Source organism: Pseudomonas fluorescens Q2-87 (assembly GCF_000281895.1).
GTDB classification, from domain to species: domain Bacteria; phylum Pseudomonadota; class Gammaproteobacteria; order Pseudomonadales; family Pseudomonadaceae; genus Aquipseudomonas; species Aquipseudomonas fluorescens_S.
Genome location: NZ_CM001558.1, coordinates 4398761 through 4514103 on the forward strand (window position 1 = coordinate 4398761; position 115343 = coordinate 4514103).

Sequence of the window (115343 nt, forward strand, 5' to 3'; positions counted from 1 at the left end):
GCTGCACGGGCGACGATACCGTTGGCATCGTCCAGCGCCTGCTGGATCAGCCCTTGCTCCAGGCCTCCCAGGTAATCCTTGAGGTCCAGCCCCTCGGGCGGCAGCAAGGCATTGGTGGTGAAATCCGGCGTGTGGCCGTTGATGGCGACGCGCTCTTCCAAGTCGCTGCGCAGGCTGTCGACCATCTGCTCGTCTTCGTCGTCGACGTAGCGGAATTTCTTCGGCAGCTCGTTCACGCCGATCACCCCGTACGGGTGCATGATCGCCATGCGCTCCACCAGGTTAGCCAACTCGCGGACGTTGCCCGGCCAGCCATGACGGCACAGGGACATAATGGCCGCCGAGTTGAAGCGGATCGAACCGCGCTTTTCATGCTCCATGCGCGAAATCAGCTCGTTCATCAACAACGGGATGTCTTCGACCCGCTCACGCAGCGGCGCCATTTCGATCGGGAATACATTGAGGCGGTAATAGAGATCTTCGCGGAAACTGCCGACCTCGATCATGCTCTCGAGGTTCTTGTGGGTCGCGGCAATGATTCGCACGTCGACGCTCTGGGTCTTGTTGCTGCCCACACGTTCGAAGGTGCGCTCCTGGAGGACCCGCAGCAGCTTGACCTGCATCGGCAGGGGCATGTCGCCGATTTCATCGAGAAACAGCGTGCCGCCGTTGGCCAGTTCGAAACGCCCGGCACGGCTGGTAATCGCGCCGGTAAACGCGCCCTTCTCATGACCGAACAGCTCGCTCTCCAGCAACTCGGCCGGAATCGCGCCACAGTTGACCGGCACGAATGGCGCTTCGCGACGCTTGGAGTGGTAATGCAGGTTGCGCGCAACCACTTCCTTGCCGGTGCCCGACTCGCCAAGGATCAACACGCTGGCGTCGGTGTCGGCGACCTGCTGCATCATCTGGCGCACGTGCTGGATCGCCCGGCTGGTGCCGACGAGGCTGCGGAACAGGTTGGGTTCGCGGTGCCTGCCGCGCTCGCGAGCCTGGTCGTACATCTCGCGATAAACCTGGGCGCGATGCAACGAATCGAGCAGCTTGCTGTAGCTCGGCGGCATTTCAAGCGTCGAAAGAACCCGCCGGCGTTGGTCCTCAGGCAAGTCAAGGGAAGAATTTTCGCCCATTAACAAAACCGGAAGGAACTCATCCCAGGTGGAGAGTGTCTTTAGCAAGCCCAAAAGTGTAGCGGGAGCATTTACGGTCCCGATAAGGACACAAATGACTTCGCGACTGGATGACAAAGAGCCGACAGCCTGCTGCCAATCATGGCTTCCGCAGGGTAAATTTTCTTCGCCAAGAAAATTAAGGATCACCGCCAGGTCGCGGCGGCGGACGCTATCGTCATCGATCAGGAGAATTTTGGTTTCACGCCACATGCAATAGCAACTTCCCTAGTCAACCCAATGCCCGAAATTAGGGGGCAAGCTAGACGCTTGCAGACTTGTCATGCCTGTAGACGCCTTAAATCTGTAAACAGCTACTAGTTAAGTCAAAAAACCGTGCACAGTCAAATTTATGGCGCATCAGGTTCGAATTAACTGAATATTAACCGAACAGATGGTAAACCTTTGCCGCGTTCTGTGCTTGATGGATCTGCGACATCTCGTCGACGATCGCCTGGCGCTCTCCTGTCGCCGCCTCCAACAATTGCCGATACACCATCAACAACTGCTCAAGATTCGTGCGCAATGCCGCCTCGTCCACCTGGGACTCGCTCAGCACGTCTTCCATGCAAGAACGACACGCTAGATCCAACTCACTGATGGCATCCCAGTTACGCTCGGCCAAGGCATCGACCAGGGCATTACGGGTTTGTTCGATTCGCAGCAGTGCTTGGCTCATTACGTCGTCCTCAGGCCCAACGGCCTATTGATTGACTGTCGCGTGATCGGCGATTGCATCCCAACCACTTTTTAGCGTCTCAAGTAAACCCGAGACTTCATCGATGATTGCCACATCGTTATTACGGTTGGCTTCCATCAGGCGCGTCATCATGTAGGCGTACAAGTTGTCGAGCTGCTGGAGGGAGGCCGGATCCTCGGTCTTTTCCGGGTTCAAGCCATCTCGCAGGCCGATGATGATGTCGACGGCCTTACCCAGCATCAACCCCTTGAGTGCAATGTCACCCCGCTCCAAGGCGCCCTTGGCCTGGGCCATGCGATCGAGGCCGCCCTCCATCAGCATTTGCACCAGGCGATGGGGATTGGCTTCAGAGATCTGAGCATGGGAATTGACCTTCTGGTACTGGCGAAGGGCTCTCATGGGGTTCATGTTTCTACCTCGTAACAGATAACAACTGAAAAAGATTGCTCTGGTCTTTATGTCGACTGAGCGACTGATAACTTTAATGCAAACCCAACGCCAATAAAAAACCCAGGGGCCGTCGGAACGGCTTGCCTGGGCTTCAATCTTCAACTGTACGAATCAGTTATCTGACGATGACGCTTTGTTGATGGCGTTGAGTGTGGCCATGACGCTGTCACCCTGTGCTCGCAGCCGGGCAACCAGGGAATCCATCGCTGTATATTTGGCGGAGAGACTCGCTTGCAGGCTGACCATGCGCTCATCAAGGTTATCCTGCTGCTTCTTCAATGCTGTCAGGCTATCGCTGAGGCTTGCCGAGCGCGCGGCAAAAACACCGGTTTTGCTTAAGGCGAAGCTATCTGTGGCGGTCTTCATTCGCGCCAGCAAGCCGTTGTCACCGGAGAAAATGCCATTGATGTCGGCCGCATTGGTCAATGCAGCGGCATCGAACAGCTTGTCATTGATCGACAGCGTGCCGGTTTTCTGGTCAGTCTGGACGCCGAACTGGGAGAGCGCCTTCAGCTGGCCGGTGCCCGCCATTGAGTTCAGCTCGGTACGCACCGCCGACAGCAACGCCCGCAAGGAAGCATCGCCAGTCAGTGCGCCAGATGTCACCTTACCATCGGCCGCAGTCGTGACCTGCGTCTCGGCATTAGCGGCCTTGATCAACGCGTTGTAGCTATCAACGAACCCCTTGACCGACGACTTCAGATTCGCACCGCTGGCCGCCACCGTGATGTTGGTTGGCGTTGCGGTCCCGCTGGCAGGCACCACGGAAGCACCGATCAGCTTGATGGTAACGCCACTGACGGCGTCAGCAATGGTATTGGTCTTGGACTCCATCGACAGCCCATCGAGCGTGTACAGGGCATTCTGTGGCGGAGCCAGCACTGTAACGCCGGTTTCCAGCCCCGAATCTCCCGTCACGGTCAGGTCCGAACCGACCCCGGTGGTCGTCGACGTCAACACCATTCGCGAACCATTGGCATCGGTCACGATGTTGGCGCTCAAGCCTTGGTTGGTGTACTGGGAGTTGATCGAATCGCGGACCTGTTGCAAGGTCGCGCCGGCAGGGACGCTAACGGTGAACGTGTTGGAGCCTTGCTTGATATTCAGCGAGGTCGGCCCAGTACCGGCATTGACCACTGAGGAAGCACCACCCGCAAAGACCTTCGTCGAGATCTTCGATGCCGTCGCCAGTTGGGTGACCGTCAAGGCGAAACTTCCGGCCGCCGCGCCATTACCTGTGGTCACGGTCGCGACTTTTTCGTCGGAGGACGAACCGCTGAGGCCACTGAAGCTCGACGCGGTTTTCATGTTGTCCAACGCGCCACGAAAAGCATCCAGCGCAGCCTGGATTTTGCCGAGCGACGACAGTGAGGTAGTCGCCTTCAACGTCTGGGTGTTGATCTGCGTCTGCTTCGGTGCCCTCTCGGCAGCTACCAGAGACGCCACGATCGCCTGGGTATCGATGTTCGAACCAGGCCCACTTATCGTTGCACCCGCCATCATCTTTCTCCTTATCCAGTGGCTGCCGCTTTTTTGACTGAGGGCGCCCTAAACAGTCGTAACAACAAAATTCATGCCAGTTCAGGCCTTGTCATCAAACAACAAGTGACTGGCGTCCGATAGGCTTTGCGCCAGTTTCAGCGCGGTTTCCGATGGGATCTGGCGAATCACATCGCCGGTTTCGGTGGCGATCACCTTGACCACGACCCGGCCGGAAGAATCATCAATGGAGAAATCCAGCTTGCGCTGGGCAGCCTGGACGAACTCCTGAATATCGGTCACGGCCTTTTCCAGATCCTCGCGCTTGGGCTTGGCATCTGATGGCGCAACGGCCTCAACCTTCGGCTGGTCCGGTTTGCCGACAACAATCGGCGCTGCACTCTGGGGGGCAACGGGCGGATAAGACAGGTTCAACTTTACGCTCATGTCCATGCTAAATCTCCTCATCACGGAAAAGACGAAAGGGCACGTAAACGCGCCCTTCCGTCAGTCACCAAGCGCTGGGATTACTGAAGCAGCTTCAGTACAGCGGATGGCAGCTGGTTAGCCTGAGACAGGATCGCAGTGGAAGCCTGTTGCAGGGTTTGTTGCTTGGTCAGCTGAGCAGTTTCCGACGCGAAGTCGACGTCCTGGACCACACCACGAGCAGCGGTGGAGTTGTCCGAGATGCTGCGCAGGTTAGCTACGGTGCTGTCGAAACGGTTTTGTACAGCACCGAGGTCAGCACGCTGGGAGTCGATGTTGGCAATGGCCTGGGTGATCACATCTACAGCGTTCTGCGCGTTGGCAGCAGTGGTCACGTCGGTGTTGCTGACTACGGTTTTGGTCGAGCTGACGGTAGTACCGGCGGCTACGAACAGACCGGTAGCACCAGCGCCGTTCATCGAGTAGCTGTTGGTGGAGTTCAGGGAAACAGCACCAGTCACTTGCAGAGCACCAGCGGTAGCGGCAACAGCTGCGCCGTAGTTACCAGAGCCGTCTTTGGCAGCAACAGTGATACCAGCAGCGGCACTGAGGTCAGCCGAGTTGAAGGTGATGTTCTCACCGGTGTCGGACTTGATTTCCAGGTTGTTGGTGGTGGCGTTGAAGTTAACGCTGATGCCCAGTTTAGCGGCGTTGGACTTCAGTTGGTCAGCCAGGCCGGCGGTGTCGGTTACGCCGACGAGGTTGACCGCAGTACCCGAACCTACCTGGATGCTGAAGTTTGCAGTGCCTGGAACAGCGCCAGTGATGGCTGCGGTGTTCACGCCGAACTTGACTTCGGTGCTGGCGGTAGCCGCCAGGCCGCCGATAGCGCCGTTCAGTTGCGCAGCGGTAGCCTTGGCCGACTGACCGGCAGCTACGTTGATGTTAGCGGTCTGGCCACCACCAGTGATGGCGATCGCACCAGCGGCAACACCGGTAGCGCTTGGCGCGATGGCAACGCTTTTCAACTGCTGGGAGCCGATGTTGTTGGCCGACACGTCGCCCAGGCTCATGTTGATGGTTTCGTTAGCGTTGGCGCCCACTTGGAAAGCGGTGGTACCGAACGAACCGTCGAGGATCTTGCGACCACCGAAGGTAGTGGTGGTAGCGATACGGCTCAGCTCAGCGGTCAGAGCGGCGTATTCGGAGTTGTTCGACTTACGGTCATCGGCGCTTGGCGAGCCGTTCGCGGAAGCCAGAGCCAGGGTACGCATTTTCTGCAGGATGTTGGTGGATTCTTGCATCGCACCTTCAGCAGTCTGTGCGATGGAGATACCGTCACCGGCGTTCTTGATCGCAGTGCCCAGGCCGTTGATCTGGCTGGTCAGACGGTTGGAGATCTGCAGGCCAGCTGCGTCGTCTTTTGCGCTGTTGATACGCAGACCGGAAGACAGGCGTTGCATCGAAGTTTGCTGAGCGGCGGAAGCCTTGTTCAGGTTGTTCTGAACGGTCAACGATGCAATGTTGGTGTTTACTGTTAAAGCCATGACGAAATCCTCGTTGGATGGATACTGCGGCTTCCGGCCCTGACATCCGTCGGGTGTGGCCTAGAGAACCTACATACTAGTTATCGTCGTGAAGGTGCTTTGCTTGAGGGAATTTTTGGATATTTTTAGTGGCAGCGTGCCAGCCCTTTATTTTCAAGGCTTTAGCGTTATTTATTGGCGCCAGAAAAACGCAAAACGCCCGGAAACTTTCGTTCCCGGGCGTTTTTCATTGCAGCGGAGGAGGTCGGATCAGCCGCGATAGAGAATCGCCGAGCCCCACGACAGCCCTACACCGAAGCCGCTGATGGCCACGCGGGTCCATTTGGAATCGAACATGTGATTCTGCAGCAACAGCGGAATGCTCGATGACACCGTGTTGCCGGTCTCGAGCATGTCCTTGACGAACTGGGCCGAACCACTCTCATCGAAACGACGCGCCACGGCGTCAACGATGGCTGCGCTGCCCTGGTGGATACAGAAGGCATCGATATCGCCGGCCTGCAAGTTGGATTCGTCCAGCAATTCATGCAAATGCGCCGGGACTTTGATCAAGGCGAAGTTGAAAACCTGGCGGCCGTTCATGAAGAACACACCATCGCTGACCTTGAGATGCGGAGCGCCGGAACCATCGGTACCGAACTTCGACTTGCCCAGTTGCCAGACAGCGCTTTCACCCATCCAGGTCGCGGTGGCGGCATCGCCGAACAGCATGGTGGTGTTACGGTCTTCCGGATCGACGATCTTGGAATACGGGTCGGCGGTCACCAGCAGGCCATTCTTCAGCCCTGTCGCCTCCATGAAGCCCTTGAGCGCATAGATGCCATAGACGTACCCGGAACAACCCAGGGAAATGTCAAAGGCGGCGACATGAGTTGGCAGGCCCAGCTTGTCCTGAACGATTGCGGCCGTGTGCGGCAAGCCTTCCTCATCACCGTTTTGGGTGACCACGATCAGGCAATCGATGGACTCACGCTTGAGTTCAGGGCTGGCGGCAAACAGTGCGTTGACTGCTTCGACACACAGATCGGAAGTTTCCTGCTCAGCGCCCTTGCGCGGCAGAAATGCCGAGCCAATCTTGCCAAGGATGAAGGTTTCGTCCTTGTCGAACTTTGCACCTTGGGCGTAGTTATCAACCCCGGCCGCCGGCACGTAACTCGCTATATTTTTTATGCCAATCATTATGGCTTCCCAATAATAAACAGCTGAACACCGCCGCTCGCTGAATCGAGGGCGTCTACAGTCAGGGATTGGCCCCAGAAGAGGCAACGTCGGAGGCTAAAAAGGCCCCACCACCTTCACCGCCCGCAGACAGGATACAGTGAAGATGCGCGTTTTGACTGGCAGGTCACTCCGGGAGCGGGGCTTTATTTGATTTTGTGGCCCGCGCAATGCTCCGCCCGGTCTCATCACACCTCCCAAAACCCATAAAGAAGCCCCTCATTGAGAGGGGCTTCTTGTGCGGTTTTGGCTGCCAAGTGTCACTGACAGCCGCAGTTTAAGTCAGGGTTAAACGGGAATAGTGAATGTATCCCCGTTGGCGGTCTGAAACGACTCAATGGTGTTGGAGCCGGCATACCAGTCGGCCAGAATGACCGCATTGTCCTGATGGCCTGCATTCCATTCCACAGCATTGAAAATGAAAGCGTTGGTGCCATCCGTCTGGACCATCACATCCGCGTAGGACTTGATGTTCAGGAGCTGTATCAAATCACGGCCAGAAGTGCCATCGTCTTTGATCAGCACACTGGAGGATGATTGCACTCGGTAAGTATCACCACCCTCCCCGCCATAGGCTTCACCTGATGCATTCATATTAAAGGTATCGAAACCCGCACCGCCTCGCAGTTGATAGCCATAGCCGTTCCCCGTCAGGGTGTCGCTGCCATCGCCGCCATCGGCAATACCAGAGGTGACTGTCAACGAGTCGTTGCCGGCCTCGCCGTACAGCACACTGCCGGTGTCGTAGTTGCTGCTGCGCATGGTGTCGTTGCCATTGCCACCCAAAAGCGTATCGGCCTCGTTGCCAGAAGGGGGCAACGCAAGGGCGCTGGTATCCGTGACGGTACCGCCATAGATAAAGTCATCGCCATCGCCGCCATAGAGCAAATCGTCACCCGCCCCACCTTCCAGTTTGTTGGCGTTGGCATTGCCTGTCAGGGTGTCGCTGAACTGCGAACCGATCAGATTATCGATATTGGCCAACACGTCGCCTTGCGCATCACCGCCCGACGTGGTTCCTGCCAGCAGGTCGATCTGCACACCAGCGCTGCTGGTCAGGTACCAGGCACCGTCGCCAAGGCCCGAGCCATTAAGCGTGTCAGCCCCCCCGCCACCGATGAAGTTTTCCGCAGCCCCAGCACTTCCAGTGAACGTATCAGCCTGAGCAGTCCCCTGGAAAATCTCGATGGAGGTGTAGCTATCACCCGCCGCGACTCCCGTCAGCAACGGCGCACTCAGATCCAGCGTGATGCCTGAACTCTCGCTAGCAAAACTCAGCATGTCCATGCCGGTGCCGCCATTGAAAACGTTGATGCCTGCATCACCGACAAATACATCACTGAAGTTGGAACCGGTGATGGATTCGATGCTGTCGTAGGTATCGCCTGCCGCGATGCCGGTGTGGATGCCGGTTTGGATATTGATGGTGACACCCGCAGTGCTGTCAGCGTAACTGACGGTATCGGCTCCCTCGCCGCCGAAGAATTTATCCGCACCCGCGCCACCGAACAGAAGATCATTCCCCGCACCGCTGGTGATGATGTTGTCCGAAACGTTGCCGCGCCCGATGAAGTTGCCCGTGCCGGTGAAGGTCAAGCGCTCGACTTCCGTGGCCAGAGTCACGTTGGTCTGGTTGGTACGCACTTCATCGTCACCGCCACCGGCAGATTCCCGAACGAACTGGCTGGCTGTGCCGTTGATGATGTAAAGATCGTTACCGCCACCACCGTAAAATTCGTTCGTACCCAGTGTGGTGCTGAAGACATCGTCATAGTTCGAGCCGGTAATTCTTTCGAAGCTACTGAACGTGTCGCCTTGGGCATCGCCACCCGACCCCATCCCCGCCGTAGCAGAGGTCATGGTGATGCTCACCCCCTGTTCCGACTGCGTGTAAGAGAGCATGTCAGTACCGGAATAACCGTCCAGGGTGTCAGCTGCGGCACTGGCATAAAACGTGTCGTCGATGGTTGAGCCTCGGAACGTTTCGATATCGCTGAAGGTATCGCCCTTTGCAAACCCGGTGTGTACGCCGGTTTTTAGATTCAGCGTTACGCCACCTGAATCTTCGTAACTCGCGATGTCAATACCCGCGCCGCCAATCAATTGATCCGCTCCGTTACCACCAATCAGCAGATCGTTACCCGCACCACCGGTAATGACGTTGTCCGAGGCGTTGCCGCGACCAGTAAAGTTGCTTGCGCCGGTATAGGTGAGACGCTCCACCTCTGTCGCCAGGGCCACGGTGGCATAATTGGTGCGCACCTCATCGTCACCGCCACCGGCCAACTCTCGCACAAGTTGACTGGGAGCATTGATGACATAAACATCGTTACCACCACCGCCATAAAACTCAGTCGTATTAAAAGTGGTGCTGAATACATCGTCATAGTTGGAACCAGTAATCCTCTCAAAGCCATTGAACGTGTCGCCCTGAGCATCGCCCCCCAATCCAACCCCCGCTGTAGCAGAGGTCATGGTGATGTTCACGCCCTGTTCCGACTGCGAATAAGACAGCATGTCTGTACCGGAGTAGCCGTCCAGGTTGTCAGCCGCGGCACTGGCATAAAACGTGTCGTCGATCGTCGAGCCTCGAAACGTCTCGATACCACTGAAGGTGTCGCCTTTCGCAAACCCGGTATGTACGCCGGTTTTCAAGTTCAGGGTCACGCCACCCGAGTCTTCGTAACTGACGATGTCAACGCCGGCACCGCCAATCAGTTGGTCCGCACCGTTACCACCGATCAGAAGGTCGTTGCCCGCGCCACCGGTGATGATGTTGTCCGAGGCATTGCCGCGGCCGGTAAAGTTGCTTGCGCCGGTATAGGTGAGGCGCTCTACCTCTGTAGCCAAGGCCACGGTGGCATAATTGGTGCGCACCTCATCGTCACCGCCACCGGCAAACTCCCGCACGATTTGGCTGGGAGCATTGATGATGTAAACGTCATTACCGCCACCGCCATAAAATTCAGTCGCGTTAAACGTGGTGCTGAATACATCGTCATAGCTGGAGCCGGTAATTTTTTCAAAGCCACTGAACGTATCACCCTGAGCGTCGCCACCCAACCCAGTCCCCGACGTCGCAGAGGTCATGGTGATGCTCACGCCCTGTTCCGACTGCGAATAAGACAGCATGTCAGTACCGGAATAACCGTCCAGGGTGTCAGCCGCGGCACTAGCATAAAACGTGTCGTCGATGGTCGAGCCTCGAAAAGTCTCGATACCACTGAAGGTGTCGCCTTTCGCAAACCCGGTGTGTACGCCGGTTTTCAGATTCAGCGTCACGCCACCCGAGTCTTCGTAACTGACGGTGTCAACGCCAGCACCGCCAATCAGTTGGTCCGCACCGTTACCACCGATCAGGGTATCGTTACCGGTGCCGCCGTTGATGATGTTATCCGAGGCGTTGCCAGTTCCACGAAAATTACCCGTTCCAGTAAAGGTCAAGCGCTCGACTTCCGAGGTCAGGGTCACGTTGGCCTGATTGCTACGTACCTCATCGTCACCGCCACCGGCAAACTCCCGCACAGTGTGGTTAGCAGCGCCATTGAAGATATAAACGTCGTCGCCGCCACCACCATAAAACTCAGTAACGCCAAGCGTGGTACTGAATACATCATCATAGTTCGAACCGGTAATTCTCTCGAAGCCACTGAACGTGTCGCCTTGGGCATCGCCCCCAGACCCGATCCCTGTCGTAGCAGAGGTCAAGGCGATGCTCACGCCCTGTTCCGATTGCGTGTAGGAGAGCATGTCGGTACCCGTATAACCATCCAGGTTGTCAGCAGCGGCGCTGGCGTAAAAAGTATCGTCAGATGTAGAGCCTCTAAACGTTTCAATACCGGTAAACGTATCCCCCTTCGCAAAACCTGTGTGTACGCCGGTTTTCAGGTTTAGGGTCACGCTGCCTGCGTCCTCATAGCTAACGATGTCAGCGCCGGCACCGCCAATCAATTGGTCCGCACCATCACCACCGAACAAAAGATCGTTACCCGCCCCCCCGGTGATGACGTTATCCGAAGCGTTGCCGCGGCCAGTGAAACTGCTCGCGCCGGTATAGGTCATGCGTTCGACCTCCGCCGCCAGTGTCACGTTAGCTTGGTTAGTTCGCACTTCATCGTCACCGCCACCAGCAAACTCCCGCACAAACTGACTAGCAGTGCCGTTGATAATGTATAGGTCATTACCGCCACCGCCCCAGAAATCGGTACTGCCTACTGCGCTATTGAATACATCGTCATAGTTCGAACCGATAATTCTCTCAAAGCTATTGAACGTGTCGCCTTGCGCATCTCCCCCCTGACCGGTCCCCACTGCTGCGGAAGTTATCGTGATATTGATGCCCTGGTCCGACTGCACGTAGGAAAGAATATCGGTCCCCGTATAACCATCCAGGTTGTCGGCAGCAGCACTGGCATAGAACGTGTCGCCAGCGGTCGATCCCCGAAAGGTTTCGACGCCGCTGAATGTATCGCCCGCTGCGAAACCGGTGTGTACGCCGGTTTTCAGGTTCAGGGTCACGCCGGCCGAATCTTCGTAACTGACGATGTCAATCCCAGCGCCGCCATTCAGCTGGTCCGCACCATTGCCACCGATCAGGAGGTCGTTACCCGCACCGCCGCTGATGACGTTGTCCGCAGCGTTGCCCCGACCGATGAAGTTGCCCGTGCCGGTGTAGGTCAGGCGCTCAACGTTGGCCGCCAACGTCAGGTCCCCGAGCGTCGTACGTACTTCATCGTTTCCCCCGCCAGCTATCTCGTAGACAGTCACGCCTATCCCACTGACGAGGTATACGTCGTCACCGCTCCCCCCCTGTAGGGAATGTCCATTGGTCTGGGAGATCAGCGTGTCGTTGAAAGACGAGCCCACCACGACTTCGATGCCGGCCAATGTATCGCCCTGCGCATCCCCATCCAGGCCAACCCCGGTAATCAGGTTTACAGTGACTCCTAGGGCTGAATTCGAATAGGACGCCGTATCGGTGCCGGTTCCGCCATTCAGCACGTCAGCCCCCGCCCCGCCCTCTAGCCAATCGTTGCCGTCTCCACCGCTCAGCGAGTCGTTTCCTTCCAACCCATATAGCTGATCCGCACTCGTAGTACCAACCAGAGTGTCCGTACCCGATGTCCCATTAATCACTGCCATTTTTTCTTCCTTGCCCTGTTGATGATTCGGTTGCGCGCTGCTGATTCAGCAGAGCCTCATCCTTCCCGGAAGGCCCGCTGAGCATGATCGCTGATCGGTTTAAGCAAATAAGACATGACGTTCCTGGAGCCGGTCTGGATCATCGACTCCACGGGCATCCCCGGCACCAGGGCAAGCCCTTGGAGTTTTGCCAACTCACTTTTAGGAATCTTGATGCCCGCCCGGTAAAAGCCAATTCCGGTACGTTCGTCCTGAATCAAGTCCGCTGACAGGCGCACCACGGTGCCGGTCAGTTCCGGCGTGGTGCTGCGGTTGAAGGCGCTCAATCGCAAGATTGCCGACTGCCCGACCGTCAGTTGATCGATGTCCTGGGCGCTGATTTTCGCCTCCACCAGCAATTCATCATCGGCGGGGACGATTTGCATCAACCCTTCGGCAGGGGAAATCACGCCGCCAATGGTGTGCACCGCCAATTGCTGCACGCGGCCGGCAATAGGCGAGATGATGTCGACGCGCTTGAGCTGGTCGCTGGCAGTGATTTCCCGCTCGATCAACTCACCCTGCCGGGCAAGCAGATCACGCAACTCCTGGGACACCTCACTGCGGAAGGTCTGGTCAACCTGAAGGCGTTGCAATTCGGTTTCGGCGATCTTGCCCCGCGCTTCGGCAATGGAGGCCATCAGCTGGCCCCGCTCCCCACGCAGCCGGGCAATCCCCCGGGCCAAGGCATTGACCCGGTCGAGGGTCATCATGCCTTTGTCGAACAGTTTCTTGACGGCCTGGTATTCGCTGTCGATCAGCTCGATTTCTTCTTGCTTGGTTTTCTGCTGGATGTCGTGGCCGGCAATGGTTTCGTTGAGCTGCTGGACACGCTCACGCAGCTGCTTCTTCTGGCCTTCGCGGGAAGCCCGGCGGTCGAGGAACAGTTGCTGCTCGATGGCCATTACAGCCTTGGCCTCATCCACACTCATGCGGGTCAACAACTCTTGGGGTATCGCCACTTCGCTGGCATTGTCCCGCTCGGCCTCCAGGCGAGCCAGACGGGCCCAGGCCTGGTTCAATGATTTACTGACGATGGCCTGGCTGGCAGCGGGCAATGTGGCATCGAGGCGCAACAGCACGTCCCCCGCAGCGACTGCCTGCCCTTCCTTGACCAGGAGTTCGGCGACGACGCCGCCGGTAGGATGCTGGATAGTCTTGACGCTCCCCTCCACAGCCACCACGCCCGTGGCGATCACTGCGCCGGACAGATTGGTGCACACCGCCCAGGTCAACCCTCCACCGAGCAGCACCACCAATGAGATCGCCCCCCAGCGCAGATGACGGGACAAGGAAGCGGTCAGGGTGACTTCTTGATCGGTATGCATCAGTTCGACGCTCCCAGTTCCACCACATTATTGGAAGGCTTGGGAGGCGCTACGGGAGGTCGTTTAAGGACGACATCCCTGGGGCCGTAAGCGACTTGCACGCCGTTTTCGAGGATCAGTACCTGATCGATCACTGCCAGAATATTGGTGCGATGGGCAATCACCACCACGATTGCGCCACGGGCCTTGAGCGCCAGGATGGCCTTGGCCAGCGCCTGTTCGCCTTCGGCATCGAGGTTTGAATTCGGCTCGTCCAAGACCACCAGGAACGGATCACCAAACAATGCCCTGGCCAGGGCCACCCGTTGGCGTTGGCCGGCCGAGAGGTTGACCCCACCCTCGCCCACTTGGGTTTCATAGCCTTGGGGTAACTGCAGGATCAGCTCATGAACCCCGGCCAATTGCGCAGCGCTGACAATCGCGCTGTCCAGTGCCGAAGGATCTAGCCGGGCGATGTTCTGGGCGACGGTTCCAGTGAACAAACCAACGCTCTGCGGCAGATAACCGATCAGCTTGCCGCGAGCCTGCTCGGTCAGCAGGTCCAACGGCGCCCCATCGAGCCGGACATGCCCCCGCGCCGGCGCCCAGGCGTTGACCAGCACGCGCGCCAATGACGACTTGCCCGATGCACTCGGCCCCACCACGCCAACGGCGGTGCCTGCGGCGACCATGAAGTTTATATTCTGCAAGGTCAGGCGCTGCGCGCCGGGCGGCGCAGCAAAAATACTTTCGACCTGCAAACTGCGATGGGCAACGGGCAGCTCGGTCTTGCTCTGGGCATCCGGGAACATGGAAAACACTTCCAGCAACTTCTTCCAAGCAATCTGGGCACCCAACAGGCTGCGCCACGTGGCAATCACCTGCTCCGCCGGCGCCAGGGTCCGCGCCACAATAATCGAGGCTGCGATCATCGTGCCGCCGCTCATGTCCCCCTTGATCACCAGCCACGCCCCCAGCGCCAGGGCGGACGACTGGACGATCTGGCGCAGGGTTTTGGAAATGCCACCGTAAAAACCACCGATGTCGATCGAGCGTCGTTGCAGGGTGATGAAGGTGCTGTGATTCTTCTGCCAGACATTCGACGTGTTAGCCAACATGCCCATGGCCTTGAGGGCCTCGGCGTTCTGGTGGGCTTGCTGGCCCAGATGATTGCGCTTGTTCAGTGCATCAGCCGAAGCCTGCATCAGTTTGCGGGTTTGCCGGTCAGTGGTTACGGTCAGCGCGATGAGGATGACCATCAGGCCGGCGGCCAAAAGACCGAACAGCGGATGAATGTAAAAGCACACCGCGAGGTAAACCGGCATCCAGGGCAAATCGAAAAACGCCACCAGACCCGGACCGCCTATGAAGTTCCGGATCTGGTCCAGTTCCTGGGCCGGTTTCAGGGCATCGCCAGTAATCGGCGTTTTCAGCGACGCACCGGCAATCACCTTGAAGACCTGGGTGGACAGTGCCAGATCCAGCGAAGAAGCGATTCGCACCATGACACGGGAGCGAATGACATCCAGCAACCCCGAAAGCGCATAGACCCCCAACGCCAGCAAACCCAGCGCTATCAATGTCGGCACGCTCTGGCTCGGAATGACCCGGTCATACACTTCCAACATGAACACCGGGCCAATCAGCGCCAGAATATTGATCACACCGGAGAACAGCGCAGCGCCGAGCAGGCCCCGACGCAGTAACGATTTCAATGAAGGCGCGACAATAGGCGCACTGACGGCGTTATGGGGTTTCAACTGGTATCCCTCTCCCTTGGATTTCGTGCCATCCCTGTCGTCAGTCAATACAGGCTTGATGACAGTCGTATGGAAACTTGACGCTCAATGAGCGACTGGAACCGGATTGCAAGTTCCGCACCACGGCCCGACAAATGGTCATATCGTCAAAAAAACTCAAAAAAAAACCAGCCTCCTGTTAGAGAGGCTGGCCGCGAGCGGTCAAGACCGACTCAAAGCTTATTGAACAGGCCCAACTGGGAAATCTTCGAGAAGGCCAATTGCGCCGCTTGAAGCATGGTCTGTTGCAACGTCAGGCGGGTCAGTACTTCCGCAGGATCGGTGTTCTTGATGCCGTTCTGGGTCGAATCGTTGATCAGGCTGGTGCTCTGGTTCTGCTCGCTCTGCATGTCCATCACATTACCCCGGGCACCGATGGCGCCCCGGGCCAGGTCGACCTGATTCTTGGCGCTGCTCAGGTTGGACAGGGCCGAGGCGATAGTGTCTTCCAGGGACCGTTGTGCAGTGGCGTTGCCCTGCGTCGGCGTCTGCAGTGCCTGGCGCAACTGACTGATGGTGTCGAGCACGTTCTGGGTCTGGTGGGTATTGACCGCCACATCAAACTGATCGCCTGCAGCGGGTGCGCCGCCACCGAGAGTAAAGCTGACACCTGCTGCTGTCGCTACACCCGCCGCCACGGCGCCGGAAGAAACCGGCGTGCTGGTGCTGGTTAAAGGCCGGGCGTACAGGTCGAACGTTGTCGGGCTGGTGAATTTGAGAACTGCTCCGCCTTCCGGGAAAAAGCTCTTGTAGTCCGCTGCGTTCGTCACCGAGGCCTGGCTGACCACAGCCGTCGATCCGTTGCCCGGGGCACGGTTGGCGACAAAGCTGTCTGGCTTGGCTGCCAACTGGAAGCTGTGGCCGGCAATCACCGCGTCGGCAGCGGCGGAGTCAGCGGGGTTGTCACCGGGCTGGAAAGTGATGTCCAGCTTGAACAACACACCTCGGAAATTGATGTCGGAACCGCCTTCTTTCTTCGGATCGAACACCCCAGCCTGACTCGCCTCGGCGGTCACGTCATTACCCAAGCCATCGGTAATCACGAACTGCGTACTGCTGGTAAACGACAGCGTGTAGGGTTGGCCGCTGCGGAAGTTCGCATCGAAGCTCGGACCCGACGTGACCAAGCCTTTGGACAGGGCTACGCGACCGTCATCGACCGCCGGCGCGGTCATTGTCGAAGTGCTGCGACTGGCGTTGACTGCCTGTTGGAACACGTCCCAGCCGGTATCGTTGAGCCCCAGCGACATCGAGTCACCGATCTTCAGTTGCAACTGAGTCTGGTCGCCCTGATAGCTGTAGGTGCCATCGCTGTTGCGCACGAAAGGCTCAGTGTTGTTGCTGGCGCCGGAAAAAATGAATTTACCGTTGGCATCCTTGCTGTTCATCAGGCTCAGTAGCTGGTCTTCCGACGCACCGAGTTCGGCGGCAATGGACTTGCGATCGTCATCGTTCAACGAGCCGCCACCGGCACGCACGGTCAACTCACTGACCTTTTGCAGCACATTGTTGATGCTGTCCAGGACGGCTTCTTCCTGGGCTTGGGCGGTGTTCAGCGTACTGATGTTGGTGGTGTACTGGCCGAGCATGGCTTTTTGCTGATCGAGTTGCAGCAGGCGGGCCGCACCGACAGGATCATCGGCTGCCGTTTCCAGCTTTACGCCACTGCTGGCCTGCTCGGCGGTCTTGACCACGTTGTTGAAGTTGCGCTGATAGTTGGCCGCCGTCTGTGCATAGTATTGTGCTGTAGAAATACGCATGTTTACGGCTCCTTATAGGGCGTTGATCAGAGTGCTGAAAGTTTCCTGCGCAGCCTTGATGATCTGCGAAGAAGCCGAGTAATACTGCTGGTACTTGACCAGGTTGCCGGTCTCCTCATCGAGATCGACGCCCGACATCGAGTCACGGGAACTGCGCGCCTGGGTCAGGATGGTGCCGGTAGCCGTGGCATCGAGCTGGCCTTGCTTGGCCTGCGAGCCCACCGACGAAACCAGTCCGCCGTAGGCATCGGAGAAACTCACGCCGGGGCTGGTGGCATTGGCGCCCACCGTGGCCTTGGTTTGCAGACCCAGTAGCCCCTGCGCGTTGCGGTTGTCAGTGCTGCTGGCCGGGGTCAGGGAAATGTTGAAGCTGTCATCCGCCGCAGGGCTGCCGCTGAGGGTCATCGCGACATTGAACGTTTTCGCAGCACCGCCCCCATCGATATAAGGCACTGAAATGTTCAAATCGTTGTTCTGGCCCGGCACGATAGTGCCGGTGCCGATGCTGTTGCCCTTGGCATCGAATGCCTGATAGGCGGTAGCACTGGTCATCAGTACGCGAACCGGCATCGAATTCTTGACGGCCGTTTGTACTTCCAGGCGCTGGACCGGGTCATAGATGTCCAGGACCGTGGACAAGGCCGGCTGGCCAATAGCGCCGGTGCCGTCATTGCCAGACGCTTTGGTAGATGTCAGAGGGGCCGCAGTTGCCAAGGTCTTGGCATCGGTCATGACAACGTTCATGTCCGCAGCGGAACTGCGGGTCGGGGTGATCTTGAAAGTGTCGCCGGCATTCACCGGTCCGGCATTAAGGCTCAGGCTGAAGCCGTCAATCACTGGAGCAGGCGTTGCCCCCAGGGTAAAAGCGCCCATGTTGGTGTTGTCTGACAGGCGAAGTACGCTGTAACCCGTCGCACTGTTGAAGGTGACCTGGTAATCGCTGGCGGCCAGCTTGCTGGTGTCGTTGATGGTCACGTTCAGGTTGCCGGACGCGGGATTGTTGTTGCCATTGGCAATGCTGCGCTGGCTGATGGCCGTGGCACTGTTGATGTCGTTGAACAACGCCGCACCAAAATTACCGTTCTGGTCCAGGCCCTGGCCCAGTTGCCTGTTGACCTGGTCGGTCACCACCATGGCGATGCGACCGAGGCTGTTGACCGCCGAGGTCAATACTTCGTTGCGGTAACGCAGCAGGCCACCAATCTGCCCGCCGCTGGTCACGGAGGTAATGTCGATCGTCGAGCTGCCACGGGTCATGATGATCGAGGAACGGGAAGGATCATTCTTGTCGGCCGCCACCTGCAAAGTATTGACGGTGTTGCCGACGACCAGCGGCTGACCGCTGCCCAGGTAGATGTCCATCCTGCCGTCGGTTTCGGTGACCTGAGTCCCAACCAGCGCGGAAAGTTGGCGAACGGCTTCGTTGCGCTGGTCCAGCAAGTCGTTGGGCATACTGCCCGTCCCCAGGCCCGTAGCGTCGCTGATTTTCTGGTTGTACGCGGCAACCGTGCTCGCCAGCTTGTTGACCTGTTGGGTCATCGAATCCAACTGGTCGTTGATGTAGTTACCCTGCTGGGTCAACTGCTGGGAGATGGCATTGAAGCGACCGCTCAAACCCTGGGCATTGGTCAACAGCGCCTGACGCGCAGCGCTGTCGTTGGAGTTACCCGCCAATGTCTGCAAAGAGGCGAAGAATGACTGCAGTGTCTTGGTTACGCCGGTGCCGCTGTCAGACAGCAATTTGTCCACCTGGGAGGCCTGCCCCAAGTAGATCTGCGCGTCATTGTCCAGCGATGTCGAAGTACGCAGTTGCGCATCGAGGTAGCTGCTGTATACCCGGCGCACGTCTGCCAAGGTCGTACCGGAACCGATGAACACGTTGCCGTACTGATTGGACGCCTTGGTGGTCTGCACGGTCTGCTGACGCGAATAACCGGCGGTATCGACGTTGGCAATGTTATTACCGGTGGTCAGCAACGAGCTGTGGCTTGCAGACAGACCCGACATCCCGATATTGAGCAAACTCATGGTTCAGACCTTATAAAGTCGTGGTGGCGCCTGCAGCGGCGTAGTTTTGGTAACTCGTCATCTGCCGGGCTATATTCGAAATCTTTTTGGCGTAGTTGGGGTCGGTGGCGTAACCGGCCTTCTGCAACTCGCGTACAAACTGTTCCGGTTTATCGGCCGACTTCAGCACATCTTGATAGCGACTGTTGCTTTGCAGCAGATTGACCAAGTCATGGAAGCTGTCGCGATACGAGGCGTAGGAACGGAACTCGGCCGTCTCCTTGACCATCTCGCCGTTGCGGAATTCGCTGGTAATTGCCCGTGCCGAATCGCCCTTCCAACCCTGGCTGGCCTTGATGCCGAAGAGGTTGTGGCTGCTGCTGCCATCGGGTTGGCGCATGACCGATTTACCCCAACCGGTTTCCAGGGCCGCCTGGGCCACCAGGTAACGTGGGTCGACACCGATGCGGTCGGCGGCTTCCTTGGCCATCGGCAGCATGGCATTGACGAATTCGTCGGCATCACGGAAGGCCTTGCGGGCCGGTGCCAGCGGCGGCTGCGCCACGGCGCGTCCATAAACCTGCATATCCCCTTTCGGCTCGGCAGCCTTGAGCGCGGCCAGCCAGTCGCCATTGGCGAGTTCGCCGGTGGCCGGCTTGACAGCGGCGACGGCGCGATCAGGCAGCAGATTTTGCGCAGGTACATCATTGACCGAGGCCGAAGGCACCAGACCAGCCAGCAGGCGATCGGCAAGTTTGGGCGGCAGGGCCAGGCGACGCTGGTTAAGCAGTTCCATGTCGTTGCGGTGAACACCCTCGGCCCCTTGCGGCGCACTCACGGCCCGCGAAGCCCACAGCGGCCGCTGGCCGTTGGTACGCGACAACGGGCCATCGGTAGCCACGGTTCCGGCAGCCACCGGTGTTGGTACGGCCTTGGCGACCTTGTCCAACGCCTCTTGCTGCTTGGCGGCCGACAACGTCGCGGCTTCGCCGGGCGCCAGCGGTTTGTTCTTGGACATCTGGCGCAGCAGCACGTCGGCCAGGCCGATACCACCGCCTTCGCGGGACATGGAAACGGCCAACTGCTGGTCGTACATTTCCTGATACTGCTTGGCTTCTGGCGTATTCATCGGGTTGTCCTTGCCCAGGGCCTCGGTGGCCGAACGCATGGACTTGAGCATTTCGCCGAGGAACAGCGACTCGAATTCCTGCGCCACCTTGCGCAGGTTGCCGTCGCTGTTCTTGTCGCCAACCTTGAGCTGGTTCAAGCGGTTCAGGTCCGAATAGGAACCCGAATCGCCGCTGGTCAAAGCACCCTTGCGCATATCCATGGCCGGGTCCTCAAATCACGATCAGGTCGGCTTGCAACGCGCCGGCCTGCTTCAAGGCTTCGAGAATCGCCATCAGGTCGCCCGGTGCCGCGCCGACCTGGTTCACCGCCCGGACGATCTCATCCAGGGTAGTGCCCGGGCCGAACTTGAACATTGGCTTGGCTTCTTGCTGGGCATTGACCCGCGAACGCGGCACGACTGCGGTCTGGCCGTTGGACAATGGTCCAGGCTGGCTGACGATCGGGTCTTCGGTGATGGTCACCGTCAGGCTGCCGTGGGTCACGGCGGCCGGGGAAACCTTGACGTTCTGGCCGATCACGATGGTGCCGGTACGCGAGTTGATGATGACTTTCGCCACTGCCTGGCCCGGGTCGACCTCGAGATTCTCCAGGATCGACAGATAGTCGACCCGCTGGCTCGGGTCCAAAGGTGCGGTGACGCGGATCGAGCCGCCATCGATGGCCTGGGCCACGCCTGGGCCGAGCATGTCGTTGATCTTGTCGACGATGCGCTTGGCGGTGGTGAAGTCGGAACGGTTGAGGTTCAGGGTCAGGCTGTTGCCCTGGTTGAAACCGCTCGGCACCGCACGCTCCACCGATGCGCCGCCAGGGATGCGACCGGCCGACGGAACGTTGACGGTGATCTTGGAACCATCACGCCCCTCGGCATCGAAACCGCCCACCACCAGGTTGCCCTGGGCAATGGCGTAGACGTTGCCGTCGATCCCCTTGAGCGGCGTCAACAGCAAGGTGCCGCCCCGCAGGCTCTTGGAGTTACCAATGGACGAAACGGTGATATCCACCTGCTGGCCAGGCTTGGCGAACGCCGGCAGATCGGCACTGATCGACACCGCCGCGACGTTCTTCAACTGCACGTTGCCGGAACCCGCCGGCACCTTGATGCCGAACTGCGACAGCATGTTGTTGAAGGTCTGTAGGGTGAACGGGGTCTGGGTGGTCTGGTCGCCGGTGCCATTGAGGCCCACGACCAGGCCGTAGCCGATCAACTGGTTGGAACGCACGCCGGAAATGCTGGCGATGTCCTTCAGGCGCTCGGCTTGAGCGGTAAAGGCCACCGACATCACCAAGGCACCCATCAACAGCTGCTTAAGATTCAACTGGGCCACCTAGAAAGGGAACTTCGGGCTGAGGAAGAAACGGTCGAACCAGCCTGGCTGGCTCGCATCGGCAAACGCACCGGTGCCCGAATAAGTGATGCGCGCATCAGCCACACGGGTCGAGGAAACCGTGTTGTCGGTGGCGATGTCATCGGCGCGAACCATGCCGGCGATGCGCACCAGCTCGTCACCGGTGTTGAGGGTCAGCCACTTCTCGCCGCGCACGACAATGATGCCGTTGGGCAATACATCGGCAACGGTGACGGTGATCGAACCGGTCAAGCTGTTGCTCTGGCCGGACTTGCTGTCGCCCTTGGTGGCGCGGTCGGAGCCGTAGCCTGCGTTGAGACTCAGGTCATTGCCACCGATCGGGTTGTTGGTGGTCAGGCTGGAGCCGAACAACGAGGTCAAGCCAACGCTGGTCTTGCTGGTCTTGTCCAATTGCGAGTTGGCGTTCTTGCTGGCCTGGGTGCGCTCATTCAGGGTGATGGTGATGATGTCACCGACCCGGAAAGCCTTGCGGTCGCTGTACAGGTTCTGTTCGAAACCGGCCTGGTAGATCGAGCCATTGTTCGCAGCGGCCGGCAATGGCGTGCGCGGCAACACCGGAGCGTAATACGGGTCATTGGGCCTGGGTGTCGGCGCGACACAGCCCGCGAGTGCGGTGATCCCACTCAGTGCCAGAACAGATACGAAGCGTTTCATGACCCTACCTCTTGGTGTTGCAGGCGACCTCAGGCCGCCCCATAGACGTGATTACAGATTCTGCGTAACGAACGAGAGCATCTGGTCGGCGGTGGAGATCACCTTGGAGTTCATCTCATAGGCGCGCTGGGTGGTGATCATGTTGACCATCTCCTCAACGGTGCTCACGTTGGACGTTTCCAGGGTGTTCTGCAGCGTGGTGCCGAAACCGTTCAGGCCCGGGGTGCCGATTTGTGGCGCACCGCTGGCGGCGGTTTCCAGGAACAGGTTGTTGCCCACCGCTTGCAGGCCGGCTGGGTTGATGAAGTCGGCGGTCTGCAGGTTGCCGATCACCTGGGCGGCCGGGTTGCCCGCAATGGTGATGGACACGGTGCCGTCACGGCCCACGGTAAAGGTCTGGGCATCGTTCGGGATGATGACCGCAGGTTCCAGGGCGAAACCGCTGGCGTTGACGATCTGGCCGTTGGAGTCGAGGTGGAACGTACCGTCACGGGTGTAGGACGTGGTGCCGTCCGGCTGCAGGATCTGGAAGAAACCGCGACCGTCGATGGCCATGTCCAACGGTTGCTCGGTGGTTTGCAGGCTGCCGGCGTTGAAGTTTTTCTGGGTGCCGACAATGCGCACACCGGTACCCACTTGCAGGCCCGACGGCAATTCGCTGTCCTGGGTCGACTGGGCGCCAGGCTGGCGTTTTACCTGGTACAGCAGGTCCTGGAACTCGGCACGATCACGTTTGAAACCCGTGGTCGACACGTTCGCCAGGTTGTTGGAAATGGTCGTCAGGTTGGTGTCCTGGGCGGACAGACCTGTTTTGGCAACCCATAGAGCCGGAAGCATTCGATTCTCCTCGTACGCCTGTTTTTCGGCGCGACGCTGTAATTAACGATTAGATTTGCAAGACCCGAGCCATGGCCTCATCGCCTTCTTTGGCGGTGTTCATCATCTTGACGTGGAGCTCGAACTGCTTGGCCAGGGCCAGCACCGAAGTCATTTCATCCACGGCGTTGACGTTGCTCGCTTCCTGGAAGCCCGATACCAACTGCACGTTGGCATCGACAGGCGCCGGCTGGCCGTCCTTGGTACGGATCGAGCCATCCAGGCCTTTGTTCATGTTCTTGAGGTCCGGGTTGACCAGCTTGATACGGTCCACTTCAGCCATCACACGCGGGCCTTCGCCCATGGCGCGGATACTGATGGTGCCGTCCTGGCCGATTTCGATTTTCTGCTCCGGCGGCACGGCAATCGGGCCACCGTTGCCCATCACCGGCATGCCGTTGCCGGCCCGCAGCACGCCCAGGGCGTCAACATTGAGGCTGCCGGTGCGCACGTAGCTTTCACCGCCGTCGGGATTCTGCACGGCCATCCAGCCTGGCCCGCTGACCGCCACGTCGAGGTCACGACCGGTTTCCACCAGCGCACCCGGGGTGAAGTCAGTAGCAGGACGCTCGGACAGGGCAAACGCCCGCGCCGGAAAGCTGTCGCCGAACACCGGCATCGACCGTGCCTGCTCCAGGTCTTTGTGAAAACCATTGGTGGAGATGTTCGCCAGGTTGTTGGCATGAGCCCTTTGCGCCAGTGCGTTCTGGCTGGCGCCGGTCATTGCCACATAAAGGTACTTGTCCACTGTCGTTCCTCTGCATGCCGGACGTTTGCCGCCCACTGCTGTATTGCACAGCCTCAAGCAATTTGCAGACCAACTTTTTTCTGGCGCCCCAGGGCCCGGTAAACAAAGGCTTTGGGAGTCTCGAAGGGTTCTGGAGGAATGTATCGAAGACGAAAAACCGGCGGTGTTGTGCCGCTTACGGCAACGCTTGACCTTGGGCAAGGGCCATCACGAGCAAGCTCACTCCCACATGGGCCTCAAGTGTGCAAAATCCCGTGGGAGCGAGATTGCTCGCGATGAGGCCAGCAAAACACAACAGCTGAATAGCTATGACTCCGTTTTACCCACCTCATACTCCCGCAACTTATTGGCAATGGTGGTATGTGAAACCCCCAACCGCTTGCCCAACTGCCGGCTGCTGGGGTGTTCGGAATAAAGACGCTCCAGCACCGCTTTCTCGAAACGCCCGACGATCTCGTCCAGCCCGCCCTCCAGGGAAAAATCGCCAAGGGGCTGGCGCACGCCATAGTCCGGCAGGCGGATATGCTCGGCTTTCACCGTCCCGCCGTCGCACAGGGAAACAGCCTGGAACAGCACGTTTTCCAGCTGCCGCACGTTGCCCGGCCAGTGGTAATGGCTGAGTCGGTCCATCGCCGCCGGTGCGAGTTTTGGCAATGCACAGCCGATTTGGCGACTGGCCTGGTCGAGGAAATGCTCCACCAGTGGCGTCAGACCATCGAGGCATTCGCGCAGGGGCGGAATGTGCAGGGAAAGGACATTCAAGCGGTGGTACAAATCCTGACGGAATTCACCCCGGGCGCAGAGTTCGGACAAATCCACCTGGGTGGCGCAGATCACCCTGACATCCAGATACACCTCTTCGTCGCTGCCGACACGACGGAAGCAACCGTCCTGCAAGAAGCGCAGCAATTTCACTTGCAAGCGCGGGCTCATCTCTCCTACCCCATCGAGAAACAGCGTTCCCCCAGCGGTCAGTTCCAACAGGCCAAGCTTGCCTTCGGCCCGAGCCCCTTCGAAGGCACCGGGACCGTAGCCGAACAACTCGGTTTCGGCCATGGACTCCGGCAGCCCGGCGCAGTTGAGCGCCATCAAGGGCGATTGCCCGCGCGGGCTCGCCAGGTGACAGGCCCGGGCCAGCAGCTCCTTGCCAGTGCCGGTTTCACCCTCTATCAATAGCGGTGCGTCCAGCGGGGCCATGCGCCGGGCCTCGCGGACCACTGCGGCCATGACCTTGGAACTCTGGAAAATACTGTCGAAGCCGCGCAACTCCTGCTTGCGTACGTTATAGATGCGCTCGCCCACACGGTCGGCGCGGTGCAGCGTCAGCACCGCACCGGCCATGGCCTCGCTGTCGTCGTGCTCCGACTGCAGCGGGGCGATGTCAGCCAGGAACACATCGCCCCGGACCTTGACCCGCAGACCGTTGATGCGCGACTGGTTGGCGCGTACCAGTTCCGGCAGGTCGAAATCCTCGGCGTACCGCGACAGGGGGATGCCCGGCACCTCGTCCACCCGCACTCCGAGCAACTGCGCCGCCGCCCGGTTGGCCGCGACGATGGAGCCGCCCATGTCGATGGACAACACCGGGAACTCCAGGGCGCCGAGCAAGGCGTTGAGTTCCATGTGCCGACGCTCGCTGGGCATCAGTCCGACACGCTTGACGCCAAACACCCCGGCGATGCCCTCGAATTTCGGACGCAGAGCCTGGAATTGAATGTTGATCAGGTTGGGACAGTGCAGGTAGATCGCGTTGCCATGCTCACCGCCGACCTCCCCCCGGGCGACGTTGATGCCGTACTCCACCAGCAAATTGAGAATGTCCCGCAGGATGCCGATGCGGTTCTGGCAATGGACTTTGATGCGCATGAAAAAGGCCCGGGTGCAGATGAGATAGAAAGGCGCCATTCAAGCCCAACACACATCCTGTGGCGAGGGAGCTTGCTCCCGCTGGGCTGCGAAGCGGCCCCGTTTTTAGGACTGCTGCGCAGTCCAGCGGGAGCAAGCTCCCTCGCCACGGTGTTTTGTGTCGGATTTTTTGTCTGGGCGCACAAATAGTCGTCAAGATTATGTGACAGTTGTAGGCCATTTCCCACTCGAAAATCCCGCCCCTGCCGACATACGCCTCAAGACGTAACGAAAACTTTACAAAATCATAAGTTCTCGACTTCGCAGGCCCGCGTCCCTCTGCTGCACCAGCGCCTGCTTCGGGTTATCTCTAATGCATCGCTGGACATAACAACAAACACGTCTTCCCCCAGAGGGAAATCAGCAGGAGAGCAGCATGAAGCAGACGCAGTACGTGGCCCGCGAGCCCGATGCGCAAGGTTTTATCCACTACCCCGCCGAAGAACACGCGGTGTGGAACACGCTGATCACCCGCCAGTTGAAAGTCATCGAAGGCCGCGCGTGCCAAGAGTACCTGGACGGCATCGACAAGCTTGGCCTGCCCCACGACCGTATCCCGCAACTGGGCGAGATCAACAAAGTGCTCGGCGAGACCACCGGCTGGCAGGTCGCCCGCGTACCGGCGCTGATCCCTTTCCAGACCTTTTTCGAACTGCTCGCCAACAAGCAGTTTCCAGTGGCGACCTTCATTCGTACCCGTGAAGAACTGGACTACCTGCAAGAGCCGGACATTTTCCACGAGATCTTCGGCCACTGTCCGTTGCTCACCAACCCCTGGTTCGCCGAATTCACCCACACCTACGGCAAACTCGGCCTACAAGCTTCCAAGGAAGAACGCGTCTACCTGGCGCGCCTGTACTGGATGACCATCGAGTTCGGCCTGGTGCAAACACCCCAGGGTCGGCGCATCTACGGAGGCGGCATCCTGTCGTCACCCAAGGAAACCGTGTATTGCCTGTCCGACGAGCCGGAGCATCAAGCGTTCGACCCGCTGGAAGCCATGCGCACGCCGTATCGCATCGACATCCTGCAGCCTGTGTATTTCGTGCTGCCCGAGCTCAAGCGCCTGTTCGATCTGGCCCACGAAGACATCATGGGCATGGTCAAGCGCGGTCGAGAACTGGGCTTGCACACGCCGAAATTTCCACCGAAAGCCGCCTGAACCGCGATTTTTGATCTCAATTGAGTCTGTTGCACAGCGCTGCTTTGCTTTAGCGTGGGTGCATCGACGTTTTTAAATATTCGATCCGGGAACACACCATGAACACTCTGAACCAAGCCCATTGCGAAGCCTGCCGCGCCGACGCCCCGCAAGTCAGCGACGAAGAACTGCCGGTATTGATCAAGCAGATCCCGGACTGGAACATCGAAGTGCGCGACGGCGTGATGCAGTTGGAAAAAGTCTTCCTGTTCAAGAATTTCAAGCACGCCCTGGCATTCACCAACGCCGTCGGCGAGATCTCCGAGGCCGAAGGCCACCACCCTGGCCTGCTCACCGAATGGGGCAAGGTCACCGTGACCTGGTGGAGCCACTCCATCAAGGGTCTGCATCGCAACGATTTCATCATGGCCGCCCGTACCGACGACGTAGCCAAGACCGCCGAGGGCCGCAAGTAATGCATTTCGACGCCATCGGCCGGGTGCCCGGCGATCCGATCCTCGGCCTGATGGAAGCCTACGGGGCGGACAGCAACCCGAGCAAGTTCGACCTGGGCGTGGGCGTCTACAAGGATGCCCAGGGCCTGACGCCGATTCTTGAATCGGTGAAGCGGGCCGAACAGTGGCTGGTGGATCGCCAGACCACCAAGACCTACATCGGCGGTCACGGCGATGCTGCGTTCGGCCAGCTGATCAGTGAGCTGGTGCTGGGCGTCGACTCCGCCTTGATCAAAGAAAAACGTGCCGGCGCTACCCAGACCCCGGGCGGCACCGGCGCCCTGCGCCTGAGCGCCGACTTCATCGCCCAATGCCTGCCGGGCCGTGGCGTCTGGCTGAGCAACCCGACCTGGCCAATTCACGAAACCATCTTCGCCGCCGCAGGCGTCAAGGCCAGCCATTACCCATACGTAGGCGCCGACAATCGTCTGGATTTCGAGGCGATGCTGGCGACATTGAACCAGGTGCCCAAGGGTGATGTGGTGCTGCTGCATGCCTGCTGCCACAACCCCACCGGCTTCGACCTGTCCCATGAACAATGGCGCCAGGTGCTGGATGTGATGCGCAGTCGCGCCCTGCTGCCGCTGATCGACTTCGCCTACCAGGGCTTTGGCGACGGGCTGGAGCAAGACGCGTGGGCGGTTCGGTTGTTTGCCGATGCGCTGCCGGAAGTGCTGATCACCAGTTCCTGCTCGAAAAACTTCGGCCTGTATCGCGACCGCACCGGTGCGCTGATCGTCTGCGCCGGGGATGCCGGGAAACTGCTGGACATCCGCAGCCAACTGGCGAACATCGCCCGTAACCTATGGTCGACGCCGCCGGACCATGGCGCAGCAGTGGTCGCGACGATTCTGGGCAACCCGGAACTGAAAAGTCGCTGGGCCGATGAAGTGGAGGCCATGCGCCTGCGTATCGCCCAATTGCGCAGCGGCCTGCTGGAAGCCCTCGAACCTCATGGCTTGCGAGAACGCTTCGCCCACATCGGCGTGCAACGCGGGATGTTTTCCTACACCGGCCTGACACCGGAACAGGTCAAGCACCTGCGCGAGCGCCACAGCGTGTACATGGTCGGCACGGGCCGGGCAAACGTGGCGGGCATCGATGCCACGCGCCTGGATTTGCTGGCCGAGGCAATTGCGGATGCGTGCAGGTAACATCACCCGTCGCCTGTTGAAGTTGCGTGGCGGGGGAGCTTGCTCCCGCTCGGCTGCGCAGCAGTCGTAATCAGGCCTGGCGCGGTTCCCTGGAAGATCCGATTGCTCCACAGGGGGCGGCTTCGCCGCCCAGCGGGAGCAAGCTCCCTCGCCACAGTGGATCGAACCAGCCCCAAGCCACCCGCCGTTCCTTGGGCGGTTACTGGCCCGTCCACTCCCGAACAAACTGCCCGACATCTTCCTGCGGCGCCGTACGCGCTTCTTTCTGCGGCGTGCCCAGGTAGAGGAAACCGATCACCTCTTCCCCATCCTCAAGACCCAGCCCCCTGGCGACATGCGGTGAATAGGCCAGCTCACCGGTGCGCCACACACCACCGATGCCCTGGGCATAAGCGGCGAGCAAGATACCGTGGGCCGCACAGCCCGCCGCCAGCAACTGCTCGGCTTTCGGGATTTTGAAATGGTCCTGCAAACGCGCGATCACGACCACCACCAGCGGTGCGCGCAGCGGGCCGTTGAGGGCTTTTTCCACAACGGCTTCGGACACCAGCGGGTCATTGAATCGCGCCGCTTCGGCCAGCAGTTCGCCCATGCGATGACGAGCCTGTCCTTCGACGGTCAGAAAGCGCCACGGCCGCAATTGGCCATGATCCGGCGCCCGCATGGCGGCGGCGAACATGACTTCGCGCTGTTCGGGCGTAGGTGCCGGGTCCACAAGGCGCGGGACGGAAACACGGTTGAGCAAAGCGTCGAGAGCCTGCATCGGCCACCTCCAGAAAAAATGTCCGACTATTCTAGTGGCTGTACGGCTCATTGGTTAGTTCAAATTCCGCAACCAGGATTCCATGCCACGCCAGCGCCACCGGGTGTCGGTTTACATGAGCCTTGCCGCAGGTAGAATGGCGCCCTTCCCCTCAGCCCGAGCAGATTTCATGGCGTTGCCGACCCTGCGGATCATTGGTTTCATCATCGGCATCTTCCTGATCACCCTGGCGATCTTCATGGTCGTACCGATGGCCACCCTGGTGATTTTCGAACGCACCCGCGATCTGCCATCGTTCCTCTGGTCGAGCATGATCACGTTTGTCGCCGGCCTGGCGCTGATCCTTCCCGGGCGCCCGGAACACATACACCTGCGCCCGCGCGACATGTACCTGCTGACCGTCAGCAGTTGGCTGGTGGTGTGTATCTTCGCCGCGCTGCCCTTCCTGCTGACCCAGCACATCAGCTACACGGATTCGTTCTTCGAAAGCATGTCGGGCATCACCGCCACCGGCGCTACCGTGCTGAGCGGCCTGGACACCATGTCCCCCGGCATCCTGATGTGGCGCTCGCTGCTGCACTGGCTCGGCGGCATCGGCTTCATCGGCATGGCGGTGGCGATCCTGCCATTGCTGCGCATCGGCGGCATGCGGCTGTTCCAGACCGAGTCCTCGGACCGCTCGGAAAAGGTCATGCCCCGTTCCCACATGGTGGCGCGCCTGATCGTGGCGTCCTACGTGGGCATTACCATCGTCGGCACCCTGGCGCTCTGGTGGGCCGGGATGAGTCTGTTCGATGCCATCAACCATTCGATGTCGGCGATCTCCACCGGCGGCTTTTCCACCTCGGACTTGTCCCTGGCCAAATGGACCCAGCCGGCCGTGCATTGGGTCGCCATCGTCATCATGATCCTCGGCAGCCTGCCGTTCGCCCTGTACGTCTCGATGCTGCGCGGCAATCGCCGGGCGCTGATCAAGGACCAGCAAGTCCAAGGGCTCATCGGGGTGCTGCTGGTGACCTGGCTGGTGCTCGGCACCTGGTATTGGGCGACCACCGACCTGCATTGGCTGGACGCGCTGCGGCACGTGGCGCTGAATGTGACGTCCATCGTCACCACCACGGGCTTCGCCCTGGGGGACTACAGCCTGTGGGGCAATTTCTCACTCATGTTGTTCTTTTACCTGGGGTTCGTCGGCGGCTGCTCCGGCTCAACTGCTGGCGGGATCAAGATCTTCCGCTTCCAGGTCGCCTACATCCTGCTTCGGGCCAACCTCAATCAACTGATTCATCCTCGTGCGGTGATCAAGCAGAAATACAACGGCCACCGCCTCGACGAGGAAATCGTGCGTTCGATTCTCACGTTCTCGTTCTTCTTCGCCATCACCATCTGCGTGATCGCCCTGCTGCTGTCGCTGCTGGGCGTGGAATGGATGACGGCGCTGACCGGCGCGGCCAGTACCGTGTCCGGCGTCGGCCCGGGGTTGGGGGAAACCATCGGGCCGGCCGGCAACTTTGCGCCACTGCCGGACGCGGCCAAGTGGATCCTGTCGGGGGGCATGCTGCTGGGACGATTGGAGATCATTACGGTGTTCGTGTTGTGTATTCCAGCGTTCTGGCGTCATTGACCGGTTTGGCCACGCTTGCCATCCGCGCCCGGTATTCGCCGGGCGTGGCGTCAAACCAGCGACGAAAGGCCCGGAAAAAGTTGCTCGGGTCGGCGAACCCCAACAGATAGGCAATCTCCAGCAGCGTCATGGTCGGCTGCGCCAGGTATTGCTCGGCCAGCTCGCGACGGGTGTCGTCGAGCAAACTCTGGAAACTGGTGCCCTCCTCTTGCAAGCGCCGTTGAAGAGTGCGCTGGGACAGGTGCAGCGTCTGCGCCACCACATCTCGCTTGGGCTCGCCCTGGGGCAGCAGCCGACACAGCACCTGGCGCGCCTTGTGGGTCACGCGGCTCTCGGAAAAGCGCGCCAGGTATTCACCGGCAAACCGATCATGAAGCTGCGCCATGGCCTCGTTGGCCGTGGGCAACGGCGCTTCCATATCGGCCCGTTCGAAGATCAGCGCGTCATAAGGCGCACCGAACGCCAGGGGCGCAGGGAACGCTTGTCGATAAGGGGACAGGTCAACCGGCTCGGCGCCCTGCAACAATACCTTGACCGGGTGCAGGGGGCGTCCGGTCAGCCAGTTGCACAAGGCCAGCGCACACGCCAGGGACGCTTCGGCACTTTGACGGGTGGGCGGGAGATGGTCGCCATGCACCGTCAGGATCAGCCCGTAGCCCTCCTCCAGCCGACGAAAACTCAGGTCGGCGCTTTCGGCGATTATTCGCTGATAACGCACCAGCCGCTGGAAGCCTTCCGCCAGCGTTCGGCTGGACATCAAGGCATAGCCAACCACATGGAACGAGGCCGGGCGCACCACTTTGCCCATGTTCAAGCCAATGGCCGGGTTGCCCGACAGTTCCACCGCCCGTTGCCACAGGCGGGTCATCGAATCCTGGGGAAAACGTGCATCCGGATCGTCCAGCGCGTCAAAGTCCAGCCCCAATTGCTTGAACAGCAGCCGGCAATCCAGGCCATCCATTTCCAACGCCTTGACGATCCCCATCGCCCAGCTAGAAGAAGTCGTTCGTTCGCGCATGACGTTTTACTTGCATGACGAGCCGCGGGGTACGGCTGGATTTGCGGAGGATACCAGCGTCCTCCACTACAAAAAGCAAGGGTATTTGTAACACAGGACACTAGAGTGGCGCCCATTGTCACTGGCCGTCGCCCACGATCGCTCTAGACTTTAATCAAAGAAAAATAACCACAGAGCCCGCAGTCGTGGAAAACACCAGACGATTCAATACCTTCGCTGAGTTCTACCCGTACTACCTCAGCGAACACAGCAACAGCACTTGCCGACGATTGCACTTTGTCGGCACGTCCCTGCTTGTGGTGATTCTTGCCCTGGCATTCGTCGCAGGTACTGGGTGGTGGCTGATCGCCTTGCCTGTGGCCGGTTATGGCTTCGCCTGGCCCGGGCACTTCTTCTTTGAAAAGAACCGCCCCGCCACGTTTCAGCATCCGTTCTACAGTTTGCTTGGCGACTTCGTGATGTACCGCGACATGTGGCTGGGCAAGGTCGCGTTCTAGGCATTGATGCCCCTGCAGCCAAAGGACTTTCGATGAATACCCATGCGCGCTTTACCCACATGCAGGACGGCACCGAGGAAGACTGGGCGATCATCGCGGCCGACTTCAGCGCTTATGCCCGGCAACTGCCCAGCCGGATCCTGGCACACCTGAAATTGCTCGACGGGGATTTCGGCGGCTTCCCGGTGGACCGCCTGACGCACTCGCTGCAAACCGCGACCCGCGCCTACCGTGACGGCCGTGATGAGGAATATGTAATCTGCGCCCTGCTCCACGACATTGGCGACACGCTGGGCTCCTACAACCACCCCGACATCGCCGCCGCCATCCTCAAGCCCTTTGTCAGCGCCGAAAACCTGTGGATCGTGGAAAAGCATGGGATCTTCCAGGGCTACTACTTCTTCCATCACCTGGGCATGGACCGGCACCTGCGCGAGCAATTTCGCGAGCACCCGCACTACCAGGCGACCATCGACTTCTGCGCCCGGTATGACGCCGCAGCGTTCGACGCCGACTACGACACGCTGCCGCTGAGCTTCTTCGAGCCGATGCTGGAAAGGGTATTCGCCACACCGAAGCAGTCGATCTACAAGGCCGCGATGGCGGACCAACCCCCGCCCTGAATGGGGCGCGAAGCGGCCCTGTTTTTTTGGGCCCTGTCTGGAAGGGACGGCTTCGCCGCCCAGCGGGAGCAAGCTCCCTCGCCACGGGAGTAAATAGTTGCTCGAAAGGTGTCCGACCGGCCTACACCGGCTCGGCAACTTTCAACTCAGCCTTGAGCAACGCCTCCCGCGCCTGGGCCTCTGCCAACCGATACAGCTCGATCGACCCATCCCAGTGCTCGATCAGTGCCGTGCACGACTCGACCCAATCGCCGCAGTTGAGGTACTCCACCTCGCCCACTTTGCGGATTTCGGCATGGTGGATGTGCCCGCATACCACGCCATGCAGTTCACGCTTGACGCATTCATGGGCGATGGCTTCCTCGAAGTCGCTGATGAAGCTGACGGCGGTCTTGACCTTGTGCTTGAGGTACGCCGACAGCGACCAGTAACCGTAGCCATAACGGGCCCGCCAATGGTTGAGCCAACGGTTCAGCGTGAGGGTGAACTCGTAGGCCGAATCGCCAAGGAACGCCAACCAGCGGTGGTAGCGGGTGATGACATCGAACTGATCGCCATGGATCACCAACAGATGCCGACCATCGGCGGTGACGTGCACCGCCTCGTCCACCAACTGGATATTGCCCAGGATCAGCTTCGAGTAGCGTCGCAGGAATTCATCATGGTTGCCGGTGACGTAGATCACCTCGGTGCCGCGCTTGCTCATGGTCAGCAAGCGGCGAATGACGTTGGTGTGGGCCTGGGGCCAGTACATGCCACCGCGCAGTTTCCAGCCGTCGATGATGTCGCCCACCAGGTAAATCTTGTCGGCATGGTAGCCCTTGAGGAACTGCGACAGATGTTCAGCCTGGCAGTCTCGGGTGCCCAAATGCACATCGGAAATCCACAGGGTGCGGACACGCTGTTTGCGGCTGGGTCTGGCAAGCTCGGCGCTGGTCATGGGCAACCCTCTGATCGTTTGGACCACTGTGCACGCCAGCGGTTAATGGCCCATGACAGGCAAAAGTCGATTGCATGACAGCGCGAGTAGCCGCCCCCTCGGTGTAGACTGGCGGCCTGCCACGGGAGACCGCGATGAGACCGATCCTCACGCTACGCCAATACAGCCACGACTTGATTGTCCACAGCCATGACCATGCCCAATTGGTGTTCGGGCTGTCCGGTGCGCTGGATTTCGAGGTCGAAGGTTGCGGCAGCCAAGTGGTGCAACAGAGTTTCGTGGTGGTGCCGGCCGGCGCCCATCACGCCTGTGACAGCCCTCACGGCAGTCGTTGCCTGGTGCTGGACGTGCCGAGCGACGAATGGGTCGGGCAATCCCTGGGGGATCATGCCGACGCCAGTCGCCGATTGCTCGACAACACCGCGCGCCTGCCCCTGGACGCTGGGCAAAGCCAACTGGTCAGTTGGCTGGCGGGCAGCCCCGTGGAGGACCCGCTGATCGCCCAGCAAGGCGCGGTGCTGCTGCTGGCCAGCCTCAACGGCATCCGCCAGGAAACGAGTGGCGGCCGGCGCCTGCCTTACGCCGCGCTCGACGCCCACATCGACCGGTACGCCGCCTATCCGTTGCAAGTGGCGGACCTGGCGCGGGTCGCCGGCCTTTCCAGCGCCCGCCTGCACGCCCGTTTCGTCGCCGAATGCGGACAAACGCCGATGGACTACATTCGCAGTCGCCGCATGCACAAGGCCGTCATGTTGCTGCGCGATTCGGACCTGCCCATTGGTGAAGTCGCCCATCAGGTCGGCTACAGCTCCCAGAGCGCCTTTGCCGCCGCGGTACTGCGTGAATTCGGGGCTTCGCCGGGTAAACTGCGACGACAGCGCTAGAATCGCGCTAAAAATCGCCAGGTTGGCGACAGACACCGCCGCCTCAGCCACGCTTAAATAACGCAATCTGCGAGGGGCAATCCCGTGGGAGCGAGCTTGCTCGCGATTGCTTTGTGTCAGTCAACCTCTGCGCTGCCTGAAGTACCGCTTTCGCGAGCAAGCTCGCCCCCACAGAAAACGCTCACATTGCCCCATTGTGTCCATCGCCAGTTCTGGTTTATCTGCCCAAAGGATCGCAATGACTCCCCGTACCGCCCTCGGCGCCCTCCACATCGGCGCACTCATGTTTGGCCTGACCGGTGTGTTCGGCAAACTTGCCGCCGCTTCGCCGGCGATCATCGTGTTCGGTCGCGCCGTATTCGCCGTGCTGGCCCTGGCGGTGTTTGCCCGGTTCGCCAGCAACACCCGCTGGCAGAAACTGCGGGCAGAGGACGGTCGACGCTTGTTACTGGGTGGGCTGTTGCTGACCGGGCATTGGGTGAGTTTTTTCATGGCGGTCAAAATCGCCGGGGTGGCCATCGCCACGTTGGGGTTCGCCAGTTTCCCCGCCTTTACGGTGCTGCTCGAGGGACTGATTTTCCGCGAGCGGATTCGCGCCAACGAAATCCTCCTGGTGGTGTTGGTGAGCATCGGCCTGGTGCTGGTGACGCCGGACTTCGACTTGGCCAGCGGCGCTACCACCGGCCTGTTGTGGGCCGTGGCCTCGGGCCTGCTGTTCTCGTTGCTGTCATTGACCAACCGCGCCGGCTCCGCTCACGTGCCCGCGGTGCAGGCTGCGCTGTGCCAGAACGTGGTGGTCGGGTTGTGCCTGCTGCCCATCGCCGCTCCGCAACTGAACGACGTGCGCCCTCTCGACTGGCTGTGGATCGCGTTGCTCGGCGTGTTCTGTACCGGCCTGGCCCACAGCCTGTTCGTCGCCAGCCTGGCGGTGATCAAGGCGCGCACCGCAGCCGTGGTCTTCGCCATGGAGCCGGTCTACGGCATCGCCATGGCCTGGCTGCTGTTCGATGAAAACCCGACGCTGCGCATGTTGGTGGGCGGCGCCGTGATCATCCTGGCAATCATCGTGTCGAGCCAACTGGGTGGCGGCTCGAAAAAAACCAGCGCGGGCGCCGAAGCCGCCTCTCACTGAACCCGGTCGTTGTGGCCCAGGTCCCGCTCCGGGTCGATCTGGTCGCGAACCCGTTGCTTGAGCACCTTCGCCTCGGGAAAACCACCATCGGCCTTGCGCTCCCAGATCTGCGTGTCGTCGCAGCTGATGTGGAATATCCCCCCGGTGCCCGGCACCAGGGACACTTTGCCCAAGTCGTCGCCGAAAGTGCTGAGCAGTTCCTGGGCCAGCCAGGCGGCGCGCAGCAACCATTGGCACTGGGTGCAATAGGTAATGACAACTTCCGGTTTGGGTTCGGCCATTGCAACGGACTCCTGAGTTCAAAGGCGTCGTTATAATACCCGCCTTTGACCGACCGACCCGAGATTGACGATGCGCCGCCTGCTGCCTTGCCTGCTTCTGTTGCTGTTGCCCCTGTTCGCCCAGGCCGTCGACGCGCCACGCATGAAGGTTGGCCTGGTGTTGTCCGGTGGTGCGGCCCGAGGCCTGGCCCACATCGGGGTGCTCAAGGCCCTGGAGGAGCAAGGCATCAAGATCGATGCCATTGCCGGTACCAGTATGGGCGCGGTGATCGGCGGGCTGTACGCCTCCGGCTACAAGATCGATGAGCTGGAAAAGCTCGCCTTGGGCATCGACTGGCAACAAGCGTTGTCCGACGCTCCGCCGCGCAAGGACGTGCCATTCCGGCGCAAGCAAGACGACCGGGATTTTCTGGTAAAGCAGAAATTGAGCTTTCGCGATGATGGCAGTCTCGGCCTGCCCTTGGGCGTGATCCAGGGGCAGAACCTGGCCCTGCTGCTCGAAAGCCTGCTGGCCCACGCCAGCGATACCCGCGACTTCGACAAATTGCCAATCCCTTTTCGCGCGGTAGCGACAGACATCGCCAGCGGCGAAAAAGTGGTGTTCCGCAAAGGCCACCTGCCCAAGGTGATTCGCGCCAGCATGTCGATCCCGGCGGTGTTCGCCCCGGTGGAACTGGACGGACGGCTGCTGGTGGACGGGGGCATGAGCGACAACATCCCGCTGGACGTGGCCCGGGAAATGGGCGTCGATGTGGCCATCGTGGTCGACATCGGCACGCCACTGCGCAACCGCAAGCAACTGATCACAGTGGTGGACGTGCTGAACCAGTCGACCACCTTGATGACCCGGCGCAATTCGGAAGAACAACTGGCGACACTGAAAAAAGACGACGTACTGATCCAGCCGGCCCTGGCGAGCTTCGGCTCAACCGACTTCGGCCGGGCCCGGGAAATGATCGACGCCGGTTACCGCGCCACACACATCCTCGATGCCCGCCTGGCCCGCCTGCGCCCCGCCGAGCCGCCCGACGCCGAATTGATGGCGGCACGCGCCCCGAGTGAGCGCACGCCGGTCATCACCGCGATTCGGGTGGAGAACGACTCGAAAGTCGGCGACGACGTGATTCGCTACTACGTTCGCCAGAAGATCAGCGAGCCGCTGGACCTGGGTCGCTTGCAGACCGACATGGGCACGTTGTACGGCCTGGATTACTTCGAGCAAGTGCAATACCGCGTGGTGCACAAGGGCGCGGATCAAACACTGGTGATCAGCGCGCGAGGCAAACGCACCGGTACGGACTACCTGCGACTGGGCCTGAGCCTGTCGGACGACATGCGCGGCGACAGTGCCTTCAACCTGGGCGCAAGCTACCGGGTCAACGGTATCAATCGCCTGGGCGCCGAGTGGCTGACCCGCGCGCAGATCGGCGACAAGCAGGAGCTGTACAGCGAGTTCTACCAGCCATTGGATGTGGGTTCGCGCTACTTCATCGCCCCCTACGGGCAATTCGAATCGCGCAACGTGGAGTCGATCCTGGACAACGACCCGGTGGCCCAATACCGGGTCGAGCGCTACGGTTTTGGCCTGAACGTGGGCCGTCAGATCGGCAACAGCGGCGAAATCCGCTTCGGTGTGGGCCAGGCTTGGGGCAAGGCCGACGTGCGCATTGGCGATCACGACCAGCCCAGCGAGAACTTCAATGAAGGTTTCTACGAGCTGAAATACTCGTTCGATTCCTTCGACAACGTGTATTTCCCCCATGAAGGCGAAGACATTGGCCTGACCTGGCGCCAGTACGAACCGGGGCTGGGCTCCGACCAGCGTTATCGCCAATGGGAATTCAAACTGGACAAGGCCCTGAGCAGTGGCCCGGATACCTTCATCCTCGGTGGGCGCTACGGCCGGACCCTGGATACAGCCGAAGTGGTGACCTCAAGCTTCGTACTCGGAGGTGCACGGCAGTTGTCGGGGTTTCGTGAAGACGGGGTATCAGGGCAAAACATGAGCCTGATGCGCGCCGTGTATTACCGCCGGCTCACGCCCCGGGCCTACCTGCCGCTGGACTTCCCGCTGTACATCGGCGGTTCGCTGGAGCGTGGCCGGGCGTGGAACAACGACAACGACTTCGACAGCGGCTACATCAGTGCCGCCAGTGTTTTCCTGGGCTTTGACACGCCATTGGGGCCGCTGAATTTCAGCTATGGCTTCAATGACGATGACGAGCAGGCGGTCTACCTGAACCTGGGGCAAACGTTTTGATGGGCTGGGCGTTTGGCTGGAAATGATCGGAGACTGGCAGGCCGCCATCGCGAACGAGCTCGCTCCCACACGTTGTTCTAGCCCTTGGGAGCGAGCCTGCTCGCGATGAGGCCAGCAGACGCAACATCAAATCCAGGAAACTCAGCGAATCCCTGCCAGCAACACCCGGGCAGTCTGCTTGAGCGGTTCGTCGCCCTCCTCAAGCAGTTCCTCAAGCAGCGCCACAGCGGTCTTCAGGTCGCCATCATCGATGCAGTTCTGTGCCTGCTCCAGTTTGACCGAAGGTTCCGGTGACTCGGGTTCAAGGGCCATGCCATCGAAGGTGACAGGCTCAAAGGGCAACGGCTCCAGCTGCAGCGACTGTTCCTCATCAGCGAACGCATCGAGGAAGTTATCGTCCAGCGACTCGGTTTCCAAGGGGGCTTCCCACTGCAGCTCGGGTTCGTCGAAGCTTGAGAGCGACAGGCTCTCGGAAACATCGACAACGGGCGGCGCCGCGTTTTTTTTCTCAATGGACGTATCCGGGTCATCAGCCAGGTCCCAGCTGGTTTCCATGGACAGCGCGTCCAGGTCGAGCTCGAACTCGTCGCTGGCGATCCGCTCAGGCTCAGGCTCAGCTGTCGGTGTCGGTGTCGGTGTCGGTGTCGAGGATTCTGGCGCCGTCACCACCGCAGCGGTGATCGGGGCGACCTTGGGGTAGCGTCCGCGAATGTCCGCCAGCGTTCCCGCATCGACGCCCTGGGCCAGCAAATGCTGTTCCTGCACCTGGAAGCCAATCACGTCGCCCTGCTTGCCCAGTACCTCCAGCAACTTCAGGCCCAGGTCGGTACGCTCCGGCTCCGCCAGCAATGCGGAGCGCAGCAACCCGGCGGCTTCGGTAAAACGACCGTAGGTCAGGTAGATCCCGACACCTTCCAGTACGTCGCCCAAGGGCGCATCACCATTATTGAACGATGCGGCCGTCTCGTGCTGTTCCTTGCCGGAGGGCGACGCATAGGTATCGGCCGCCTCGTCCATCACCGGCTCGGGATGCAGGGACATCGGCTGCGAGTCGGCCTGCTGCTGCCGACGGCGAAGGAACAGCAACAGCGCGAGCCCCCCCAGCAAGCCCACCAGCCCGGCCATCCATAGCCAATCGATGCCTTCCGGCTCCGTGGCCGGCTCTGCGACGGGCTGCGCGTTTTCTACCGCCGCTGGTGCAGCAGGCACCGCTTGCGGCTGCTCCGCTGTCACCGGGGCCGGCGCTGTTTCAGCCAGTCGGGCCTGTAGTTCATCGATGTGCTTGCGCTGACTGGCGATTTCCTCGTCCTGGGCCAGGAGCCGGGTTTGCAACTGGTCGATGGTTTTCTGTTGCTGCTGGTTTTGCAGCACGCTGGCGGCCAATTGTTCGTTGGAAGCATCGGAAGCCGGGCTGGCAGCGGCTCCGGCAGCAGCCGTCGGCAACACCGCCGAATCGGGCAGCAGCAGGCGCTGGCCAATGGAGAGCCGGTCGCTGCCGGGGTTCAAGGCCTGGATGGCCTGCATCAACTCGTTGACCGACGCGTTGCTGCCGGCATCGTGCAAGCGTTTGGCGATGACCCAGGGATTGTCTCCCTGCACAACCGTGTAGCGCTTGCCTTGTACCGCTGCTGGCGGCTTGCGGGCAGGTATCGCCTGGCTCGGCATTGAAGGCTGTGGGGCTGCGGAAGAATCCTCGCGGGCAGGCACGATGCCCGGCGCGCCCGGCGGATCGATCAACACGGTGTATTCCCGCAGCACGCGGCCGTTGGGTTGACTGACCTGCACAAGGAAATTGAGGAATGGCTCCTCCACCGGTTTGCTGGACGTTACCTGGATGAAGCTGCGCTCGCCGCGCAATACCGGCGTGAAGCGCAGGCTATTGAGAAAAAACAGTCGCTCCACGCCCGCACGACTGAAATCGTCCGGGCTCGCCAGGCTGGCCGACAGATCACCCTCGCCGAGCCCGGCCACATCGAGCAGGGCGATTTCGGCGCGCAATGGCTGGTTCAGGGCGGAGTGGAGGGTGATCTCACCCAACCCAAGCGCAGCCGCCAGGGCCGGATATCCCAATATACCCACGACGACCGACACGTTGACCCAACGGCGCAACGTGGACTGCAGACTTCCAAGCATGGGCATCCCTTTCGATTACCAGACTGAGCGAAACGCATCCGATACGAACGCTTAGTACTGGTTATAGTTCGCTAACCGCCGAATCTCAAAAGACGGAAGGCTGGGATTTACCTCAGGATTTTTCCAGATTGGCCAGGATCGTGCCGTGGACCCGCATGCACACGCGCATGTCGGCCTCGTCGACGCCTTCGAATAACTCCCGGCGCAGTTGGGTGGCGATGGTTTCGATTTGTTCGATCAACGGCCTGGCCGGCGCACAGAGCACGATTTTCTTCGCCCGGCGATCCTCCGCCACTGCCTGGCGCTGCACCAACCCCTGGGTTTCCAGGCTGTCGAGCAAACGGGCCAGGGTCGGGCCTTCGACGGCAACACTCTGGGCCAGTTCGCGCTGGGTCGGCGCCTGTTCGAAACGGGCCAGGTGCAACAGCACCAGCCAGCGTGCCTGGGACAGCCCCAGCCCGGCCAGGCGACGATCCAGCTCGGCGCGCCAGCCACGAGACATTTGCGCCAGTTGCATGCCAAATCGGTGTTGATCGGTTAACGGCATATAAGAACTCATCAGATCGAAAATAGAGAAAAACTAATTATTAGTCAGCTAAGCATGAGCTTTGGATTCAGGCAAGGTTTCACCCCGTACTGAATCGTTAAAGGCGTCTAACTGATTGATCAAACTTCAAATTCCGACTGCAACGCGGCGCGGACGCAGTACAGGACGCCTTCCGGAACCCGACCGACAAACAGCGCGGCAACGTCCGAGACCGGCGGCAACTCGCCTTCGCCATCCAGAAATGCATCCTGCACCTCGCCCATCAATTCCTCAGGCAGGTCCAGCGCTTGTTCCAGGGACAATTGCTGCTGGCCGATGGCCTCGGCCAGCATCGAATAGACGTTTTTCTCGGAACACTGCAATTGCCCGGCGATCTGCAGTGGCGTCATGCCGGCCCGAGCCAGCGTGATGAGCTCATGGCGTATGTCGGCCACAGCCTTGGGAGCCTCGGCCTCGCCGCCCAATACCTGGAGGAACGCCTCGCCATAGCGCTCCAGTTTGCGAGCACCCACGCCGCTGACCCGGGCCATGTCGGCCAGGGAAGCGGGTTGGCTGCGCAGCATCTCCAGCAGCGTCGAGTCAGGGAAAATGACGTAGGGCGGTACGCCATGCTCCTCGGCCAGTTTGCGCCGCAAGGCACGCAAGGCTTCCCATTGATCGCGCTCTTCGCCGCGCACCAGTTGGCTGGCCTGGCTCTTGCTGCTCTTGATTGCCGTGGCCGGCTTGAGATCACGACGCAGCTCAAGGGTGACTTCGCCCTTGAGCAAAGGCCGGCAGCTCGCGCTCAGGCGCAGGCCGCCGTAGCCTTCCAGGTCGATGTCGGCCAGACCGCGGGCCACCAGTTGTCGGAACAATGATCGCCATTCACTCTCGGTGCGGGCCTTGCCTACGCCGAACACTGAAAGGTGCTGGTGGCCAAAGCTGCGGACTTTCTCGTTGTCCTTGCCCAGCAATACATCCACCAAGTGCCCCACGCCATAGCGCTGGCCGGTGCGAAAAATAGCCGACAACGCCTGGCGGGCCGGTTCAGTGGCGTCCCAGGTTTCCACACCATCGACGCAGTTGTCGCAATGCCCGCAAGGCTGGGGCATGTCTTCATCGAAATAGGCGAGCAAGGTCTGGCGACGGCAACGGGTTTCTTCGCACAGCGAGAGCATGGCGTCGAGCTTGTGCTGCTCCAGGCGCTTATGGCGCTCGTCACCTTCGGAGTTCTGCAGCATTTGCTTGAGCATCACCACGTCTTGCAGGCCGTAGGCCATCCAGGCGTCGGCGGGCAAGCCGTCACGGCCGGCTCGCCCGGTTTCCTGGTAATAGGCCTCAAGGGATTTTGGCAAATCCAGGTGCGCGACAAAGCGCACGTTGGGCTTGTCGATACCCATGCCGAACGCCACGGTGGCCACCATGATCAAGCCTTCCTCGTTGAGGAAGCGCTTCTGGTGATACGCCCGCAGGTCGTTGGGCAGGCCGGCGTGATATGGCAACGCTGGAAAACCCTGCTCGCAGAGGAATGCCGCCACTTCATCGACCTTTTTGCGCGACAGGCAATAGACAATGCCGGCATCGCTGCGGCGTTCGGCCAGGAACGCTAGCAACTGCTTGCGTGGCTGCTCCTTGGGCACGATGCGGTAGAAAATATTGGGTCGGTCGAAACTGGACAGGAACCGCTCGGCGTCCTGCAGGTGCAGGCGCTCGACGATTTCTTCGCGGGTACGTTTGTCGGCGGTGGCGGTCAGGGCGATGCGCGGTACGTCGGGGAACAGTTCCGCCAGTTGCCCCAGTTGCAGGTATTCGCGGCGGAAATCGTGGCCCCACTGGGAGACGCAGTGGGCTTCGTCGATGGCGAAGAGGGCGATGTCCAGGCTTTGAAGGAACGCCAGCATGCGCGGTTGCACCAGGCGTTCCGGCGCCAGGTACAGCATCTTCACTTCACCGCGCTTGATTCGCGCCGCCAGGTCTCGCTGCTGCTCGGCACTGAGGGTGGAGTTCAGCGCGGCGGCGGCGACACCCAGTTCCTCGAGGGTCGCGACCTGGTCGTCCATCAGCGCGATCAGCGGCGAAACCACCACCGCCAGGCCGTTGCGCAACAACGCCGGCACCTGGAAGCACAAGGACTTGCCGCCGCCGGTGGGCATCAGCACCAGGGCATCGCCACCGCTGGCTACGCGCTCAATAATGGCACCCTGGCGGCCACGGAAACTGTCGTAGCCGAAGATGTCCTTGAGGACGCGTTGAGCCTGTTCGAGCATAGAAACTCCAAAAATCACCGAAACATCCCTGCAAGGCTGGTTCAGAATCACAAACGCTGCACCGGCAAATCGTAAGGGCGCGTTTCGAACCGGCGGGACGCCGCAGGGCATCACAAAACGCGGCAGTATACCCGAGGCCTTCGCTGCAAAGGGCGCTGCTGACAAGAGGTGCGTGAGAGATGTGCTGGAGAGGCGCGAACCCCGTGGCGAGGGAGCTTGCTCCCGCTGGGTGGCGAAGCCGCCCCAAAAACAGGGCCGCTGCGCGCCCCAGCGGGAGCAAGCTCCCTCGCCACGGGGGGTACGCGCCTGGCGGGAGGCCAATCCGGTCCTTACCGGCAAGGCAAATACGCCGCGCGGCTGGCCTGGGCGCTCAAGAAGGCCTAGAATTCCCGCATTGTTTATTCCCCAAGGTAGCCCGTAATGTCCTTCGCTGAGCAACTGACCCGCCTGCAAGTCTTCCTCGACGCCGATGAGCTGCACGAAGAGGCGCTGGACTACGTGGCCGCTCACGGCTACCTGACCGCCCTGTCGATCTGCTCCGAAGAGGTGCCGGATCGCGAGTGGATCGACGCGCTGTTCGCCGAAGAGCCGCACTACAGCGACGAAGCCCAGCGCGCCGAAATCGAAGCGACCCTGGTTGGCCTCAAGGCCCATATCGCCCGTCAATTGGCTTCCGACGAGGAATTCGAGTTGCCGTGCGAACTGGACCTGGGCGATGACCCGGACGATTCGGAACTGCGCGGCTGGTGCATCGGTTTCATGGAAGGCGTGTTCCTGCGCGAAGCCGCCTGGTTCGAAACCGCGGAAGAAGAAGTCAGCGAAATGCTGCTGCCGATCATGGTCGGTTCCGGCCTGTTCGACGAGCAACCGGAGTTTTCCGACATCGCCGCCGACGCCAACCTGATGGACGACATGATCGTACAGATCCCGGAAGCCCTCACCGCCCTGTACCTGCTGTGCAACGCCCCGGACGAAAAACCGGCGATCCTCAAGCCACGTCACCACTGAGCGACCGGGTGCCCGCGCCCCTCGGCAACCGCCCCCTGATCGTGCGTTACGCTCTGCTGGCCATCGGCTGGCTGAGCGTGGTGCTGGGGGTCATCGGTATCTTCGTTCCCGTACTGCCCACCACCCCTTTCCTGCTCCTGGCAGCGGCCTGCTTCGCCCGCAGCTCGCCGCGCTTCTACCAATGGCTGGTCGAACATCCCCGACTCGGCCCGTGGATCAGCGATTACCTCAGCGGCCATGGCATCCCGCTCAAAGGCAAGGTCTACGCCATCGGGCTGATGTGGGCGAGCATTCTCTTCTCTTGCTATCTGGTACCCCTGCCGTGGGCCCGAGGGTTCATGCTCACCAGCGCGGTGTTGGTGACGGTTTATATCCTCAGGCAGAAGACGTTGCGTCGGCCCTGATTCCCACTGTGGCAAGGGCCTTCCTGCCTTCAGAAAGCGGCGGGCCTGCCCACAGACTTGTTTTCGCCAAACGAACAAAACCCGCCACATCCAGACTGGAGATGGCGGGTTTTGTCGTTTCAACTCACCTCAAACCGTGTCCACCTTCAACGAATGATCGTTCAACATCCCGTTGATGATGGTGGCCGTGTCCGCCCCGCCTGCAATCATCCCGCCCGCCCCTGGCGTGACGCCGTAGTGGCTGGCGAGGTTGACGCCGGCCAGGTCGATGGTCTGGTTCGCCGTGGCACCAGCAACGGCGCTGATATCGATGCTGGTCATCACCGACGCCCCGCTGCCACTGACGGTGAAGTGCAAGTAGTCGTCCAGCGATGCGGCGCTGCCGTTTTCCCCCTGCAACAGCTGTGACAGATCGAGTTTATCGGTACCCAGCGTGAAGTCGGTGATTACGTCATGGCCGCTGTTGCCGGCCTGCCACTGGAAGGTGTCGGCGCCGCTGCCTCCGGTGAGGGTGTTGTTGCCCAGGCCGCCGATCAGCAGGTCATCCCCACCGCCACCGTTGAGCACGTCATGACCCAGGCCGCCGTCGATGCGGTTGCTGGCCCCGTCGCCGGTGAGGGTGTCGTTGAAGTTCGAACCCACGAGGTTTTCGATACTGCTCAGCGTATCGGTGCCAGCGCCCAAGGTGTTCTGCGCAGCCAACAGGCCGAGGTTCACCGTGACGGCCGAACCGGCGTGCGCGTAGCTGGCCGTGTCGGTGCCCGTGCCGCCATCGAGCAGGTCGTTGCCCGTGCCGCTGTAGAGCAAGTCATTGCCTGCCCCCCCGTGCAAGGTGTTGTTGCCCGAGCCTGCACTGAGTATGTCGTTGCCGTCGCCGGCGTTGAGGACGTTGTCACCGTTGCCGGCCAGCAGCACGTCGTCCCCGGAAGTGCCCGTCAGGGTATTCCCCGCCTGGTAGCTGATGCCCACCGCTGCGCTGTCGCTGCCGCCATGGGCGTCGCTGGTGGTGTAGGTACCGTGGTAATCCGGCGTGATGTCATGGGCGCCAGCGTAATTGACGGTCATGGTCAGTTGATAGTTTTCCGCGCCGTTGGGGTTGCCGCCGCTGGCATTGGCAATGTTGGTGACGTGGATCTGGTAGTCCCCGTCGGCTGCGGCCGTAAACGAGGCGCCATCGGCGATGGCGATGAAAGGCCCGCCATTGAGGGAATATTCCAGAGTGATATGCCCGGCCGCCAAGTTGTGATCCAGGGTAAGGGTTTCGCCCTGCTTGAGGCTGATGTTGAGCCGGTCTTCATCATTGACGTTATTGTTGGAAACCGCCCCCAGCGCGCCGCTGACCACCAGGACCGCCGTCATGGCCGCGGTATTGGCGACAAAAGCGCTGCGATTGAGGTTGATCGACTGGACATTGTTGCCGGTGAAGCTGGCGGTGCCGGTGCTGCCGGTGAAGTCCGCACCTTTGGCGACCCAACCCGTATTGAAGCTGGTGGGCGACGCCGTGAGCGGATCGCCGTTGGCGTCGCTGTCGTTTCCGAGCAACAGCTCCCCCGGTACCACGATGTTGCCCGACAGCACGTTGGTAATGACGTTGTCATCGACCGCCACAGGCGGGCTGTTGGGAACGACCTTGACCACCAGGGTGGAACTGGCCAGGTCGCCATCGTTGTCGCTGACGGTGTAGCCGATAGTCTCGGTGATCAAGGTGCTGGTGGCGGTCTGCGAGGTGTAGCTGAACGCGCCCGTGTCCAGATTGACCACCAGGGTGCCGTCGTGGTCGGTGGCGATGCTCACTGTATTGGTTACGGTATTGAAGGTGCCGTGGTTGACCCCGCCGCTGGCGGTCAGCGCGCCTTGGCCGCCGTTGGCCGCCGGGTTGTAGCTGTACGTGGTGCCATCGACCACCAGGCTCTTGACGAACCCGCCATCGGCGCCGAACGAACCGCCCTCGCCGAGCAGGTTGCCGGTGACCGGCGCGCCCTGCACGGTGCCGGAGAGTACCGAGTTGAGCTGGTTCAGGTCGGTGACCACCACCGCGTTGGTATTGGTGTGGGTGCTGCCGTCATAGGCCAGCGGGTCGAGGTTGGTGTTGCTGACACCGCTGCCCAGGCCGATGGCGTAGTTCTTGATGCCGTTCGCGTCGAGAAACGCCTTCCACGCCGCCTCGTCTGCGGTACCGGTTTCCTGGCCCGAGGTGGGCTTGCCGTCGGAGAAGAAGTAGCCGATGTTCTGCGCCCCAGTCAGTTGCCCGGATGTGACAAACGCGGTCTTGGCCGCCGCCACTGCCGCGTCGTAGTTGGTGCCGCCGCCCGCCGACAGGCTTGTGAGGAGCGTCTTGGCGGTGGCCACATCCACCCACACAGAACTCCGGTCGGTGGCGCTGCTGCTGAATGTCACCAGTTGGACTTTCACATCCCCCAGGTCATCGTATTTATCCAGCAAGGCGCTGATGGCCTGCTTGGCCAGGTCCAGGCGCGAGAGCCCCGGCACGCCTGAATCGTCGGCCATACTGCCAGACACATCGAGGACGATCAGCAGGTTCGAGTCGATCTCCACCGCCGTCACCGAACGCTCGGATGCGACAGCCTTGGGCACATCATCGACGATGCTCACCACCAGACTGCCGGTGACGCTGTTGCCCGAAGCATCGGTGGCCTTGTAGGTGAAACTTTCACTGAGCGCATTCGGCCCATCATTGGCATTGGGCGTCGTCGTGGCGGGTGAAGTGAGGGTGTAGGTGTAGGAGCCGTCCGGGTGAAGCAATAGCTGACCGTAGGCACCCGTGGCGTTGCCCACCAGGGTGAAAGTCACGGCGCCAGTGGCACCGGTGACCGAACCGACAAGACTGCCGGTGGCGGTTTCGCTGGTGGCGCCCGGGTCGCTGCCGGTGACGGTGCCAGGGGCCAGGTCCTGGCCGTCCTGGGTCAGGTCCAGGGCTTTTTCGTAGACGGTGATGTCATGATCGGTTTGAGCGACAAGCACACTGTTGTGGACATCGACAGTGACGGTGGTGGTGCTTTCGTCCCCGTCGGAATCACGCACCGTGTAGGTGAACACATCGGTGGCACCCGGTGCGCCGACAGTGTTCGGGTTGCTGTGATAGACCGCGTTGCCGTTGGCGTCCAGGGTCAGGTAGCCGTAGGTGCCGTTGATCTGGGTGTTCAGGCCGCCGCTCGCCGAAGTCGATGTGTCGTTGCCGGCACGCACGCCGATGACCACGCCACCGTCGGCACCCAACACGTCGTTACCCAGTACATTGCCATTGACCGTCCCGCCCTCCACCACCGAGATGGAATCGGCATGGGCCGTCGGCGCGTCGTCGACAATGTTGATAACGATGGTGCTGGTGGCGGTGTTGCCGAGCGAATCCGTGGCTTGATAGGTAAAGCTTTCAGTCAGGACGTTCGGCCCATCGTTGGCGCTGGGGGTCGTTGTCGCGGGTGACGTCAGCGTATAGGTGTAGGAACCGTCAGGATGAAGCAGCAGTTGACCATAGGCTCCGGTGGCACTGCCCACCAAGGCAAAGGTGACTGCGCCGACGGCACCGCTGACCGAGCCGGCGAGGCTGCTGGTGGCGGTTTCGCTGGTAGCGCTCGGGTTGCTGCCAGTGACGGTGCCAGGGGCCAGGTCCTGGCCGTCCTTGTTCAGGTCGAGGGCTTTTTCGTAGACGATGACTTCCTGATCGGAAGTGGCGACGAGGCAACTGGCGTGAACATCGATGGTGATGGTGGTAGTGCTTTCATCTCCATCGGAATCACGCACCGTGTAGGTGAACACATCGGTGGCGCCCGGTGCGCTGACGCTATCGGGGTTGCTGTGGTAGATCGCGTTGCCATTGGCATCCAGGGTCAGGTAACCGTAGGTGCCGTTGATCTGGGTGTTGAGGCCGCCGTTCGCCGGCGTCGACGTGTCGCTGCCGGCGCGCACGCCAATGACCGCGCCGCTCGCGGCTGGCCCGTCGGCACCGCCCACGTCGTTATTCAGAACATTGCCACTGACTGTCCCGCCCTCATCCACTGAAGCGGAGTCGGCATGAGCGGTAGGCAGGTCATCGACGATGTTCACGTCGAGGTTGCCGTTGGCGGTGGTGCCGTTGTCGTCGGTGACCACAACCGCGAATTGCTCACTGAGGCTGTTGGCGCCGTTGGCGTTTGGATGGGCTTCGTTGTCCAGCAAGGTGTAGCTGTAGCTCACCACGCCGGTGGTGGCGTTGAAGCCAGTAACGGTCAGGGTGTTGCCCAGAGCCGTGGTGATCGATTGAGGGAAACCCGCCGCCACACCGCCGCTGACGACGTTGATGCCGCCGACGCTCAAGGTCTGCACGCCGTCCAGGGCCGTCACGGTGAAGGTGCCGTTTTGGGTCAGCGCCGGCGCATCGGGACTGCTGCCGTCGCTGAGGTTTTTCTCCTGGACCGTCAGCTCACCGCCTTCGGTGTCGAGGCCAGTGATGACGACTGGATCGTCGTTGTTATGGACTTGCAGCACCAGGTTGGCGGTGCTGGTATCGCCATCGGCATCGGTCAATGTGTAGGTGAAGGTTTCGCTGCCATTGCCACCGCCGTGCAGGTTTTTGAAGTCGGCATCGGCGCTGTTGAGCGTGTAGGTGTAGGAGCCGTCGGCGTTGAGCACCAGGGTGCCGTAGGTGCCGGTGAACGTGCCGGGCGTGATTGGGCCGGAGGCGACGTGGTCGGCGCCTTGGGTGTCGTTGGTCAGCACGCTGCCGGTCAGGGTCAGGTGGGTTTCCGAGGCGGTACCGTTGCTGTCGTCCACAGCTTTTGGCAGGTCGTCGACGATGTTCACGTCGAGGTTGCCGTTGGCGGTGGTGCCGTTGTCGTCAGTGACCACAACCGCGAATTGTTCGCTGAGGCTGTTGGCGCCGTTGGCGTTTGGATGGGCTTCGTTGTCCAACAGCGTGTAGCTGTAACTCACGACGCCGGTGGTGGCGTTGTAGCCAGTAACGGTCAGCGTGTTGCCCAACGCCGTGGTGATTGATTGAGGGAAACCGGCGGCCACACCGCCAGTGACGACGTTGATGCCACCGACGCTCAAGGTCTGCACGCCATCCAGCGCCGTCACGGTGAAGGTGCCGTTTTGGGTCAGCGCCGGCGCATCGGGGCTGCTGCCGTCGCTGAGGTTTTTTTCCTGGACCGTCAGCTCACCGCCTTCGGTGTCGAGGCCGGTGATGATCACTGGGTCATCGTTGTTGTGCACTTGCAGCACCAGGTTGGCGGTGCTGGTATCGCCATCGGCATCGGTCAGGGTGTAGGTGAAGGTTTCGCTGCCATTGCCACCGCCGTGCAAACCTTTGAAGTCGGCATCGGCGCTGTTGAGCGTGTAGGTGTAGGAGCCGTCGGCGTTGAGCACCAGGGTGCCGTAGGTGCCGGTGAACGTGCCGGACGTGATTGGGCCGGAGGCGACATGGTCGGCGCCTTGGGTGTCGTTGGTCAGCACGCTGCCGGTCAGGGTCAGGTGGGTTTCCGAGGCGGTACCGTTGCTGTCGTCCACGGCTTTTGGCAGGTCGTCGACGATGTTCACGTCGAGGTTGCCGTTGGCGGTGGTGCCGTTGTCGTCAGTGACCACAACCGCAAACTGCTCACTGAGGCTGTTGGCGCCGTTGGCGTTCGGATGAGCTTCGTTGTCCAGCAAGGTGTAGCTGTAGCTCACGACGCCGGTGGTGGCGTTGTAGCCTGTGACGGTCAGCGTGTTGCCCAACGCCGTGGTGATTGATTGAGGGAAACCGGCGGCCACACCGCCAGTGACGACGTTGATGCCACCGACGCTCAAGGTCTGCACGCCATCCAGCGCCGTCACGGTGAAGGTGCCGTTTTGAATCAGCGCTGGCGCATCGGGGCTGCTGCCGTCGCTGAGGTTTTTTTCCTGGACCGTCAGCTCACCGCCTTCGGTGTCGAGGCCGGTGATGATCACTGGGTCGTCGTTGTTATGGACTTGCAGCACCAGGTTGGCGGTGCTGGTGTCGCCATCGGCATCGGTCAGGGTGTAGGTGAAGGTTTCGCTGCCATTGCCGCCGCCGTGCAGGCCTTTGAAGTCGGCATCGGCTGTGTTGAGGGTGTAGGTGTAGGAGCCGTCGGCGTTGAGCACCAGGGTGCCGTAGGTGCCGGTGAACGTGCCGGGGGTAATCGGACCGGAGGCGACGTGGTCGGCGCCTTGGGTGTCGTTGGTCAGCACACTGCCGGTCAGGGTCAGGTGGGTTTCCGAGGCGGTGTTGGCGTTGCTGTCGTCCACGGCTTTTGGCAGGTCGTCGACGATGTTCACGTCGAGGTTGCCGTTGGCGGTGGTGCCGTTGTCGTCGGTGACCACAACCGCGAATTGCTCACTGAGGCTGTTGGCGCCGTTGGCGTTTGGATGGGCTTCGTTGTCCAGCAAGGTGTAGCTGTAGCTCACCACGCCGGTGGTGGCGTTGTAGCCAGTAACGGTCAGCGTGTTGCCCAACGCCGTGGTGATCGATTGAGGGAAACCGGCGGCCACACCGCCAGTGACGACGTTGATGCCACCGACGCTCAAGGTCTGCACGCCATCCAACGCCGTCACGGTGAAGGTGCCGTTTTGGGTCAGCGCTGGCGCATCGGGGCTGCTGCCGTCGCTGAGGTTTTTCTCCTGGACCGTCAGCTCACCGCCCTCAGAGTCCAGGCCCACCAACACCACTGGGTCATCGTTGTTGTGGATTTGCAGCACCAGATTGGCGGTGCTGGTGTCGCCATCGGCATCGGTCAGGGTGTAGGTGAAGGTTTCGGTTCCACTTCCACCACCGTGCAAGGCGACGAATTGTGGATCGCTGGTATTAAGGGTGTAGGTGTACGTGCCGTTGGGGTTGAGCACCAGGGTGCCGTAGGTGCCGGTGAACGTCCCGCCGATGATCGGCCCGCTGTCGGGCCCGACAGGAATACGATCGGCGCCTTGGTGGTCATTGGTCAATACATTGCCAGTGAGCGTAACCAGGGTTTCAGAGGCCGTGCTGGCGTGGCTGTCATCGATCGCCTGGGGCACGTCGTCGGTAATGTTGACGTCCAGGGTACCGGTGGCGGTATCGCCGTCGGTGTCGACTGCCACAACCGGGAATTGTTCGGTGATGTTGTTGGCACCGCCGCCTGCAGGATGGGTTTCATTGTCCGTCAGGGTATAGCTGTAGCTCACCACGCCGGTAGCAGGGTTATAACCGGTGATGGTCAACGTATTGCCCAGCGCCGAAGTGACGGATTGAGGAAACCCCGTGGGTACGCCGCCGGCGATGACGCTGATGCCACCGATGCTCAGGCTGCTCAGCCCGTCGGGAGCGGAGACGGTGAAAGTACCGCTTTGCACCAACGCCCCAGGATTGCTGGCCGAACCATCGGCCAGGTTGGCCTCGTTGGTGGTCAGTTCACCGCCTTCCACATTTACCCCATCAAGGGTCACAGGGTTATCCGGCGTTGGCGGGGTCACTGGCGGTACGGTTGCGTCATTGCCGTTGTCCGGCTCTGCCGCCAGGCGCAGCACTGGGAATTCGGGAATCCCGTTGAACCCGGCCGTGGGGAAACCGATCAGCGGATCGACCTGCCCGCCGACTTCTTCGAGCAGCACGAAACTGTGACCGCCGCCCAATCCTCCCGCTGCGTTACCGGCACCGGGGCCGGCAGCGGTGGCTTCGCCGGTCTGGGTCGGGTCGGCACCGGCGGCGATGGCTTGTTGCAGTTTCTGCACATCGGTCAGTTGCGCATCACTGGGAGCTGCAGCGTCCTGTGTGTCGACATGGGGCGCATGGTTGGCGAGCAACTGAGGAGTGAGGGTCAGATCGCTTCCGCGACCCAGCGTCAACGACTGGCCGTTCTGCAGATGCACCGCCACGGCCCCTTCGGCACCGGTGACCAGGTGTTCACCGGCATAGAGCCGATCGCCCTCAACCAGGGGCCGCCGCAAACCACCGGCCGCTTCTGCGAAAACCTGACCTACCACTTTGCTGACGGTACCGATGAGCGCTGCCATGTGCCTTTCCTCCGTTGCCAACCGCAGTCGGCACCTGTCTGGGTGAAGAATCCGTGCTTCGTTCGGCGATAAAAAATGCTGGAAAATCTGCCAGCTTTGACTGGGCAAGAAACGCTAGCTGTTTGCCACACCGACAAAAAACCGTCGCTCTAAATCGCCCTTTTCCTCGCCCGTTCGGCACTTCTTCACATCGCTTCGAAATATGAATGGAACTTTTATTTGACGTCTGAAAGCCGTCAGAACCCGCCAATTGAAAGGGTTTCGCTTTGAACAATGTGCCGGTTTTTTCCTAGGGCATAAGTTTTTTTCGGCATAACTGTTATGAGAAATTCTTCTTAGGCTTTCTCTAGAATGTTCTTAGCTGTGTTGTTACAAGGTTGAAACGGTTTTGATCTTTTTTACGTCAATATTTTGGCGACAGCCAAGCACTACGGACCAAGGAGATGCACCCCATGCGCGTTCTAACCCCCCTCTGCAGCGCGGTTTTGCTGGCCATGGCCTGCTCTTCTCAGGCGCAGGCCATGTCATTGACCGAAGCGATCCAGAGCACCATCGCGACTCACCCGGAGCTGGCACAACGGGTAGACAGTCGGTTGTCGGCCAATGAAGACGTCAAGGTCGCCAGGGGTGGCTTTTTCCCGTCGGTGGACTTGAACGCTGGTTATGGTCGCGGCTACAGCGACAACACCAATACCCGGGCGCTGGGCAACCATCACACCAATATCCTCACTTACACCCAGTCGGAGCTGCGCCTGCGGCAGATGATCTTCGACGGCTTCAACACGGCTAATGAAGTGGAGCGCACCAAGGGGGTGGTCAATTCCCGGGCCTATTACGCCCAAGGCACCGCTCAGGATCTGGCGCTGCGCACCATCGAGGTGTACCTGGAGGTGCTCAAGCGCCGCGAACTGGTGACCCTGGCCAAGAACAACCTGCAAGCGCACCTGCGGGTCAACGACCAGATCGGCCTGCGTACCCAGCGCGGCGTGGGCAGCAATGCCGACTCCGACCAGTCCAATGCCCGTCGGGCCCTGGCGGAAAACAACTTCGATACCGCCGAAGTGGACCTGGCCGACGCCGAGGCAAACTTCTACAGCGTGGTCGGGCGCATGCCCGATGAACTGGAAGCACCGCCCTCGACCAAAGGCGAAATTCCTGCTGACTTGCGCGAAGCCCAGCAAAGCATGGTGGATAACAACCCGTACCTGAAATCGGCCCAGGCCGACATACAGTCCGCCGAAAGCCAGTATGAAGTAGCCAAATCGCCGTTCTATCCGCGTTTCGACGCCGAGGCGGCGGTAGGCGCCAACAACAACATCGGCGGCGAAGAAGGCCATGACAACAACTGGCGGGTCGGTGTGGTGATGAACTACAACCTGCTGCGCGGCGGCAGCGACAAGGCGCGGCTGGCATCCAATGCGCATCAGATCAACCAGGCCATGGACATCCGCAACAACGCCCTGCGCCAGCTCAACGAAGACACGCGCCTGGCCTGGAACGCGATGACCAACGCCCGCAAGCAGACCCCCACCGCGCGCGAATACGCCGACACCACCGCCCGCGTGCGCGCGGCGTACCAGGACCAGTTCGGCCTCGGCCAACGGACCCTGCTCGACCTGCTCGACAGCGAAAACGAGCTGTACAACGCTAACCGTCGCTACACCGAGGTGCGTTACACCGAGGAATACTCGATGTACCGGGTGCTGGCGAACATGGGCCTGCTGTTGCACAAACAACGGATCGTGCTGCCGGCCGACGCAATCGCCCAGACCGAAGTCAAAAACCAAGCACGGCTGCCCGAACTGAAGTAGCCCCGCCAAAAAAAGTGGGAGCGATCAACGTGACCAGCATGGAACCCGCAACGCCCGGCGCCGACCCGCGCCTGAATTTCGATGATCCCTTGCTGGACGGACTGTTGATCCTCTGCAAACTCCATGGCGCGACAGCCAGTCGTGCCAGCCTCAGCGCCGGGCTTCCTATGGCGCACCAACGTCTGAGCCTGGACCTGCTGCCGCGCGCAGCGGCCCGGGCCAGTTTGCAGGCGCGATTGCTGCGCCGCGACCTGGGCGACATTTCGCCGCTCAACCTGCCGGTGATGTTGATCCTGGCGGGAGGCCGCTGCGCGGTGTTGCGGCGCTGGGGCGAGGACGGCAAGGCGCTGATCCTGCCCAGCGAAGCCGATGGCGGCGAACAATGGGTCAGCCGCGAGGAACTGACCGCCGATTACAGTGGCCAGGCGTTATTCGCCCGGCCACGCCATGAACTCGAAGACCTGCGTTCGCCCCTGGTGCCGCGGGTCGAGGCGTGGTTCCGCGACACCTTGAAACTGTCGCGCTGGCTCTACAGCGACGCGATCCTGGCGAGCTTCCTGATCAATCTGTTGGGGCTGATGGTGCCGCTGTTCGTGATGCAGACTTACGATCGCGTGGTACCGAACCAGGCCACCTCAACCCTGTGGGTGCTGGCCGTGGGGCTGTTGATCGGCACTGGCTTCGAACTGGTATTGCGGGTGGTGCGTGCGCACCTGCTGGACACGGCCGGCAAGAAAACCGACGTGATTCTTTCCGCCACTCTGTTCGAACGCATCACCGGCATGGCGATGAAAGCCAAGCCGGTGACCATCGGCGGATTCGCCCAGAGCATCCACGACTTCCAAGGCCTGCGTGAATTTCTCACGGCGGTGACCCTCACCAGCCTGATCGACCTGCCCTTCGCCCTGCTGATGCTGGTAGTGATCGGCCTGCTGGGCGGCTGGCTGGTAGTGATTCCGGTGGTGGCGTTTCCCATCACGATTGTCTTCGCCATGATCATCCAGATACGCCTGCGCGACACCGTACAAAAAAGCCTCGCCCTCGGTGCCCAGCGCCAAGCGTTATTGATCGAAACCCTCGGCGGCCTGGAAACCCTCAAGGCCTGCAGCGCCGAAAGCGAACGCCAGCACCAATGGGAAAGCACCCATGGCGCCCTCACCCGCCTGGACAGCCATGCGCGCAACCTCTCGGCGTTGGCGACCAACGGCACCTTGTTCCTGCAACAACTGGCGGGCATGGCAACCATCGTAGCTGGCGTCTACAGCATCATCGCCGGCAACCTCAGCGTCGGCGCGCTGGTGGCCACCTACATGCTTGGCAGCCGCGTGCTGGCTCCGCTCGGGCAGATCGCCGGGCTGATCACCCGTTACCAGCAAGCCCAGCTCACCATGCGCAGCACCGATGCCTTGATGGCCTTGCCCCAGGAACGCGATCCCAAGCAGCGGCCCCTGGATCGCACTCAATTGCAGGGTGCACTGGACGTCAACGGCGTGACCTTCCACTACAACGGCCAGAACGCAGCGGCACTGGATAACGTCAGCTTCAGCCTCAAGCCCGGCGAACGGGTCGGCATCATCGGCCGCAGCGGCTCGGGCAAAAGCACCCTGGCGCGCCTGGTGATGGGCTTCTATGCACCGGAGGAAGGCCAGTTATTGCTCGATGGCCTGGACCTGCGGCAACTGGATGTCGCCGACCTGCGCCAACAGATCGGCTATGTCGCCCATGACCTGCCGCTGCTGGCCGGCAGCCTTCGGGACAACCTCACCCTCGGCGCCTGCTATGTCAGCGACGGGCGCATGCTCGAAGTGGCGCAAATGACTGGGGTGACCGAATTGGCCCGCCAGCATCCCCAAGGCTTTGACCGCCCGGTGGGCGAGCGTGGGCAATTGCTGTCCGGCGGCCAACGCCAGGCCGTGCTGCTGGCCCGCGCCCTGCTGCTCGACCCGCCGATCCTGCTGCTGGACGAACCCACCAGCGCCATGGACAACAGCAGCGAAGACGCCTTGCGGCAGAAACTCCATACCTACGTGCAAGGCAAGACGGTGCTGCTGGTCACCCACCGAACTTCGATGCTGAGCCTGGTGGACCGTCTGGTGGTGCTGGATAACGGCCGAATCGTGGCGGATGGGCCCAAAGATGTGGTTATCGATGCATTGCGCAAGGGACGGGTGGGGTCTGCGGCGGTTTAGAAACAACCACATATCCCTTGTGGCGAGGGGATTTATCCCCGTTGGGCTGCGAAGCAGCCCCAATACCATTTCCCTGGCACACCGAGCTTTCAGGTTTTAGGGCCGCTTCGCGCCCCAACGGGGATAAATCCCCTCGCCACAAAAGCTACGACCGGCTTTATTTCCTTTAACCAACGGGTATCGCTCCATGTCTGCTCAAGCACCGGATCCAGTCGCCCGAAGCTACTTCGGCAGTTTCAGTAAAAGCGCCGAGAGCGAGTTCATGCCGGAAACCGCCGGCGCTGCGTTACAGGACTCGCCCCGCCGCTCGCGCGTCACCGTATGGCTGGCGGCCGGGTTGATCATCACCGGGCTGGTGTGGGCCAAATTGGCCGTCTTGCAGGAAGTCACCACGGGCGAAGGCAAGGCGATTCCGTCGAGCAAGGTCCAGGTGATCCAGAACCTGGAGGGCGGCATCGTCACCGAGATTTTCGTCCGTGAAGGCCAGATGGTGAACAAGGGCGACACCCTGCTGCGCCTGGACGACACGCGGTATCAATCGAACAAGGGCGAAAGCGAAGCCGACCGCTATGCCTTGACTGCTCAGGTCGAGCGCCTGTCGGCCGAAGCCGAGGGGCGGCCCTTCAAGCTTTCGGCGGAGGTGATCGCCAAGGCCCCGCAAGTGGCCGAGGACGAGCGCTCCCTGTACGAACAACGCCAGCGGCGCCTGGCCAGCGAACAACGGACCCTGACCGAGCAACTGCGGCAGAAGACCCAGGAGCTCGCGGAGTTTCGCTCCAAGCAAGGCCAGTTCAGTTCCGCCCTGGCATTGCTTCAGGAAGAAATGAACATGTCCGCGCCGCTGGTCGGCACCGGGGCGGTGTCACCGGTGGAAATCCTGCGGCTCAAACGCAGCGCCGTGGAGATTCGCGGCTCGCTCAATGCCACGACCCTGGCCATCCCACGGGCCGAATCGGCGATCAATGAAATCAAGAGCAAGATCGACGAATCGGAACAGACCTTCCGCTCCGACGCGGCCAAGGACCTCAACGAGAAACGCACCGAACTGTCGAAAATCACGGCATCGAGCATCGCCATCGACGACCGCGTGACTCGCACCACGGTGGTCTCGCCCGTGCATGGCGTGATCAAGCAACTGAAGGTCAACACCATCGGCGGCGTCGTGCAGCCAGGCAGCGACATGCTGGAAATCGTGCCCCTGGAAGACAACCTGCTGATCGAAGCCAAGGTCCGCCCCCAGGACGTGGCCTTCCTGCACCCGGGCCAGAAAGCCATGGTCAAGTTCAGCGCCTACGACTACACGATCTACGGCGGGCTCAGCGCCAAACTCGAACTGATCGGCGCCGACACCATCACCGACGACAAGGGCAACAGCTTCTATCTGATCCAGGTGCGCACCGATAAAAACCACTTGGGCGGGGATGCCAAACCGTTGCTGATCATCCCGGGGATGGTGGCGACGGTGGACATTATTACCGGGCAGAAAAGTGTCTTGGATTATCTGCTCAAGCCGGTGTTGAAGGCGCGGACCGAGGCGATGCGCGAGCGTTGATATCCTCGGAAAAATTCGTTGTTTGATAGGCCGCCTTCGCGAGCAAGCCCGCTCCCACATTTGATCTCCTGTGTACGAAAATTCATGTCCGTCGCAGATCCATTGTGGGAGCGGGCTTGCTCGCGAAGAGGCCCGCAAGAACAACCTCATTTTTCAGCATGATTACGCCGAAAAACCTCCTCCCCCATCGCCGCGATCTGCCCCTCGATCAACGCCTCGAATGGCCTCAGCAAAGGCTCAAAACTGATCGGCGCCTCTAGGGTCTGCAACGCCTGGACAATCGCTTCCACCGTCGACAACGCCCCCGGCCCCGGCGCCTTGCGCAAGCGGTAACGGGACACGCCACCTTCGGCCAGGGTCACCCTCGGCAACGCCGCCAGCAGCGGATTGAGGTGCAGCAGCTTGCGCGCCTTGCGCCAGGTACCGTCGGGCACGACCAATAGCAGTGGATCATCCGAGGGGGCATAGGCCTGCATCGGTTGCGCGTCTTCACCCGGAAACAGCAAGCGCGCCTGATAACCCGGTTGATTGAGCAACCCAGGCAAATCCTCGAACACCTCGCCCACGATCAACTCGGCATTGTTGAGCCCCAGGGCTGCCAGTCGGGCAGTGTTCAAGGCATGGTTCACTTCGCTGGGATGCTGCAACAGCAAGACTCGGGTGCGGCTGTCGAGGCTGGGGATCAACGGGCAGAGGCAATGGCTTTGCGGTCGCTGGCAGCGCGGGCATTGGATTCTGGACATGGTCAGGCCTGATTCAGTTGAGCTTTGAGCAAATCACGGAACGTCTGGATCAACGGTTCGCGGCTGCGGCCACGGCGCACGATCATTGAAAACGGCGCCTGGTAACCGAAGGTCGCCGGCAACAGCACGCGCAAATCGCCCTTGTCGACCCAGGCCTGGGCGTAGTGCTCGGGCAGGTAACCGACGTAGGCGCCTGAGAGCACCAGGATCAGTTGCGCCTCCATGCTTTCCACCGTCGCCGCGCTGTGCTTGAAGCCATGGCGGGCCAGTTCGGCCTGGCTCCAGTAACCGCGCCCGACCATGCGCTGCTGGGTAATGACTTGTTCGGGAATGCGCCGCTCGTTGAACAGCGGGTGGCGGTTGCTGCAATACAACCAGTGTTGCTCGCGGTACAGCGGCATGTAGACCAGCCCGCTCATGCGCGTGGAAAACGCACCGATGGCCAGGTCCAGACGGTTGTCCTGCACGCCGAGTTGCAACTCATAAGGACTCATGACCGACAGGTGCAGGTGCACCGCTGGATGTTCCTGGCTGTAGGCGCCGATGGCCTCGGCGAACGGCAGGGCTTTGTCGCTGACGGTGGAGTCGATCACCCCCAGGTTCAGCGTACCGCGCAATTCGCCCTTGAGCGCTGCGGCGTATTGCTCGAAGCCTTCGAGCTCGCCCAACAGGCGCAGGGTTTCCTGATGGAACAACTCGCCCTTGCTGGTCAGGCTGAACCCGCCTCGGCCGCGATGACACAGCACCAGGCCGAGGGCCGATTCCAACTGGCTCATGTAAGTGCTGATGGCCGACGTGGACAGGTTGAGTTCGTGCTGGGCATTGGCGAACCCCTGATGCCGGACCACGCTGACGAAAATGCGCAGCAGTTTCAGGTCGGGTAGAGCGTTGGCCATCAGATGCTCCTGAACGCTGGATGTATGGAGTTGCAGAGGCCTATGTGGCGAGGGAGCTTGCTCCCGCTCGGCGGCGCAGCCGTCGCAAACCCTGGCGACGCAGTTTGTCTGACTCACCGAGGTGAATGGTTTTGGGGCCGCTTCGCTGCCCAGCGGGAGCAAGCTCCCTCGTCACAGGGGCACCACGTCCACCAGGCCACACGGAGTACTGCACTGATTGGGAGTCTATCGCCCCGCCCGCCATTAGTTTAGAAAAATCTGAACTAAGTATTTGCCCCCAGCGATTCTTCACCGCAACGGCTTTTCGCAGAATCGGCCCCTGATAAATAAAACAACGATGAGGCCCTACCCGTGGACAAGATTCTTCACCAACCACTGGGCGGCAACGAAATGCCGCGCTTCGGCGGCATCGCCACCATGATGCGACTCCCCCATTTGCAAACCGCTGCCGGCCTGGACGCTGCGTTCGTCGGCGTGCCGCTGGACATCGGCACCTCCCTGCGCGCCGGCACCCGCTTCGGGCCGCGCGAAATCCGCGCCGAATCGGTGATGATCCGCCCCTACAACATGGCTACCGGCGCCGCGCCGTTCGACTCCTTGTCGGTGGCGGACATCGGTGACGTGGCGATCAACACCTTCAACTTGCTGGACGCGGTGCGGATCATCGAAGAGTCGTATCACAAGATCCTCGAACACAACGTCATCCCCCTGACCCTGGGCGGCGACCACACCATCACCCTGCCGATCCTGCGCGCCATCCACAAGAAACACGGCAAGGTCGGCCTGGTGCACATCGACGCCCACGCCGACGTGAACGATCACATGTTCGGCGAGAAGATCGCCCACGGCACCACCTTCCGCCGCGCCGTGGAAGAAGGCCTGCTCGACTGCGACCGCGTGGTGCAGATCGGCCTGCGGGCCCAGGGCTACACCGCCGATGATTTCAACTGGAGCCGCAACCAGGGGTTTCGTGTGGTCCAGGCCGAAGAGTGCTGGCACAAATCCCTGGCCCCGCTGATGGCCGAAGTGCGGGAGAAAGTCGGCGGCGGACCGGTGTACCTGAGTTTTGATATCGACGGCATTGACCCAGCCTGGGCTCCTGGCACCGGCACTCCGGAAATCGGTGGCCTGACCACCATCCAGGCGATCGAAATCGTCCGTGGTTGCCAGGGCCTCGACCTGGTCGGTTGCGATCTGGTAGAAGTCTCGCCGCCGTACGACACCACCGGCAATACCTCGCTGCTGGGCGCCAACCTGCTGTACGAGATGCTCTGCGTACTGCCCGGCGTGGTTCATCGCTGAGGTGCGCCCATGAACGAACAGGAGCAGGTTCTACACGCCGCCGCCGAACTGGTGTCGGCCTTCGCCCGCAATGACCGCGCCGCCTACTTCGGCGCGTTCACCGCGGATGCGAGTTTCGTGTTCTACACCCTCGAACAGCCCTTGCTGTCCCGTGACGCCTACCAAGCGTTGTGGGATCGCTGGCGGTCCGAGGATGGCTTCGAGGTGCTCAACTGCACCTCGTGCAACGCCTTCGTCAGCCTCCAAGGTGACGTGGCGATTTTCATCCATGACGTAGCCACCGAGCTGCGCATGCAAGGGGAGCGACACTTTAGCCAGGAGCGCGAAACCATTGTGTTTCGCCAAGAACAACAAGGCCTATGGCTGGCCTGCCACGAACATTTGTCCGCAATGCCGGAAGGGCTGCCACCCCCTTAGCCAAAACAGGCGACGCTCACATTCGATGGGCGCGCCTCGATGATCGGAGCAGATCATGAATAACAATAACGACAACGGCCTTACGCAAATCGAAACCTTCGGCGTCGAACAGATACCGGACCACGAACGAACCGCCGGCCCGGGAGACCTGTTTCGCCTGATCTTCGGCGGCGCCAATACCTTCGCCACCGCCGTACTCGGCAGTTTCCCGGTGCTGTTCGGCCTGTCGTTCCAGGCGGGCGTCTGGGCAATTGTGCTGGGCGTGTTGGTCGGTTCGATCATCCTCGCCCCCATGGGCCTGTTCGGCCCGCTCAACGGCACCAACAACGCGGTGTCTTCCGGTGCGCACTTTGGCGTGCACGGGCGGATCGTCGGTTCGTTCCTGTCGCTGCTGACCGCCATCGCGTTCTTCTCGCTCTCGGTATGGAGCTCGGGTGACGCATTGATCGGCGGCGCCAAGCGGCTGGTCGGCGTCCCGGAAACCGACCTGAGCCTGGGCCTGGCCTACGGCCTGTTCGCCCTGCTGGTATTGACGGTGTGCATCTATGGCTTTCGCTTCATGCTGTGGGTCAACCGCATCGCCGTATGGGCCGCCAGCCTGCTGTTCTTGCTGGGCATCCTGGCCTTCGCGCCGACCTTCGACAGCCAGTTCGCCGGCACGGTCAGCCTCGGCCAACCGGGCTTCTACGCCGCTTTCATCGGCGCGGCGCTGGTGGCCATGAGCAACCCGATTTCCTTCGGCGCGTTCCTTGGCGACTGGTCGCGGTACATCCCGCGCAACACGCCCAAGCACCGCATCATGCTGGCGGTGATTGCCGCGCAACTGGCGACGTTGATCCCGTTCCTGTTCGGCCTCGCTACCGCCACCATCGTCGCGATCAAGGCGCCGGACTACATCGCCGCCAACAACTATGTGGGCGGATTGCTGGCGGTTTCGCCGAGCTGGTTCTTCCTGCCGGTGTGCCTGATTGCCGTGATCGGCGGCATGTCCACCGGCACCACGTCGCTGTACGGCACCGGTCTGGACATGTCCAGCGTGTTCCCTCGGGTCCTGTCGCGGGTCAAGGCGACGTTGCTGATCGGCTTGCTGTCGATTGCCTTCATCTTCATCGGGCGCTTCGCCGCGAACCTGGTGCAGAGCGTGTCGACGTTCGCCGTGCTGATCATCACCTGCACCACACCGTGGATGGTGATCATGATCATCGGCCTGCTGGTGCGACGCGGCTTCTATTGCCCCGACGACCTGCAAGTGTTCACCCGTGGTGAAACCGGTGGACGCTACTGGTTCAGCCACGGCTGGAACTGGCGCGGCCTGGGAGCGTGGATCCCCAGCGCATTGGTCGGACTGTGCTTCGTCAACTTGCCGGGGCAGTTCGTCGGGCCGCTGGGCGAGCTGGCCGGCGGCATCGACATCAGCCTGCCGGTGACCCTGGGCCTGGCTTCGCTGGTGTACCTGGTGCTGCTTGGGCTGTTCCCAGAGCCGGCGGCGGTGTATGGGCCGCAGGATCCGCGTAGCAAGGACTTTTCGGTGCCTATCGATAAAGCCTCCCTCAGACAGACCGCCTGACCTGAGCCAACGAAATATATGTGGCGAGGGAGCTTGCTCCCGCTGGGCTGCAACGCAGCCCTTAATCGCGACTGCTGCGCAGTCGAGCGGGAGCAAGCTCCCTCGCCACAAGGGCATCAATCAGCCGCCCTCACTATAAAAAAGACAATCGGAGACCCTCATCATGGCTTTGGATTTAATCGTCGTTCTTCTCTACGCCACCGGCATGATCGCCCTGGGCTGGTACGGCATGCGCCGCGCCAAGACCCGTGACGACTACCTCGTGGCCGGGCGCAACCTGGGCCCGGGCTTTTACCTGGGCACCATGGCGGCCACCGTCCTGGGTGGCGCGTCCACCATCGGCACCGTGCGCCTGGGCTACGTCCACGGCATTTCCGGCTTCTGGCTGTGTGGCGCCATCGGCCTGGGCATCGTTGGCCTGAGCCTGTTCCTCGCCAAGCCGTTGCTCAAACTGAAAATCTACACCGTGACCCAGGTGCTGGAGCGCCGCTACAACCCGGCCGCTCGTCAAGCCAGCGCACTGATCATGCTGGTTTACGCGCTGATGATCGGCGCCACCTCGACCATCGCCATCGGCACCGTAATGCAGGTGCTGTTCGGCCTGCCCTTCTGGGTTTCGATCCTGGTGGGCGGCGGTGTCGTCGTGCTGTATTCCACCATCGGCGGCATGTGGTCGCTGACCCTCACCGACATCGTGCAATTCTTGATCATGACCGTTGGCCTGGTGTTCCTGCTGATGCCGATGTCCATCAACGACGCGGGCGGCTGGAATGCGATGGTGGCGGCGTTGCCGGCCAGCTATTTCGATTTCACCGCGATTGGCTGGGACACCATCCTCACCTACTTCCTGATCTACTTCTTCGGCATCTTCATCGGCCAGGACATCTGGCAACGCGTGTTCACCGCCCGCAGCGAAGGCGTGGCCAAAGTGGCCGGCACCGCCGCCGGCCTGTACTGCGTGCTGTACGGCCTGGCGGGCGCGTTGATCGGCATGGCCGCCAAGGTGTTGCTGCCGGACCTGGAAAACGTCAACAACGCCTTCGCCAGCGTGGTGCAGACCAGCCTGCCCAGCGGCATTCGTGGGCTGGTGATCGCCGCGGCCCTGGCGGCCCTGATGTCCACCGCCGCGGCTGGCCTGCTGGCAGCATCCACCACGGTGGTCCAGGACTTGCTGCCGCGTCTGCGCAACGGCCGGGAAAGCGGCAGTGGCGACGTTCATGAAAACCGTATCGCCACCTTGTTGATGGGCGCCGTGGTACTGGTTATCGCCCTGGTGGTCAGTGATGTCATCAGTGCCCTGACCCTGGCCTACAACCTGTTGGTGGGCGGCATGCTGATTCCGCTGATCGGGGCCATCTACTGGAAACGCGCCACCACCGCCGGTGCGATTACCAGCATGTCGCTGGGCTTCCTGACCGCGCTGCTCTTCATGTTCAAGGACGGCCTGGACGCCAACACGCCGATCTATTACAGCCTGAGCGTGGCGCTGGTGAGTTTTGTGCTGGTGAGCGTGTTGTCGCCGCGTGCGAATGTGGTGGCGAAGGCGATCTAACCGGTACGACGCAGTACCCGTGGCGAGGGAGCTTGCTCCCGCTGGTGCGCGTAGCGCGCCCAAAGCCAGGCGCCTCGGTGTGTCAGAAAGGACGGAGGAGCTGATTGGGGTCTGCTTCGCAGCCCAGCGGGAGCAAGCTCCCTCGCCAAAGATTGCATACAAAATAAAGATCGCAGTCTTCGGCCGTCTCGTTTGAAACGGTCGAAGACTGCGATCTCTCCAATATTCGGGTGTATTTACCGACGACGCGGCTGGCGGCGACGTTGTTCGTCATCCGTGCGGATCGGCACCGGTTGCAGTGGCGGTTCGATCAGGCCAAGCGCGACACCGAGGTCGTGAAGCCAGTTCTGGATTTTCTCTTTCATCGTGGTGCCCCCTCAGGGTGGTACGAGCGGCAGAATGCTATGGCCCCTTCGCTCTGATCATAGTCCGATGTGCTACGCAATGCTCGTCTGTGTTTGCAATGATCTGTTACTGAATTGATCCAAATCCAACGCCGGGAGTTCAAGCCGATTTTGCCGCCAATAGGGGCGCTCGCGGCCAAGCCTGTTGTTGCAATTCGATCCAAGCGTTCAGGTTGGCCCCGACCATGCCCTTGCGCCACATCAACCATGTCGTCGCGCTGGCAAACGGCTCCGCCAGCGGATGCACCGCCACTCGCTCGCGGCCTGGCAGGCTGGCCAGCATCGACTCGGACATCAGCGCCACCCCGGACCCGGCGATCACACACGCCAGCATCCCCGGGTAGGACTCAATCTCCATCGCCCGGCCCATGCTCGCATGGTCATGGGCAAACCAGGCCTCCAGCCGCATGCGGTACGAACAGCCCTGGCGAAAGGTGAACACCGAACGCCCCTGCACATCCAAAGCGCTGCGCACCGGCGGATGATCGGCCTCGGTGATCAGCACCAAGCGCTCGTCACAGAGCGGCACGCCATCCAACCCCGCCAGTTCCAGCGGACCGTCCACCAGCGCGGCATCGAGACGGCCGGTCAGCAAGCCTTCGAGCAACTCACCGCTGGGCCCGGATTGCACTTGCAAATTCACCGCCGGATACGCGCGGTGATAACCGGCCAGCAGATCCGGCAAATGAATCGCCGCCGTGCTGTACATCGTGCCCAGCACAAAATCGCCGGCGGGTTGCCCACCCTGCACGGCCGCGTGGGCTTCGTCATGCAAGGCGAAAAGCTTGGTCGCGTAGTCCAACAGGACTTTTCCCGCCGGTGACAACTGCAAACGCTGACGCTCGCGCAGGAAAAGATCCACGCCCAATTGCTCTTCAAGCTGCTTCAGCCGGGTCGACAGGTTCGACGGCACCCGGTGCAAGCGCTCGGCGGCCCGGGTGATGGAACCTTCCTCGGCCACAGCCTGGAATATCCGCAGTTGGCTGAACTCCATAACCTTCTCCAAAAAAGAACAAGTTACTCACTATTATTCATTTTTAATGAAAGTCAATCAGTCCTAGCCTGACGGTCATTCGCCTCAATGCTGGAGAACGACTATGTCACCTCTTATTCGTCTGCTCGGCAGCTTCATCGCACTGATGATGGCCATGGGCATCGGCCGTTTTGCCCTGACGCCCCAGTTACCTCATTTGATCGGCGAAGGTCAGATCGACTTGACCGCCGCCGGTCTGATTGCCGCCGCCAACTACCTGGGCTATTTCCTCGGCGCGCTGGACGCCATGTTCGCCCGTCGTCCGGAACAGGTGCGCCGACGACTGCTAGGCGGCCTGTGGCTCTGTGTGCTGCTGACCCTGGCATCGTTCTGGGCGTGGGGATTCTGGCCGCATCTGGCGCTGCGCTTCGGGACCGGGGTGGCGAGCGCCTGGGTGCTGGTGATGATCACGGCCCTCAGCCAACCTTTGGCAGCGGCGGCCGGACGGCCACGGCTCGGCGCACTGGTGTTTGCCGGCCCGGGGCTGGGGATTTTCCTGACGGGTTTGCTCGCCCTGGGATCGAACCTGCTGGGCCAGCGTTCCGCGATTTTGTGGCTGGTGTATGCCGGCGTGGCCTTGGCGATGTTGCTGATGATTTTGCCAATCCTGCCGCAAACCAGTGCAACCGCGGCGGTAGCTGTGGCGGCGCCGCCCACCTCTTCGCCAAACCGTGGCATCGCCCGGCTCGGCGTGGTGTACGCCTTGTACGGCGTGGGTTACATCATTCCAGCGACGTTCCTCTCACAAATGGCCTCGGCGCAGTTCCACGGCCAATGGCAGGCGGACCTCTTTTGGCCCTGCTTCGGCTTGGCCGCCGCCATCGGCGTGCTGCTGGTGAGCTTGCGGCGGCCGGCCTCGAACACCACAGCATACTGGCTCATCGGCACGCTTTGGCTGCAAGCCGCCGGCGTATTTGCCTGCCTGCTGGGCAGCGGACCGGGCCTGGCGCTGGGCGTGATCCTGTGTGGCGCGCCGTTCCTGGCTTGCATGCAACTGGTGATGCAGCGCTCCCGGGAACTGGCTCCCCACGCCACCCAGCGCAACGCCGGGCTGTTGACCGCCTGCTTTGCCGTGGGCCAGCTCAGCGGCCCGCTGCTGGCGGCGCTGAGCAGCCATTTCAACGGTAGCTTGCAGCCGGCGCTGATCGTTGCCGGCAGTGGCTTGGTACTGGCCGGCGGCTTGCTGCTGCGGCCCGTCCAGCAAGGCGCGGCGAGCCGATGCAGCCAAACCGCCCTGCGCTGATCAGGCCTGGCCGGCAGCGCTGAGGGTTTTGTCGAGGAGCGTGGCCGGCTCGCGTCGCGCCAAGGCGAAATACAACACCCCGCCGAGGAAGCAACCGGTGAACCAGGCGAAATTGGCCATCGGTTGCAGCACGGGCGTGAAGGTGATCGCCACGCCCATCAGCGTCGCCGGAAGCAACGCCTTCACGGCGGTCCAATTGACGCCGCCGCTGTAGTAATACCGCCCGCTCGGCCCGTCATTGAACAGCGCATCCACGTCGATCTGCTGTTTTTTGATCAGGTAATAATCCACCAGCAGGATGCCGAACAACGGGCCGATAAACGCCGCCAGCACGTCCAGGGTGTAGTGAATCACTTCAGGATTGTTGAACAGGTTCCACGGCGTGATGAACACCGATGCCACGGCGGCGATCATGCCCCCGGCGCGCCAGCTGATCTTGCTGGGGGCGACGTTGGCGAAGTCAAAGGCCGGGGACACGAAATTGGCGACAATGTTGATGCCGACGGTGGCGGTCACAAAAGCGAAGGCGCCTAACAACACGGCCACATTGTTGTCGATACGCGCCACGGTGGCGATCGGGTCATGGAGCATTTCACCAAACACCGGCAAGGTCCCGGACACAATCACCACCGTCACCAGGGAGAACGCCAGGAAATTCACCGGCAGCCCCCAGAAATTGCCCCGGCGCACGTCAGACATGCTTCGGCAATAACGGCTGAAATCGCCGAAATTCAGGGTCGGGCCGGAAAAGTACGACACCACCAGCGCCGTCGCCACGATCACCTGGCCGAACGCCTGCCAGCCGGACAGCGACTTTTCCGCCAGGGTGAAGCTGATGTTGCTCCAACCGGCCTTCCAGACAATCCAGCCGGCCAGCAAAAACATCACGGCGTACACCACGGGCCCGGCCCAGTCGATAAAGCGACGGATCGACTCCATCCCCGTCCAGAACACCAAGGCCTGTACGCACCATAGGCTGAGGAAACCGAACCAACCCAGGTAGGACAAACCGGCAAAATGTGGCGTCGCATAAACTTCCATTGCCGGGAAAAACCGCAGTACCACAATGATCAGCGCGCTGGAGGCCAGGTACGTCTGAATCCCGTACCACGCCACGGCGATCAAGCCGCGGATCACCGCAGGAATATTCGCCCCGAACACCCCGAACGCCAGCCGACAGATCACCGGGTACGGCACCGCCGCTTGCTGGCTCGGCCTGGCCACCAGGTTGGCGATCAGTTGCACAATGCAGATCCCACCCAACAAGGCGATCAACACCTGCCAACTCGCCAACCCCAACGCAAACAGGCTGGCGGCAAACACATAGCCACCGACGCTGTGCACATCACTCATCCAGAACGCGAAGATGTTGTACCAATTCCATTTCTGCGGCAGCGGGCCCAGGTCTTCGTTATAGAGGCGGGGGCTGTAGCCGTTGGGCAATTGCTCGGACATTGCGGGGCTCCTTTTGAGTACCGCCGTGCCCCCGGGTCGACCTGCTCACCATACTGCGCACGGGAGCCGGCATGGTTTGTATACGCGTTGCTACGCAGAATGCGTGCCATAGCGGCTAAATGTGAGACAAGCCGGGGTGTGCAGCGACGGTTAAAGCCGGGCAAGAGCAGGCATGCGCCCACGAAAAGGGCGCGGGTGCATGCTAAAGGTGCAGGATTTTGTATACAGCGAAGGTCAACCTGTGGCGAGGGAGCTTGCTCCCGCTGGGGCGCGAAGCGGCCCCTTCGAACATGCCACCTCGGTGTGTCAGCTTGGATTGAGTGCACCTGGTTTGGGGCTGCTTCGCAGCCCAGCGGGAGCAAGCTCCCTCGCCACAGGAATTGTGTGCAGTTAGCTCAATTCGATGCGATCGGCATGAATGACAATCTGCCCATTCTTGTACAGCGCACCAATGGCTTTCTTGAAGTTGCCCTTGCTCACGCCAAACAGGCTGCTGATCAGCACCGGGTCGCTCTTGTCACTGACCGGGAGGGTGCCGTTGTTCTCGCGCAACTTGGCGAGGATCTTGGCGTTGAGGCTGGTGGCGGCTTCCTGGCCCACCGGCTGCAGGCTCAGGCTGATCTTGCCGTCCGGACGGATTTCCTTGATGAAACCTTTTTCCTGTTTGCCGGCACGCATGAACTTGAAGATTTCGTTCTTGTGGATCAAGCCCCAGTGCTTGTTGTTGATGATCGCCTTGAAGCCCATGTCGGTGGCTTCGGCAACCAGCAAATCGACTTCCTGGCCCGGCGTGTAGTTGGCCGGCGTCTTGTCCAGATAACGATCCAGGCGCGCCGTGGCGGTAATGCGGCGGGTGTGTTTGTCGAGATAGACGTGCACTACACAGTATTCGCCTGCGCTCATCTGACGCTTTTCTTCGGAGTACGGCAGCAACAGATCCTTGGGCAGGCCCCAGTCCAGGAACACACCGATGCTGTTGACTTCAACCACTTTCAGGCTGGCAAATTCACCGACCTGGACTTTTGGTTTCTCTGTGGTTGCGATCAGTTTGTCGTCGCTGTCCAGATAAATGAAAACATTGAGCCAATCTTCATCTTCACTGGGAATATCCTTGGGGATATAACGATTGGGCAGCAGGATCTCGCCATCCGCACCGCCATCCAGATATAAACCGAAGTTAGTGTGTTTAACCACTTGCAAACTGTTGTAGCGCCCGACTAAAGCCATTTCCAATACCCTCATTGCGTGGGCGGCATTCTACCCGGTTTTGCCGTGCGATTCGTGGCTGCCGGCAAGGTTTGCCAGGCAAGCCCAGCGCAGCCATTGATTTTCCTGGGTTTTTGGTCAGTGCCCGGCCATTCGTCAGCCAGATAGCGGTTCGTACCGCGTGCCATCGGCGCCAGGTTTTTTCTGAGGTTGTTATTTAAAACAGTGGGTTAGGCAATAATTGCAGCATAAATCGGCGCTGCATCAATCGTGGGCACGAATAATTCAGGAGGATATTTGCCAAGCTATTGTCAAGTATTTCCTGTACTATGCCTGGCCCAATTAATTATCTACAGGTTAATGGCCGTCATGCGCGTAAAAGCATCCAACAGCAAAGCAAAGCCAGCTCCAGCCGTTGAAACCAGCGAGTCGATCAACGACCAGATCGCTGCGTTCCTCAAGTCCGGCGGCGAGATCCAGCAAATTGCCAAAGGCGTCAGCGGCCAGACATTCGGCCCGTCCAAGCAGATCAGCCTGGGCAAAAAGTAACCTGCGCGTCACCTGGTCCCAAAGCGCTTTGAGCTTCGAAGCGCTTGGACTGGAAGCCCTCTCCGCCCTCTTCATTTTCCATCAATCGACGAACGGCCTCCGCTGCCGAGCATTCGCCGGTATCCTTGCACCTCTCTAGCTCAAGCGTTTCAGCTTACTGACCCTTCCTGCTCCTCGCTATTTCATGGAGTGAAGCATGCGTATTTCCATTGTTCTGCTGATCAGCCTGCTGTCCTGCTCGCTGGCTCACGGGCAGGTGTTCCAGCGCGAACTCGGCGACTTCGACCTCAAGCTCGGCACCACCCCCAGCCGCAGCATGGCCGAGGGCCTGGTCACGCCATCGAGTACCGGCTCGTTTCATGGTGGGTTGGACCTGAGCCACGACAGCGGCTGGTACGTCGGCCAGTGGTCACCCAGCGCCGGCTACTCTGCTGACCTTGAGGTCGATTCCTACATGGGCTTTAAACAACCCTTCGACCAGACCCTTGGCTACGAAGTCGGCCTGATCCACTACAGCTATCCCACCGCCGATACCCTCGACAGCCAGGAGTTCTACGGCGGCCTGACCGTGCTCGGCAGCCGCTTCGGCGCAGCCCTGAGCAACGACCCGGACAAACAGAACAGCACGTTGTTCGCCGACCTCGGCGGTAATGTGCCGTTCGGCATCGGAGTCAGCGCCAAATACACCACCCACCAACTCAATACGCCGGTCTCGGTCGAGAACGGTTATGTAGGCAGCTTCAGCGACTGGTCGTTGAAAATTTCCCGTCCATGGAGAGGGATCGACTTGGACCTGATCTACAGCGACTCAAACCTGCGTGGCAGCAGTTGCTCGGCATATTCGGGCCACAACAGTGAATGCGACAGTCTGCTGACCCTCAAGATGGCGCACCCTTTTTACTAAGCGTTACTCATTAGTCGGCTGAACTGCCGCGCGCCTGCGATGCTCAAACAAAACAGCTACACCTTCGCAACCATGCCCTCGCAAGGACTCGCTCATGTCGCGCTGGTTAATACGTACCGCCATGCTCCTTACCCTGCTGCTGAGCGTCACGGCCTGCAGCCGCATCGGCTTGGCCTATCGCAACCTCGACCTGATCATCCCCTGGACCCTCAATGATTACCTGGACATCAAGGGCGAGCAAAAAGACTGGTTCAACGAACGCCTCAGGGAACACCTGACCTGGCACTGCACCACACAACTGCCCGGCTACCTGGACTGGCTGGACCGCCTGAAGACCATGGTGCAAACCAATCAGGTAACCGACGAAGCCCTGCAACAGCGCACCCGGGAAGCCAAAGCCGCCATCGCCGAAACCGCCCGGGAAATCACCCCGTCGGCCATCGAACTGCTGCAAGGCTTGAGCGACGACCAAGTCGATGACATGGACGCCGCTTTCGTCAAAGACCAGCGTAAACGCCAGCAGCAATACCTCAAGCCGACCTTGCAGGAGCAGATCCAGGAACGCAGCGAGCGCATGGAAAAACGCCTGAACGACTGGCTCGGCCCGCTCAACATTGCCCAGCGCCAGCGAGTCGTGGCCTGGTCAACGGCCCTGGGCGACCAGAACCAGCAATGGATCGCCAACCGCGCCCATTGGCAGAACCAGTTCAGCGAAGCCGTGGCCCAGCGCCACAGCCCTGACTTTCCGAAACGCATCGAGCAACTGCTGGTCAACCGCGAAAGCCTCTGGACCCCGGCTTATCGCGAAGCCTATGACAAGACCGAAGCCCAGGCTCGCAGCCTGTTGGTGGACCTGATGGCCGAAAGCACGCCGCCCCAGCGGGAGCAGTTGCTGAAGAAAATCGATGGCGTGAAGAAGGATTTCAGTGATTTGAAGTGTTTAAAAGCGGCTCGATCTTAAAACCAACACACATCCCCTGTGGGAGCGGGCTTGCTCGCGAAGGCGGCACATCAGTCGGAATAACTACTGACTGACATACCGCCTTCGCGAGCAAGCCCGCTCCCACAGAGGTCTGTGTTTAGCTGTCAGGCAATCTGCGCCTTGGAAGCCAAATCATCAAACGTAAACTCATCCAGCGCATCGTCCTGCTCATCCAGCACCTGGCGCGGATGATCATTGCCCGGAATGCTGCTGTCGATCAGGCTCAACAACCGCGAGCCACGAGGCGTCAGCACAAAGTTCTCGCCATTACCGCCCTCTTCTTCCGGCCGCGGCTCGATATAGCCGCGCTCCAGCAGTAACTTTTCGTACTCCCCGGCGACCGCTTTCAGATGATCGAGGTTCTCGATCTCCTCGCCTGCGGCTGCCTTCTGCGCCGCATACTGCTCCGCGTAAGGGCGAGGGGTGAAGCTGTGGCCGGCGCCGTTCTGCACTTCGTGCAACAACCGTTCGATCAAGTCCCAGTTATAAGTCGTCATCCTGGTCCATCCTCCAAAGAGTGAGATGCGTACTTAGGTTGTGACCGAGGCGCTACGCCGCCGTTCAGCCGGGTTTCCGGGCGGTCTATACCTTGAACCGACCAACGGCCTGTCGAATTCACCGAAGGCCAAACGACCAGTTGCTGAAGCGCCCACTCAGCGGCTCTGCCATATAGGAGAAATCACTATGAACGTAGAGAATCATCCAGTCGTCTCGCGGGAAGAATGGCTCGCAGCCCGTCGCCAGCACCTGGCCCAGGAAAAAGCCTTCACCCGCGAACGAGACAAACTCAGCGCCGAACGCCGCGCCCTGCCCTGGGTAAAAATCGACAAACCCTACCGCTTCCAAGGCCCCCACGGCGAACTGAGCCTGGCCGACCTGTTCGGCGGCCGCAGCCAACTGATCGTCTACCACTTCATGTTCGGCCCCGGCTGGACACAAGGCTGCAAAGGCTGCTCATTCCTGTCCGACCACATCGACGGCGCCAACCAACACCTGCCCCACCACGACGTCGCCGTCGTCGCCGTCTCCCGCGCGCCGTTCGACGAGTTCCAACCATTCAAACGCCGCATGGGCTGGGCCTTCGACTGGGTCTCATCGAACGGCTGCGACTTCAACCACGACTTCGGCGTCACCCTCAATGCCGAAGACGTCGCAGCTGGAAAAGCCACCTACAACTACGAAAAATCCGACAGCACCGAAGGTGAACTCCCCGGCCTGAGCGTCTTCTATCGCAACGAAGCGGGCGACATCTTCCACACCTACTCCACCTACGCCCGCGGTCTGGACATTCTGGTCGGCACCTACAACTACCTCGACCTGACACCCAAGGGCCGCAACGAAGAAGAAATCATGGATTGGGTGCGGCATCACGATAAATACGAAGATGCCAAGCCCCACAGCTGCTGCCATGGCTGATGCGCTAACCCGCACAAGTCGAGCGCGGTCCCCGTGGCGAGGGAGCTTGCTCCCGCTCGACTGCGCAGCAGGCGCCTGCGCTGCCTGCCGACATAAATAGCGGGGTAATGAAAGGATGGGCAACCGAGGGACGCCTGTTTTCCAGACGAGAACCGGACCAGACTACGATTAAAAAGACAGGCCGATCTCGCTTGGTCTGTCTCGAATCCCCAACTCCGGCGACGTCTGGGGACGACTCAGGCGAAAGCGAGCTTTCTTACCTGCAACAAATCAACATGCTGACGAGCCACCCACAGATCGTAAGCATCCTGCATGGCCAGCCAACTCTCCGGCGAGCGGCCAAGCGCTACAGACAGCCGCAACGCCATTTCAGGCGAAACGCGGCTAGTGCCCTTCAAGACACGGCTCAGTGTCGAGGGGGCTACACCGAGTTTTTCTGCCAGCTCACGGCCGCTGATGCCGTTCGGTTCCAGATAAATCTCGGTAATAAACTCCCCAGGGTGGGGAGGGTTGTGCATGTTCATCAGTGGTAATCCTCGTAGTCCAGGACATAAGCGTTTCCGTCGCGAAACTCGAACGTCAGCCGCCAGTTGCCACTCACCATGACTGACCAGCGCCCACGCATTTCGCCTTTTAGCGGGTGAAGGCGGAAACCGGGAATGTCCATATCATCAATCGTCATGGCTGTATTCAAGGCCGCTAGCTGCATTCGTAGTCGCTTGGCATGAGCGGGTTGCACGCCTGCCGTACTGCCCGTTTCGAAGAGCTTGCGTAGCCCTTTGTGTTGAAAAGACTTGATCATGGGAAAGCCTAGCATGTTGCGCAACACGCAACAAAAATATGATGCCCCTCGAAACGCTCAAGATATTTATTTAACGACGAGCCAGATTGAGGGAGGATCGAAAAGGAAAACTATGAAAACGAGCGACTCGTAGGGCGGCCATTTCATAGCACGAAATAGTTCATCCCCGGCGGCCCTGCTGGGCCTGTATGTAATGGCGAAGAAGCTGATTGATGCGTGCCTGATAACCCTCGTCCTGCCCCTTGAAGTACTCCAGCACATCGGCATCAAGGCAAATAGTCATCGCCTGCTTTACCGGCACACGCAGCTCGGCGCGACGGTAGAAATTCTCCCCCAGTTCGGGGATATCGCTGGTGTCAATTTCCGCATCATTCAACTTGGCCAGGCGTCCCCAGTCAGTTTTCGACGTTTTCGACATAACGTATGGTCTCCTGCTTAGTGGCTTTTCGGCGGAGATGATGCGGACGACATCCGTCCCGCCGTTCGGTGTACACGACCACGCCAATCATCGCTTTGATCAAGCCGATGGTTCGACGCAGGGTGCCTCTTCACCGAAGACTACTGCCGAAACCGTCCCTCTGAAATCAGAAGCATCCCGTAAAAAAGTACGAAAGATCCTGCACAGACGTGGAAACCTCCTGCGAAACAGACGGACAGAATTACAGCAGGTCGTAGTGAAGGAAACGGGGACTTGCTCCGCTATCGTGATGAAGTAGGAAGAGGCTAAGCCACATGGCTGCTGATACGGCTAAACACAATCCTTAGGCCAAGCACCGCTCCGTGGCGAGGGAGCTTGCTCCCGCTCGACTGCGCAGCAGTCGCCTGCTTTGCCTGACCTGTCGCAGCGCCAAAGCCCACCGCTGCAAGGCCAAAGGTCCTACACAAAGCTCGGAAAGCGGCGTCTTGTAGCTCGAGAACGGATCGGCCTATAGTCCCTCGTCGCCCCCAAAAGGCGACCGGGTTTGGCGACCCGATCCACAGAGAGACTCATTAATTTTCGAGGCTCTGAATATGACCAGATACATGCCCATCACCGGCATTGACTGTACCCCCGCTACCCTGCTCATCGACACTGAGGCCCCGCTCGACGTTCTCTTCGAAACTGCCGACTATCGCATTCGCACCGTGACCCAACTGCTGGAAAACATCGCGTTTCGTTCAGATATCAGCTCCGATACGGTAGTGCTTTCCGACTTCTGCAAAATGCTGACGATAGCGTTGCGCGATGGGTGTGATGTGATGGATGTGATTGGGAGGCGGTTGCGGGCGCAGGCAGCAGAATAATGAAAACGGGCGACCTTTGGGTCGCCGTTTTTACATGCGTGCAGAGCACAGAATGATTGAGACCTTCACAGAATTTGATCCCGCAGACTATCTCAGCACATCAGAGATCATTGCGGAGTTCATGAGTGATGCCCTGGAAACCGGCGATGCAAGCTATGTTGCCAAAGCGATGGGAACCGTCGCACGTGCCAAAGGGATGACCGAACCGAGGCGGGACACCGGCGTGCCCCGCGAATAGCGGTACTGATCCTTCAGGAAGGAATGTTTATGGCACCGCATAGCTCTCGTAATCCAAGGCGATCCTGTCGTCTTTCGAGTAGCTGACATACACCACCACCGCATCGCTGCTGGCGACCAAGGCATAGGGCCATTTGCCGTTAGCCTTCCTCATCTGCTCGTACAACTCCAAAAAGTAATTTTTGGTCTGGCCCCGTGGGTCATAGGGCAATTGCACCTGAAAAATCGGATAGTGCCCGCCATTGCACAGCTGCACCCGCTCCAGCTTGATGTCATTTTTCTCCAACACTGTGCGAGTTGGATGCCGCCAGGTAACGAGGTCGACATCGTGACAATCGCTGGCCGTGCCGTTGTAAAGCTCGGTGTTTTCAAGGGCGGGAAGTGCCGAAGCCAGGCAAGGGAAAAGCAACAACATCAGGGGAAGAAAACGCGGCACGGCAGCGCTCCGAAAGGGACGTGAGCGTGATTGAATCCCCAGCCTAGCATTCATCAGAAAGTCTTTACTCTTCATCCCAAAAATTTCCGGGAGGCGCATACTCCCCACCCCGTAAGACAGCGCACCAGCCGTAACTTCTATAAAACATCTCAAGATCAAGGATCTTGTAAACGCCTTCATTAATTTTCTGCAATGTAATCAAACCATTAGCGAAATGCGTATATCGACCGCCCGCCCCTGCAACGGCTCTTAACTCCAGCTCTCTACGATCCCATTCTGATACCACCCCCGATGACTCAGGAACAGTATCCGAAAACGAAATTTCAAATTCTTTTGAAACCTTGCAAAAGCAGGGTATTCGTTCCTGCCTGAGTAATTCATCCGTGATCATGTTTTCAGGGAAGTCGATATTTAATTTCACTTAAGTGCACTCCGAGGAACAACAACCTCACCTGAAAAATTTCTTTGAAAGGTACTGACGGGACTAAAATATTGAAAAAGGGGACAGATTTATTTTCCCGACTCAGCTCTCGGCCGCCCCTGCCCTCGCTGCTCTATCCGCACACCAACAATACGCTCGACCTCATCTACGAAACGGCTTGTACCTGTCAGTTGTCCCCGCTGCAAAGCGTCACGAATCAATCGAAGTTGATCAGTCGGAATGGCCTGGCGCACAAACTTCTCATACCGAAGCCGCCACTCCATTGAGGTATCACCCAAGGCCAAGAAGCACGGATCAGCATCTAACCAGTCCCCACCAGCCTCATCATCTACCCGGCTTCGATAGCTTGACCACGCATAGTCTGCGACATCGGCGACCATGCGAGCGCGCACAGGATTCAATTCAATGTAACGGCTACAAGCGAGCAAATATGAATCCGACTGCACCACACTGGATTTGTAACGGCTTTCCCACAAGGTGCCTGAACGCCCTTCCAACCGATTGCGATAGCGCGTCGCGCGGGCAGCCAGCGCTTTCATTAAGCGCCCCAGTTCAGCGGTTGATTCCCCAGGGGCTAGCAACAAATGGACATGATTCGTCATCAGGCAATAGGCGTAGACCTTTACCCCGAATGCGTCTTTCAGCTCGCGCAGATCAGAGAGATAGCGCTGATAATCCTCTGCCACCGCGAACACCACCTGCCGGTTATGGCCGCGCTGCACTACGTGATGCGGAAAAAGGGGACAGATTTATTTTCCCGACTCAGCTCTCGGCCGCCCCTGCCCTCGCTGCTCTATCCGCACACCAACAATACGCTCGACCTCATCTACGAAACGGCTTGTACCTGTCAGTTGTCCCCGCTGCAAAGCGTCACGAATCAATCGAAGTTGATCAGTCGGAATGGCCTGGCGCACAAACTTCTCATACCGAAGCCGCCGCTCCATTGAGGTATCACCCAAGGCCAAGAAGCACGGATCAGCATCTAACCAGTCCCCACCAGCCTCATCATCTACCCGGCTTCGATAGCTTGACCACGCATAGTCTGCGACATCGGCGACCATGCGAGCGCGCACAGGATTCAATTCAATGTAACGGCTACAAGCGAGCAAATATGAATCCGACTGCACCACACTGGATTTGTAACGGCTTTCCCACAAGGTGCCTGAACGCCCTTCCAACCGATTGCGATAGCGCGTCGCGCGGGCAGCCAGCGCTTTCATTAAGCGCCCCAGTTCAGCGGTTGATTCCCCAGGGGCTAGCAACAAATGGACATGATTCGTCATCAGGCAATAGGCGTAGACCTTTACCCCGAATGCGTCTTTCAGCTCGCGCAGATCAGAGAGATAGCGCTGATAATCCTCTGCCACCGCGAACACCACCTGCCGGTTATGGCCGCGCTGCACTACGTGATGCGGGTAATTCGGTAAAACAATACGTCCCATTCTGGGCATATAGGGTTCCTCCATCCGTGGAAGCTTTCAGCGTAGCAGAGGATTTAAAAATAAATCTGTCCCCTTTTTTTGGGAGCGTGCCGCCCGACGCTTTCATGATGACCTTGACATGCTTGCCGTCGCTTGACACCTTGTTCTGCTGGAGCTGGATACCGTTGTTAAGCAAGGTGGGAGAAGAGTCTCGGACGTTGGATTTGCAGGCTGGCAATGTCAGGATAAAGGTCAGCAACAGTAGGATAGTTTTCTTCATAAATGCTCCGACCACTTCATTCATACTCTAACTTTGCCAACAAATCAAAGCTGAAAATTATACAATCAACCCTCGTCACGCAACTGAGTGACAAACCTAGCAGAGCAAAATTGCACCCTCGAAAATAACTGTTTTATTTTTAGCCCTGCAGACTCAAAAACCGATCCATTCCTTTTCTATAAAAGCCGATTTTTTTATAGAGCTAACACCACCCTACTGATCATCCAACCCACAAAAAACAACAAATTCTGATATCGGCATTTCTACGCTACTCTCTTCGCCCGAGTCGAGAATATCTTGAACAACCACAATTCCTTTTAAAAAATCAAATTCAACCTCAAAGCAATTAAATTCACATTGCCTGAATAAAACCTTATCGGATTCAGCTCTTTGTCGAAGAGCTTCCCTTAACACCGTACGAACGTGATCACTCAACTCTTGCGCAACAAACCGCTCAATCAAACTATTAAGCTCCATATTCCCCCTCACTTTGGGAAAGCCGTATTAATAATCCCATTCCGGACATTAATCTTAATATTTGTGGTCGCCACTCCCATTTCATTAGTACCGATCACTCTCCCTAAATCGTACTCAACAATGAATCCGCCTGGCCCGTTAGGAGTTACCTTTCCATATCTCAACGCTCTATCGACATAGCTTGAAACGTCTCGCAAGGAGGTTCCTTCTGCAAACTTGCTTACGCCAACGAAGCCAGAATCCGCTCCATGACGGTAAAATACGTGTTCGATGCCGGTCATTAAGCCTCCTTTTTTATAAGTGCTTACTCCCCAAGACGCATCTATTTGCCGAGGTCCAGGCAAAGCCTTGATCGTATCGTCAACGGTCCCGGCTACCTCGTCCAGCGCAACTCTGCCTTGCGTACCCACGCTGAATATCGAACTACCCAGCCCCCATGCATTCAATAGGCTTTGGGCTCCCCACATGACCCGCTCGGTATTACTGGCAATTTCCCCAGTAACGGGGTTCTCACCACCCGCCGCCATGTAGCCCTGGCACCCTATACCAACCAAACCAGCCCCGCCACAGCCCGCCGAGAACAGCTCGTTGGAAAGCCCCTTGAGTTGCCCCGTCGCAGTTGCTTTAGCCAGATCGCTTCTCGCCTTCCCTTCCGTCGCCTGTTCGAACGAGGCAGATTGCAAAATCCACTCCTCCCCCTGACTCGTCGTGATCGACTTGTCGGTAGCGACGCAGTAGCCATTTGGCGAAGTAGCGCAGGAGACCACGTCCCCGGGATTGGTCGTCCACACATAAGCACGTGTGAAGTCACCATCCTCTGCGATTGGTTCTTCCTTGAGCACGCTGGCATCTTTGACAATCAGCGCCGCAATGTCATCAGACAGTCCTTGGCAATCCTTTGACGTAGAGCCTTGGCACGACTTGTCATATTCTTTCTGCAGCGCCGTCAGCGAGAGCTTTTCTATATCGCTCAGATGATTGTTCTCGACAGCATTTTTCGCCGTCCCAGCACCCACCGCAGCGTTAAATGCATCGCCCCCAGTGAGCGCACCGGATAAAAAAGGGGACAGATTTATTTTCCCGACTCTGCCCTCGGCCGCCCCTGCCCTCGCTGCTCTACCCGCACACCAACAATCCGCTCGACCTCATCTACGAAACGGCTTGTACCCGTCAGTTGACCTCGCTGCAAAGCGTCGCGGATCAATCGAAGCTGCTCAGTCGGAATGGCCTGACGCACAAATTCCTCATACCGAAGCCGCCGCTCCATTGAAGTATCACCCAAGGCCAAGAAGCACGGATCAGCATCTAACCAGTCCCCACCAGCCTCATCACCTACCCGGCTTCGATAGCTTGACCATGCATAGTCTGCGACATCGGCGACCATGCGAGCGCGCACAGGATTCAATTCAATGTAACGGCTACAAGCGAGCAAATATGAATCCGACTGCACCACACTGGATTTGTAACGGCTTTCCCACAAGGTGCCTGAACGCCCTTCCAACCGATTGCGATAGCGCGTCGCGCGGGCAGCCAGCGCTTTCATTAAGCGCCCCAGTTCAGCGGTTGATTCCCCAGGGGCTAGCAACAAATGGACATGATTCGTCATCAGGCAGTAGGCGTAGACCTTCACCCCGAATGCATCTTTTAGCTCGCGCAGATCAGAGAGATAGCGCTGATAATCCTCTGCTACCGCAAACACTACTTGCCGGTTATGGCCCCGCTGCACTACGTGATGCGGGTAATTCGGTAAAACAATACGTCCCACTCTGGGCATAAAGGGTTCCTCCATCCGTGGAAGCTTTCAGCTTAGCAGAGGATTTAAAAATAAATCTGTCCCCTTTTTTTTCGTTCCCAACGCGTCTTTGTGCGATCAACTTCAGCAAATGTGCCATACCAGCCTCTTCTTCAGAACTCCCATATTGTCGCAACGCCAACCACAGCTGAAGGCTGTGTTTGAAGCTCAGCTCACGAGGTAAGCAGTCTGCTAAAAGGGCCGATTGTGCCATGAGCATTCGGATCAGATTGTGTGCCAGCAGGTAGACCCAGAGTTCCTTGACCGCCATGCCCGGGGTTTTGCAGCTTAGCTTTCCAAGTCCTAGGGTGGACTTGAGATTGCGCAAATCCAACTCGACATGCCATCGCCCTTTGTAGAGCGATTTAAGGGCTGTTTTCGGTGTTTGCTTCGGACAATGCAGCGTGGTCACCAACGTCTTTCCGCCAGCCTTCAGCTCTCGTACTGTCAGTCTTTCAGGTGCCTGTTCGTAATGCGCTTGGCTCATCCAAGGCGGTCTGCGCTCAGGCTTTTTCAACTCGATCAGATGATCTTCCGAACCGAGACTTTGTCCCTGACGAAAGTCCGTGCTGCGCCGCCGAGCGCCGTATTGTTCGAACACTCCATCCACACCTCTACGCTGCAACTCGCACAACAGAAAATAGGTGGCGTAGTAAGCGTCGCCCAGCAGAATGTCGCCTGTGTTCAGCGTGTCGAGCATCGATCTGAGCAATGTCTGCTCATCGCCGCCCTTGCCTCGAAAACGCCCAAGGGCAGCATCTAAAACGGCACCACTGGACAGGCAAACGATACCCACCACTCGACAAAGCGGAAAACCAAGACCGACTTTCTGACCCCGAGATTGCGGATAGGCCCCCTGATTGGCGGCGGTGTCTGGCATGGTGACCGTCGTACCGTCTACAAGGCGTACGGGCCGGCCCATCCAACGCCATGACGACGGTGCTTGATCACTTATTGCAGAGCCGGTGTGCCGAACCAACGTGGATACCATCTCTACGGGCAGGCGCTTTCTGGCCTTACAGTAGGCGCCCGTATGGGCGCTATTGGGTCTCATGCCACTACAAGACCGTTTGACGGCCAAGTCGTTGACGGCGTTCTGGCAGGAGCGATCGGCACTCATCGCTTGAGCTAAGAACATGGAGAGTGTTTCAGTCGGCGGAAACAGACGTTCCCGATGTTCTGGCAGGGCTGACTCGACGCGCTGTAACAGTTCGGGAGCGGTGAGAAGATTGAAAAATGCATAGGCGTCGCAGTTCGAGGCGTGTCGGTGAAAACGTTGCTGTTGATGCTGAAGAATTTGCCGTCTACGATCCATTGGGGCTGTGTCCTTGGTTTGCTGGTGTGTGTTCGCAACTATCACCGTAGTCCAAGACCAGCCCCTCTTCATTTTTTGCTTTCAGTTCAAGCGTTTAGCCGCTAAGGAAGTGCCATTCAAATCTGTCCCCTTTTTTCCTTTTGCACCGACTAATTATCGGCTATGGGCAGTACTCCACCGTATAATCACTCTCTAGTTCTTGTTGTATCGATTTGGCCAGTTGCATCCCTTCGGCTATGTGCCGAAGCTCTGCCTCAGGCGTGGTAAAACCAGAATCTGGCGGGTAGTCACTGTTGAACGTCGCCTGATACTCACCGTCCCACTTACTGATTTTGGCCCTCAACTCTTGAGAAATCGGCAGATCTTCAATATCAATGTGCCCCATTCTATCCGGATCTGGGCAGAATATCGGCCCAGCCAAATACTCACTTGTTAGTCTTAACCTGATCATGGCAATGGCTTCCAAGAGCTGACCGGATTAGCTCGAACCACGAAGCCGTTTGAGCCAACCCCAACAGCAATATTTTGTTCAACACCATTGTAAGTGATGCGATAAACGTTAGCCGAACCATTGGTCCCGACAACTTTTCCACGCTCAAGAGCATTCATCACAACATTTGGAATGTCATCCCGGGAGATCCCTTTATTGATAAAGTCGACCTCGTGTCGCTTGTAGATGTGTTGCAACCCGGCGGCATCAGTACCATTTTCCAGCCAGACGGTTCGGCCGTCTGGCAGTCTACGGATATCAACCACATTTTCTGGTGTGATCTTAGTGCCTACAGGCAAGCCCGAGATCAATTCGTCTCTTGTCAGAGTCGAACCTGACACTCCTTTTGCACCAGCAATACTATTTTCCGCCTCAACCAACCCGCTAAGATTACCCCCAGCCTTCGGAGTCAGTCCATTGCTAGTCTCAAGATAGAGCTTGCCGTCCGCCGCCAAAACCTCCGTATTTCCGGTCTTGGTGTTGATGACTCTGCGATAGCCGTCGGGCAAGCCGCCCGTCGTGTTGAACGCGGCCCCTGCTGAAGTACCTTCTCGGTAGCCTGTCGGCAGAGTGGCTTGTTCCGCAATACCACCATTCTTGCCCGTAGACGCTCCATTGCGAACAGCCTTGGCTTCTTGGAATTTATCAAGAGCCGCCTGAACCCTAGGAGAAACACCTCCTTCGCCAGCGCCAGGACCGCGTGCACCACCGGAGCCCGGTATCACCAACGCAGCCAAGCTTGTTGCATTTTCCCATTGGTCAGTGACCTTCGCCAGGTTCGTCAAGTCATCCAATGCACGCTCGGTCAACGTATCCTTATATTGCGTGCAGGTCGGAGTTGTACATTTAAGATCCTGCAACGCAGTCAAGCCGCCCTGAATCGAGGTAAGCAAGGATTTAGCAAAAGCTCCGCTTACGGCCTTCTCAGACCAATCAGTAATTTCATTACTTCTTTGTTCGTACTTCCCTCCTACCCACGTGTTTTTCTGACAAGTCTCGTTAGTACCACAAGCGTTCATATCCCCGACGAAATCACTCATGTCGTGGTGGTTGAGGTTGTTGTACTGCGTCGCATTGCCAGCCACATACGAGCCGGTCTGCAAACTATTCGCATCGTCGCCAGCTACGGCGGCAGCGGCCACTACGCCTAGCAGTTGCGAGGCCATCAGCATCAGGTGGTCGCGATACTCCGGACTCATCTGAGCCGACATCCGCCGCAATTGGTTAGCGAACGTCTCGTTCACACCTGCCGCCATGGCACCGACAGCGAAGTCGCTGCCCGACGCTTCAGCGATCATGCCGCCTACCAACGCATGTAGGGCGATCTTTTCCGGGCTGCCGGTCTTCAGGTCGAGGTTACCTACCTGATCGAAGGAGTATGCCGCCAGGGTGTTGTAGACCGTCGACTGCAGGATGCTCGCCAACGTAACGTCCCGACCGAAAGCTTTGGCGATCGCAGCCGCAGATGCGTTGTTGATCAGTTGCTGACCCGCAAAATGGCTGACGGCTTCGATCGAACCTAAGTCAATTACCGTCTTGCCATTGACCTGCTTGGTCATGGTCATATTGCCAAGATACTTATCGGCCACACCGGCAGTAATGGTCGCGATAGCCGCGTCGGTAAGGCCGTCTTTGCTGACCACCGCTTTCAACCCGGCACCCAGGTCGCCCTTGTTGTTGATGGTCGCAACCGTGCCGGTAGTTGCCAGGCTGGCGGCGCCTGCCAGGGTTGCACCGCTCAGGCCAGCGCCAGCAGGGCCAAGCAGGACGGTCATCAGAATGGCAATTATCAGCTGAGCTGCCGGGCCCAGACCGGAGTTCGAGTACTTGAAGCTGGTATGGATCTCTTGTACCTGTCGCCAGTCAACACCGCCCTGTGCATCCAGTTCCTTGAGCCACGCTAGCTTCGGATCGGCCTTGACCATCGCATCGATTGATTCGGTCACCGTCTGCTTGTTGATCTGCCGAACGTCCGCGTGGATTTTGCCCACCGCATTGATCATAAGGTCGCCTTGGGCCGTCAGTTCGCTCTGACGAAGGGTCTCGTCGGTACGACCTTTGCCCTTCATGGTGAACCAGACGGCACTGGACTTGCTTTTTTCATGACTCTCTTGACGCAGGTCCTTAACACCTTCAAATGTGATGTCGCCACCGCTGTCTATGATGAGGTCATTGCCGCTGTTGAGTTCCGCCGCTTGGTACCGCTGGTCTCCTCCACTCACCAGAGTCAGATCGCCCCCCGTAGTGATCTCGCTTCCGACATTGATGACCTTTGTAACCTCGTCGCGCTGTGTTTGCTTACTGCCCCAACTACCTTTTTTCTTCTTGTCATACAGCGAATAATCACTGTCCTGTGCAGCCAGCAGTTCAAGTTTGTCACCGGCTACCAGGTAGGCTTCGTCGCCAGCAGTGATGCGGGTCGAGATCAGCGTCATGTCCTTGCCGGCATCGAGGGTAACGTCGCCACCCGCCGTCAAACTGCTACCAACCTGCTTGACGTGATCCTCTTGCGTCGTGAGTTTCTTGGATTTGGAATAGGAATGGGTTTCATCCGCTGCGGAACTCAGCAGAATGTTTTCGACGGCCGTCATACCGATGTCACGCTTGGCGTCAATCTGACTGCCAATTTCAGCAATGTCTCGACCCGCACGGATAGTCATGTCCCGACCGATGTCGAGCGAAGAACCGTATTGAATGATACTGGAGGTCTGCTTTCCGAGGTTTCCGCTGTTGCGCTGCTCAGCGGTGACGATACTCACATCTCGACCGGCATCGATGCGCGTGTCTCGCCCACTATCGAGCACACCACCATTGCTGATGAAATCCCGCCCAGCATTGATACTCAGGTCATTTGCAGCCTCAATACGCGCGGCACTGTCGACGAACTCTCGATGCAGATGCGTGTTGTCACCAGTAGCGCCAACAGAACGCTCATTGATCACGTCTCCCAAGAGGGTGACCATGCTCACATCACGTCCAGCAATAACACCACCGGCCTTATTAATGATGTTATTGCCTGCCAGCAGATCCAACCGCGCACCCGCTTCGATCAGGCCACTGTTAACAAGATCGTTACCCGCCGAAGCACTAAGGTTGTTAGTCGCCCGCAAAGTACCGGCGTTCATCAAATCCTGACCAGCAATCAGCTTGACATCCGCCCCCTGAATCAACGCCCCGTTCGGCGCCAGGCGATTATTGGCCTGGGCCATGTACAGCACTGGTACCAGCACCTTTTCGCCGTTCACCTCATGCTCTTCCAGCCAGACGATGTCATGGGTCAACGCCGCGACTTGTTCCGAGGTCAGCGTCACGCCCACCGACAGGCCGAGTTCCTGTTTGCTGGCGATGGCGTTGTTCATCAGGTACTTGAACATGTCCTCATTTGAGGTTTGGCCGTCGATAAAGCGCTGGCCGGTGCGGGCAACTACTGCTTCCTGGATCAACTTCTGCTCATAGAAACCATCGCCCAGACGCTTGGCGCTTACATCCGGGTCGTAGCCTAGATTTTTTAGCAGGTAATCCGAACTCATGAATGACTTAAGGTCGGTGAGCACCGGATTGGTCTCGATCAGGTATTTTTGCGGCTTGGATTTGAAAGAGGTGTCCGGTAAGCCTTGAACCCGAGTGACTGTCAGGGCGGCCATTGGTGTGGTGACCACATTACCGGCCAGCGGGACGAGGTTGGTCGTTGGGTTCAGACTGGTACCGTCGACATTGACAGCCTCCACTTGGGTAACGGCGACAGAGCCGCTGTGGCGGGCGGGCATTGGTGTAGAGTGGCCGCCGCTTTCAACGGGGGCACTGACGTTGAGCGCACTGACGCTCACATTGCTGTCGGTGGTTTGACGAATGGTCGCGATCAGTTGTCGATCGCTGGAGGCCACTGGGGCGCTAGCACCGATCTGTACGCTACGCGCCTGTGTATCAGGCAGGTCCTGCTGACGCTGGGCGGTGCTGATCGAGGCGCTGTTCATGCTCCAGCTTTGTGGCCCGGAGTTGACTTGGGTCGCCTTTTGAGCCGACCCGCCTTGGCCGCTCAAGCGAAACAGACCGTTTTGCCCCGTGGGTAAAGTGAAACCCGGCAGAGTCAATGGATTGACCTGTTGTTGTGCGAGGTTGGGCGGGAGCTGACCATTGATCTGTATAACGGCCGGCGTCACCTGGCCGCTGAGTTGGGTCGAGCCAACTTTGGAGGCACCACCGGTTAAAGTGACACCTTCACGCACTACACTGTTGGTGAGGTTTTGGCTTGCATTGATGTGCACCGCACCGCCGGCCTGTACGACGGCACTGGCGAAGTTCGAGGGACCATCGTAGGTGATGGTGTTTTCAAAGAAGACACCGTTCTTTACAAAAGCGGGAGCGTCGGTGCGCACGCCGTCGCTGTAATGTGCTGGGGTAAAACTGTAGTGCCCACCGGCAAACTCCGCCCATATCCCGCCGAAGTTGAAGAAACGCATCGCTTCGCCCCCACTGAGGCGTCCCCCTACACGGGAGATGGACTCAACACCCTGACTGTTCCATACGTGCAAATTTGGGCTAATAAAGTCGCCATCCCGATATCCGGCAGCTCCCGAATCATAGGAAGGGTCATTGGCGGCGTTGTAATCCATGATCTGATGCCACCGTGACAAGTTGTCGCCGGGGGCCGAGAGCGAGCGTCTAACGCTGTAATCGCCCACCGCCGCCCCCTCGTTGGTGAAGCTCTGCAGGTTCAACGTCAGGTCATTGCCTGCGCTGATGGTCGAGGCGTTGTTGAGCAGCTCTCGACCGTTGCCCGTAAAATTTCGACCTGCCGCGATACTGGCGGATGCAGAGTCCTGGACGATTTGTGAGTGGTAGTTCTCCACCCAAACCAGATATCCGGGAAAGTGCGGTTGAAAGCCATCAAACGAAGAACACGAATAACACTGAACCCCGATAGCACCCGACACCAACCCACCCGTAGCCTCGAACACATCCTTGCGGTTCTCGATACGATCCGCCGCCAGGTTCAAGTCGCCGCCGCTTTCAATCGATGCCGAGATATTGGCAATCGAAGCGCTCCAGGCGTTGCTGTCATCGCGACTGATGCTGATATTGCCCGTGCCATAGACATCGGCAAAACGGTTGGTGAAGTCGTTCACGCGCAACGCCATGTCCGCGCCGCTGAAGATCAAGCCATTCTGGTTGAGCAGGCTGGACGCGACCAGGCGCAGGTTGCCGCCGCTGCCCAGCGTCCCGTAGTTGTTGATTGAGCCGGCATTGACAGTCAGGGCGGAGGCGGCAGTCATGCGACCGTAGTTGTTGAGTTGTCCACCGATATTGAGTGTGGCGTCTCCCCCGCTGGCGATGCTGCCCCCGCTGCCCAGATTCATCGAGGCTGCCGTCAGGGCCAGGTTACCCAGGCTGCTGTAGCGCCCGTTGCCATCATAGCCCCCACCCAACGTAAGACTGATCGAACCATCACTGGCAATCAGCCCATCGTTACTCCAATTCCCCCCACTCCCCACCAGGCTGGTAGAAGCCAGCAACTGCCCAGAACCCGTTTGAGTCAGGTTGTTCACGTTGACGGTCAGTCGCCCCGCCTGGATTACGCTGCTGTTGGTCCAGTTGTCAGCGGTCAGCGTCAACCCGCCACGCGTGACGAGGCTGCCGCCTGCGTTGGTGATGTTGGCCGTGGAGATATCAAAGACGCCGCTGCCCACATGCAACAGGCTGCCGCCCAGGTTCTGGAAGCGTGACGCGTTGAGGATCAGGTCACTGTTAGCGCTTTCAACCGTGCCGTTGCGGTTATCAAACAACCCACCAATCTGAAAGTCGGTCTTGCCACCGCTACCCAACGCCCGCAACTGCCCAGTCTGGTTATCCAGGCTCGCCGCCTTGATCGCCAGGGTGCTGTCGCTCTCGATAATCCCCAGGCGGTTGTTCAACGCGCCGGTGAGGTTCAGATCGATCTGGCTGCCGGCAATCTGCCCGTCGTTATCTCCGCTGTTATCGAAGTCGTTACCGGTGACGCTGACCTTGCCCTTGGCATAGAGGCCGCCGTTGCGGTTATCGAAGTTGCGGGTTGCGACGATGGCGTCACCGGTCTGCGCCGAGATGCGCCCGCCGTAGTTGTCGACTCCGCCCAGCGCGGTCAGGCTCAGGCGTTGGGCCTGGGTGATGCCGCCCTGGCGGTTGTTGTTCAGGTCGTAGCCGTTTTTCAGCACGCCGGTCAGTTGCGTGGTGAGCAGACCTTGCAGGCTGGCGAGTACGCCGCCGCGGTTATCGACATCGCGCCCGACTAGAGTCACGTCACCGGCCTTGGCTTGAATGCGCCCGCTCTGGTTGTCGATATCGCCAGCCACGGTGAGTTTCAAAGCGCCCTGGCTTTGCACGACACCCTTGCCGTTGCCAAGGCTGGCCGCGTCGATTTGCACGCCGCCGTTCTGGCTGTAGATCAAGCCATCGGCGTCGTTCTGCACCGCGCCTGCGGTATTCAGGATGAGTTGATCATTGGCCGCGACGGTGCCGCGATTGCGGTTGTCCAGGCCGCCGGTGAGCAGGGTCAGCAGGCCTTGGCTGGCGATCTGGCCGCCCTGGTTGTTGATTTGCGTAGCGCGTTCGACGCGCAGTGGGCCGGCGCTGGCGATCTTGCCATTGGTGTTGGTCAGGGCGCCGAGCAAGTCCAAGGTCACGGCGGCGTTGCCGATCAGGTTGCCGCCGCTGTTATCCAGGCTGGTGCCGGTGAAGCTCAGGGCTTTTAGGGCGTTGACAGTGCCGCCGGCATTGCCCAGGGCCATGGCATTCATGACCAACAGAGCGCCGCTGTCGATCAAGCCGCCTTGGGCGTTGTTCAGCAAACCACCGGTGACGGTCAGGGTTTGGTCGCTGCCACTGGACAGAATACCGCCACGGTTGTCCAGGCTGGCGGCGCTGACGGTGAGTTTGTTCTGGCCGACCAGCGCACCGGCACCGCTGTTGAGCAGCGCCCCGCTGAGGGTCACGCCGATGTCTCCATTGCGGCTGGAGAGCGTGCCGTTGTTGCGGTTGTCGAGGCTGGTGCCGTTGACATCCACACCCTGCCAGCCGGAGATCAAGCCGTTCTGGTTGAGCAAGGTGTCGCCGTCGAGACTCAGGTTCTGGCTGCTGATCAGCTTGCCGCCGCTGTTGTCGAGCTTCTGGCCGCTGAGAGTGAAGCTTTGGCTACTGGAAATCTCGCCGCCCTGGTTGTCCAGGTTGCGCAGGCCGTTGAGGGTCAGCGGGCCCTTTGCGGTGATGAGGCCATTGCGGTTGTTCAGGTCATGATTGCCCAGGTTCAGCGTGAGGGCCTTCTCGCCCAGCAAGCGCCCGCCGTTTTGCGTCAATGCGGCCAAGGTCAGGTTCATGTCGCCCTTGGTCGACATCTCACCGCCGTTGCTGGAATCCAGCGAGTCGGCGCGAAGGGTGAGGTTGGCCTGGGCGTTGATCAGGCCGTTGGCGCTGTTGTTCAGCGCCATGGCATCGAGGACCAACGCGTCGCCCGCCAGCACACTGCCGCCCTGGTTGTTCAAATTGCCGCTGTTGATTGTCAGTAACTGCGCGGCGTTGATGAGCCCCTGTGCCTGGTTATCCAGTTGCTGATCGATCGCCAGGACAAGATTGCCGCGACTGGTGAGCGTGCCGCCGTTGTTGTTCAGGCTTTGCGCCTGGGCATCGACGCTGGCCGCGCCAATCATGCCTTTGACGTTGTTCAGTGCCTGGGCGATGCGCAGGGTCAGGCCCTGGTTGCTGAGCAGCCGGCCGGCATCGTTGTTGAGGTTTTTAGCCGTCAGGGTGAAGGCTTGGGCGCTGGAGATTTCACCGCCCTGGTTGTTCACGCCGTTGAGGTTTTTCAGCAACAGCGTGCCAGGGGCATTGATCAAGCCGCCCTGATTGTTGAGCTGGCCGTTGTTCAGGTCCAGGCTCAGCGAGGTGTTGCTGAACAGTTGACCGCCCTGTTGATCCAGGCCGGACACCGATGCGGTCAACGCACCTTGGCTGCCGATGCGTCCGCCGTCCTGGTTGGTGACCTGGGCAGCGTTGAGGCCCAGCGTGCTGCCGCTGTTGAGGCGGCCGCTCTGGCTATTATTGAACGCGCCGGTGGTAACGGTGACCGCGCCTTTGCCGCTGATGCTGCCCTGCTGGCGGTTGTCCAGTAAGGTACTGGTCAGCAGCAACGCGCCGTCAGTCACCAGCTCGCCGCCTTGGTTGTCGAGTCGCCCCAGGCTCTGCACGGTAAGGTCCGCCGCGCTGGAGAGACTGCCCCCGGTGTTGCTCAGGTTGGCCGCGCTGACCTTCAACGTGCCTTCGCTGCTGAGCTGGCCTTGGGCGTTGATCAGATCGCTGCTCAGATCGATGCGTTGATTTTGTTGGCTGATCAAAAAGCCGCCGCTGTTATCCAACGATCCGCCGTCGAGGCTCAACTGGGCCTTGGCACTGAGCAAGCCTTTGGTGCGGTTGAGCACTTTGTCCACGGTCAACTTCAACGTTTGGCCGGCGAACACCTGGCCGCCATCGCTGTTGTCGAAGCTCTGGCCGGTCAGCGTGATGTCGGCAGTGCCCGTCAGCTCGCCGCCACGGTTGTCGAGCTCATCAACATTGAGATCCAGCGCTTTTGTCGCGCCGACCAGACCGGCCTGACGATTGTCGAGGCTCGACGCTTTCAGCGTCAGGGCGTCGGTGCTGACCAGCGTGCCTTTACGGTTATCCATTGTGGCGACGGTGGCGGTGAGCCCGGTCTTGCCGGCGATACTGCCGGCACGGTTGTCCAGGCGATTGGCAACCAGTAGCAACGCACCGTCGGCAATCAACGAACCGCGCTGGTTGTCGAGTGTGTTTTTAACGTTCAGGTCAAGCTGAGCACGGCTGCTGATCAGGCCGTCGCTGTTGTCCAGGCTGTCGCTGCGACTGTCCACGGACGCGGCGGAGATGACCCCTTTGGCGTTGTTCAACGCCTGCGCAGTTCTGAGCGTCAGGCCTTGGTTGCTGATCAGTTTGCCGCCGCTGTTATCGAGGTTCTGCGTCGCCAGGGTGAATGCCTGTTGGCTGGAGATTTCTCCGTTCTGGTTGTTGACGTCCTTTAGGTTGCTCAACAGCAACACACCGGCGGTGTTGATCAAGCCGCCCTGGTTATTCAACTGGCCCTGATTCATGTCCAGGCTCAGGCTGGTGTTGCTGAACAATTCGCCTAGCTGTTGATCGAGCCCGGTGACCGACGCGGTCAAGGCCTGGCTGCTGGCGATACGGCCAGCGGCGTTATTCACCTGGGCTGCAGTGAGTTTGAGCGTATTGCCCGAGGTCAGGCGCCCACCCTGGCTGTTGTCAAGCGCACCGGTGGTGACTTGGGTCGCGGCCTTGCCCGAAACCAGGCCCTTTTGGCTGTTGTCCAGACTGGCGCTTTTGAGGGTCAAGGTGGCATCGGTGCTGATGGAGCCGCCCTGGTTAATCAATCCATCCGCGCTGGTAATCGTCAACGCACCCGCGCTGCCCAGGCTGCCAGCAGAGTTGTCGACGCTGCCCGCGTTGACTGTCAGTTCGCCCTCGCTGCTGATCAGGCCTTTGCTGTTCAACAGTGCGCGATCGAGCGTGATCACCAAGCCATTTAGGCTATCGAGTGCGCCTTCGCTGTTGTCGAATGTGCGACCGATCACGCTTATGCTGCCTTGGGCGTGGATCAGGCCTTTGCTCTGGTTGATGAGCTGATCGACTTTCAATTCAAGGTCAGTGCCGGCAATCAGTTTGCCGCCCGCGCTGTTGTCCAGCCGCTGGCCGCCGACCTTCACACCCAAACCGGCGGACAGTTCGCCCGCGCGGTTATCGATCTGCCCGACCTGCACACTCAGCGCTTTTGTGGTGCCGACCAATCCGCCGTTGCGGTTATCCAGTGTGCTGCCGGTCAGGTTCAGATTACCCTGGGACACCAGTGCACCGCCCTGCTGCTGCAAGGTATCGATGACAGCGGTGAGGTCGGTCTGGCTGGAGATGCGACCGAGGCCGTTCTGCACTTCGGCGGCTTTGAGGTTGAGCGGGCCGACGCTGGTCAACAGGCCGCCGCTGTTATCCAGTCGCGTGCCTTCGACGTTAATGCCGGCCTTGCCGGTAATCAGGCCGTTGTTACGGTTGTCCAGTTGCGCGACCGTCAGTTGCAACGCTTTATCAGCGCGAATGTTGCCGCCGCGGTTGTCGAGCGAATCGCTGCGCACGGTCAACAGGTCATTGCCGGTCAGACGACCGCCACGGTTGTCGAAACGGCCGGTTTGCAGATTGAGCACGCCTTTGGCAGCCACCGTACCCAGCAGCTGATTGTCCAGTAGGCCGCTGATGCGCGCGGTCAGGGTGCCGTCGCTGATCAGCTGTCCGCCGTTGCGGTTGTCCAGGCTCGCCGCCTGGATACTCACGACCTTGCCCGAACCGAGCACACCGTTGCGGTTGTCCAGCGCTCCGCCAAGGGTGACGTTCAAGGCATTGTCGCCCAGGACCTGGCCGTTGCTGTTATCGAGCGCCATCGCGTTGAGCCGGGTCAGGCCAGCGCTGGAGATTTCGCCATCCAGGTTGTTCAGCGTCCCGTCAACATTGACGGTCAGGTCGGCGTCGCTGCCCAAGGTGCCACCGCTGTTATCCAGACTGGCTGCGCGCACCTCAAGGCCATTGGCCGAGACAAGACCTTTGGCATTGCTCAATGTTTGGGCAACAACCAGGTTGAGGCTCTGCTTGCTGACGATAGAGCCGGCACTGTTGTCCAGGCTCGTGGCGACCAGGCTGAAGGCCTTGTCGCTGGATATCTCACCCTCGCGGTTGTTGACCGCCGCCAGGTTTTTCAACACCAGCAGACCCGGGGTGGTGATCAGACCGCCCAGATTATTCAATTGCCCGTGGTTGAGGTCGAGGGCAAGGCTGGTGTTGCTGACCAATTGGCCGTTCTGTTGATCCACACCGGTGACGCTGGCCTCCAGGGCCTTGGCGCTCGCTATGCGACCGTCGGCGTTATTCACCTGGCCTGCCTTTAGCCGCAATGTGTCGCCGCTGATGACGCTACCGCCGAGGTTGCTCAGGGTCGCGGCGCTGTCGATGTTCAATGCGCCGATGCTGGATATTTGACCGGCGTCGTTATTCACCCCGGCTGCTTTGATACTGGCCGTGGTGTCGCTTTTCACGCTGCCTTGAGCGTTGAGCAACTGACCACGCAGGGCCAGGTTCAAACCTTGTTGGGCATAAAGCGAACCCTGGCGGTTGTCCACTTGACTCGCTTCAACGGCCAAAGTGGCACGGGTGGAAACCAGACCCTTGCTTTGGTTGATCAGGCGTTCGAGCGTCAGGCGCAGGTCGCCGTAGGCAATCAATTTGCCGCTGCTATTGTCCAGCTCGCTGCCGGCCAGCACCAAAGCACCCTGGCTCGACACTTCGCCGCCTCGGTTATCGAGCTTGCCGACGTTGAGGCCTGCAGCCTGGGTGGTGGTGACCACGCCGCCCTGGCGATTGTCCAGGCTCGCCGCGCTGAGGGTCAGCAGCCCCGCCGATGAGAGCAGACCGGCCTGATTGAGCAACTGCGCCGAGAGGGTGGCCGTGAGTGCGCCGTCACTGAGCAGACGACCGGCGGTGTTATCCAGCGACGCAGCATTGAGTCGGGCGCCCTTGGTGGCGGTGAGGCGACCGCTCTGGTTGTTCACCTGGCCGCTGGCATTGATGTCCAGTACTTGCCCGGCTGATACCAGGCCCGCCACGTTATCCAGGGCAGCGACGCGCAACGTGACGTTACCCAGACTGTTGAGTTGGCCGCTGCTGTTATTCAACTGCCCAATATTGGCCGTCAGGCTGCCATTGCTGCTGACGAGGCCTTGCACGTTGATGAGCTTATCGGCAGTTAAATCCAGGGTGTTGCTGCTCAGCACCCGCCCTTTGTTCTGGTTGTCCAGAGTCGCGGCTTTGACCGAGGTGGCTTGCCCGGCGCTCAACGTCCCGCCCTGGTTGTTCAGCGTTTGCGCAACGTTGGCCGTCAGGCTACGACTGGCGACGATGCTCTTGCCGTTGTTGTTCAGGTTCTGCGCCGTAACGCTCACATCACCCGTCGCATTGCGCGTGGTATCGGCGTTGACGCCGGCTTCGATGATGCCGTTGTTGCTCAATAGCCCACCGGCGTTGAGCACGATGCTGTCGCGCGCCGCGAGGGTTTGCTGGTTGGTCAGGTCACCTTGGGTTTGAACGTTCAGCGCAGTGCCGGCATAAACCGGTCCCTGGGCGTTGAGACTGGCGGCCTTGACGCTCACCGCACCGCTGGCGGATGTCTCTGCCAGGCTCAACTGACCGTTGGCGTCGAGCTGGATATCACCGCCGCTGGCGATCAGTTTGCCGTCCAGCTTCACCCCGACACCGGCCTCGGTGCCCACCAGTTTGATGGCCCCGGCGTACATGCCACCCAGCGCCGAAGAGTCGATGGCCAGTTGCGGTTTGGCGCTGCCATCATCCGCGCGGGCGGTGGCGTTGAGGGTGTTGGCGTCGACGTCGTTGCGGCCGGCGACGATGGTCAGGTTTTTCGCCTGGATCTCGGCGTTGATTTTCGCGCTGCGGGTGATGATTTCGAAACGGTCGACATTGTTCGCATTGAGGCCCGCGCCTTCGATGGCGACGCTGCCCTGGTCCACTTGATAGCGGTTCAATTGGCCATTTTCGACAATCGGCTTACCGGTGCTCAAGGTCACTTGCGGGCTGTTGATGAAGCCGCAGCCGTTGCAAGTGATGCCGTAGGGGTTGGCGACGATGACGTGAGCCGACTGCCCCGCTACTTCGGTATAGCCGCGCAATTGGCTGGGGTTGCCGCCGTTGACTTCGTTGAGGATGGTCGTGGCGGCCGTGCCATTGAGATTCGGGTTGCCGAGGATGATCCCGCCCAACTGAGTCGATTGGGTGCGGGACGTGGCGTTGTTGAGGATCACACCGTTGCTGCCGACGTTGTAATCGCTGAACTGGTTATGAGACAGGCCGTTGCCGTTGGGCTTGGCGATGTTGACGATGGGCACGCCGTTGCCTGCCCGGTCCAGGCCGGTGCCCGGCGCACTGACCACAATGCCTTCGGCCTGGGCCCACATCGGCTGCCAGAACATGACGTTGGCCAACAGGAACGCCAGGCCACGCTTGGGCATGCCCCAGAATTGCTCGCGGGGTTGCAAGGCAGCAGAAGGTTGGCGGGCCAGGAAAGTGTATTGGCGGTCGTCCATGATCAAGTCTCGTCGCAGCGAAATTAGAGGAATGCATCCACGCGGAAGTAGATCGGCGCTTCGCGCTCGGTCAGGGCATCCGGGCGCTCCAGGGAGTGGGCGAAGGTGACGCTGGCACTCAGGTGCTCACCACGGGCGAACAACTCCACCGCGTTGCTCGACATGCGCCCGTGCTGGTCACCGTTGTAGCGGTCACCCCGAATCGCACCCTGGTCATAACCGAGGCTGGTGCCGTACTCGGCGAACACCGGGCGCAGCCATTCCAGGGTTACCGGGCGACTCCAACGCAGGTCGTTGCGCCAGTAGCCGCCGCTGTCACCGGAGAGGGATTAGTCCTTGTAGCCGCGAATCGACGACTGGCCGCCCAGGCTCATGCGCTGCGGACTGAACAGCACGTCTTCACTGCGCTGGCCGGTCATCAGGCTGCTGAAGCTGAAGGATTCGTCCCACAGCTTGAAGGGCTGCAAGTAACTGGCGGTGGCGGTGTATTTGCGATAGCGGGCGTTGGCCTGGCCGGGGCCGGGATCGTTGTCGTCCTGGGCATCAAAAGCGCCGATGCCTTGCTGCATACCCAAGTCCAGGTTGACGAAGGCATTGCCGAGCCGACGGCCATGGTTGATGCCGAACTGGGCTTCGCTCAAGCGATTGCTGCTCACCGCCAACTTGCTGTCTTCGATGAAGTTGTTGGTGCGCAAGTACGCAAGGCCAGTGTTGAGGGAGGTCTTGCTCAGGGCGTCGCGATGAATCACCCGCTCGACCCGCAACTGATGGTTCTGGCTGTCGCCGGTCTGCTTGAAATTGAAACCGTTGGCCGGGATTTGCGAGCGATACTCGCTCTGGCTGTAGGTGTAGCTGACGTTCCACCAACCCAAGGGCAAGTTGTAATTGAGCATGGCGTTGTTGGAGGTGTGCTGGTGGTCGGTCATCGCGTCATGACCGCCGCGCAACATCAGCTGATCGGCCAAGCCCAGCGGACTGTCCCATTCGAAGCTGGTGCCCCACTGCTGCTCGCCCGTGCTGCGCTGGCCGTCGTTGCTGCGCGACAAGCCTGCGCGCCAAGGCTTCTTCGGTTCGTTGGTCACACGTACTTCACTGCCACCGACGCTCTGCCCAGGGGTCAGCTCCATCTTCGCCTGGTTCGACGGCAGGCGATTGAGCTGGTCCACCATCTGCTCGATCTCCCGCAGGTTGACCAGGTCGCCGGCCTTGCCAGGGAATACCATCGCCAATTCGCGGTCCGAGAGTTTGCTGTTCTCGGCCCCCTTGAGCCCTTCAAGCCGTCCTTCCACCACCAGTACATTCAAATGTCCAGAAGACAAATCCTGCTGTGGCAGATAGGCGCGGCTGGTGACCAGGCCTTTGTCGATGTAGTGGTCGGTGATGACTTTGAGCAACTCGTTGAGCTGCGGCACGCCCAGGCATTGACCGATGTAGGGTTTGAGCAGTCCCTCGCGCTCGCTGGCGGAGAGGCTGTCGGCGCCTTTGAGCTCGATGGTCTTGATCGGGAAGCAGCGAGTCTGCGCCGGAGCGGTCGGCTCGATCGGCGCAGCGGCCTTGCCCGGCAGGTCCTGGAGTTCCTCGAGACGACGGCGCTGCTCTTCGAGCAAACGATTCTGGCGCTCGCGGATCAGGTCGGTGTCGCCAGGCGTGGGGGCGGCGTGAGCCAGGGTCAGCGGAGAAAGGCATAGCAAAGCCAGGCACAACCTCGCCCAAAAGGCGGGTGAGGACATGGTCGATCCCTCGAACAAAAGTGACATCAAAATAGTGGCGCGATGTTAATGAGCCATCATTTTGGCGTCAACTAAATGGTTTGAACTTCAAGGCTATTGCTGAAACCGTTCATCTGAAATCAGAAGCCTCCGGTACACATGTGTGAAAGATCCCAGGCAGAGCCAGAAACCTCCTGCGAAACGGACAGACAGGCCAACAGCTCGCCGTCAATGAACTTTCCAGCCAACCCCGGCCTCAACCCCTTACCTGCCCAACAAGGAATACGAGGCCTCTCATGAAAACCCTGTTGAAACTCACCCTCGCCGCCACCCTCACTTGTGCCCTGCCCGCCTGGGCTAACTGCACGCCTGAGGAAGCGACCATCAAGCGTGAACAACTGGCGGATAAAATCGCCAAGCTCACCGAACAGGACCCATCCAAGGCCAAGGAGATGAATGACCAGTTGCAGGCCATGGATCTGGAAACCTCCAGCAAGGACGTGCCGGATAAATGCCAGTTGATCGATAGGCGCATGCATGAGCTGGAAGAAGCGCAGAAGAAGGCGGAGTGACTCCCCAGACCTAACACCGCCAGCTTTTGTGGTAAGCGAGCTTGCTCTCTCACCACAAGGTTTAATTAGCCATAAAAAAACCGGACCCAAGGTCCGGTTTTTTTATGGAGCATTACTGCCGCTTCATTCAGCGGCTGGCGCTTCTGGCTTGCGGCGCTTGAGCGGGGCCAAACCGTCCTTGCTCACCAGCGATGGGGTGTCGCTCTTCGGGCGGTTGGCGGTCTTGCGCTTGGTCGGGCCCTTGGCGCCGGCTTTTTTCTTGTCGCCCTTGGCGTCGACTTTTTTCTTCTTCACACCGACAGCCTTGCCCGAGGCCTTGACCTTTTTAGGTCCGCCGTAGGTGCCTTTGACTTCCTTGATGGTGCGGCGCTCGAAGCTCTGCTTGAGGTAGCGCTCGATACTCGACATCAGGTTCCAGTCACCGTGGCAGATCAGCGAGATCGCCAGGCCATCGTTGCCGGCACGGCCGGTACGACCAATGCGATGCACGTACTCGTCGCCGCTGCGGGGCATGTCGAAGTTGATGACCATGTCCAGGCCGTCCACGTCCAGGCCACGGGCGGCGACGTCGGTGGCGACGAGGATTTTCACGCCGCCTTGCTTGAGGCGGTCGATGGCCAACTTACGGTCTTTCTGGTCCTTTTCACCGTGCAGCACGAACGCCTTGTAATCCTGGGCCACCAGGCGACCGTAGATGCGGTCGGCCATGGCCCGGGTGTTGGTGAACACGATGGCTTTTTCGTAGGTCTCGTTGGCCAGCAACCAGTTCACGATCTGCTCTTTGTGCTGGTTGTGGTCAGCGGTGATGATCTGCTGGCGAGTGGTGGAGTTGAGCTGGCTCACCGCGTTGAGCTGCAAGTGCTCGGGGTTGTTCAGCACCTTGGCGATCATCTCGCGCAGGCCCGAACCACCGGTCGTGGCGGAGAACAGCATGGTCTGCTGGCGGTTGGTGCATTCGTCCACCAGGCGCTGTACGTCTTCGGAGAAGCCCATGTCCAGCATGCGGTCGGCTTCGTCCAGCACCAGCACTTCGACTTCCTTGAGGTCGAGGTTGCCGGCGTTCAATTGCTCGATCATCCGCCCCGGCGTGCCGATCAGAATGTCCGGCACCTTGCGCAGCATGGCGGCCTGGACCTTGAAATCTTCGCCGCCGGTGATCAGGCCGGACTTGATGAAGGTGAATTGCGAGAAGCGCTCCACTTCCTTCAAGGTCTGCTGGGCCAGTTCACGGGTCGGCAGCAGGATCAGCGTCTTGATGCTGACGCGGACCTTGGCCGGGCCGATCAGGCGGTTGAGGATCGGCAGCACGAACGCGGCGGTCTTGCCACTGCCGGTTTGCGCCGTCACCCGCAGGTCACGCCCCTGGAGCGCGAGCGGAATAGCCGCTGCCTGCACCGGCGTTGGCTCGACAAATTTAAGCTCGGCCACGGCTTTGAGCAGGCGTTCGTGCAGGGCGAATTGGGAAAACACGGGTGCTACCTCGAAGAAATGCAAAAAAACAGCTGCATAGGGTAACGGTTTCGAGCGCGAAGGCCGAGTTTCTTTATACAAACGGCAGTAAATCAATGGATTTTTATAGGGCGATTCTTCATCAACAGTCACTTCTGCGGGCTTAAATGCTCTAATCGCCCTGTCGCGTCTCTATAGAAGAACCGTTTCGTCCATGGACATCAAACAACTCTGGGTCAACATCCAAGACCTCTGGGGTGCCCTTGACCAGCACCCGCTCCTGCATTCCAGCCTCGCCCTGATGTTGCTGCTGGTCATTGCCTTGGTGCTCGGACGCGTGGCGCGCTACCTGATCCTGCACGCGGCCAAATTGCTTGGCCGTCAACCGGCATTGCATTGGGTCAACGACCTGCGCCAGAACAAAGTCTTCCATCGCCTGGCGCAGACTACGCCGTCGCTGATCATCCAGTTTGGCCTGCACCTGGTGCCGGAGCTCAGCAAGACGAGTCTGATTTTTCTCGGCAATATCGCCACAGCCTTCACCGTTCTGTTCATGGTGCTGGCCTTCAGCGCCTTGCTCAGCGCCCTGCTGGATGTCTACGCCCGTACCGAGCATGCCCGCACGCGCTCGATCAAAGGCTACGTGCAACTGACGAAGATGGTGCTGTATGTGTTTGGCGCGATCATCATCGTCGCCACGCTGATCGACCGTTCGCCGCTGTTGCTGCTGTCGGGCCTGGGTGCGATGTCGGCGGTGATCCTGTTGGTCTACAAGGACACCCTCTTGTCGTTCGTCGCCAGTGTGCAGCTGACCAGTAACGACATGTTGCGGGTCGGCGACTGGATCGAGATGCCTCAGGTCGGCGCCGACGGTGATGTGGTGGACATCACGCTGCACACGGTCAAGGTGCAGAATTTCGACAAGACCATCGTCTCGATTCCCACTTGGCGGTTGATGTCCGAGTCGTTCAAGAACTGGCGCGGCATGCAGCAGTCTGGCGGACGACGGATCAAGCGCAGCCTGTTCATCGACGCCAGCGGCGTGCGTTTTTTACATGACGAGGAAGAGCAGCGCCTGACCCAGGTTCGCCTGCTGACCGACTACATCGGCCGCAAGCAAGCCGAACTCAAGGCCTGGAACGAAGCCCAGGGCAACGTCGCGGCAATGTCGGCCAACCGTCGGCGCATGACCAACCTGGGCACCTTCCGCGCCTATGCCCTGGCCTATTTGAAAAGCCACCCGGAGGTACAGCCGAACATGACCTGCATGGTCCGCCAACTGCAGACCACCGCCCAAGGCATCCCGCTGGAAATCTATTGCTTCACCCGCACCACTGCATGGACCGACTACGAACGCATCCAGGGGGATATTTTCGATTACTTGCTGGCGGTCATGCCGGAGTTCGGGCTGAACCTGTATCAGCAGCCGAGCGGCACGGATCTGCGCTCGGGGTTGCTGCCGGCAATGCTGGGCGCGAGTTCTATTTCAGAGCCGCAGAAGCAGGTGGTCTGAACCTAAAACACATCACCCTGTGGGAGCGGGCTTGCTCGCGAAAGCGGAGTTTCAGGCAACGGATATATCGACTGAAACGAAGCCTTCGCGAGCAAGCCCGCTCCCACAGGGATCAGCGTGTAGCTGGCGATTGGCGGATCCCCAACCGACTGATCCACACCGCCGCCAGGATCACCGACCCGCCCAGCAACAGCCGCCCCAGTGCCTCATGCTGGTTCCAGATCAGCAGGTTCACCAGCAGCCCCACGGGCACGTGCAGGTTGTTCATCACCGCCAGCGTCCCGCCATTGACCAGGCAGGCGCCTTTGTTCCACCAATACAACCCCAACGCAGTGGAGACCAGGCCAAGGAATACCAGCACGCCCCATTGCAACGGCGCTTCAGGCCAGAAGTTGGTTTTGCCGAACAGCAGGAAGGCCGGCAGCGCCACGGCCAGCGCGCCCAAGTAGAAATAGCCGAAACGCCGGTAGTGCGGCAGGTCGCTCGGATGGCGCGCCACCAAATGCTTGTACAGCACCTGCCCCGCCGCGTAGGTGAAATTGGCCAGTTGCAGCAGCAAAAAACCCATGAAGAAATCCGGATTGATCCGGTCGTAGCGAATCACCGCCGCGCCGGCCACAGCCACCAGGGCCGCAATCAGCGCCCAGGGATTGAAGCGGCGGTTCAGCGCATCTTCGATCAAGGTCACGTGCAGGGGCGTCAGGATGGTAAAGAGCAACACCTCGGGCACCGTCAGCACTCGGAAGCTCAGGTACAGGCAGACGTAGGTCACGCCAAACTGCAAGGCACCAATCAACAGCATGCCGCGCATGAACGCCGGCTCCACCTGGCGCCAGCGTGTCAGCGGAATGAACACCAGCCCGGCCAGTAAGACCCGCACCAGCACGGCGAAGTAGCTGTCCACATGCCCAGCCAGGTACTCGCCGATCAGGCTGAAGGAAAACGCCTGGATCAGCGTCACAAAAAGTAGATAGCCCATACGCCCCTCGTTTCGAATGGCGGCGAAGATAGCGGGTTTTGGTGGTTGTCGCTAACCGCAATAGCCAGACCAGCACTGGACACTGTGGGAGCGAGCTTGCCCGCTCCCACAAGGGTTGCGCGGCGAGCCATGGAATCCCAGGCAAAAAAAAGCCCGATCTCGCTAAAGCGTTCAATCGGGCTGATGCACTCAGGAGCAACAAGTGCGAAGGGAGGTTCGATGCGCAGAACGGTTTGAAGGGAAGCGCCAGGTCACTAGACCACCTGGCGATTACCCGAGGATTAACGGATCAGGCGACCTGGGACAGCTTGGCGTTGGCCTGATTCAGGCCCTTCTCCTGGAAGTCGCCGCCCAGGTTCATGCCTTCGGCATGGATGAAGGTCACGTCGTGGATGCCGATGAAGCCCATGACTTGGCGCAGGTAGGGTTCCTGATGGTCGGTGCTGCCACCGGCATGGATGCCACCGCGAGCAGTCAGCACGAAGGCGCGCTTGCCGGCCAGGAGGCCCTGGGGACCAGTGGGGGTATATTTGAACGTCACCCCGGCACGCAGCACGTGGTCGAGCCAGGCTTTCAGAGTGCTCGGGATGGCGAAGTTGTACATCGGTGCAGCCATCACCAGCACGTCGGCGGCCAGCAATTCGTCGGTCAGTTGGTTGGAGCGCTCCAGCGAGGCGTTTTCGATGTCGTTGCGCTGCTCGGCGGGCTTCATCCAGCCACCCAGCAGATTGGCGTCCAGGTGCGGCACAGGGTTGATGGCCAGGTCCCGAACACTGATTTCATCGGCCGGGTGCGCGGCTTTCCACTGGCTGATGAAGGTCTGGGTCAGTTGGCGGGAAACCGAGTCTTGCTGGCGGGCACTGCTTTCGATGATCAGAACGCGGGACATAGCTTGTAGGCTCCATCTGAGAATGTTGTCAGTCGATGGAGTGAAGGTTAAACGCGAGCATATCGATGAAAAAGCGCAAATAACTGCTGTAAAGCATCGATAATTTCGTTTATAAGCGAAGCAAGCAGTGTCGCTGCCTGCTCTGGCCTATTTCGGCTGGCAGGTCAGCTGGATACGCAGCTTGATGATATTGCGGTTGAACTTGGCCGTGGCGTTCTTGAACTTGCCGGCGGCGACTTCGATCCGGCGGGTGCGAGGCGCTTCGGGGCCGTTGCGAAACACCACGGTGCAGGCCGCGTCGGTGCTGCCGTAGTTGTTGACCTGGATGGAGCCGATGTCGGCATCAGTGTCATAGGCGGTGTAGTCGATGCTCAGGCCGTTGAGGTGTTTCTCCACATCGATCGGGTACGCAAACGCAGTCAGCGGCAGCAAGGCCAGCAGCGCACAACAGATTTTCTTCATTCGGCAGTCTCCACAAGGGACCGCCAGCTTAGGACAAGAGGAGCTCAATATGAAAGCGCCCCGCGTGACCCTTGATCAATGGCGAACGTTGCAGGCGGTGGTGGACCACGGTGGTTTCGCCCAGGCCGCCGAAGTGCTGCATCGTTCCCAGTCATCGGTGAGCTACACCGTGGCCCGCATGCAGGATCAACTCGGCGTGCCGCTGCTGCGCATCGACGGACGCAAGGCTGTGCTGACCGAGGCCGGTGGCGTGTTGCTGCGCCGCTCCCGGCAGTTGGTTAAACAGGCCAGCCAGCTGGAGGACCTTGCCCACCACATGGAACAAGGCTGGGAAGCAGAGGTGCGCCTGGTGGTCGACGCCGCCTACCCCAACGCCCGCCTGGTACGCGCCTTGACCGCGTTCATGCCGCAAAGCCGTGGCTGCCGGGTGCGCCTGCGTGAGGAGGTGTTGTCCGGTGTCGAAGAAGTGCTGCTCGAAGGCGTGGCCGACCTGGCCATCAGCGGCTTCAGTATTCCCGGTTTCCTGGGCGCGGAATTGAGCGATGTCGAGTTCGTCGCGGTGGCCCATCCCGAGCATGCCCTGCACCGTCTCAATCGCGAGCTGAACTTCCAAGACCTGGAAAGCCAGTTGCAAGTGGTGATCCGCGACTCCGGTCGCCAGCAACCACGGGATGTCGGCTGGCTCGGCGCCGAACAGCGCTGGACGGTGGGCAGCCTGGCCACCGCCGCGACGTTTGTCGGCAGCGGCCTGGGCTTCGCCTGGCTGCCTCGGCACATGATCGAACGGGAACTCAGAGAGGGTTTGCTCAAGCGTCTACCCTTGGAACAGGGAGGCACCCGCAATTCCACCTTCTATCTGTTCTCGAACAAGGAAAAGCCCCTGGGCCCGGCCACGCAGATCCTCATCGAACTGCTGCGCACCTTCGACACCGCGCCGCTGGATGCTCCGTTCGCCGCCCCTGAACAAGCCTGACAAGGACTTCGCCGATGGCCTATTTCGCCCACGAAGATTGCAATTTGCACTACGAGGAATACGGCCACGGCGCGCCCTTGCTGCTGGTTCACGGGCTGGGCTCCAGTACCCGCGACTGGGAAAGCCAGATCCCGGTATTTTCTGCCCGTTATCACCTGATCGTGGTGGACGTGCGCGGTCATGGGCGTTCCGACAAACCGCACGAGCGCTACAGCATCGAAGGGTTCAGCGCCGACTTGATCGCCCTGATCGAACATCTGGACCTCGGCCCCGTGCATCTGGTGGGCTGGTCCATGGGTGGCATGATCTGCTTTCAACTGGCGGTGGACCAACCCGGCCTCATCAAGAGCCTGTGCATTGTCAACAGCGCGCCCGAAATCAAAGTCCGCACGCCCGATGACTGTTGGCAATGGTTCAAGCGCTGGAGCCTGATGCGTATCCTCAGCCTGGAGACCATCGGCAAGGCCCTGGGCGCGAAATTATTTCCCAAGCCCGAGCAAACCGAGTTACGCCTGGAAATGGCTCGGCGCTGGGCAAAAAACGACAAACGTGCTTATCTCGCCAGCTTCGATGCCATCGTCGGATGGGGCGTGCAGGAACGGCTGTCGCAAGTGGCCTGTCCAACCCTGGTCATTTGCGCCGACCACGACTACACCCCGGTGGCGCTGAAAGAAGCCTATGTAAAGCTGCTGCCCGATGCTCGGCTGGTGGTGATCGCCGATTCCCGGCACGCTACCCCGCTGGATCAACCCGAACGTTTCAACCAAACCCTGCTCGAATTTCTGACCGCAGTCGACTCCACCACTCAGGACCACTGACCCCATGCTGAAAAAAATTGCCCTCGCCGCCGGCACCGTACTGTTTGCCGCCAACCTGATGGCCGCGCCAGCGCCACACGTATTGCTGGACACCACCAACGGCCAGATCGAAATCGAACTGGACCCGGTCAAGGCCCCCATCAGCACCAAGAATTTCCTTGAGTACGTGGACAGCGGGTTCTACAACAACACGATCTTCCATCGCGTGATCCCAGGCTTCATGGCCCAGGGCGGCGGCTTCACCACACAGATGCAACAAAAGGAAACCAAGCCGCCGATCAAGAACGAAGCCAGTAACGGCCTGCACAACGTTCGCGGCACCTTGTCGATGGCCCGCACGTCCAACCCGGACTCGGCCACCAGCCAGTTCTTCATCAACGTGGCCGACAATGCGTTCCTCGACCCGGGCCGTGACGCCGGTTACGCGGTGTTCGCCAAAGTGGTCAAGGGCATGGACGTGGTGGACATCATCGTCAATTCCCAGACCACTACCAAACAAGGCATGCAAAACGTGCCGATCGACCCTGTGCTCATCAAGTCGGCCAAGCGCATCGACTGAGGCGGCACACGGCAAGCCTGAGCGGCGACGGCAATCCCGTGCCGCTCATAGCAAAAAGGAGAGCCCCTGCCAGGGCATTTACAGATGGTTTATCGCCGCTTCGAAACACTGATCGATATCTTCCGCGACGCCCCAACCTCGGCCCCGCCGAACCGGGTCCTCCCCTTCTACACCTATTACCTGAAACAGGTCTGGCCCAGCTTCGCCGTGCTGCTGGTGGTGGGCCTGATTGGCGCGCTGATCGAGGTCGCGCTGTTCAGCTACCTGAGCCGCATCATCGACCTGACCCTGGGTGCGCCCAACGTCAACTTCTTCAAGGACCATGGCCTGGAACTGGCCTGGATGGCGGTGGTGGCGCTGGTCTTGCGGCCAATCTTCGTGGCCCTGCACGACCTGCTGGTGCACCAGACCCTGAGCCCCGGCATGACCAGCCTCATCCGCTGGCAGAACCACAGTTATGTGCTCAAGCAGAGCCTTAACTTTTTCCAGAACGACTTCGCCGGGCGCATCGCCCAGCGCATCATGCAGACCGGCAACTCGCTGCGTGATTCAGCCGTACAGGCCGTGGACGCCTTGTGGCATGTGCTGATCTATGCGGTCAGCTCGCTGGTGCTGTTCGCTGAAGCCGACTGGCGCCTGATGATTCCGCTGCTGATGTGGATCGCCGCCTATATCGGCGCGCTGTGTTACTTCGTGCCGAGGGTCAAGGAGCGCTCGGTGATATCGTCCGACGCCCGCTCCAAGCTCATGGGCCGGATCGTCGACGGCTACACCAACATCACCACCCTGAAGCTGTTCGCCCATACCAACTTCGAGCAGCAATACGCCCGCGAAGCGATCCAGGAACAGACCGAAAAAGCCCAACTGGCAGGCCGTGTGGTGACCAGCATGGACGTGGTCATCACCAGCATGAACGGGATGCTGATCGTCGGCACCACCGGGCTGGCCCTGTGGCTGTGGACCCAGTCGTTGATCAGCGTGGGCGCCATTGCCCTGGCGACCGGGCTGGTGATTCGCATCGTCAACATGTCCGGCTGGATCATGTGGGTGGTCAACGGCATTTTCGAAAACATCGGCATGGTCCAGGACGGCCTGCAGACCATCGCCCAACCGGTCAGCGTCACCGACCGCGATCAGGCCAAGCCCCTGACGGTGGCCCGTGGCGAGGTGCGTTTCGAGCACGTGGATTTCCACTATGGCAAGAAAAGCGGGGTGATCGGCGATCTCAACCTGACTATCAAGCCGGGCGAAAAAATTGGCCTGATCGGCCCGTCCGGCGCGGGTAAGTCCACGTTGGTGAACTTGCTGCTGCGCCTCTATGACGTGCAGGGCGGGCGCATTCTCATCGACGGCCAGGACATCGCCGAAGTCGGCCAGGAAAGCCTGCGCGAGCGCATCGGCATGATCACCCAGGACACGTCGCTGCTGCATCGCTCGATTCGCGACAATTTGCTTTATGGCAAGCCCGACGCCACTGACGCGCAACTCTGGGAAGCGGTCCACAAGGCCCGTGCCGATGAGTTCATCCCACTGCTGTCGGACTCTGAAGGCCGCACCGGTTTTGACGCCCATGTCGGCGAGCGCGGCGTGAAACTCTCCGGCGGCCAGCGCCAGCGCATCGCCATCGCCCGGGTGCTGCTCAAGGACGCGCCAATCCTGATCATGGACGAAGCGACCTCAGCGCTGGATTCGGAAGTCGAGGCGGCGATTCAGGAAAGCCTCGAGACCCTGATGCAAGGCAAGACGGTGATCGCCATCGCCCACCGCCTCTCCACCATCGCTCGGATGGACCGCCTGGTGGTGTTGGAAAACGGCCGCATCGCCGAAACCGGCAGCCACGCCGAGCTGCTGGCCCATGGCGGGTTATACGCCCGGTTGTGGCAGCACCAGACCGGCGGGTTCGTAGGGATAGACTGATGCCTACCTGACACAGTTGCCCCCTGTGGCGAGGGAGCTTGCTCCCGCTGGGCTGCGCAGCAGCCCCAACAAGGTTGAGCTCCACCCGGCTCTATGGGGTGACGCTCGATTTTCAGGGGCGCTTCGCACCCCAGCGGGAGCAAGCTCCCTCGCCACATAGTCTTGTGCGAATCGACAAGGTCAACCCAACAACCAAGGCCTTTCTGAAAAATTCTGTCCAGCAATCATCCTGCCCACACAGCCACGGCATACTCCCCGCCGACCACGGCCAAAACCGCCACCGTCCATGACGCTGGCGGTTTTTTTATGCCGCTGGATTTGTCGCCACACTCTGCTGTACTCAGCTCAGGTTCTGGAGATGAACCTGTCGTAATCTGCTGGATGCATAACCGATTATCACGACTGTTTTTCAAGGATGCTTATGTCTTTATTCAAACGTTCAACGACTGAGTTGTTGGGTACGTTCTGGCTGGTGTTGGGCGGCTGCGGCAGCGCGGTATTGGCCGCTTCCGGGATTGGCGTGCTGGGGGTGGCCCTGGCGTTCGGCCTGACGGTGCTGACCATGGCGTTCGCCATTGGGCATATCTCCGGCTGCCACCTGAACCCGGCCGTGTCGGTGGGCTTGTACGTGGGCGGGCGGTTTCCGGCCAAGGAATTGCCTGCCTACATCATCGCCCAGGTCATCGGCGGGGTGTTGGCCGCCGCGCTGATCTACGTCATCGCCAGCGGCAAGGAAGGCTTTGACCTGGCCGCGTCCGGCCTGGCCTCGAACGGCTACGGCGAGCATTCGCCCGGTGGCTATTCAATGGCGGCCGGTTTTGTGACCGAGCTGGTCATGACGGCGATGTTCATCCTGATCATCCTCGGCGCCACCGATAAACGCGCACCGGCCGGGCTGGCACCGATTGCCATCGGCCTGGCCCTGACGCTCATTCACCTGATCTCGATTCCGGTCACCAACACCTCCGTCAACCCGGCCCGCAGTACCGGTCCGGCGTTGCTCGTCGGCGGCTGGGCCATCGAGCAATTGTGGCTGTTTTGGCTGGCACCGCTGTTGGGTGCTGTCATCGGCGGTGTCTCGTACCGCTGGTTGGCCAACGAAGAAAGCTGACTCACACCCGCGAAGATCAGCACTGTCGATAGGGCAGTGCTGCTTTCGCCTCTTCGGCATAGGCCAGCACGCCCTCTTGCTCGCGCACGAGGAAGTCCGCCACCGCCGCCTTCAACCCCGGATGCCGCAAGTAGTGCCACGAGCGGGTAATCACCGGCTCGAACCCGCGAATCAGCTTGTGTTCGCCTTGGGCACCGGCATCGAAGCGCTGCAAACCCTGGGCGATGGCGTAGTCCATGCCTTGGTAAAAACAGGTTTCGAAATGCAGACGGTCAAACTCCGCCAGGCAGCCCCAATAACGCCCGTAGAAACTGTCCCCGCCCACCAGGCTGAACGCCATCGCCACCGGCCGTGAACCTTGCTTGGCCAGCACCACTCGTATGGCCTCGGGCATGCGCTCGGCCAGCAGGCTGAAGAACGCCCGGGTCAGGTACGGCGCCTGCTGTCGCACCGCGTAGGTGTTGGCGTAACAGGCGTAGACAAAATCCCACTGGGCCTCGTCCAGTTGATGGCCTTCGAACCACTCGAACTCGATGCCCTGCCCCGCCACTTGTTCACGTTCCTTGCGCATCTGCTTGCGCTTGCGAGAACTGAGCGCGTCGAGAAAGTCCTGGAAGTCCCGGTAACCACGATTTTGCCAGTGATACTGGCAGCCAATCCGCTGTAACCAGCCTTCCTGTCCGGCCAGCGCCGCATCGGTGAAGGCATCGGTGAAGTTGATATGGGCGCTGGAAAGCCCTTCGATCTCCAGATAACCCGGCAGGCTGCCCAGCAGTTCCAGGCCATCCTCGACACGGGCCGCCAGCAATCGCGGGCCGCTGACCGGACTGAACGGCACCGCCGTCAGCAACTTGGGGTAATACTCGATCCCGGCCCGGGCGCAGGCATCGGCCCAGGCGTGGTCGAACACGTATTCACCGTAGGAATGCCACTTGCGATAACTGGGCAGTGCCGCCAACAGACGACCGTCTTCGATGTACAGCAAATGCTCGGCCTGCCAACCGGATTGCGGGCCGAGGCTGGTACTGTCTTCCAAGGTACTGAGGAAGGCGTGGCGCAGGAACGGTTGATTGGCGGGTACCAGGGCGTCCCATTCTTGCGGCGCGATGGTGGATAGGGTGTCCAGTACGTGAAGCGGCATGCAGTTCCTCGATATCCAGACAATGGATGGAGCGAGTATCGCCGATCCGGACGGTAGGAACGAGATGCAGGGTACTTTTTTACGGGCTTGGGTGATGAATGATCCAAAATAGGATATTGGCGGTACTACTCGATACCTTGCTGCTCGAGAAAATCAGTTATTAGAGGTCGCCCCTTTCCTTATTTGCGAATATTCTTCATTTCCGCCGCTCCGAGATTTAAATTCTTAAAGTATTTTTCCTGTTCCGCCCCCTTTGCTAATGCGATCATTTTTTTGTCAGTCCCTGCAATGATTCTAAAATCCCTCAGACTATGCCTGGTCACTCCGGATTTATATATGTGATCTCTGGCAAACTGATACTCCACCTTGGCAGCCTCCAACACCTTGACACTGCGTTGATACTCAGCCATCGCAGCAAGTTTTTCATCCAGCAGCCCAGGATGACTATAGAACTCATAAGTTAAATAATCCGCTCTCCGAGAATCGGCGACATCTTCATAGAATCCCATTCTCTTCTTGAGAACCGCTACATCTTTAGGTCTAATTTTTTTTATGGACGCTGGACTTGCAATGCCTAACCCTGCTTTATCTGGATTAGTTCTTAGAAAACTCTCAGGAATACTTGTAGATCCGGGACGGTATTTAGCGGACGCCGTGGTATTAGTGAAAAACCTTATAAGACCCCCAAAAGAAACATGCCCCGTCGGATCCACATTATTAATCGGATCCCCTTCGCAATACATGTAAGCATTCAAGCCCCCTTTACCAAACGGACTCAAGTTGTCCGGACTGTGAAACCTCATCAATCGCGGGTTGAAGACCCGGTAGCCATTGCCTAGAAAATACCAACCGCTTTGCGTTTCGCGCCGCTCGCCGTTGTAACCCAAATGACTGTTCGCCGAGCTGCCTTCAACCCGATGGCCATAGGGTGAATACGCAATACTCGTGAGTCCCCGCCGAGTAACTTCACCCATCACGCTGTTCTTATCATCGCCCATCAGCAATATGGGACTGGCATCACCACCGGTTTGGCACTCGGCGAGCACCACGCCCTCTGCACGCACGAAGGTTGTGCTGACAGTCCCGCTGACCTCACTCGCCAGCTCATCGTTTCGGTAGAACCGATGCTCTTTGCCCTCGGACGTAGTGCGCCCGATCAAGCTATCGAGTGCGTCGTAGTGAAAGCGGGTGGTCGGCTCATCGGGCGAGACACCGAAGTTGGTAATGGGGTGATTGGACCCAAGATCTGAATCCGCCATGATCGACTCTCCAGGTGAGCTATGGTGGCCTGAGGAAGTAAGCACGCTTTCCGGATACGGCGAAACTGTCAGGGTTGACAGGTGGTTGCCCATACAGCACTTCAGGCAAATACGGAGTAAAAAAACCCCACCAAAGGCGGGGTTCAAAGGAGCTTTAACGGATGAAGCAAGAACGCTGTATCAAATCAGCACGGGTTAGAACACGTACTGAGCGCGCATGACAAAACCGTCGCCGTCGTCGTCGCCATTGGCGTTGGTGACTTTGTCGGTCTTGGCCTTGATGTAGGCGGCGGAGATTTTCACCGCTTCGTTGGCGTACCAGTTCACACCCAGGTTGTGCACCTTGGCTTCGGCATCGCCCACGTCGCGGGTGGCGCTGGCGGTGGTGATGTTGTCGTCTTCGACGGTCATGCTGTCGAAGCGATAAAACACTTCCCAGGCACCGATGGACTTGTTCTGGGGCTTGATCGCGTCGAACTTGCCGACTTTATAGCCGCGGGATTCACCGGTGAGGGTGTAGGCACCCTGGACATAGAAGCCGTGGCCCTTGATGTCTTCAAAGCCGTCGGCATCCGCCTTGGTCTTGCGAGTGATGTACTCACCCTGGATCGACGCCGGGCCCATGGCGAAAGCGGCTTCCAGGCCGAACGCGGTGTCGCGGTCGTAGGAACCGGCCGGCGAGTTGTTGGCGCCGCCCAGTACCGGACGGTTGCCGTTAGTCCCGGCGTCGTTGCCGCCGAGGGTTTCAACACCGCGCATGCCCAGGCGGGAGCGATAACGGGCGTCGAACACGGTGTCGGAAACATCACGCGAAGCTACGTTCAGACCGAAGTGCAGGACATTGCCGGCGTCATGCATCGGCGCGAAAACGAAGCGACCATTGACCTGCTTGACGCTGTTGCCGTCGGTGTCGTTGTTGTCTTTGCTGAACACGCCGGCCGACGCGTAGAACGAATCGGCGAAGGTGCTGGACGCCTGCAAGCCCATGCCGTTCTGATGGCTGTTGGCCCAGTCGATCAAATCGTAGGCCGCGTTACGCTCGGGTGCGGTGACCCACTTGGAACTGGTGGCTTTTTCCAGGCCGAAGTCGGGGTCGAAACGGCCGACTTTGATCGAGACCGGTTTGAAGCCGTTGTAGGCCAGGGACGCCTCGTCGAAGTAGCCGTCATCGGAACTGCCACTGTTGTGGGACATGTCGTAGTTGATGGTGTAGGCCCAATCCGTGTACAGCACGCCGGACAGTTCCAGGAAGGCGCGACGGATGTACGCGGCGTCGGCGGTGTCACCGTTCTTGGTGTAGAGACCGTCGAACTGGCTGTAGTCAGCCTGCACACGACCGCCGAGCTTGAAGCTGAACTCTTTGTCGGTGGTAGCGACCTCAAGGCCGCCCTTGGTTTTGACCACGATATCGGCGCCGTCGGTGGTGACGGTGCCGGCGAAAGCCTGGGCGGTTACTGCCATTGCCAGTGCGCTGGCGGCAACACCTGCGAAGTGCTTACGGATCATCGAAGAATTCCCCTGTTGGTAGTCTATGCGTTAGAAAACACGCGGAACTGGGCCCGCTGGTGTTGGGAGGGGATCTTGGCGATGGGTGATGTCAGGCAAGTTGCCATCAGATAAAGATTTTATGACAGTGGAACTTTTTACTTCGAATGGAAATAACTGAGAAGCAGCGGCAAGGGGTGAGCTGCAAGGGGCAAGTTAGAGCAGTCGGGGTGGTTACAGGAACTATGAGTGGTGACGCTTACGTTCAGCCGCGAGTTTTTCGGCAAGGTGATCCAGGTTGGGAATCGGGGCTTCAGGCAGCTTTTTGAGGGTCGCCTGCATCAGGCGCATCTGGCGGATAAACCGCCGGCAGTTGGGGCAGAACATCAGGTGGTGGCGCACCATCAGGCGCTCACGGAAACTCAGTTGGCCGTCGAGATAATCGCTGGAGCGCGCGACTTGTTCCTTGCAGGTCAGCATTCGCCGGTCTCCTCGAAATGTTCCACGGTCGCGAAGACCTTCAGTCGGGCGCGATGCAGCAGCACGCGTACGTTGGAGAGCGAGATGTCGAGTAGATTACAAATCTCTTCCGGCTCCAAGCCCTGGCGTTCACGCAGCGTCAGCACGCTGCCTTGCAGTTCCGAGAGGCTGAGCAAAGTATGTTCAAGGCAATCGCGGAGTTCGTCCATCGTCAACAGTGCTTCCGGCGTGTCCTGGTGCCAGGCGAACGGCGCCTGGAGCCAGTGGCCGTCGGCGGCGAAACGATCATCGCCCAGGGTACCGTGGGGTGACGGAAGATCATTGAGCGGCACTTCCCGACGGTTTTGTTTGTAACGCCCTTTGGCAGCGTTGGCCGTGATGGTCAACAACCACGTCTTGAGGCTGGAACGTCCCTGGAAGCCATTGAGGTTGCGCACCACCGACAGCCAAGCGTCCTGCACCACTTCGTCGGCATGGCGGCTACCGACGATGGCATAGGCTACCGCGCGCATAGCGCCCTGGTAGGTGCTGACCAGTTCCCTGTAGGCCTGTTGCTCGCCGGCCAGCAGGCGTGTGAGCAGTTGGGTGTCAGTGGTGACCGTCATACAAAACCCGTTGCCTGGCGATGTTATGTGGCGAGGGAGCTTGCTCCCGCTCGGTTGCGTAGCAGCCGCAAAATCTTGGGGCCGCTTCGCAGCCCAGCGGGAGCAAGCTCCCTCGCCACAAAAGCGATCGATCAACGCTTGCGCAGGATCACGCTACCAATCGAATAACCAGCGCCGAACGAGCTGAGCACCGCCACAGCGCCGCTGGGCAGGTCGTCCTGGTATTTGTGAAACGCAATCACCGAACCAGCCGAACTGGTGTTGGCATAACGGTCGAGAATCACCGGTGCTTCCTCTTCAGTGGCTTCGCGGCCGAGCAGCTTGCGCACGATCAGGTGGTTCATGCTCAGGTTGGCCTGGTGCAGCCAGAAGCGCTTCACTTCGCCGACGCTCAGTTGGTTTTCTTCCAAGTGGGCACCGATCAATTCGGCCACCATCGGGCAGACGTCGCGGAACACTTTGCGGCCTTCCTGGACGAACAGCTTGTCGCGGCTAGCGATGCCTTCTTCGGCGGCGCGGTTGAGGAAACCGAAATTGTTGCGGATGTTGTTGGAGAACTTGGTGAGCAGTTTGGTGCTGACCACGTCGAACTGGTACGGCGAGGTCGCCTGGTCCGCCCGTTCGATGATTACGGCGGTGGCCGCATCGCCGAAGATGAAATGGCTGTCGCGGTCACGGAAGTTCAGGTGGCCGGTGCACACTTCCGGGTTGACCATCAGGATCGCCCGGGCCTGGCCCAGTTGCACACTGTTGGCCGCCGCCTGGATGCCGAAGGTTGCCGAGGAGCAGGCCACGTTCATGTCAAAACCGAAACCTTCGATGCCCAGGGCCTCCTGAACTTCGATGGCGATGGCCGGGTACGGACGCTGCAGATTGGAACAGGCGACGATCACCCCGTCGATGTCGGCAGCGGTGCGGCCGGCGCGTTCCAAAGCCTGTTTAGCGGCACCGACAGCCATTTCGCAGAGCACCGACCATTCGTCGTTGGAGCGTTCAGGCAGGCGCGGCGTCATGCGTTGCGGGTCGAGGATGCCGTCCTTGTCCATGACAAAGCGGCTCTTGATGCCAGAAGCCTTTTCGATGAACGCCGCATTGGATTCGGTCAATGCCTCGACTTCACCGCGCTCGATGGCGTCGGCGTTGTCGGCGTTGAATTGG

The 115343-nt window shown here is 59.9% G+C and carries 86 protein-coding genes and 3 pseudogenes (2 of these 89 running past the window's edge); 32 read left to right on the top strand and 57 right to left on the bottom strand.

The window, feature by feature from the left end:
* From PFLQ2_RS08480 to PFLQ2_RS08400, 18 genes are all read right to left on the bottom strand, one after another.
* A protein-coding gene (locus PFLQ2_RS08480; RefSeq protein ID WP_003184049.1) for a sigma-54 dependent transcriptional regulator crosses the window boundary here: on the bottom strand, positions 1-1382 show its 5' portion. Its footprint begins 94 nt before the window's first position; 1382 of the gene's 1476 nt are visible here — the first part of the coding sequence; it begins with the start codon at positions 1380-1382; its stop codon lies off the left edge, out of view.
* Between the two features lie 169 nt (positions 1383-1551).
* Positions 1552-1848: a hypothetical protein gene (locus PFLQ2_RS08475; RefSeq protein ID WP_003184051.1), complete on the bottom strand. Its 297-nt coding sequence runs from the start codon at positions 1846-1848 to the stop codon at positions 1552-1554.
* A gap of 24 nt (positions 1849-1872) precedes the next feature.
* Positions 1873-2277 (bottom strand): flagellar export chaperone FliS, encoded by a 405-nt coding sequence (gene fliS / locus PFLQ2_RS08470; RefSeq protein WP_003184053.1) that lies wholly within the window; start codon positions 2275-2277, stop codon positions 1873-1875.
* 153 nt (positions 2278-2430) lie between these two features.
* A complete protein-coding gene (gene fliD / locus PFLQ2_RS08465) occupies positions 2431-3819 on the bottom strand; it encodes a flagellar filament capping protein FliD (RefSeq protein ID WP_003184056.1) in 1389 nt (462 codons plus the stop codon).
* An 81-nt stretch (positions 3820-3900) separates the two neighbouring features.
* A complete protein-coding gene (locus PFLQ2_RS08460) occupies positions 3901-4251 on the bottom strand; it encodes a flagellar protein FlaG (protein WP_003184057.1) in 351 nt (116 codons plus the stop codon).
* A gap of 74 nt (positions 4252-4325) precedes the next feature.
* Positions 4326-5771 carry a flagellin gene (locus PFLQ2_RS08455; protein WP_003184060.1) on the bottom strand — a complete coding sequence of 482 codons (1446 nt, stop codon included), beginning with the start codon at positions 5769-5771 and terminating at the stop codon, positions 4326-4328.
* A 249-nt stretch (positions 5772-6020) separates the two neighbouring features.
* Positions 6021-6950 (bottom strand): ketoacyl-ACP synthase III, encoded by a 930-nt coding sequence (locus PFLQ2_RS08450; RefSeq protein ID WP_003184062.1) that lies wholly within the window; start codon positions 6948-6950, stop codon positions 6021-6023.
* Positions 6951-7277: 327 nt separating this feature from the next.
* Positions 7278-12131 carry a beta strand repeat-containing protein gene (locus PFLQ2_RS30020; RefSeq protein ID WP_003184064.1) on the bottom strand — a complete coding sequence of 1618 codons (4854 nt, stop codon included), beginning with the start codon at positions 12129-12131 and terminating at the stop codon, positions 7278-7280.
* A 56-nt stretch (positions 12132-12187) separates the two neighbouring features.
* The gene (locus PFLQ2_RS08445) at positions 12188-13498 is read right to left on the bottom strand and encodes an HlyD family type I secretion periplasmic adaptor subunit (RefSeq protein WP_003184066.1); all 1311 of its coding nucleotides are present in this window, start codon (positions 13496-13498) and stop codon (positions 12188-12190) included.
* Positions 13498-15237: a type I secretion system permease/ATPase gene (locus PFLQ2_RS08440; protein WP_003184067.1), complete on the bottom strand. Its 1740-nt coding sequence runs from the start codon at positions 15235-15237 to the stop codon at positions 13498-13500. Before PFLQ2_RS08440 ends, PFLQ2_RS08445 begins: the two co-directional genes overlap by 1 nt.
* Positions 15238-15449: 212 nt before the next feature.
* Positions 15450-17036: a flagellar hook-associated protein 3 gene (locus PFLQ2_RS08435; protein WP_003184069.1), complete on the bottom strand. Its 1587-nt coding sequence runs from the start codon at positions 17034-17036 to the stop codon at positions 15450-15452.
* Positions 17037-17048: 12 nt separating this feature from the next.
* Positions 17049-19064, bottom strand: a complete 2016-nt coding sequence (gene flgK / locus PFLQ2_RS08430) for a flagellar hook-associated protein FlgK (RefSeq protein WP_003184071.1) — start codon at positions 19062-19064, stop codon at positions 17049-17051.
* 10 nt (positions 19065-19074) lie between these two features.
* The gene (flgJ, locus tag PFLQ2_RS08425) at positions 19075-20373 is read right to left on the bottom strand and encodes a flagellar assembly peptidoglycan hydrolase FlgJ (RefSeq protein ID WP_003184073.1); all 1299 of its coding nucleotides are present in this window, start codon (positions 20371-20373) and stop codon (positions 19075-19077) included.
* Positions 20374-20383: 10 nt separating this feature from the next.
* Positions 20384-21469, bottom strand: a complete 1086-nt coding sequence (locus PFLQ2_RS08420; RefSeq protein WP_033046192.1) for a flagellar basal body P-ring protein FlgI — start codon at positions 21467-21469, stop codon at positions 20384-20386.
* 30 nt (positions 21470-21499) lie between these two features.
* Positions 21500-22195 (bottom strand): flagellar basal body L-ring protein FlgH, encoded by a 696-nt coding sequence (flgH, locus tag PFLQ2_RS08415; RefSeq protein WP_003184077.1) that lies wholly within the window; start codon positions 22193-22195, stop codon positions 21500-21502.
* Positions 22196-22246: 51 nt separating this feature from the next.
* Positions 22247-23032, bottom strand: coding sequence for a flagellar basal-body rod protein FlgG (gene flgG, locus PFLQ2_RS08410; protein WP_003184079.1), 786 nt, complete (start codon positions 23030-23032; stop codon positions 22247-22249).
* A gap of 49 nt (positions 23033-23081) precedes the next feature.
* On the bottom strand, positions 23082-23819 hold the full coding sequence (locus PFLQ2_RS08405) for a flagellar basal body rod protein FlgF (RefSeq protein ID WP_003184081.1): 738 nt from the start codon (positions 23817-23819) through the stop codon (positions 23082-23084).
* Positions 23820-24125: 306 nt separating this feature from the next.
* On the bottom strand, positions 24126-25685 hold the full coding sequence (locus PFLQ2_RS08400) for a sigma-54-dependent phenylalanine hydroxylase transcriptional regulator PhhR (RefSeq protein ID WP_003184082.1): 1560 nt from the start codon (positions 25683-25685) through the stop codon (positions 24126-24128).
* Between the two features lie 415 nt (positions 25686-26100).
* On the opposite strand from PFLQ2_RS08400, the gene phhA reads away from it, so the two are divergent.
* The 3 genes from phhA (at position 26101) to PFLQ2_RS08385 (ending at position 28534) form a co-directional block, all read left to right on the top strand.
* Entirely contained in the window at positions 26101-26886 is a 786-nt protein-coding gene (phhA, locus tag PFLQ2_RS08395) for a phenylalanine 4-monooxygenase (RefSeq protein WP_003184084.1), read from the top strand.
* 98 nt (positions 26887-26984) lie between these two features.
* Positions 26985-27341 carry a 4a-hydroxytetrahydrobiopterin dehydratase gene (locus PFLQ2_RS08390; protein ID WP_003184087.1) on the top strand — a complete coding sequence of 119 codons (357 nt, stop codon included), beginning with the start codon at positions 26985-26987 and terminating at the stop codon, positions 27339-27341.
* Positions 27341-28534 (top strand): amino acid aminotransferase, encoded by a 1194-nt coding sequence (locus PFLQ2_RS08385; protein ID WP_003184090.1) that lies wholly within the window; start codon positions 27341-27343, stop codon positions 28532-28534. The genes PFLQ2_RS08390 and PFLQ2_RS08385 overlap by 1 nt, the downstream gene beginning before the upstream one ends.
* A gap of 199 nt (positions 28535-28733) precedes the next feature.
* Here PFLQ2_RS08385 and PFLQ2_RS08380 read toward each other — a convergent pair whose 3' ends face one another.
* Complete coding sequence (locus PFLQ2_RS08380) at positions 28734-29297, bottom strand: NAD(P)H nitroreductase (protein WP_003184092.1); 564 nt, start codon at positions 29295-29297, stop codon at positions 28734-28736.
* A 169-nt stretch (positions 29298-29466) separates the two neighbouring features.
* On the opposite strand from PFLQ2_RS08380, the gene PFLQ2_RS08375 reads away from it, so the two are divergent.
* Positions 29467-30921, top strand: a complete 1455-nt coding sequence (locus tag PFLQ2_RS08375) for a TrkH family potassium uptake protein (protein ID WP_003184094.1) — start codon at positions 29467-29469, stop codon at positions 30919-30921.
* Here PFLQ2_RS08375 and PFLQ2_RS08370 read toward each other — a convergent pair.
* On the bottom strand, positions 30878-31939 hold the full coding sequence (locus PFLQ2_RS08370) for an AraC family transcriptional regulator (protein ID WP_003184096.1): 1062 nt from the start codon (positions 31937-31939) through the stop codon (positions 30878-30880). The two genes, PFLQ2_RS08375 and PFLQ2_RS08370, sit on opposite strands and share 44 nt — an antisense overlap.
* Positions 31940-32124: 185 nt before the next feature.
* On the opposite strand from PFLQ2_RS08370, the gene PFLQ2_RS08365 reads away from it, so the two are divergent.
* Together PFLQ2_RS08365 and PFLQ2_RS08360 are read left to right on the top strand one after the other, a co-directional pair.
* On the top strand, positions 32125-32436 hold the full coding sequence (locus PFLQ2_RS08365; protein ID WP_003184098.1) for a DUF962 domain-containing protein: 312 nt from the start codon (positions 32125-32127) through the stop codon (positions 32434-32436).
* A 32-nt stretch (positions 32437-32468) separates the two neighbouring features.
* Complete coding sequence (locus PFLQ2_RS08360; RefSeq protein WP_003184099.1) at positions 32469-33059, top strand: HD domain-containing protein; 591 nt, start codon at positions 32469-32471, stop codon at positions 33057-33059.
* A gap of 121 nt (positions 33060-33180) precedes the next feature.
* Here the strand turns inward: PFLQ2_RS08360 and PFLQ2_RS08355 are convergent, their stop codons facing one another.
* Positions 33181-33999 (bottom strand): UDP-2,3-diacylglucosamine diphosphatase, encoded by an 819-nt coding sequence (locus PFLQ2_RS08355; RefSeq protein WP_003184101.1) that lies wholly within the window; start codon positions 33997-33999, stop codon positions 33181-33183.
* 134 nt (positions 34000-34133) lie between these two features.
* Here PFLQ2_RS08355 and PFLQ2_RS08350 point away from each other — a divergent pair, with 134 nt between their 5' ends.
* Both PFLQ2_RS08350 and PFLQ2_RS08345 read left to right on the top strand, forming a co-directional pair.
* Positions 34134-34883: a helix-turn-helix transcriptional regulator gene (locus PFLQ2_RS08350; protein WP_003184103.1), complete on the top strand. Its 750-nt coding sequence runs from the start codon at positions 34134-34136 to the stop codon at positions 34881-34883.
* Positions 34884-35121: 238 nt separating this feature from the next.
* Entirely contained in the window at positions 35122-36015 is an 894-nt protein-coding gene (locus PFLQ2_RS08345; protein ID WP_003184105.1) for a DMT family transporter, read from the top strand.
* Here the strand turns inward: PFLQ2_RS08345 and PFLQ2_RS08340 are convergent.
* The gene (locus tag PFLQ2_RS08340) at positions 36009-36296 is read right to left on the bottom strand and encodes a SelT/SelW/SelH family protein (protein WP_003184107.1); all 288 of its coding nucleotides are present in this window, start codon (positions 36294-36296) and stop codon (positions 36009-36011) included. The genes PFLQ2_RS08345 and PFLQ2_RS08340 overlap by 7 nt on opposite strands.
* Before the next feature lie 70 nt (positions 36297-36366).
* On the opposite strand from PFLQ2_RS08340, the gene PFLQ2_RS08335 reads away from it, so the two are divergent.
* Entirely contained in the window at positions 36367-38556 is a 2190-nt protein-coding gene (locus tag PFLQ2_RS08335; protein WP_003184109.1) for a patatin-like phospholipase family protein, read from the top strand.
* Positions 38557-38697: 141 nt separating this feature from the next.
* On the opposite strand, the gene PFLQ2_RS08330 is transcribed toward PFLQ2_RS08335, so the two are convergent.
* The 3 genes from PFLQ2_RS08330 to recQ form a co-directional block, all read right to left on the bottom strand.
* A complete protein-coding gene (locus tag PFLQ2_RS08330) occupies positions 38698-40689 on the bottom strand; it encodes a FimV/HubP family polar landmark protein (protein ID WP_003184111.1) in 1992 nt (663 codons plus the stop codon).
* 112 nt (positions 40690-40801) lie between these two features.
* On the bottom strand, positions 40802-41236 hold the full coding sequence (locus tag PFLQ2_RS08325; protein ID WP_003184113.1) for a MarR family transcriptional regulator: 435 nt from the start codon (positions 41234-41236) through the stop codon (positions 40802-40804).
* A 119-nt stretch (positions 41237-41355) separates the two neighbouring features.
* Positions 41356-43482, bottom strand: coding sequence for a DNA helicase RecQ (gene recQ / locus PFLQ2_RS08320; RefSeq protein ID WP_003184116.1), 2127 nt, complete (start codon positions 43480-43482; stop codon positions 41356-41358).
* 420 nt (positions 43483-43902) lie between these two features.
* On the opposite strand from recQ, the gene PFLQ2_RS08315 reads away from it, so the two are divergent.
* Both PFLQ2_RS08315 and PFLQ2_RS08310 read left to right on the top strand, forming a co-directional pair.
* Positions 43903-44490, top strand: coding sequence for a YecA family protein (locus PFLQ2_RS08315; RefSeq protein ID WP_003184118.1), 588 nt, complete (start codon positions 43903-43905; stop codon positions 44488-44490).
* Between the two features lie 8 nt (positions 44491-44498).
* Positions 44499-44894, top strand: a complete 396-nt coding sequence (locus tag PFLQ2_RS08310) for a YbaN family protein (protein ID WP_003184120.1) — start codon at positions 44499-44501, stop codon at positions 44892-44894.
* A gap of 129 nt (positions 44895-45023) precedes the next feature.
* Here PFLQ2_RS08310 and PFLQ2_RS08305 read toward each other — a convergent pair whose 3' ends face one another.
* The gene (locus PFLQ2_RS08305; RefSeq protein WP_003184123.1) at positions 45024-52874 is read right to left on the bottom strand and encodes a retention module-containing protein; all 7851 of its coding nucleotides are present in this window, start codon (positions 52872-52874) and stop codon (positions 45024-45026) included.
* A gap of 452 nt (positions 52875-53326) precedes the next feature.
* On the opposite strand from PFLQ2_RS08305, the gene PFLQ2_RS08300 reads away from it, so the two are divergent.
* The 3 genes from PFLQ2_RS08300 (at position 53327) to PFLQ2_RS08290 (ending at position 58426) form a co-directional block, all read left to right on the top strand.
* Complete coding sequence (locus PFLQ2_RS08300; protein ID WP_003184125.1) at positions 53327-54685, top strand: TolC family outer membrane protein; 1359 nt, start codon at positions 53327-53329, stop codon at positions 54683-54685.
* Positions 54686-54714: 29 nt separating this feature from the next.
* Positions 54715-56874 carry a type I secretion system permease/ATPase gene (locus tag PFLQ2_RS08295; RefSeq protein ID WP_033046198.1) on the top strand — a complete coding sequence of 720 codons (2160 nt, stop codon included), beginning with the start codon at positions 54715-54717 and terminating at the stop codon, positions 56872-56874.
* 187 nt (positions 56875-57061) lie between these two features.
* Positions 57062-58426: an HlyD family type I secretion periplasmic adaptor subunit gene (locus PFLQ2_RS08290; protein ID WP_003184129.1), complete on the top strand. Its 1365-nt coding sequence runs from the start codon at positions 57062-57064 to the stop codon at positions 58424-58426.
* Positions 58427-58572: 146 nt separating this feature from the next.
* Here the strand turns inward: PFLQ2_RS08290 and PFLQ2_RS08285 are convergent, their stop codons facing one another.
* Positions 58573-59169 (bottom strand): tRNA-uridine aminocarboxypropyltransferase, encoded by a 597-nt coding sequence (locus PFLQ2_RS08285; RefSeq protein ID WP_003184131.1) that lies wholly within the window; start codon positions 59167-59169, stop codon positions 58573-58575.
* A gap of 2 nt (positions 59170-59171) precedes the next feature.
* A complete protein-coding gene (locus PFLQ2_RS08280; RefSeq protein WP_003184133.1) occupies positions 59172-60065 on the bottom strand; it encodes a LysR family transcriptional regulator in 894 nt (297 codons plus the stop codon).
* Positions 60066-60416: 351 nt separating this feature from the next.
* Here PFLQ2_RS08280 and speB point away from each other — a divergent pair, with 351 nt between their 5' ends.
* The 4 genes from speB (at position 60417) to PFLQ2_RS08260 (ending at position 64903) form a co-directional block, all read left to right on the top strand.
* A complete protein-coding gene (speB, locus tag PFLQ2_RS08275; RefSeq protein ID WP_003184135.1) occupies positions 60417-61367 on the top strand; it encodes an agmatinase in 951 nt (316 codons plus the stop codon).
* A 9-nt stretch (positions 61368-61376) separates the two neighbouring features.
* A complete protein-coding gene (locus PFLQ2_RS08270; protein ID WP_003184136.1) occupies positions 61377-61784 on the top strand; it encodes a YybH family protein in 408 nt (135 codons plus the stop codon).
* A gap of 52 nt (positions 61785-61836) precedes the next feature.
* The gene (locus PFLQ2_RS08265) at positions 61837-63351 is read left to right on the top strand and encodes a purine-cytosine permease family protein (RefSeq protein WP_192814267.1); all 1515 of its coding nucleotides are present in this window, start codon (positions 61837-61839) and stop codon (positions 63349-63351) included.
* 163 nt (positions 63352-63514) lie between these two features.
* Positions 63515-64903 carry a sodium:solute symporter gene (locus tag PFLQ2_RS08260; RefSeq protein ID WP_003184140.1) on the top strand — a complete coding sequence of 463 codons (1389 nt, stop codon included), beginning with the start codon at positions 63515-63517 and terminating at the stop codon, positions 64901-64903.
* A 236-nt stretch (positions 64904-65139) separates the two neighbouring features.
* Here the strand turns inward: PFLQ2_RS08260 and PFLQ2_RS30850 are convergent, their stop codons facing one another.
* Positions 65140-65268: a PA1414 family protein gene (locus PFLQ2_RS30850; RefSeq protein ID WP_003184145.1), complete on the bottom strand. Its 129-nt coding sequence runs from the start codon at positions 65266-65268 to the stop codon at positions 65140-65142.
* 139 nt (positions 65269-65407) lie between these two features.
* Positions 65408-66301 (bottom strand): putrescine utilization regulator PtrR, encoded by an 894-nt coding sequence (gene ptrR / locus PFLQ2_RS08255; RefSeq protein ID WP_003184149.1) that lies wholly within the window; start codon positions 66299-66301, stop codon positions 65408-65410.
* 103 nt (positions 66302-66404) lie between these two features.
* On the opposite strand from ptrR, the gene PFLQ2_RS08250 reads away from it, so the two are divergent.
* Entirely contained in the window at positions 66405-67583 is a 1179-nt protein-coding gene (locus PFLQ2_RS08250; RefSeq protein WP_003184150.1) for an MFS transporter, read from the top strand.
* Here PFLQ2_RS08250 and PFLQ2_RS08245 read toward each other — a convergent pair whose 3' ends face one another.
* Both PFLQ2_RS08245 and PFLQ2_RS08240 read right to left on the bottom strand, forming a co-directional pair.
* Entirely contained in the window at positions 67584-69038 is a 1455-nt protein-coding gene (locus PFLQ2_RS08245) for an NCS1 family nucleobase:cation symporter-1 (RefSeq protein ID WP_003184151.1), read from the bottom strand.
* 390 nt (positions 69039-69428) lie between these two features.
* On the bottom strand, positions 69429-70265 hold the full coding sequence (locus tag PFLQ2_RS08240; RefSeq protein WP_033046200.1) for a CvfB family protein: 837 nt from the start codon (positions 70263-70265) through the stop codon (positions 69429-69431).
* Between the two features lie 339 nt (positions 70266-70604).
* Here PFLQ2_RS08240 and PFLQ2_RS08235 point away from each other — a divergent pair, with 339 nt between their 5' ends.
* The 3 genes from PFLQ2_RS08235 to PFLQ2_RS08225 all read left to right on the top strand — a co-directional run bounded on the left by PFLQ2_RS08235 (position 70605) and on the right by PFLQ2_RS08225 (position 72658).
* The gene (locus PFLQ2_RS08235; protein WP_018607615.1) at positions 70605-70793 is read left to right on the top strand and encodes a hypothetical protein; all 189 of its coding nucleotides are present in this window, start codon (positions 70605-70607) and stop codon (positions 70791-70793) included.
* A 196-nt stretch (positions 70794-70989) separates the two neighbouring features.
* Positions 70990-71697: a TorF family putative porin gene (locus PFLQ2_RS08230; protein WP_003184154.1), complete on the top strand. Its 708-nt coding sequence runs from the start codon at positions 70990-70992 to the stop codon at positions 71695-71697.
* 94 nt (positions 71698-71791) lie between these two features.
* Positions 71792-72658 carry a DUF6279 family lipoprotein gene (locus tag PFLQ2_RS08225; RefSeq protein ID WP_003184155.1) on the top strand — a complete coding sequence of 289 codons (867 nt, stop codon included), beginning with the start codon at positions 71792-71794 and terminating at the stop codon, positions 72656-72658.
* A 125-nt stretch (positions 72659-72783) separates the two neighbouring features.
* Here PFLQ2_RS08225 and PFLQ2_RS08220 read toward each other — a convergent pair whose 3' ends face one another.
* Positions 72784-73176: a hypothetical protein gene (locus tag PFLQ2_RS08220; protein WP_003184156.1), complete on the bottom strand. Its 393-nt coding sequence runs from the start codon at positions 73174-73176 to the stop codon at positions 72784-72786.
* 187 nt (positions 73177-73363) lie between these two features.
* Here PFLQ2_RS08220 and PFLQ2_RS08215 point away from each other — a divergent pair, with 187 nt between their 5' ends.
* The gene (locus PFLQ2_RS08215) at positions 73364-74095 is read left to right on the top strand and encodes a DUF899 domain-containing protein (protein ID WP_003184157.1); all 732 of its coding nucleotides are present in this window, start codon (positions 73364-73366) and stop codon (positions 74093-74095) included.
* Positions 74096-74331: 236 nt separating this feature from the next.
* Here the strand turns inward: PFLQ2_RS08215 and PFLQ2_RS08210 are convergent, their stop codons facing one another.
* From PFLQ2_RS08210 to PFLQ2_RS08200, 3 genes are all read right to left on the bottom strand, one after another.
* On the bottom strand, positions 74332-74709 hold the full coding sequence (locus tag PFLQ2_RS08210; RefSeq protein ID WP_343228933.1) for a HigA family addiction module antitoxin: 378 nt from the start codon (positions 74707-74709) through the stop codon (positions 74332-74334).
* A complete protein-coding gene (locus tag PFLQ2_RS08205) occupies positions 74619-74897 on the bottom strand; it encodes a type II toxin-antitoxin system RelE/ParE family toxin (RefSeq protein ID WP_003184159.1) in 279 nt (92 codons plus the stop codon). The genes PFLQ2_RS08210 and PFLQ2_RS08205 overlap by 91 nt, the downstream gene beginning before the upstream one ends.
* Before the next feature lie 160 nt (positions 74898-75057).
* Positions 75058-75315: a BrnA antitoxin family protein gene (locus tag PFLQ2_RS08200; RefSeq protein WP_003184160.1), complete on the bottom strand. Its 258-nt coding sequence runs from the start codon at positions 75313-75315 to the stop codon at positions 75058-75060.
* Positions 75316-75908: 593 nt separating this feature from the next.
* On the opposite strand from PFLQ2_RS08200, the gene PFLQ2_RS08195 reads away from it, so the two are divergent.
* Positions 75909-76181, top strand: a complete 273-nt coding sequence (locus PFLQ2_RS08195; RefSeq protein ID WP_003184161.1) for a hypothetical protein — start codon at positions 75909-75911, stop codon at positions 76179-76181.
* Positions 76182-76233: 52 nt separating this feature from the next.
* Positions 76234-76416, top strand: a pseudogene (locus tag PFLQ2_RS28030) (addiction module antidote protein); the annotation flags it as partial.
* Between the two features lie 30 nt (positions 76417-76446).
* Here PFLQ2_RS28030 and PFLQ2_RS08190 read toward each other — a convergent pair.
* The 11 genes and pseudogenes from PFLQ2_RS08190 to PFLQ2_RS08165 form a co-directional block, all read right to left on the bottom strand.
* Positions 76447-76929, bottom strand: a complete 483-nt coding sequence (locus PFLQ2_RS08190) for a hypothetical protein (protein WP_225970842.1) — start codon at positions 76927-76929, stop codon at positions 76447-76449.
* Positions 76919-77275: a hypothetical protein gene (locus PFLQ2_RS28975; RefSeq protein ID WP_225970843.1), complete on the bottom strand. Its 357-nt coding sequence runs from the start codon at positions 77273-77275 to the stop codon at positions 76919-76921. Before PFLQ2_RS28975 ends, PFLQ2_RS08190 begins: the two co-directional genes overlap by 11 nt.
* An 89-nt stretch (positions 77276-77364) precedes the next feature.
* Positions 77365-78045: a transposase gene (locus PFLQ2_RS28035; protein WP_088021790.1), complete on the bottom strand. Its 681-nt coding sequence runs from the start codon at positions 78043-78045 to the stop codon at positions 77365-77367.
* Complete coding sequence (locus PFLQ2_RS28040; protein ID WP_033046203.1) at positions 78046-78747, bottom strand: transposase; 702 nt, start codon at positions 78745-78747, stop codon at positions 78046-78048. It abuts the gene before it with no gap.
* A 463-nt stretch (positions 78748-79210) separates the two neighbouring features.
* Entirely contained in the window at positions 79211-79474 is a 264-nt protein-coding gene (locus tag PFLQ2_RS28045) for a hypothetical protein (RefSeq protein WP_033046205.1), read from the bottom strand.
* 8 nt (positions 79475-79482) lie between these two features.
* The gene (locus PFLQ2_RS08185; RefSeq protein WP_343228934.1) at positions 79483-80550 is read right to left on the bottom strand and encodes a pre-toxin TG domain-containing protein; all 1068 of its coding nucleotides are present in this window, start codon (positions 80548-80550) and stop codon (positions 79483-79485) included.
* On the bottom strand, positions 80547-81248 hold the full coding sequence (locus PFLQ2_RS08180) for a transposase (RefSeq protein ID WP_003184166.1): 702 nt from the start codon (positions 81246-81248) through the stop codon (positions 80547-80549). The genes PFLQ2_RS08185 and PFLQ2_RS08180 overlap by 4 nt, the downstream gene beginning before the upstream one ends.
* A gap of 73 nt (positions 81249-81321) precedes the next feature.
* Positions 81322-82581 (bottom strand): annotated as a pseudogene (locus PFLQ2_RS08175) (IS4 family transposase); the annotation flags it as partial.
* 160 nt (positions 82582-82741) lie between these two features.
* Entirely contained in the window at positions 82742-83032 is a 291-nt protein-coding gene (locus tag PFLQ2_RS28050; protein ID WP_050551582.1) for a hypothetical protein, read from the bottom strand.
* Positions 83029-96264, bottom strand: a complete 13236-nt coding sequence (locus PFLQ2_RS08170; RefSeq protein WP_003184168.1) for a filamentous hemagglutinin N-terminal domain-containing protein — start codon at positions 96262-96264, stop codon at positions 83029-83031. Before PFLQ2_RS08170 ends, PFLQ2_RS28050 begins: the two co-directional genes overlap by 4 nt.
* Before the next feature lie 23 nt (positions 96265-96287).
* Positions 96288-97994: pseudogene (locus tag PFLQ2_RS08165) on the bottom strand (ShlB/FhaC/HecB family hemolysin secretion/activation protein).
* Between the two features lie 275 nt (positions 97995-98269).
* Between PFLQ2_RS08165 and PFLQ2_RS08160 the strand changes: the two are divergent.
* Positions 98270-98545, top strand: coding sequence for a hypothetical protein (locus PFLQ2_RS08160; protein WP_003184171.1), 276 nt, complete (start codon positions 98270-98272; stop codon positions 98543-98545).
* A 123-nt stretch (positions 98546-98668) separates the two neighbouring features.
* Here the strand turns inward: PFLQ2_RS08160 and PFLQ2_RS08155 are convergent, their stop codons facing one another.
* Positions 98669-100015 (bottom strand): DEAD/DEAH box helicase, encoded by a 1347-nt coding sequence (locus tag PFLQ2_RS08155; protein ID WP_003184173.1) that lies wholly within the window; start codon positions 100013-100015, stop codon positions 98669-98671.
* Between the two features lie 193 nt (positions 100016-100208).
* Between PFLQ2_RS08155 and PFLQ2_RS08150 the strand changes: the two genes are divergently transcribed.
* Positions 100209-101507 carry a mechanosensitive ion channel family protein gene (locus PFLQ2_RS08150; protein WP_003184176.1) on the top strand — a complete coding sequence of 433 codons (1299 nt, stop codon included), beginning with the start codon at positions 100209-100211 and terminating at the stop codon, positions 101505-101507.
* 112 nt (positions 101508-101619) lie between these two features.
* Here the strand turns inward: PFLQ2_RS08150 and PFLQ2_RS08145 are convergent, their stop codons facing one another.
* The 3 genes from PFLQ2_RS08145 to PFLQ2_RS08135 form a co-directional block, all read right to left on the bottom strand.
* Positions 101620-102486, bottom strand: a complete 867-nt coding sequence (locus tag PFLQ2_RS08145; RefSeq protein WP_003184178.1) for a carboxylate/amino acid/amine transporter — start codon at positions 102484-102486, stop codon at positions 101620-101622.
* A gap of 289 nt (positions 102487-102775) precedes the next feature.
* Positions 102776-103375: an FMN-dependent NADH-azoreductase gene (locus tag PFLQ2_RS08140; protein ID WP_003184179.1), complete on the bottom strand. Its 600-nt coding sequence runs from the start codon at positions 103373-103375 to the stop codon at positions 102776-102778.
* Between the two features lie 147 nt (positions 103376-103522).
* Positions 103523-103837, bottom strand: a complete 315-nt coding sequence (locus PFLQ2_RS08135) for a hypothetical protein (protein WP_003184181.1) — start codon at positions 103835-103837, stop codon at positions 103523-103525.
* A 49-nt stretch (positions 103838-103886) separates the two neighbouring features.
* Between PFLQ2_RS08135 and PFLQ2_RS08130 the strand changes: the two genes are divergently transcribed.
* The 5 genes from PFLQ2_RS08130 (at position 103887) to aqpZ (ending at position 109215) form a co-directional block, all read left to right on the top strand.
* Positions 103887-104810, top strand: coding sequence for a LysR family transcriptional regulator (locus tag PFLQ2_RS08130; RefSeq protein WP_003184183.1), 924 nt, complete (start codon positions 103887-103889; stop codon positions 104808-104810).
* A gap of 14 nt (positions 104811-104824) precedes the next feature.
* A complete protein-coding gene (locus PFLQ2_RS08125) occupies positions 104825-105628 on the top strand; it encodes an alpha/beta fold hydrolase (protein WP_003184186.1) in 804 nt (267 codons plus the stop codon).
* Between the two features lie 4 nt (positions 105629-105632).
* The gene (locus PFLQ2_RS08120; RefSeq protein ID WP_003184188.1) at positions 105633-106187 is read left to right on the top strand and encodes a peptidylprolyl isomerase A; all 555 of its coding nucleotides are present in this window, start codon (positions 105633-105635) and stop codon (positions 106185-106187) included.
* Positions 106188-106271: 84 nt separating this feature from the next.
* The gene (locus PFLQ2_RS08115; protein ID WP_003184192.1) at positions 106272-108104 is read left to right on the top strand and encodes an ABC transporter ATP-binding protein; all 1833 of its coding nucleotides are present in this window, start codon (positions 106272-106274) and stop codon (positions 108102-108104) included.
* A gap of 421 nt (positions 108105-108525) precedes the next feature.
* On the top strand, positions 108526-109215 hold the full coding sequence (gene aqpZ / locus PFLQ2_RS08110; RefSeq protein ID WP_003184193.1) for an aquaporin Z: 690 nt from the start codon (positions 108526-108528) through the stop codon (positions 109213-109215).
* Between the two features lie 16 nt (positions 109216-109231).
* Here aqpZ and PFLQ2_RS08105 read toward each other — a convergent pair whose 3' ends face one another.
* The 6 genes from PFLQ2_RS08105 to PFLQ2_RS08085 all read right to left on the bottom strand — a co-directional run.
* The gene (locus PFLQ2_RS08105; RefSeq protein WP_003184195.1) at positions 109232-110356 is read right to left on the bottom strand and encodes a GNAT family N-acetyltransferase; all 1125 of its coding nucleotides are present in this window, start codon (positions 110354-110356) and stop codon (positions 109232-109234) included.
* 179 nt (positions 110357-110535) lie between these two features.
* Positions 110536-111615, bottom strand: a complete 1080-nt coding sequence (locus PFLQ2_RS28370) for an RHS repeat-associated core domain-containing protein (RefSeq protein ID WP_003184199.1) — start codon at positions 111613-111615, stop codon at positions 110536-110538.
* Positions 111616-111810: 195 nt separating this feature from the next.
* Complete coding sequence (locus PFLQ2_RS08100) at positions 111811-113121, bottom strand: OprO/OprP family phosphate-selective porin (protein ID WP_003184201.1); 1311 nt, start codon at positions 113119-113121, stop codon at positions 111811-111813.
* Positions 113122-113343: 222 nt separating this feature from the next.
* A complete protein-coding gene (locus tag PFLQ2_RS08095) occupies positions 113344-113580 on the bottom strand; it encodes an anti-sigma factor family protein (protein WP_003184203.1) in 237 nt (78 codons plus the stop codon).
* A complete protein-coding gene (locus tag PFLQ2_RS08090; RefSeq protein WP_003184206.1) occupies positions 113574-114185 on the bottom strand; it encodes an RNA polymerase sigma factor in 612 nt (203 codons plus the stop codon). The genes PFLQ2_RS08095 and PFLQ2_RS08090 overlap by 7 nt, the downstream gene beginning before the upstream one ends.
* 131 nt (positions 114186-114316) lie before the next feature.
* Positions 114317-115343, bottom strand: partial view of a beta-ketoacyl-ACP synthase III gene (locus tag PFLQ2_RS08085; RefSeq protein WP_003184207.1) — the 3' portion only. It continues 95 nt past the right edge of the window; only the last 1027 of its 1122 coding nucleotides appear in the window; the start codon falls outside the window, past its right edge; the stop codon is at positions 114317-114319.

What these genes read in the sequence shown, in the direction of transcription:
- PFLQ2_RS28050 (WP_050551582.1), bottom strand. Translation starts at nt 83,032, where the DNA reads ATGATCAGGTTAAGACTAACAAGTGAGTATTTGGCTGGGCCGATATTC.
- PFLQ2_RS08240 (WP_033046200.1), bottom strand. Translation starts at nt 70,265, where the DNA reads ATGGCTTTAGTCGGGCGCTACAACAGTTTGCAAGTGGTTAAACACACT.
- PFLQ2_RS08215 (WP_003184157.1), top strand. Translation starts at nt 73,364, where the DNA reads ATGAACGTAGAGAATCATCCAGTCGTCTCGCGGGAAGAATGGCTCGCA.
- PFLQ2_RS08335 (WP_003184109.1), top strand. Translation starts at nt 36,367, where the DNA reads ATGCGCCGCCTGCTGCCTTGCCTGCTTCTGTTGCTGTTGCCCCTGTTC.
- PFLQ2_RS28370 (WP_003184199.1), bottom strand. Translation starts at nt 111,615, where the DNA reads ATGGCGGATTCAGATCTTGGGTCCAATCACCCCATTACCAACTTCGGT.
- PFLQ2_RS08130 (WP_003184183.1), top strand. Translation starts at nt 103,887, where the DNA reads ATGAAAGCGCCCCGCGTGACCCTTGATCAATGGCGAACGTTGCAGGCG.
- PFLQ2_RS08145 (WP_003184178.1), bottom strand. Translation starts at nt 102,486, where the DNA reads ATGGGCTATCTACTTTTTGTGACGCTGATCCAGGCGTTTTCCTTCAGC.
- PFLQ2_RS08230 (WP_003184154.1), top strand. Translation starts at nt 70,990, where the DNA reads ATGCGTATTTCCATTGTTCTGCTGATCAGCCTGCTGTCCTGCTCGCTG.
- PFLQ2_RS08225 (WP_003184155.1), top strand. Translation starts at nt 71,792, where the DNA reads ATGTCGCGCTGGTTAATACGTACCGCCATGCTCCTTACCCTGCTGCTG.
- flgK (WP_003184071.1), bottom strand. Translation starts at nt 19,064, where the DNA reads ATGAGTTTGCTCAATATCGGGATGTCGGGTCTGTCTGCAAGCCACAGC.
- PFLQ2_RS08160 (WP_003184171.1), top strand. Translation starts at nt 98,270, where the DNA reads ATGAAAACCCTGTTGAAACTCACCCTCGCCGCCACCCTCACTTGTGCC.
- PFLQ2_RS30020 (WP_003184064.1), bottom strand. Translation starts at nt 12,131, where the DNA reads ATGGCAGTGATTAATGGGACATCGGGTACGGACACTCTGGTTGGTACT.
- PFLQ2_RS08245 (WP_003184151.1), bottom strand. Translation starts at nt 69,038, where the DNA reads ATGTCCGAGCAATTGCCCAACGGCTACAGCCCCCGCCTCTATAACGAA.
- PFLQ2_RS08090 (WP_003184206.1), bottom strand. Translation starts at nt 114,185, where the DNA reads ATGACGGTCACCACTGACACCCAACTGCTCACACGCCTGCTGGCCGGC.
- PFLQ2_RS08100 (WP_003184201.1), bottom strand. Translation starts at nt 113,121, where the DNA reads ATGATCCGTAAGCACTTCGCAGGTGTTGCCGCCAGCGCACTGGCAATG.
- PFLQ2_RS08355 (WP_003184101.1), bottom strand. Translation starts at nt 33,999, where the DNA reads ATGACCAGCGCCGAGCTTGCCAGACCCAGCCGCAAACAGCGTGTCCGC.
- PFLQ2_RS08350 (WP_003184103.1), top strand. Translation starts at nt 34,134, where the DNA reads ATGAGACCGATCCTCACGCTACGCCAATACAGCCACGACTTGATTGTC.
- PFLQ2_RS08380 (WP_003184092.1), bottom strand. Translation starts at nt 29,297, where the DNA reads ATGCAGGCTCTCGACGCTTTGCTCAACCGTGTTTCCGTCCCGCGCCTT.
- phhA (WP_003184084.1), top strand. Translation starts at nt 26,101, where the DNA reads ATGAAGCAGACGCAGTACGTGGCCCGCGAGCCCGATGCGCAAGGTTTT.
- PFLQ2_RS08170 (WP_003184168.1), bottom strand. Translation starts at nt 96,264, where the DNA reads ATGGACGACCGCCAATACACTTTCCTGGCCCGCCAACCTTCTGCTGCC.
- flgJ (WP_003184073.1), bottom strand. Translation starts at nt 20,373, where the DNA reads ATGGATATGCGCAAGGGTGCTTTGACCAGCGGCGATTCGGGTTCCTAT.
- PFLQ2_RS08220 (WP_003184156.1), bottom strand. Translation starts at nt 73,176, where the DNA reads ATGACGACTTATAACTGGGACTTGATCGAACGGTTGTTGCACGAAGTG.
- PFLQ2_RS08125 (WP_003184186.1), top strand. Translation starts at nt 104,825, where the DNA reads ATGGCCTATTTCGCCCACGAAGATTGCAATTTGCACTACGAGGAATAC.
- flgG (WP_003184079.1), bottom strand. Translation starts at nt 23,032, where the DNA reads ATGCTTCCGGCTCTATGGGTTGCCAAAACAGGTCTGTCCGCCCAGGAC.
- PFLQ2_RS08250 (WP_003184150.1), top strand. Translation starts at nt 66,405, where the DNA reads ATGTCACCTCTTATTCGTCTGCTCGGCAGCTTCATCGCACTGATGATG.
- PFLQ2_RS08290 (WP_003184129.1), top strand. Translation starts at nt 57,062, where the DNA reads ATGTCTGCTCAAGCACCGGATCCAGTCGCCCGAAGCTACTTCGGCAGT.
- PFLQ2_RS08195 (WP_003184161.1), top strand. Translation starts at nt 75,909, where the DNA reads ATGACCAGATACATGCCCATCACCGGCATTGACTGTACCCCCGCTACC.
- PFLQ2_RS08315 (WP_003184118.1), top strand. Translation starts at nt 43,903, where the DNA reads ATGTCCTTCGCTGAGCAACTGACCCGCCTGCAAGTCTTCCTCGACGCC.
- PFLQ2_RS08205 (WP_003184159.1), bottom strand. Translation starts at nt 74,897, where the DNA reads ATGATCAAGTCTTTTCAACACAAAGGGCTACGCAAGCTCTTCGAAACG.
- PFLQ2_RS30850 (WP_003184145.1), bottom strand. Translation starts at nt 65,268, where the DNA reads ATGAAAGAGAAAATCCAGAACTGGCTTCACGACCTCGGTGTCGCGCTT.
- PFLQ2_RS08135 (WP_003184181.1), bottom strand. Translation starts at nt 103,837, where the DNA reads ATGAAGAAAATCTGTTGTGCGCTGCTGGCCTTGCTGCCGCTGACTGCG.
- PFLQ2_RS08375 (WP_003184094.1), top strand. Translation starts at nt 29,467, where the DNA reads ATGGCGTTGCCGACCCTGCGGATCATTGGTTTCATCATCGGCATCTTC.
- PFLQ2_RS08400 (WP_003184082.1), bottom strand. Translation starts at nt 25,685, where the DNA reads ATGCGCATCAAAGTCCATTGCCAGAACCGCATCGGCATCCTGCGGGAC.
- PFLQ2_RS08340 (WP_003184107.1), bottom strand. Translation starts at nt 36,296, where the DNA reads ATGGCCGAACCCAAACCGGAAGTTGTCATTACCTATTGCACCCAGTGC.
- recQ (WP_003184116.1), bottom strand. Translation starts at nt 43,482, where the DNA reads ATGCTCGAACAGGCTCAACGCGTCCTCAAGGACATCTTCGGCTACGAC.
- fliS (WP_003184053.1), bottom strand. Translation starts at nt 2,277, where the DNA reads ATGAACCCCATGAGAGCCCTTCGCCAGTACCAGAAGGTCAATTCCCAT.
- PFLQ2_RS08140 (WP_003184179.1), bottom strand. Translation starts at nt 103,375, where the DNA reads ATGTCCCGCGTTCTGATCATCGAAAGCAGTGCCCGCCAGCAAGACTCG.
- PFLQ2_RS08475 (WP_003184051.1), bottom strand. Translation starts at nt 1,848, where the DNA reads ATGAGCCAAGCACTGCTGCGAATCGAACAAACCCGTAATGCCCTGGTC.
- PFLQ2_RS08300 (WP_003184125.1), top strand. Translation starts at nt 53,327, where the DNA reads ATGCGCGTTCTAACCCCCCTCTGCAGCGCGGTTTTGCTGGCCATGGCC.
- PFLQ2_RS08305 (WP_003184123.1), bottom strand. Translation starts at nt 52,874, where the DNA reads ATGGCAGCGCTCATCGGTACCGTCAGCAAAGTGGTAGGTCAGGTTTTC.
- PFLQ2_RS08260 (WP_003184140.1), top strand. Translation starts at nt 63,515, where the DNA reads ATGGCTTTGGATTTAATCGTCGTTCTTCTCTACGCCACCGGCATGATC.
- flgH (WP_003184077.1), bottom strand. Translation starts at nt 22,195, where the DNA reads ATGAAACGCTTCGTATCTGTTCTGGCACTGAGTGGGATCACCGCACTC.
- PFLQ2_RS08115 (WP_003184192.1), top strand. Translation starts at nt 106,272, where the DNA reads ATGGTTTATCGCCGCTTCGAAACACTGATCGATATCTTCCGCGACGCC.
- PFLQ2_RS08190 (WP_225970842.1), bottom strand. Translation starts at nt 76,929, where the DNA reads ATGAAGAGTAAAGACTTTCTGATGAATGCTAGGCTGGGGATTCAATCA.
- PFLQ2_RS08280 (WP_003184133.1), bottom strand. Translation starts at nt 60,065, where the DNA reads ATGGCCAACGCTCTACCCGACCTGAAACTGCTGCGCATTTTCGTCAGC.
- PFLQ2_RS08385 (WP_003184090.1), top strand. Translation starts at nt 27,341, where the DNA reads ATGCATTTCGACGCCATCGGCCGGGTGCCCGGCGATCCGATCCTCGGC.
- PFLQ2_RS08235 (WP_018607615.1), top strand. Translation starts at nt 70,605, where the DNA reads ATGGCCGTCATGCGCGTAAAAGCATCCAACAGCAAAGCAAAGCCAGCT.
- PFLQ2_RS08460 (WP_003184057.1), bottom strand. Translation starts at nt 4,251, where the DNA reads ATGGACATGAGCGTAAAGTTGAACCTGTCTTATCCGCCCGTTGCCCCC.
- ptrR (WP_003184149.1), bottom strand. Translation starts at nt 66,301, where the DNA reads ATGGAGTTCAGCCAACTGCGGATATTCCAGGCTGTGGCCGAGGAAGGT.
- PFLQ2_RS08330 (WP_003184111.1), bottom strand. Translation starts at nt 40,689, where the DNA reads ATGCTTGGAAGTCTGCAGTCCACGTTGCGCCGTTGGGTCAACGTGTCG.
- PFLQ2_RS08445 (WP_003184066.1), bottom strand. Translation starts at nt 13,498, where the DNA reads ATGCATACCGATCAAGAAGTCACCCTGACCGCTTCCTTGTCCCGTCAT.
- PFLQ2_RS08360 (WP_003184099.1), top strand. Translation starts at nt 32,469, where the DNA reads ATGAATACCCATGCGCGCTTTACCCACATGCAGGACGGCACCGAGGAA.
- PFLQ2_RS08270 (WP_003184136.1), top strand. Translation starts at nt 61,377, where the DNA reads ATGAACGAACAGGAGCAGGTTCTACACGCCGCCGCCGAACTGGTGTCG.
- PFLQ2_RS08325 (WP_003184113.1), bottom strand. Translation starts at nt 41,236, where the DNA reads ATGCCGTTAACCGATCAACACCGATTTGGCATGCAACTGGCGCAAATG.
- PFLQ2_RS28040 (WP_033046203.1), bottom strand. Translation starts at nt 78,747, where the DNA reads ATGCCCAGAATGGGACGTATTGTTTTACCGAATTACCCGCATCACGTA.
- PFLQ2_RS08345 (WP_003184105.1), top strand. Translation starts at nt 35,122, where the DNA reads ATGACTCCCCGTACCGCCCTCGGCGCCCTCCACATCGGCGCACTCATG.
- PFLQ2_RS08420 (WP_033046192.1), bottom strand. Translation starts at nt 21,469, where the DNA reads ATGGGTGCCTTGGTGATGTCGGTGGCCTTTACCGCTCAAGCCGAGCGC.
- aqpZ (WP_003184193.1), top strand. Translation starts at nt 108,526, where the DNA reads ATGTCTTTATTCAAACGTTCAACGACTGAGTTGTTGGGTACGTTCTGG.
- PFLQ2_RS08450 (WP_003184062.1), bottom strand. Translation starts at nt 6,950, where the DNA reads ATGATTGGCATAAAAAATATAGCGAGTTACGTGCCGGCGGCCGGGGTT.
- PFLQ2_RS08120 (WP_003184188.1), top strand. Translation starts at nt 105,633, where the DNA reads ATGCTGAAAAAAATTGCCCTCGCCGCCGGCACCGTACTGTTTGCCGCC.
- PFLQ2_RS08370 (WP_003184096.1), bottom strand. Translation starts at nt 31,939, where the DNA reads ATGCGCGAACGAACGACTTCTTCTAGCTGGGCGATGGGGATCGTCAAG.
- PFLQ2_RS08455 (WP_003184060.1), bottom strand. Translation starts at nt 5,771, where the DNA reads ATGGCTTTAACAGTAAACACCAACATTGCATCGTTGACCGTTCAGAAC.
- fliD (WP_003184056.1), bottom strand. Translation starts at nt 3,819, where the DNA reads ATGGCGGGTGCAACGATAAGTGGGCCTGGTTCGAACATCGATACCCAG.
- PFLQ2_RS08200 (WP_003184160.1), bottom strand. Translation starts at nt 75,315, where the DNA reads ATGTCGAAAACGTCGAAAACTGACTGGGGACGCCTGGCCAAGTTGAAT.
- PFLQ2_RS08390 (WP_003184087.1), top strand. Translation starts at nt 26,985, where the DNA reads ATGAACACTCTGAACCAAGCCCATTGCGAAGCCTGCCGCGCCGACGCC.
- PFLQ2_RS08285 (WP_003184131.1), bottom strand. Translation starts at nt 59,169, where the DNA reads ATGTCCAGAATCCAATGCCCGCGCTGCCAGCGACCGCAAAGCCATTGC.
- PFLQ2_RS08150 (WP_003184176.1), top strand. Translation starts at nt 100,209, where the DNA reads ATGGACATCAAACAACTCTGGGTCAACATCCAAGACCTCTGGGGTGCC.
- PFLQ2_RS28045 (WP_033046205.1), bottom strand. Translation starts at nt 79,474, where the DNA reads ATGGAGCTTAATAGTTTGATTGAGCGGTTTGTTGCGCAAGAGTTGAGT.
- PFLQ2_RS08180 (WP_003184166.1), bottom strand. Translation starts at nt 81,248, where the DNA reads ATGCCCAGAGTGGGACGTATTGTTTTACCGAATTACCCGCATCACGTA.
- PFLQ2_RS08095 (WP_003184203.1), bottom strand. Translation starts at nt 113,580, where the DNA reads ATGCTGACCTGCAAGGAACAAGTCGCGCGCTCCAGCGATTATCTCGAC.
- PFLQ2_RS08435 (WP_003184069.1), bottom strand. Translation starts at nt 17,036, where the DNA reads ATGCGTATTTCTACAGCACAATACTATGCACAGACGGCGGCCAACTAT.
- PFLQ2_RS08105 (WP_003184195.1), bottom strand. Translation starts at nt 110,356, where the DNA reads ATGCCGCTTCACGTACTGGACACCCTATCCACCATCGCGCCGCAAGAA.